Origin of the sequence: Alteromonas gracilis (genome assembly GCF_036870955.2) — a bacterium.
GTDB lineage: Bacteria > Pseudomonadota > Gammaproteobacteria > Enterobacterales > Alteromonadaceae > Alteromonas > Alteromonas gracilis_A.
Genome location: NZ_CP145482.2, coordinates 3,748,644 through 3,863,986 on the forward strand (window position 1 = coordinate 3,748,644; position 115,343 = coordinate 3,863,986).

A 115,343-nucleotide genomic window follows, 5' to 3' on the forward strand; every position below is an offset into this window, starting at 1 on the left:
GAACTTGGTGATGGATAACGGCAAAGTTATAGCGCTAAATATCTCACCTGAGAAAGACAACGCCAAATATGATATCAATAGCACTATCGATGGTGACGGAAAAGTGATGCTTCCTGGGCTTATTGATGCCCATGGGCACTTGCTTGGTCTTGGCGCAAATTTGCTCGAGGTAAACTTGCGTGACAGTACAAGTGCACAAAACGCCGCCAGCATGGTAGCTGATTACGCGTTTGCCAATAAAACGCAAAGCTGGATAACCGGGCGTGGCTGGAACCAAGAATTGTGGTCAGACAGAGCATTCCCCACTGCGTCAGATTTAGACAGTGTTGTATCAGACCGCCCAGTATTTCTTACCCGTGTTGATGGACACGCTGCTTGGGTCAACTCCAAAGCAATGGAACTGGCAGGCATTACCAAAGACACAGAATCTCCCGTGGGTGGTGAGATTATAAAAGACGCAAACGGCAACCCAACGGGTGTATTTATCGACAACGCTTCATTGTTAATCGAAGAATACCTTCCCAAAGCAAGCAACGCTATTTATGAGCAGCAACTCAAAGCCTCAGGTGAGCACTTACTTTCAAATGGCATCACGTCAATGCACGATGCAGGCGTAGGTAGAGACGTGTATGACTTCTACTTAAAAGAAGCCGTTGAGGGCGACCTACCTGTACGAATTTATGCCATGGTGAGCGCAACCGACCCAGAATTATCAACCATGTTACGCAACGGCCCTATTCGCGATAAAAACGATTTTATTTATATTCGCTCAGTAAAAGCGTACGGTGATGGTGCCCTTGGAAGCCGAGGAGCGGCGCTATTAGCGCCCTATTCAGATGCTCCACATCAACATGGTTTGCTGTTAACACAGCCTGAAGATATGACGCAGCTTTTCACAACCGTCATTGGCGCCGGGTTCCAGCTTAACTACCATGCCATTGGCGATAAAGCTAACCATGTTGCACTCAACGAGTTTGAGTCTACTTTTGACGCCATTGGCGGTAGCGAGCTTCGTAATCGCATTGAGCATGCACAGGTTATTGCGCCAGACGACCTTGCTCGCTTTGCCTCTTTGAAAGTACTGCCTTCTATGCAGCCCACTCACGCAACAAGTGATAAAAACATGGCTGAGGATCGCATTGGAAAAGACCGAATGAAAGGTGCCTACGCCTGGAAGACACTGCTTGATTCAGGTATAGCGTTGCCGCTGGGCTCTGACTTCCCTGTAGAACTTGCTAACCCCTTCTACGGTCTCCATGCAGCGGTTACCCGCCAAGACCGCAATAACCAGCCAGTAAAAGGTTGGTACGCTCATGAAGCGCTGACCATTGAGCAAGCGTTTAAGGGATTTACGCTTGATGCTGCCTATGCTGGGCACATGGAGGATACCCTTGGCACGCTAACACCTGGAAAGTGGGCTGATTTCATACTTGTTGACCAAGATATTTTTACCATTGATGCACAAGATATCTGGAAGACGCACGTGCTGGCAACATACGTTGCTTAAGCGATAAAGTGTTTGAAAGCAACTAGATCTCTATGCAGCATTCTGTTTCAAGTGCTTAAGCTTGTTAAGCCGAGGTATTGGCGGCATAGGTGCCGCCTTACTTGTGTTAAATGGTCTTATTGGTGCTGGTATTTTTGCACTTCCCGCTAAAATGTCCGCCGAGCTAGGCGCATTTAGCCCCTACATATTTTTGATCTTTGGCTTCCTTATGCTCACCATCGTTTGGTGCTTTGGACAACTCGCCATCTTGTATCAAGAGACAGGCGGCCCAGTGATTTATGCGAGAAGAGGGTTTGGCGACGCTGCTGCGTTTCAAACCGGCTTTGTTTACTACTTAGCAAGAGCGACTGCCATTGCCGCCAATATGCACGTGCTCTTACTTTATGCAGGGTATGTGTGGCCTGAACTCAATACAGGTATAGGCAAGTCCATTGCTATCATAGGCATTACCAGCTTGTTGATTACTGTAAACATTGTTGGCTTAAAAGCAGCAATGCGGTCATTAGATACACTGTCATTGGTTAAGCTACTCCCTTTTGTTGTGCTTATTGCTGTGGGTTATTGGCAGCTAGATGGCGACACCTTGCTATCAACTGAAGATAACGCCGTAGTGGTACCCGCCCTTGATACCATTTCAGCTGGCGCGCTGCTCACGCTCTATGCATTTATAGGTTTTGAAACTGTAGTAGTAACGAGCGGCGAAACAAATTCGCCAAAGAAAACAATTCCACGCGCATTAATGTTTACCGTGGCGGGGATTGCGCTGTTTTACTTCTGCGTTCAGTGGTTGTATTGGCATACGGTGGGTACACAGCCGCAATAAGCCTCACAAGAAAATGCGCCACTTATCACCTTGGCGAATATTATTTTTGGTGAGACCTAGCGCATTAGTTATGACGCTCACCGCTGTCGTATCGGTGGCAGGAAACTTATTAGCCAATATGATATCTACATCGCGACTGACGTATTCGATGGCCCACCAATCGCTTATTCCCGGCAAGCTGGGTAAAAATGGATTAGGAAGGGTACACCCACGCTACGCAACACCACACATATCGGTAATCGTATTAGGTGTATTCGCCGGAGTGTTGGCGTTAAGCGGCAGTTTTGTATGGCTGGCAATTGCCAGCGTGCTGGCCAGGCTTGTGGTATACGCAATGTGCGTCGTCGTGCTTATTAAAGCGCAGCGACAGCTAACCCACTCGCCCAACATTATAAAACGGGCAATGCCATGGATAGCGCTGCTGGTATGTATATGGTCAGTAACGCAATCTGCAACCAATGCTTGGTTGTTTTTGGTCGCAGAGCTACTCGTTGGCGCAGTGCTTTATATAGCATGCAGCAGAAGCGCCGCCAAATAACAGGCTGCATTTATGCGGCTATGTATAAGCAATGTATAATGCCGCCTAAATAGTGATTTAAGAAAAAGGTTTTTTACGTGGAAATTGTCGTTATACCCGTCACACCCTTTGCGCAAAACTGCTCACTAATATGGGACGCATCCACCATGAAAGGTGCATTTGTTGACCCAGGTGGCGAAACTGAAAAGCTAATTGCCACGGCGTCAAAGCATAATGTGGAAATTGAAAAAGTCATATTAACCCACGGCCACCTCGACCATGTAGGCGGCACGGTTGCCATTGCCGCGCATTATGAAGTGCCTGTTATTGGCCCACATGTTGGCGATAAGTTTTGGCTAGATGCACTAATGCAGCAAAGCCAAATGTTTGGATTCCCACCAGCGCAGCCATTTACGCCACAAACCTGGTTAAACGGCAACGATACCATCACGCTGGGCAGCTTAACGCTTGAGGTGTTGCATTGCCCTGGGCACACACCTGGTCATGTTGCACTGGTAGAGCGCAGTAGCAATAAAGTTATCGTCGGCGATATTATTTTTGCAGGCTCAATAGGCCGAACCGATTTTCCTCAAGGAAACCATCAGCAGTTAATTGACTCCATAACACAGAAGATTATGGTGCTGCCCGGCGACATGACTATTTATCCCGGCCATGGCCCGACAACAACGGTGGCGAAAGAAAAAGCGTCAAACCCTTATGTGTCTGGCAGGTTTGGCTAACGTTCGCGTTATACACTTGATAAAAAGCGATAAAAACACAAAGGGCGAGATTCAACATCTCGCCCTTTTTTATTTACTCTTATTCATAAGCGCCACTGGCATAGTGTAATTCATAGCTATGGCTATAGATTTCTAAGATGTTGCCAAACGGGTCTTCCATGTAAATCATGCGATATGGCTTTTCACCTGGGTAATAGTAACGCGGTGCTTTCATACGTTTTTTACCACCTGCGGCAACAATTTTTTCTGCCAACCCTTCTACATCAGGATCTTGAACGCAGAAATGGAAAATCCCTGTTTTCCAATATTCAAAATTGTTCTCTGGGTTTTCTTGGTTACTAAATTCGAAAATCTCAACCCCTACCCGATCACCCGTTGACAAGTGAGCGATACGGAACTTGCCCCAACCTGGGCCAAATACGTCAGTACACATCTCACCAATAGCTGAGTCATCTTCTACAATTTCGGTAGGCTTCATGATCAAATACCAACCCAGCACTTCTGTGTAAAATTTTACTGCGGCTTCTAAGTCAGGAACCGAAATACCTATGTGCGAAAACGTACGCGGATACGGTGTCTTTACTGCTTCTGTCATAACTCACTCCTTGCGAGGGTTTGTTTGCTTAATTGAAAGTGTGATTATGGTAGCTAGACACAGAGCAAACTTGAAATTATCATTAATTCTTAATTCAATAATTTAAATTTATAGCAATGATCAACCCTACGTGGCTAGATACGTTTGTTAGCTTAGTTGAAACTGGCAATTTTACCCGCACCGCTGAACAGCGCTTTATGACCCAGCCAGGAGTGAGTCAGCACCTGAAAAAACTCGAAGAGGCTTGTCGATGCAAGCTTGTCATTAGACTGGGAAAAGGTATTCAGCTAACCGAACAAGGCTAAGCGTGTCTATGAGTACGCCATAGCACAAACTCAAAAAGAACAAACGTTTATTGAAAGCTTACAGTTTGATATGCCGTATGAAGGCAGATGTGTTGTAGGATGCTCTGGTGCGATTGCACAGCGTATTTACCCTGCATTACTTGCGCTGCAATCTGAGCATACTGCACTTAGCATTCATGTAGAAGTGGCTCCGCGACAAAGCCTGTTAAAAGGAATAAGAGAAAATAGTATTGCACTTGGTATTGTCACTAACGACCCTAACGCTGAAGATATAGACAGCACTTATGTGGGTGAAGAGCCGTTAGGCTTAATCTTGCCCAAAAAAGCGGCGATGCCGTGTAAAAGTACCGACGAAAACGTGCCTATTGATGCACTACTCAACCAGCTTGGTTTGATAAATCACCCAGACGCTATGTACTACATGCAGCGTTTCAGTAAAGACTGCGGTGAAGCGCGACTGCATAATATGAACCCAAATAAGCTGCCCATTTCTGGGTATATTAACCAGCTATCGCAGATACTCGTGCCAGTCAGTATGGGGCTCGGGTTTACTGTTTTGCCCACTAGCACCCTATTGAACTCATCGGTGGCCGAGAAACTGCATGTCTACCAAGCTAAGCACCCTGTTACTGAGCCGCTTTACTGTGTGCAAACACCCCACAGCGCACTTCCTGCTCGCTATCAATTGATAAAGCAAACACTGAGCGACGTGCTGGCATAGTGAACTGTTGATGTCCTCAGAGGCTACCAGGCACAGTTAGCTGGGCTGATGAAGTGCGGGGTCAGGCGAGACCATTTCAGACTCTTTTTTGTGTTCTGGCACGCCCACTTTCCCCGACGCAATCACTTCGCCTTCTCGCCATAGTTTCCATTCACCCCGTTCATATATATCCCACTGTTCGTCGTTGGTTAACGGTTCAGTGGCAATAATACTGACGACATCTTTAGGCGTGGTTTCAGCCGCAAAATCAATTTCTACTTCAACATCTTTTAAACACGCAGGGCCAAAAGGCGCCCGTCGAGTGATACTGGCCAACTTGGTACTACAAAACGTGAACAACCAATCTCCGTTACTCAAAAGACAATTGAACACGCCCTGCTGAGCGTAGGCTTTTGCCAAGCCCACTAACGTTTGTGCTAGCTGCTGCGGCGCAGCATCCCGCGATAAGTGTTGCCTTACGTTATTCATAATATCGCAAAACAGCGCTTCGCTATCGGTGTCTCCTACTGCTTCATAAACGCCGCTACAAGGCGAGAAACTGGGCAATTGGCCGTTGTGGGCAAACACCCAATATTGCCCCCACAATTCACGGGTAAATGGATGAGTATTAGCGAGATTAATATTGCCAACGTTGGCTTGCCTGATATGACAAATAGCGTTTTTGCTTTTTATGGGTAAGGTAGACACAAAATCGGCAATGGGTGATGTAGCACAAGGCTCTGGGTCGTGAAACATTCGTACGCCTTTGCCTTCGTAAAAGGCGACACCCCAACCGTCTTTATGCGGCCCCGTTTCGCCTCCTCGGCGGGTAAGACCTGTAAAGCTAAAACATAAGTCTGTCGGGGTGTTGGCACTCATGCCCAATAGTTCACACACTGCTAATCTTGCCTCTTTGCACGCTACTTCTTACATCTCGTATCGCTGAGGATACGCAAGGTGCGCGCACTAATCAATTCGAGAAAACTCACCGTGCGCATATAGCCTCTACTAGCTAGGCTTTAGCCTTCGGCGTTGTCACCTCAACGACGTGTTCACTTCGCTTACTGCTATCCGTATTCTTATGGTCGCATGATTCAAATGCAGCGCTGTCACGCACATTTTTTTGTACCGTAATGGCAGCAAATAAACTCAGCGTAAATGCCATTGCAAAAAAGCCTTTTTCACTAAGTAAGAGTTCTGCATTCACAAGCCCGATAGCTAATAGTGCTATTGCACTGACTACGGCGACACCAGACGCCACAAGGTAAGCCTTGGTACTTGGCACGCCTTCCATATTGTCACGAACCGTTTTTTGTAAGCTGATCACTGAAAAAAGGCCGAACAACATAATTGTGAAATAATATCCCTTTTCATTCAGTGCCATAGGCGCGTTGTAGAGCCCAATAAAATAGGCCCCGACACCGACAATAAGCGCTGCAATTGACGCGATGCGAAAAGCTTTGGTTGGTTTGAAACTTGATTGCATCATTACTCTCCTAAAGAATTTCCGTTTTACCGTCTTGTTTAAAAACAACGGCTTGAGTAGCGAGTTCATACTTATCCATATAGCGCGCTAAACTTCCAAACGTGGTTGTTTCAATTTTTCTGCCGTGATCTCGCGTTGTCACCCCCTTACTAAACATGCTAGCTAAACCCAGTTTTGCTCGACTCATATGCACTTTCTGCGGCAAAAAGTACGCTTTGGCATTAGCCTTTAATTGCGCAATATTGGTGGTGGAATACACCGCGGCGTTAACTACGTCCAATGTATATTCGGTACAGTTTTGTCGTTGACTATTAAAAGGGTTAGCGATAACAGAATAACGAGGGTTATGTACTTGCTTTGCCTTATCTTGTGCGTACATATCAATAAGGGCCTCTTGTACATCACTAGAGGGTATAATGAGCCCCGCTTCTAATGCATATGCCCCCCAAAAGAAGTCAACGGGATAGTCAGTAATTAAGTGACTCACATCTTGATGTTCTGCATCTTGATACAAATTGTGAATTGCATAACCCTTGGCGATATCGCCATTGTCTAATTCAATGTTTGAGTAAATGGCGATAGCGGTGTGCGTGAACCGAATACCTTGAGGTAACTCTTGTTCAGGGCGCCCACGTCTGGCAATAATGAAGGCGCGAGCCCCTTCGCTAGCCGCATACTTTTCTACAGATTTCGAAAAATGCGCAATGGCTTCGGGAGTAAAGCTAGGTTTGCCAGTTTGCTCACTCCCCGCATAAGCGTGCCCACAAACCACTGCGCCAATCATAACTATTAATAATAAAACGCGTTTCATAGTGTCACCTATCGCGTGGTTGTGGTGGTGGTTACTTTGACTTTGTTTGGTGCGGGTTCTGCCGTTATTATGGTTTCAGTTATCACCAAAGGGCCATTGTGACTCGCTGTTTCAGAATGAGTATGTGCACTTCTTGCAATCGACTCGGCACTTTCAGCAATTACGCTTCCCGTTGCTACAACAACGCTACCAGTAACAATAATAGGGGCTGCTACAACGGCACTGGCAACAGTAGCAGTAGAAGCCAACCCTTCAGACGCTGCAAGCACACTATGCTTGCTTGCCTTTGCGCTATGGGTAATAGAATCGTCAGCATGAACAGTATTGATACCAACTCCGCCAAAAAGTGCTGTCAGTAACATCAATGTTAAACGTGTATGTTTCATATCACTTGCTCCTAAATTTGAAAGCTAGTTTTATCGCTTTCGACAACACTTACACTAGGCACAAGAACAACTTTCGTAAACCGCAACAAATAATGTAGTATTAAATTACACCACAAGTATTAAAAATTAATACCATGAGCCAAATTAGTCTTGTTTACGATACCCTTAAGCAATGTTTACGCGAACAGCGCATTACCTACAGACAACTTGCAAATTCCCTTAATGTAAGCGAGGCCAGCGTTAAGCGTAATTTCTCCCTTCAAGCATTTAGTTTGGATAAGCTAGAGCAAATCTGTGAGTCTTTGCAGCTGTCATTGAGCGATTTGTTTCAGCTGTCACAGGCGCAACAAGAAAAAATATCTCAGCTTTCTGAAGAACAAGAATTGACGCTGTTAGAGAACCCAAAATTATTACTTGCAGCTGTATGTGTGAGAGATGGATGGGGTTTTGAAGAGCTTATTACGCACTACGACATTGAAGAAGTCGAAGGCATTAAATTAATGACAACGCTTGATAAGCTCAAACTCATTGAGTTGCTGCCCAACAACCGTTACAAGTTGCTTATTGCTCAAGATTTTAGATGGATCCCAGGTGGGCCGTTGGCGAAATTTATGGAAAATGAAGTGATGGTAAAATTCATGGCCCCTAAAAAGAATGAACCTTGGATGTTTCGCTCATATCTTCGTGGTCGCTACTCCCCATCCTCAGTCGCTATTATTAAACGCAGACTAGAACAGCTGCGTCAAGAAGCGGCCAAGCTAAGCAGCGAAGATAATGCAGTTCCCATAGAGGAGCGACAGCATATAGGCTTACTTATGGCAATGCGGCCTTGGGAACCCTCGTTATTTGAGAATATGCGTCGCAAGTAGTGCAGTTGAGGGGCTAAACAAACAATGAACAACTCATCAGATGTGGCAATTTCGTGATAAACTAACAATTAGATTTATAACGACATAACATTTAGATATGGACAAGCAGCCAAACAATCCGCTACACGGGCTTACGTTAGAAAAAATAGTGACACAACTGTATGAACAGTATGGTTGGGACGGATTGTATTACCGCATAAAAATAAACTGTTTTAGCAACGACCCATCAATTAAGTCGTCACTAAAATTTTTACGAAAAACCCAGTGGGCGAGAGACAAGGTAGAGCAGCTGTATATACAGACTTTTTCCAAGTAAAAAGTGGGCTTTTCGTCAAAAACCTAGGCCATTAACATTCACGTTTACCGCATGTAGGTAGGTGAAACAATAGAACACTGTTTCACCTGCTTTTCGACTTTATCAAATTCAATAACGCGCCCTATTATTGACCTACGCGTCGTCATACAAGGTGGCTATCCACTTTTCTTCATTGATAAATGCCCAGCTCCAGCTCTGCCATTTCGCTTCAAGGCCTTGTGATTTCACTTCATCAAGGGATTTACCCGCTTGCTTTAGCGCTTTTACATAGTCAAATGTTTCACTGATCATATTCAAAAAGGCGGCATATTCCTTTTTATTGCTCAAACCGCCATGGCCCGGAATAATCACTTTCTCATCATCAATCTTCGCAAGCAGTTGGCTTACAGAGTCCATATAGCCCACAACATTTCCACCTGCACCTTGGTCAATATAGGGAAACAATCCATTAAAGAATAAATCGCCCGTATGTAATACGTTTGGCTGCTCAAACCATACAACGCTATCACCGTCGGTGTGACCAACGGCAAGGTGCATTACGTGCAAGGTTTCATTATTGAAATAGATTTTTATGCCGTCTTCGTAGGTAATTGCAGGCAGCGCTTCAGGCTCTACTTTTTCATCGTCAGCCAAACGCACACGTACATTTTCATGGGCTAGTATGGTTGCGCCTTTATGGCTATGGAAGAACGCATTAGAGCCAGTGTGGTCGCCATGATAGTGTGTATTAATCACAAATTTGGGCTTATCGCTTCCCAACTGACCTAACTGCGCAGCAGTTTTTTCAGCCAATGGCGCAAACTGATCATCAATTATTAGCACGCCATCTTCACCTGCCGATACGCCAATATTGCCGCCAGCGCCTGTTAGCATATGCACAGAGCCCTTAATTGCTGTTGCTTTAACCTTAACGTTAGCAAACCTATCTTGAGCCTGCGCAAGGTTTGGAGAAAGAGTCACTAGCGAGCTTGTCGCCAGAAGCGTACTTAATGCGAGCTATCTCAAGCTAAGGGCGTTTTTCATTGTGTTTTCCTTTTTTATCGGTTCTTGTTTTTGAAGCTTTTTATATAAGACCCTTAACACTATGACCTAATTTCATGGTTAGAACATTTTTTCACCGCTTGGAATGTCGCCAACATAGGCAAAACGAGGAAGTACTTTACCGTCTCGTTCAACGGTTTCAACAAACATTGCCAACGGTCTCACCCACAGCGCTTTTTCGCCATAGCATGGTCGATAGACTACTAGCTTGCTTTCGTCTTCTGAGTGCGTAGCCACCTCATAAACATCATACAGGTTGCCCTTGTAGTGTTTGTAGCGCCCAGGGGTTATTAGTTGTGTTTGGCTCATTTGAAGTCCTGTAGTGTTTGTTGTAATTGACGTTAATAATCGAAAGGCAGCATTAACTGCTGGGTTGACTGCTCTGCCGCCAGTCCAATGTGAAGCCCGACTAATCTAATACCGCGGCCTTGTGCACGCTCGAATGCCTCTTCCATAAGCGCATGAAAATATTGCTCATCGAGTGATGCATGACGATGCTCCACGGTAGTCAGTTGAAAGTCGTTAAACTTAAGCTTAACCCCTTGTGTGCGCAAACGTACAGGTTTTCCGGTACGTTTGCTATGGTTGTCCATGCGCTGTTGAAGCTTTTCGAAAAGATGAGGTAAGAACGCGTTACACTCATCCAAGGTGTGAATATCTTCACTGAGTGTTCTTTCAACCCCTATTGATTTACGTTCCCTAGAAACCGAAAGCTCTCGCTCATCAATACCGTGGGCACGCTCCCATAATACACTGCCAAACTTACCCAATTCCTTTTGAATGCGCTCGAACGGGTATTGCCTTACGTCATTGCAGGTAGTTAGGCCTAGTCGCTGCAGCTTTTGCATCGTGACTTTGCCCACACCGGGTATTTTTTTAAGCGGCATTTCTCTTACAAAGGTATCGAGCTTGTCAGGGGTAATTACACAAATGCCATCAGGCTTGTTTTCGTCACTGGCAACCTTTGCAACAAACTTACAAGGTGCAACACCTGCAGAAGCAGTAAGGCCCAGCTCGCGCTTAATGCGCGCTCTTATCTCTTCTGCCATTAACGTGGCGCTACCACCACAAAACTGGCTGTTGGTAACGTCTAGATAAGCTTCATCCAAAGAGAGTGGCTCTATTAGGTCTGTGTAGTCAGAAAAAATCTTACGTATTTTCTGTGACTCATTGGCGTAGACCTCCATTCGTCCCTTTACCAAAGTAAGATTTGGGCACAATTTCATGGCATAAGCCGTGGCCATAGCAGAGCGCACACCAAATTTACGCGCGGGGTAGTTGCAGGTAGAGATAACACCCCGTCTATCAGAGCTGCCTCCAATGGCGATGGGAATATCACGCAAAGCGGGGTTATCGCGCATTTCCACTGCGGCGTAAAAACAATCCATGTCGACGTGGATAATTTTTCGCATAACCTGCCTTTGCTATTAACGCTACGTTGCGCAAAACTGTACAAATAGACAGTATATTATTAAAGCCGTTAAATTACACTACTCTGTTTAGAATAAGCTTCATCGAAAGTGATTCTTCATACTCGTCAGCGTTTGCAATTAAAACAAAAAGCGCCGCTGAGACCCCCTAGCGACGCTTTGCATTAGTCACACTAACTTATATATGGTGCTACAAAATTTGATTTTGCTTCCATTCGTTTAGCTTTTTCTGACGCGCTTCTTCTTTTTCCATACGCATCTTTTTGCGATCGCATGGTTCAGGGCAATCACATGCCTTTTCTATACCAAGCGCGCCAAGGCCACCGCAGCTGCCAGAAATAGATTTTTTCTGTACCAAGTAACCTACCGCCATGGCTAAAACCATGGCAAGAAAGAAACCAAACGCAAGAATGAATGTAGACATTGCTACCCCCTAATTATGAACCGTCACCAGTTTATCAAATTCTGGCGATGCGTACTCGTCAAAACCTTCTGATGTGCGACGAATGAGAAAAACGGCAAGTTGTTCTTGCTCTGCTACCGCAATAGCTTGTTCCCAACCCATCACGTTAAATGCAGTTGCAAGTCCATCTGCTGTCATTGACGAAGGATGAACCACCGTCACCGACACTAAGTTGTGTGAAATAGGTGAGCCCGTCGTTGGATCGATCAAATGCGAATAGCGCTTTCCATCTTCTTCGTAATAGTTACGATAGTCGCCCGATGTCGCCACTGCATTGGTCCCAATAGACACAACTTTTTGCACCGCACGTTCAGTAGTAATAAGCTTTTCTATTGCTATAAGCCATTCACTTCCATCACCACGCTCGCCGCGCACTCGCATTTCTCCGCCTATCTCAACAAGATAATCTTCAATACCGCGTTGTTCCAATATTTCAGCAACTTCGTCAACACCAAAGCCCTTAGCAATGGTCGATAGGTCGACGTAAAGCATAGGGTGTGACTTCTTAAGAATAGTTGGCGTTGTAGAAAGTTTCGCATAACCCACATAATCTGCTATTTCGTCAATATCAGCTTGTGTAGGCACCTTCTCAGGCCGTTTAGTAGGGCCAAACCCCCACAAATTGACTAAAGGTCCAACGGTTACATCCAGAACGCCGCCACTTAGACGAGCAAGGCGGAGCGCTTCGTTCACTACCACCAATGTATCTGGCGATGCTGCAAAATTATCGGTATAGCGATATTGATTAAAGCGAGATAGCTCTGACGTTGGATCATACGTAGACATCATTTTGTTTACGTCCACCAAGCGCGCATCTATTTCAGCTTGCAGTGCATTGGCATCTACGGCGTCTGTCTCTTTTTCATCAACAAGATATTTAACGTTATAGGTTGTTCCCATAGTTTGCCCTTGCAGATGCACCACTGGGCGCTGCTCATCACTGCAGCTGGCAAGCAACAAGATACCAATGGCGACTACTGCCAAAAAAATTCGCAAAGCAAATCGAACCACGTTGTTGTCCTTAATTCATTTCCATACAGCTTAGACCCTACCCTTATGGGACTTTGGATCAACTTGAATAAAAAAGGGGCTTGCGCCCCTTTTAAATATTCTTAATTGCTAGTTGTAAGCGGCAGATTAACCACCAAAGTCATCTAGCATGATGTTTTCGTCTTCAACACCCAAGTCTTTAAGCATGTTGATAACGGCTGCGTTCATCATAGGTGGTCCACACATGTAGAACTCACAATCTTCTGGCGCAGGGTGATCTTTCAAGTAGTTCTCTAGAAGTACTTGGTGAATGAACCCTGTGTAACCTTCCCAGTTGTCCTCTGGTTGAGGATCTGAAAGCGCTACGTGCCATTCAAAGTTGTCGTTCTCGCCTGCTAACTCATCGAAATCTTCTACATAGAACATTTCACGAAGTGAACGAGCACCGTACCAGAAGCTGATCTTACGGTCAGACTTCAAGCGACGAAGTTGGTCAAAGATGTGTGAACGCATTGGCGCCATACCAGCACCACCACCAACGAATACCATTTCTGCATCAGTGTCTTTCGCGAAGAATTCACCGAATGGGCCAGAGATAGTCGCTTTATCACCTTCTTTCAGGCTCCAGATGTACGATGACATCTTACCTGCAGGTAGGCTTAGGTTATTAGGCGGCGGCGTAGCGATACGCACGTTGAGCATAATAATGCCTTCTTCTTCTGGGTAGTTCGCCATTGAGTATGCACGAATTGTTTCTTCGTCAACTTTTGACTCGATGTCAAAGAACCCGAAACGCTCCCAGTCGCCACGATATTCTTCAGGAATATCGAACTCTTTATACTTAACATGGTGCGCAGGCGCTTCAATTTGAATATAACCACCCGCACGGAATGGAACGCTCTCGCCATTTGGAATTTTAAGCTTAAGTTCTTTGATGAACGTTGCTTTGTTATCGTTAGAGATAACTTCACAATCCCACTTCTTAACACCAAATACAGACTCTTCAAGTTCGATTTCCATGTCTTGCTTAACCGCAACCTGACATGAAAGACGACAACCTTCGCGTGCTTCACCTTTAGTGATGTGGTCAAGCTCTGTAGGTAGAATTTCACCACCACCAGAGTGTACATCTACACGACACTGACCACATGAGCCACCGCCACCACACGCTGATGATACGAAGAAACCTGCGTCTGCAAGGGCACCAAGTAGCTTGCCACCCGGTGCTGTTTTGATTGCTTTGTCTGGGTCACCGTTGATAGTGATTGTTACGTCACCTGTCGGTACCAACTTAGACTTGGCAAACATGATTATAAATACAAGCGCCAATACAATGGCAATGAACATGCCGACGCCTAGATATATCTCAATATTATTCATTTAGTCGCTCCCGAGCTTAATTACAGCTGAATACCAGTGAATGACTGGAAGCCAAGTGCCATTAGACCCGCGATCATGAATACAGAACCAAGACCACGAACACCATCAGGCATATCAGCATACTTCAGCTTTTCACGTACTGCCGCTAGCAATACAATTGCTAGTGCCCAGCCCATACCACTACCTACGCCGTATACAATGCTTTCTGTGAAGTTGTATTCGCGCTGTACCGCAAACGCCACACCACCAAAGATTGCACAGTTAACGGTAATTAGCGGAAGGAAGATACCTAGTGCGTTGTACAACGCTGGGAAGAACTTGTCTAAGCTCATCTCTAGAATCTGAACCAGTGCCGCGATAACACCGATAAACGTTAGGAAGTTAAGGAAGCTTAAGTCAGCTTCAGGGAAACCTGCCCAAGCCAATGCGCCAGGAGCAAGAATGTTTACATAAATAACTTGGTTAATAGGTACAGAAATACCTAGTACTACGATAACGGCAACACCAAGACCCATAGCAGTTTTAACTTTCTTAGATACCGCCAAGAAGGTACACATACCTAAAAAAAGTGATAACGCCATGTTCTCAACGAAGATTGAGCGAACAAATAACGACAAATAATGTTCCATGACTTACTCCTTAGGCTCTACTTGCTCTGGACGGATAGTACGGATAAACCAAATCATGCCGCCGATTAAGAAGAATGAGCTGAATGGTAGGATTAACAAACCGTTACCCTGATACCAGCCACCGTTTTGAACCAGTGGAAGGATTTCGAAACCTAAGATAGTACCGAAACCAAATAGCTCTTTAATTGTACCGATGACAATTAGAATGAAAGAGTAACCCAAACCGTTACCAATACCATCAAGGAAGCTCATTAGAGGTGGGCTCTTCATGGCGTAGGCTTCTGCACGACCCATTACAATACAGTTGGTAATAATTAGACCAACGAATACCGACAGCTGTTTCGAAATTTCATACGAATATGCTTTCAAGATTTGGTCAACAACGATTACCAATGACGCAATGATGGTCATTTGGATAATAATTCGAACGCTAGATGGGATCTGGTTACGAATTAGTGAAATAAACAAGTTTGAGAACGCTACAACGCTAGTAAGCGCAAGCGACATAACCAATGCTGTTTCCAGCTTAGTGGTAATAGCTAGTGCTGAACAAATCCCTAGTACCTGAAGGGCGATCGGGTTGTTGTCCAGGATTGGCCCAAAGAGGGCCTTTTTCATTTCTTTAGTATCTGCCATGAGACTTCCCTTATGAACGCCATGCTTGGTTCTTCAGGAACTGGCCGAAGCCTTGCTCGCCTACCCAGTAACGCACTGTGTTTTCAACACCGTTGCTGGTTAGGGTTGCACCTGAAAGCGCATCAATAGTGTGAGGATTGCTAGGGTTAGCATTTTTCACTACACGAATAGCCACTTCGCCATTTTCGTAAAGCTCTTTACCGTCCCATTTTGCCTGCCATGCAGGGTTTTGCACTTCACCACCAAGTCCTGGAGTTTCTTTTTGCTGATAATAGATAAGCTCACGAACCGTTTGGCCGTCTGCATCTAACGCTAAGAAACCGTACATAAGGTCCCAAAGACCACTACCGTGAACAGGAAGAATGATACGAGATACATCACCTGCTCCATCACGTACTAAGTAAACACTTGCTACGTTAGGACGACGTTGGAAACCAACATTGCTGCCTTCCACTTTAGTGCTTGTCTCAGTTACCTTGGCCGCTTTGTACATATCGTAGTCTTCGCTTGGCGCTTCAACGAATGTACCGTTATCAAGATCAACGTAACGTTGCTCTACTCGCTCACCGTAGGTGCTTTCAATCGCGCTATTGCTCATGCCTACTTCGTATAGGCCAGCAGCTGTTAGGATGTTGCTCTTCTTATCAAGAGCGGCGTTTGTCTGTTGCAAAGAGCGAAGACCAACAGCCGCGCCAGACACAACAATTGAACAAACTAAACATACGGCAACAACAATACCTACCGTTTTGCCTAAAGATTCTTTCTTAGCCGACACGTGCTACCCTCCGCTTGATATTGCTTTGTGCGACAAAATAGTCGAACAATGGCGCCCACAGGTTAGCAAATAGAATTGCTAACATTACGCCTTCTGGGAAGGCAGGGTTTAGGACGCGGATTAGTACCGTCATGAAACCAATGAAGATACCGTAAGCCCACTTGCCTTGGTTTGTGAACGACGCAGAAACTGGGTCTGTCGCCATAAAGAACATACCAAAAGCAAGGCCACCAACAACAAAGTGCCAATGTGCAGGCATTGCAAACATAGGGTTAGTATCGCTGCCAATAAGGTTTAGCAAGGTTGCGAAGAACGCTACACCAATCGCTACACCAGCAACAATGCGCCAGCTTGCTATACGCATATACATGATGAACAAGCCACCAAGAATAATAGCAAGGGTAGACACCTCGCCCGCAGAACCTGAGATAGTACCGATGAAGCTGTTCATCCACTGATCCATGTTCGCGTAGTCAAGGTTGCCAGAAGCCGCTTGGCTTAAAGACGTTGCACCAGAATAACCATCTGCAGCTACCCAAACTTGGTCACCTGAAATTTGTGCAGGGTACGCAAAGTATAGGAATGCTCGACCAGATAGTGCTGGGTTAAGGAAGTTACGACCTGTACCACCAAATACTTCTTTAGCAATTACAACACCGAAGGTAATACCTAGCGCAACTTGCCATAGAGGAATAGTAGCCGGAAGCGTCAATGCAAATAGTACTGACGTTACGAAGAAACCTTCGTTAACCTCGTGCTTACGTACAGAGGCGAACAATACTTCCCAGAAGCCACCCACTGCGAACGTTACCGCGTAGATTGGCAGCCAGAAACATGCGCCGTAGAAGAATAAGCCTAGTATACCTGCATTTGCCAAGTCACCGCCTAGAGCAGCAAATAGGCCTGCTTGCCACGTATCAGGTAATGTACCTGCGCCCATTGCAATCGCGTCTTGCGCTTGAAGGCCGATGTTATACATACCGAAGAACATAGCTGGGAATGTTGCCATCCATACCATGATCATGATGCGTTTAAGGTCAATGCTGTCACGCACGTGCGTGTTAGCCTTGTTCACTTTACCTGGGGTATAGAAAATGGTCGCCGCTGCTTCGTAAAGCGCATACCACTTTTCATGCTTACCACCTGGTTCGAAGTTTGGTTCGATTTTTTCTAAATACGCTTTTAAACCCATGACTTAACCCTCTTTCTCTATCGTGGTCAAACAGTCGCGTAAGATAGGAGCGTAGTTGTATTTGCCAGGGCATACATAGGTACACAATGCCAAATCTTCTTCGTCCAACTCTAAGCAACCCAACGTCTGAGCACCGTCAGTATCACCAGAAATCAGGTCCCTAAGCAGTAACGTAGGAATGATATCTAGGGGCATAACGCGTTCGTAATTACCAATTGGAACCATAGAACGTTCAGAACCATTGGTAGTTGTTGTCATATCAAATTTCTTGCTGCCTCCTAGGTGACCTAGGTAAGCACGAGTCACTGAGTGCTTATCTGAACCTGGAGTAATCCAGCCAAACAGCTTCTTCTCGCGACCTTCTTTTAATAGTGAAACTTGGGTGTGGAAACGACCTAAGAAACCGTGAACACCCATTGCAGTTGTACCGTTAAGTACAGAACCAGAGATAACACGTACTTCACCGTCCACTTGCTCGCTGGCAGTAAGCTCAGTTAAGTCAGCACCAATCACTGTGCGAACTAAACGAGGGTTCTTGGCAGCAGGACCTGCAAGTGAGATAACACGACGGCTATCTAACTGGCCTGTTGTCAGCAATGCACCAATCGCCATAACGTCTTGGTAGTTGATGTGCCACACTGTTTTGTTCATACCAGCAGAGTCTAGGTAGTGAATGTGTGTACCTGGTAAGCCCGCAGGGTGAGGACCACCAAATTCTTCAACATCTACCGCTGCATCGCCAGTTGCTACAGAAGCACCCGCCGCTTTACAAACGTATGTCTTGCCACCGCTCAATTGCGCTAACGCTTTAAGACCATTTACGAAATCGTCTTGGCGCTCAGCAATAATTACAGCAGGATCTGCTGCAAGTGGATTAGTATCCATTGCTGTAACAAAGATTGAACTTGGGACAGAATCTAGCTTTGGAGACTTGCTAAATGGACGCGTACGCAACGCTGTCCACATGCCAGATTCAACAAGGATTGATTGAAGTTGCTCACGTGAAGCACTCGCGATCTGGTCAGCTGCAATGGTATCGAAAGAAACAGCGTCGTCGCCGTTCATTTTGATCACTACAGACTGAAGAACACGTTTTGCACCACGGTTAACCTCTACCACTTCACCCGCTGCTGGAGCAGTGAATTTAACGCCAGGATTCTTTTTGTCTTCAAAAAGCACCTGACCTTTCTTCACTACATCGCCAACTTGGACGTGCATGGTAGGGCGCATACCCACATATTCTTCTCCCAGAATGGCAACGCGCGTTGCAGAAGTTGCATCAGCAATCTCCTGCTTCGGCGCTCCCTCAATTGGGAGGTCGAGACCTTTCTTGATTTTTATCATATGTAATCGCACTACTCTAATAGAAATACCCTTTTGCATGACCGCAGAAAACCTGCCTGTCAGCATGCAAAAACGCACTATTAACAGGTGTTAAACACCTTAATTATTGATTGTCGGAACTTGCTGTAAAACATTTGGTCAGCATCACTACGGTCAGCCTGTTATGAAGCCGTAATCATTCATTCCAATTTGCGAGCGTTTTTAATTCGCTCTATTTATATAGACCACCAGCAGAAATAAACACTTGTTTTTATTGTTGTGTCCTGCAATCGCTACTGCTGTTTTGGTAGCGGGTAGAAAGCCCCCTACTTAATTTCGGGATTTTAGCATTAACCCATACGTTTGTGCCACGCAAATTCAGAATAAAGCCAAATTTTTCTACAATTTAATGTAAACCTTTGGTCGCATTTTGACGTCATGGGAAGCACAAAACGAAAAAAAGCCGTCATATGAGACGGCTTAATTACAAAATATTTAATGGTATTTAGGGGTTACCAATTAACCATTGGGTCAACATCTTGCTCGTAATCTACACTTTCAATGTCAAATCCAAACAATTTTAAAAACTCATGATGGTAACCTTTGTAGTCACTCACATCGTGGAAGTTTTCTTGGGTAACATCATCCCAAATGGCTTTTATTTTAGCTTGTGTGGCATCGTTGGTCTCTTTGCCATCCATGCGGTAGCGGTTGGCTTCATCAAGCGTTGGCGTATCCCCGAATAAGCATTCGGTAAACAGCCCAAAGATTTGCTCAATACATCCCTCGTGAGTACCTTCTTCCTTCATCACTTTATAAATTAGCGAAATATAAAGCGGCATCACAGGGATAGCAGAACTGGCTTGCGTTACAAGGGCTTTCAACGAGCTCACATTGGCTTGTACTAACAGGTCGCTGTTTTTACCGATGATAGCAGCGGCAGCGCGGTCTAGGTCTTCTTTCGCTTTTCCGATGGTAGCTTGACCGTAAATTGGCCATGTCAGCTCTTTACCGATGTAGGTGTAAGCCGTTGTTTTACAGCCTTCGGCCAGAACATCTGCCTCGCGTAAGAAGTCCATCCAACGTTCCCAGTCTTCTCCACCCATCACTTTGATAGTATTAAGAATTTCATCGTCATTTGCGGGCTCAAGTGACACTTCGTGAACTTTGTCTTTATCTGTGTCGTAGGTCTTTGTTGTATAAGCCTGGCCAACAGGTTTTAACGTAGACTTATACGTCACGCCAGTTTCAGGGTCAGTTCGTCGTGGTGACGCCAAGCTATAAATGACCAAGTCAACCTTGCCCATTTCTGCTTTAACTTTCTCAATGGTTTCGTGCTTAATCTCATCAGAAAACGCATCGCCATTAATGGTCTCAGCGTATACGCCTTTCGCTTTTGCTTGATCGTGAAATGCAGCAGTATTGTACCAGCTTACCGTGCCTGTCTTACGCTCTGTAGGGGCCTTTTCAAAACATACACCTAGCGTTTTTGCACCATAGCCAAATGCTGATGTGATGCGCGACGCCAAACCGTAGCCAGTAGAGCTTCCGATTACCAAAACGTTTTTAGGGCCTTCGCCTAAGTCGCCTTTTGCTTCCACATAAGCAATTTGTTCTTCTACCGACGCAGCACAACCAACGGGATGCGCATTTGTACAAATGAAGCCTCTCACTTTAGGCTTGATAACCATATTAATTTTCCTTATTTAAGCATGGCGCTATTGTAATGCCGAAGCCACTGATAACAACTCGGAGCAGATAGATACCAAGGTGCGGTCCACTGTAAAAAGTCTTTGAGTATTAGGCTATACCATACCGCAAGGTGGTATGAAAAAAGAGAGTTTATTGAAGATTTTCTAGAGCGTTGTTCACCTTTGCTGCGCGTTTTTTCTGCAAAGACCTTTCCGCTACGATATCAAAAGGAGTGCCGAGCGGCACTCCTTTTGAGGCGAACTAACCTAGGATGTCAAGTAGCTCAACATCAAATACTAGTGTGCTGAAAGGTGCGATGGCTGCGCCTGCACCTTGCTCACCATAGGCAAGTTCATGTGGAATATGTAGACGATACTTAGCACCTACTTTCATAAGTTGAAGCGCCTCAGTCCAACCTTTGATTACGCCACCAACTGGGAATTCAGCAGGTTGACCGCGTTCGTAAGAACTGTCAAAAGTAGTACCGTTAATAAGTGTGCCGTGATAGTGAACACGAACAGTGCTTGCTGCAACAGGAGTGTCGCCGTCACCTTCAGCAATCACTTCGTACTGAAGACCAGATTCAGTAACAGTTACTTCATCACGCTTCGCATTTTCTTCAAGGTACTTCGTGCCTTCTTCAATAACCGCTTTGCTTGCTTCTTCTTTGGCAGCTTGCATACGCTTGTGAATTTCACCGAACGCGTCGCGTAGCGTGTCATTGTCAACCTGAGGCGCTTGACCTGCGAATGCATCTTTTAGGCCCGCTACCACAGCATCAATTGCAAGTCCGTCGAAAGGATTTGATTGCAATTGTTGACCCATTTGAAAACCAATGCCGTAACTTGCTTGGGTTTCTACTGTATTGAATGTATCAGTCACGATAACTCCTGAAATTTAATTACAAATGCAGTACAAATTTCAAACAAAACGCATGCTGCGAGAATGTTTCTGCATTTTCCGGTGAAAGAGTGTATCACACCAGAAATTATCTTGCTTTGAGCAATACTATGATGGGTGTAAAAGTATCAAAATGTTGTAAATTATAACCGAAAGTGGTTAGACAAGTTGTGAAGGACACAGTATGGTTAAGACCATATATCTAGGAGGATAGCATGCAAACACACTACGATGCTGAACTAAAAGACACCGTTCGTTACCTAGGAAAAACCCTTGGTGAAACTATCAAAAATCAACTGGGTCAAGAATGGCTTGACCGCATTGAAAAGATAAGAAAGGGCGGCCGAGCGTCTTATCAGGGCGACGCTACGTGTAGCGAAGAACTGAAAGAAACTTTCAAAAACATGTCTGACAGCGATTTATTAACTGTCGGCCGTGCTTTCGCGCAATTCTTAAACCTAGGCAACATTGCCGAACAAGAATACAACGCTGCGATGAATGTTGATGCATCGATAGATGCGCTGTTCAAACACCTAGATAAAGCTGAACTTACTGCAGATAAAGTGCAAGAAGCAGTAGCCAAGCTAAATATTGATTTAGTTTTGACCGCTCACCCAACCGAGGTAACGCGCCGCACTTTAATTCACAAACACAAAGAACTCGCAAACTGCTTACAGGCCATTCACCAAGAATCATTGAGTGATGTTGAGCGAACTAAGATTGAAACGCGAATTGCAGATCTCATAGCGCAGGCTTGGCACACCGAAGAAATTCGCTCGGTACGCCCTACCCCTGTTGATGAAGCACGTTGGGGTTTCTCAGTTATTGAGAATTCGCTTTGGGAAGCTGTACCAGATTTCATGCGCGAGCTAGACGGCCGCCTAAATGAAGACTATCAAGTATCATTACCTCTTGATGCATCTCCTGTTCAATTTAGTTCATGGATGGGTGGTGACCGTGACGGTAACCCATTCGTAACATCTAAGGTAACTGAACAAGTGTTATTGCTTGCTCGTAAACGTGCAGCCAAGCTGTTTGCTTTGGACTTAGACCGTTTGCAAGTAGAGCTGTCAATGTATGACTGCAACGACGAGCTTCGCGAAAAAGTAGGCGATGCCAATGAACCTTATCGCGCCCTACTTCGCCCGTTAGTCGACCGCTTTGTCGCAACGCGTGACGGTATCAGTGACTACCTAGCAGGTAAAAACCCAGATACGTCTAACTGGGTTAATTACGACGAAGAACTTATTGAGCCACTGATGCTGTGCTATCAGTCATTACTTGATTGCGGCATGCAGGTAGTTGCCAATGGTTTACTGTTAGACACCATTCGTCGTGCCCGCGTATTCGGTGTGCACTTGTTACGTCTTGACGTTCGCCAAGACTCAGAACGTCACGCTGATGTATTTAGTGAGTTGACCCGCTACTTAGGTCTTGGCGATTACGCACAGTGGAGTGAGGCAGACAAACAAGCTTTCTTACTGCGTGAACTAGGTTCTAAGCGCCCGTTATTCCCAGCCCAATGGGATGCGTCTGACGACGTTAAAGAAGTACTTGATACCTGCAAAGTAATTGCTAAACACAGCAAACATGGTTTTGGCATTTATATTATTTCGATGGCAAGTGAACCATCAGACGTCATGGCTGTTCAGCTTCTACTTCAAGAAAGTGGCGTAGACTGGCCAATGCCTGTTGCGCCTTTGTTTGAAACACTGGACGACTTAAACAATTCACCTGATGTCATGCGCAAGCTTCTATCCATCGACTGGTATCGCGGCTATGTGAAAGGTCGTCAGTTCGTTATGATTGGCTACTCTGATTCAGCGAAAGACGCTGGTGCACTGGCTGCAGGCTGGGCACAGTATCAATCACAGGAAGCGTTAGTTGCCATTGCTGAAGAATTCGACGTAAGCCTGACCTTGTTCCACGGTCGTGGTGGTACGATTGGTCGTGGTGGCCTGCCAGCGCATGCAGCCATTTATTCGCAGCCTCCAGGCTCGCTAGAAGGTGGCTTCCGCGTAACAGAGCAAGGCGAAACCATTCGCTACAAATTCGGTATGCCGAAGCTGGCTAAGCGCAGCTTGGGTATTTACGCCAGTGCCATCATTGAAGCTATGTTATTCCCACCACCGGCACCAAAAGAAGAGTGGCGCGAGCTTATTACCGCAATGGCCGCGCAAGGCCGCGATAACTATCGCGCAACGGTAAGACACGATGAAGAATTTGTGCCTTACTTCCGCGTTGCCACACCTGAGCAAGAGCTTGGCAAACTACCGCTAGGAAGTCGACCAGCTAAACGTAAGCCACAAGGTGGTATTGAGAGCTTGCGCGCTATTCCTTGGATCTTTGCATGGGCACAGACTCGCTTGGTATTGCCGAGCTGGCTAGGTGTAATGCGCGCCATTGATAGCGTTAAAAACGAAGAGAACGAAAAGGTCGTGAACGAAATGTTCAGTGAATGGCCGTTCTACCGCTCTCGTCTATCAATGCTGGACATGGTGTTCCACAAGGCCGACCCTCGTATCAGTGAAGCGTATGACGAACGTCTTGTGCCGAAAGAGCTTAAGCACTTTGGTGAAGCACTGCGTACAGAGCTTAAAGAAAGTATCTCGTCGCTACTCACTATTACCGGTGACGACGACATTATGAAGAACGATCCGCAGGGTAAAGAGTCTATGGAAATTCGAGCAGGTTACTTGCAACCGCTGCATTACCTGCAAATTGAGCTTCTTGACCGTATCCGTAAAGCTTATGATGAGTCACAAAATACCAGCCTGGAGCGCGCAATGATGGTTACCATTGCTGGTATTGCCATTGGTATGCGTAACACAGGTTAAGTACACTAACCCTGTAAGTCATCAAAGCCTGCTTCGTCCAACGTAGCGGGCTTTTTTATTGCTCTTAAGCACGTCTGAATTTAGTCAGCAATAACAACCATATCGTTAAAAAGTAAAAACGTTTGTTAATCAGAGAAATAGACTTATGATTGAAAGCGAAGCCTGAATCGTTTTTAAAGGACTAGAAATGCGTACATATCTATTAGTACTTCTCGTTACATTGCTTTCACTTGGCAGCCGCTGTGTAGCCAGCACAATGAAACTACCTGCTGGTTTATGGGAAGGCATAAGTGAAGATAGACTGACATTCAGGCTACTTGAAGTTAATCAAAATGGAGAACACAACTTCTTTGAAATAGCTATTCCAGGTGGCTTGAAGAAAATGCGTCGAACTGCATTCACCAATGACGACATAAGTTGTATAGAAAACAGATGCACAATAAAGACAATTATAGAGAACAATGTAAATCGAACCCTTACTCTGTCGCCTTACCTTGATAACGATTTTAAGGTGTTGGAGGCAAGCTACAGAGGTGAAGAAAGCTATATCTCTCAGACTTATCACCTTGTAAAACAAAACGCGAAATCAACGCCTAGAAAGTTTGTCGAAAACCGTAAACAAATAATACTTGAAGCAGAGCAGCATGCAGCCACACATCCTTTTGGTACCTGGGTTGGTGTTATGCAGTATTTGGACAGACCAGAGTTAGCATTACTTCAGCTCAAAGAAAATCAACAAGGCGCATTAAGTGTTTATCGAAGAGGTACCAATCAATTTGAAGAAGTAAAGTCACACTTCGACTCAGAAAACGTTCACATTGATGGGCGAGTTATTGAAATTGAAGCATCGCACGTAACTTTCGCGTCAAAGATTATTCTATTTATTCAAACTGAAGGAATGATTTCTGGCTACACCTACGCAATCCACAAGGGCTATCCAGTAGCAATGGGCACGATAATGCTACATAGAATAGAGCCAGACCAAGCACAGTAGCTTACCTAATGGCTGATAAGTGATAGATAGAATTAGCGGGGTTTTGATAAGTAGGCTCTCCTGTGCCAAGGATGCCATGCCGAAGCCTACAAAGATGCAACAAAAAAGGCTGGATACGTAAGGTCGTAACAGACTGCTCTTTTTAAAACTTCAGTGATGAGGCTATTGAGGTGTTTGGAGTTGGCGGGGTTTTGATAAGTAGGCTCTCCACCGCAGGGATGCGGTGGCGAAGCCTACATGGAAGTATTCACGGCGTGCCTACGTTCAAAGGCCCACCAATGATGCTCACCAATTAGCCGTTTACGAAGTCAACGCCTAGCTTGATGTCGCCACGTAGGCCTTCAAGCATGTCGTTTTTCGCTTTTTCTTCGAATGCGCTAAGCTCGCCGTATGGCAAGATTTCTTCAACACCGTTTGCACCTAGGCGAACTGGGTGTGCGAAGAATGCTGCGTCGTCGCTGTCGTCAGTTTGCACGTAAGTGTACTCAACAACGTTCTCACCTTGCATTGCTGCAACTAGAGATAGACAGAAACGTGCTGCCGCTTGACCCATAGATAGGGTTGCAGAGCCGCCGCCTGCTTTTGCTTCAACAACTTCAGTACCTGCGTTCTGGATACGAGTTGTTAGGCTAGCAACTTCTTCGTCTGTGAACTCAACACCTTCAACTTGTGAAAGAAGAGGAAGGATTGTAGTACCAGAGTGACCACCGATTATCGGTACGTGTACAGAAGATACGTCTACACCTTTAAGCTCAGCAACAAACGTTTCAGCACGGATAACGTCAAGCGTAGTTACACCGAAAAGCTTGTTCTTGTCGTAAACGCCCTTTGCTTTTAGCGTTTCTGCTGCAATCGCAACAGTTGTGTTTACAGGGTTAGTGATGATACCAACACACGCGTTCGGGCAGTTATCAGCTACACCTTCAATTAGGTTTTTAACAATGCCGGCGTTGATGTTGAACAGATCAGAACGATCCATACCTGGCTTACGAGGCATACCAGCTGGGATAAGAACAACGTCAGATCCAGTTAGTGCTTCAGCTAGGTCATCTTTACCGTGACCTATTACTTTTACTGCAGTGGGGATGTGGCTCAAATCAACAGCAACACCAGGAACAACTGGCGCTACGTCGTAAAGCGCTAATTCTGAACCTGCTGGCAATTGTGTTTTCAACAACAAAGACAGCGCCTGACCAATACCACCTGCAGCACCTAACACGGCTACTTTCATACCATTTCTCCTATGGGATTACTTCACGTATTTAAACGGAACGTCACACTAATGCAACGCGGGGGAAAACTCAATCACCGGATCGTCTTATTAACGTTATTTTTAGCGATTTTTATGCGATATTCACTATCATGAATGATTATGCAAACAAATTGCGCAAAGTCCACCTGTGGGGCACAATATAGCAACATAAAATAAAAACCTTTTTAACGAACGATGGAATAGAAAGAGCACTAATGGCTAACGCAAAACAAGAGCAACTGATTAAAGCTTTCAAAGAAATACTTAAAGCAGAAAGTTACGGTTCACAAGGCGAAATTGTTGATGCTTTAAAAGCACAAGGTTTTGACAATATTAGCCAGTCAAAAATATCTCGCATGCTAAGTAAATTCGGTGCAGTACGTACGCGTAACGCTCGTGGTGACATGGTGTATTGCTTACCGCCGGAGCTTGGTATGCCTACGGCAAAAAGCCCGCTAAAACAGTTGGTGCTAGATATTGTCCACAATAACGTAATGGTTATTATCAGGACAAGCCCAGGTGCAGCACAGCTAATTGCACGCCTTCTTGATTCACTAAGCAAAAAAGATGGTGTACTAGGGACTATTGCGGGCGACGATACTATTTTTATTGCACCTACTGATGTTTCAAACATAGAAGAGCTTCGTCAGCGTGTAGAGGACTTATTCGAAAACGTTTAGGTGTACCTGTCGAGCAGAAAAAAGCCGCGAAGCCTTATTTAAGGTTCGCGGCTTTTTTGCACCTAATCGTAACGCTATGACAATAAGTTGATGAGCGCGTCAGCAGCAGGACGAGATGATGGCGGATTTTGTCCGGTCACTAACAGTCCATCACTACACACTTTCACAGCAAAATCATCGGCACTCTCATACTTACCGCCTTTATTAACCAACTCATCTTCAACTAAGTACGGCACTACTTCCATAAGCTCCATTGCAGCTTCTTCACTGTTTGAGAAACCGGTTACCGCTTTCCCATCAACCAGGTACTTACCCTCTGGGTCTTTGACATCTTTCAGTACAATAGGCGCGTGGCAGACTGCACCTACCGGTTTATTGGCTGCAATAGTGTCTTCAATTAGCTTAATTGAATGCGCGTTGTCCGATAAGTCCCAAAGTGGGCCGTGTCCACCTGGATAAAACACCGCATCGAACTCGTCGGCTCTTACATCTTCTAAGGGAATTGTTGAGGCTACAGCACTGCGTGCAACTTCATCTTTTGTATAACGGATAGCATCATCCGTCATGGCGTCATCCGCAAGACTGTTGGGGTCAATCGGCACTTGGCCCCCCATAGGCGATGCTAACGTTAAGGTATAGCCGAGCATCTTTAAATGCATAGTACGGCGCGGCAAATTCCTCTAACCACATACCGGTTTTCTTACCCGTATCACCCATTAGCTCATGTGATGTCATTACCATTAATACATGCTTAGACATTATTCCTCCTTGCTTGGTTATTTAAATCTTATGCAAGTTGGTTCGCAAAAAGAGAGGCGTTAGATCAGTTTTTGGGAAAATCTTAATGAATGGAAAAGCGGAGTTATTGAATTTTAGGCATAAAAAAGTGCCACCCCCGATTAAGGAAAGTGGCACCTAACACTACAAACTGTAGATTTGTATTAACTTAAGCTATTAGAAGCGGTAGTTAATACCAACACGAGCAGACCATGCAGACGCAGGTGTATCAACACGTTGGCCACGAGGACCGTCGAAGTTGGTGTAGATATACTGACCATCAACGATAGACGCATCAACAACTGGCTCGTTGTATTCGAATGGTACTTGTCTTAGCACGCCCCACTCATCATTCAACAGGTTACCAAGGTTACGAATTGCGAAGAAAATTTCGCCTTTGTGACCTTCCATAAAACCAGGAATTTCTTGACCAACACGGAAGTCTACACGTGATACCCAGTCTGAATCCTGTGCATTACGGTCTACAATAGTACCGCGTGAACCTTCTAGGCCTGCATCAGCGATGAACTGATTGAACGCTGCTTGGTCAAAATCTGGACCGTAAACCACTGTTGGATCGTTCGCAAGAGGTACGTAAAGCAAGTTACGGTCTTCGAAGAAACGCTCATCTCCGAAACCAGGGTCACCGTCAAACGTGTAGCTGAATACTTGACCGCTACGACGCGTTGCGAATAGGTTAAAGCGCGTTGCATAACCATCAAAGAACTCGTGTGAGTAGCTTAAGTTAAGCGTAAAGCGGTGCTCAATTTGGTAGTTACTTGTTGCCACTTCTGGGCGAGCAAGGTCTGTTACAGACAAGTTACCAAAGTTAGAGCTCGCTGTAGAGCTGTTCATTGGGCTACCTTGTTCGATGTCCTGATGCGTATAACCGAAGTTTACGTCAAAGCCGTTATCGAACTGCTTTTGTGCAGTAAAGGTGTAAACCCAACCTTTACCTTCTTCTGGGTTGTTCGTAAGTAGATAATCGGTACCTGAACGACCACAGTTCGAGCTTGATGGATCAGCTTGGCAGTCAGCGTCTAGCGCGTCGAAATCTTGATAGATCGGGCGACCATCAGGTGCAGTTCCAACGTTACGCACATTTAATGGAGTCGTCATTGCAGGGTTTGATTCACGAGTGTGAATGATATCCGCTGCTAAAATAACGCCGTAACCAACTTCGTGCTGAATACCTAAGTTGTATTTCCACAGACCTGGTACGTCGAAGTCTGGGTCTAGCGCGTTAACCGCACCGTCACCACCTACAAAGAACTCAGGGTCTGTTGAAAGTGCTGGTACTTCAAAGCCAAAGTTAGGTGTATTGGTACCGTCTAGTGCAGCCAATACGCGTGGGTCAGTTGAATCGCCTTCAAACTCTGAACCACGGATAGAAACGCCGTTGTTTGAGTAGTTGTTAGACAACCATACGTTCGGGTTACCACCAGAGAATAGACCTGCACCACCGTAGATAAATGTTTCATCATTTAGGATGTAGTTAAAGCCTAAACGAGGCTGAATAAGGTCGAAGTCAGGGCCTACCGCGTTAGAGAAACCATAGCGCTGCTCAAAACGGCTGTTTGCCAATGGCGTGCTATCAGCATCCCAACGGTCATAACGAAGACCAAACGTTAGTGTTAGATCAGCGTTAACCATCCAACGGTCTTGCATGTATGCAGTAAATGTACGGAATTCAAATTCAGCTGCACCGTCATTTACGTCTAGCGATGGAGGGATATTGTATTCGATGCGGCTAGCTTGCTGATTTTCGAAGTCTTCTAATGAATCGAATTCGAAGATACCTTGGCTACCAGGTACAAACAAGTTGAACACTGAAACGTTTGCATACTCTAGACCTGCAGTGATTTCGTGATCGCCCTCAAAGTAGTTAGCAATAAATACTGCGTTGTCTGTGTCGTAGTTCAACTGGTTTGCTTGACGGAATTGGTCAGCACCGATGTTGAAGTCAACGTTAGGAACAACGTTGAAAATGGTGATTGAACCGAAATCAGGTTGAGACGTTCGAGGCGTCTGGCCATTTACTACTTCTGCACGGTTTAAACGGAACTGTGTAGACAACTTAGATGTCCAATCTGAGAAGATTTGAACGCCGTAAGTTGTTAGTTCGTTCTTACGCTCGTAGAAACGGTCAGAGAATGCGAAGCTGTCGTTGCCAAGGCCTGATGTGCTTAGTGTAAAGCCTTCAGTGTTTTGATAAGTGAACTGAGCACGGTGATCGTTGTTAATTTCCCAGTCAAGTTTTGCAAGTACTTTTTCTTCTTCAAGGTCAAGAGCACTTAATACGTCACCAACTTGGTAACCGTAAACGCTGTTTGCTATAGAAGCGACTTGGTTAACTACATCTTGAGTTAGACCGTCGATTTGGTTAAGTACAGGCGCACCTTCTGGACCAAATTCGATAATTTCTACTGGCTCATGTTTTTCAAACGCACCAAAGAAGAATAATTTATCTTTGATGATTGGGAAGCCGATCGTACCACCGTAGCGGCGCTCATTAAACGCAGGAACAACAAACTTGTCGCCATCAACTTCATCACCTTGTAGTGAGTCGTTGGTGTAGTCGAAGAATACGCTACCGTGAATTTCGTTTGTACCAGAGCGAGTTACGGCATTGATGTTACAGCCCGTGAAACCACCGTACTGTACGTCAAACGGCGCAAGCTCTACTGATACTTGGTCGATTGCGTCAAATGGGAAAGGAAGACGCTCTGTAGGGTAGCCGTTTCCGTTAAGACCGAAGTTATCGTTTTGTTGTACACCATCAACTGTCAAGCTGTTGAAACGGTTGTTTACACCCGCACAACCGATTGCGCCAGAGTTTGTAGGGTCGATAGAGATACGCGGGTCGATTGCGATAACGTCTTTTATGTCACGATCTACGTTTGGCTGAGATTGAAGTTGCTCGAAACCAAAACTTGCGCTTGGACCGTTAGTTTCAGTCAACACGCCAGATGCATAACCACTCACAACAATGCGCTCTACGTCAGCAGGCTGAAGAGAGATTTGAAGTGATGATGTTTCACCAAGAGTTAGGTAAACGTCTTCAACAACTCGAGAACCTTCATCGTCGGTTACGCTAATAGTGTATGGACCACCAACACGCAGACCACGAGCACTGAACGCACCGTTGCTTTCTGATTCATAAGTACGCGTTTGACCTGTACGTTGGTCAGTAACGGTAATTTTCGCGCCATCTACGATTGTGCCCGCGTCATTTACAATGATACCGCGAACACCTGATGATGTTTCTTGAGCTAAAACAGGACCAGCAAGACCTGCTGACAGAGTGACTGCCAGAGCTACCTTACTTAGCTTTGCTTTGAAGTTCATGTGTGTTTCCCTTTTTGTTTAGTATTCTTTGTTTCACCAAAGATTGGGCAGAGTGATTCCCATCTGAGGCTCTTGACAAGTTTAGTTCGTGACAGATTGTCGTAAAGCTTCATGTCAAATTTATTACAATTTTACGTTTTTATTTAACACCAACTGCCCAAGGCTACTGACTTTGCAAAAAAATACTTGACCACATGGTCAAGTTAATTTACTTGTTATTATAGTTGTCAATCTACAGCGATTGGATGTGTCTATTCTTGGCAGATGAGCGACTAATAAACAGCGTTTAATAAAAATCAGGTTTACTTATAAAAATAGACGATTTTTCAATTACTTAACGCTTTAAAATAAATTTACCTATTGCATTAAATAACCTTAACTGATGAAATCCCTACATAAATCGTTAATTCATTTGGTCGTTTTTTTGGCTAATATTAGAATTGTTGCCTCAGGAAAGTGGATAATTTTTGTCATCGCCGCTATTGCGTGCGGTGCTTTTAGCTATTTACAAAAAAATACCATTTACAATGATATCACCCCACAAACGGGGCAATTTTTATACTGCAAAACACATTTGACGGGAAATAATGACGTTTTTTCCGTCTACGTGACAGACGGTCGCATCGCTGAAATGGCAAAAGAGCGTCTTTGCAACGATGAAACCATAAAACGGCAATATGGAGAGGTAAAAGTAATCGTGGGCCAAAGCGATTATGATACTTTCCGATACATTAATCACGGCGTGGTCGATTTAGCGTTAGTTAAGAAGAATGTTGTAGACGCATTCGGCGCGGACCAAATTTACGGATTATCGAGAGTGGCCTCTCATCCCAATTACAGCGCTTTCTTTATTGCACTTCGCGAGCGGCCGAAACTAAACAAAGAATACTTGTTGGGCAAAAAAATTGGATTGCTTGACTACCCAAGTAGCCGATCGGGTCATATAGTTCCTAAAAAAGTTTTACAAAACTTAGGGTTAAGCGATGATAACGTAAGCATTGTCTATTATAGCTCTCATCAAGAACTGAGAAGAGCGCTGCTTGCTGGCGATGTAGACATCATTTCTTCCTATTGGGCGCAGGATGACAGCAATCGATTCTCAAAAAATTACGCTACGCCTTTGCAAGAAGATGTTAGCGGTATGCAGTGGTTTTTAAAGATGCAGACCCAAAATACCGACTTATTTTGTGCGATGCAGTCAGTAGTACATGAAATAGCAATGGCGCACCCCCGCCCATATTACAAAAATATTACACTGGAAGCGGGGTGTAATAAATGAACATGCCTAGATTGAAAAAACCGTATCGTATCTTTATGAATTGGGTACTGCTATTCGCTAGTTTTCATTTTATTGCACTTATTGGGCAATACGCGGCGTTTAAGGCAGACATTCACGAAGCACAAGATAAGGTTGAACTACGAATTAGCCTAGATAGCGCATTTTTAGATGTAGGTAACGACACGTTAAATACGCCTGTGAACCAATTTGCTATTTATCGCTACATCGATAGGCTAAATAAAGCGCTACAAGAAGAAAGTTACCCCGTTTTAGTTAGCCATATTCAGGAAGTGGAAACCCGTTCACAGCAATTTGACGAGTATCCGGTTGTTTCATCAATGCTGCTTATGAACGCTGAGCAACATATAGTGATTGAATTGCGAAGCATGTCACCATTTAGTGGCTTAGGCTTTAGCTGGTTCGCATTAGGTGCATCAATTATTGTGTTACCGCTTTTTGCCTTGGCTACCAAAAGACGCAGAAAATCTTCACTTGCAGAAGAGGAGGTACTTCCTCCCGTTCCTAAACTCATTATTAACCTGAAAGACAAAACGCTTTCCAACGGTATTGATGAAAAGGCCGTAGCATTACAGAACAAACCGCTTTGCTTCTACACTGCTCTAGTTAAATACTGTATTGAAAACCCAAGCCAACCCCTTCCTCCACATAAAGACGTACCACATGAACTCCTTGTTCTCGCAAACAAGAGCTTTGGCCGCCTTATTGAACTTGGGCACACGAAACGCAAACGACCTGACTTCAATGCAAACTTAGATAAAACGCTAAGCGAAATACGCGCTGCATTAGATGAGGTATTTTCTGCCTACAGCGAAGAAAAAGAAATTTATTATCCACCTAGAGCCCAAGGCGAAGGCTCACGGTCAAAGCAACATTCTTATGCGTTACCCGATATTAAACTAGAGGACATTGAAATTATTGGTAATTGATTCAAACAATAGATCAAAAAACTGACCACTTGGAAAACTTTTTGTGATTTTTCAAACGTACTGCAACGCCTTGAAAATTCAATAAAGTAGAAGCAAAGACCGATCCAAAAACGAAGATCTTGTGAATATAACATTGATTCGCGAGGCCTAAACGCGTATCTTTGCACCAAGAAAACCAGCTTTATAGTACTATGCAATCGCCATTAATTATTGCCATTTCTGGAGCTTCTGGCTCTGGAAAGTCTCTTTTTACAAAAAATTTGTTCAACGGATTCAGTGCGCAAGGCCGCCCTGTGCAAGTGCTGCGCGAAGACCATTATTATCGCGCTCAAGACCACTTGCCCATGGAGCAACGTGAAAAGAACAACTATGATCACCCTAACGCATTTGAACATGAACTGTTGAAGGCCCATCTTCAAGCGTTGCGTGATGGTCAGCCAATTGACTACCCACATTACTGCTACAAAACACACACACGACTTCCAGAAACAGAGCGACTAAATCCTGCGCCTGTTATTATTTTGGAAGGCATCATGCTGTTAGCACGCACAGACTTGCTGCCTTTGTATGATGTAAAAATCTTTATCGATACACCACTTGATATCTGTTTGATGCGTCGAATGATGCGCGATTTGAAAGAGCGTGGACGCAGTATCGAATCTGTTGCAAAACAGTATGAAGAAACAGTAAAACCCATGTACCACCAGTTTATCGAACCAAGTCGGTTTACGGCTGATGTTGTGGTAACACAAGGCGGAAAAAATCAAATCGCATTAGATGTGATCAAATCACACATTCAGCAAGCGCTTCTGTAAGGGAATTCACATATGGTTAGTTTATTGGGCATCGCGCTCCTGTTGGCTATTGCCTTCGCATTATCATCGGCGAAGCGCAGTATTAATTGGCGTACGGTGGGGGGCGCTTTTGCTATCCAAGCATCGGTAGGTGCTTTCGTCCTTTATTCTGAACCTGGTAAAGAAGTATTGTTAAAGGCAACGCAATTTGTCGCCAACATTATCGCCTACAGTCAAGAAGGCATTAACTTCTTGTTTGGTCCAATTGGCGATAAGTCTATTGCATTTATCTTCGCCTTTAATGTACTTCCAGTGATTGTGTTTTTCTCGGCACTTATTGCCGTGCTTTATCACCTTAAAGTGATGGGCGTCATCATCAAGGTAATCGGTGGATTCTTACAAAAAGCGCTGGGCACAAGCCGCCCAGAATCAATGTCGTCAGCGGCGAATATTTTTGTGGGACAGACTGAAGCGCCGTTAGTGGTACGTCCGTTTATTCCTCACATGACCAGCTCTGAGCTATTTGCCATTATGGTGGGCGGCCTCGCCTCTATCGCTGGCTCGGTTATGGCTGGCTACGCAGGTATGGGCGTTGACTTAAAATATCTACTAGCCGCCAGCTTTATGGCTGCACCGGGTGGTTTATTGATGGCAAAGATCATTTTGCCAGAAACGAGTAAACCCAATGAAAATTTGAATGACGTAGATGCGGAAGATACCGGCTACGCCAATGTATTTGATGCTGCCGCAAGTGGCGCAGCATCAGGCATGCAGCTTGCGTTAAACGTAGGCGCCATGCTACTTGCTTTCATAGCACTTATCGCGATGTTCAACGGCCTTGTGGGCTGGACAGCAGCGCTTTTCGGCTATGAAAACGTAACGTTTGAAGGGATCCTGGGCTATGTGCTTCAACCTCTCGCATGGGCAATCGGCGTACCATGGGAGGAAGCACAACTTGCAGGTAGCTTCATTGGTCAGAAAATGGTGGTCAACGAATTTGTTGCTTACCTCAATTTCCTGGAAAACCAATCACAGCTATCTGAAGCGTCTCAGGCCATTATCACCTTTGCACTTTGTGGTTTTGCAAACTTCTCTTCTATCGCTATTTTGATGGGTGGAATTGGTGCCATGGCACCAACACGCAGAAAAGAAATTGCGCGACTGGGATTAAAGGCTGTTATTGCTGCAACGTTATCCAACTTGATGAGTGCCGCACTAGCGGGCTTTTACCTCTCTCTCGGTTAAAATTTGTTAAAACAGACTAATTGGTCAAGTTTTTACTAGACTAATTGGTCAGGTTTATGTAAATTACGCACAAATTCTTCGTGGGGTTGATTTGTATCAATTCCACGACTTTTTTCTGTAGCCCGTCTACCTTTATAATGCCGCAGTTAAAATATACGGGATAAAGTTATGCAATTAGTTGCTGTTGATTACCAAGCGGAAAACGCTCAAGAAGAATTCGTGAAGTCGCTTCGCGAGACAGGGTTCGGGGTTTTGAAAAACCACCCTATCCAGCAGTCATTGGTTCAAGGTATTTACGATAACTGGCAGGGTTTCTTCGACAGTGAAGAGAAGAATGATTACCTGTACAACAAAGGTAAGCAGGATGGCTTTTTCCCTCAGAGTGTCTCTGAGGTAGCAAAAGGCTTTACGAAAAAAGATATTAAAGAGTACTACCACTACTACCCTTGGGGCCAGTGCCCTGAGTCATTGCTACCGCAGATTTCTCAGTATTACTCTGAGGCCAATGCGCTAGCAAAAGAGCTACTTGGGTGGATAGAGAAACACTCACCTGCTGAGGTAGGTGCAAAATACAGTCAGCCACTTGGCGACATGATCAAAGACTCTGATCAAACATTACTACGTATTTTGCATTATCCGCCGCTTAAGGGTGATGAAGAAGTAGATGCAATCCGCGCCGCTGCGCACGAAGATATTAATTTGATTACTATCCTACCTGCAGCGAACGAGCCTGGTTTGCAAGTACAAGCTAAAGACGGTAGCTGGTTAGAAGTGCCTTGCGATTTTGGAAACTTAATCGTAAACATCGGCGATATGCTTCAAGAAGCATCTGGCCATTACTTCCCATCAACTACTCATAGGGTTGTAAACCCAGATGGCGCTGATATGACGAAATCTCGTATCTCGCTTCCATTGTTTTTACACCCTAGACCAGATGTTGTTCTTTCAGAACGTCATACTGCGGGGTCATACCTGCAAGAGCGCCTTCGTGAGCTGGGCGTTATATAAATTAAGTTCCTTTTGTAGTGTTATTCTTTGCCGCAGCTAGTCTGCGGCTTTTTTTTGCGTGTCTATGTGCTTGCTATGGTTGCAATCTTTGACATATAGCGCGTGCGATCCTGCTCGTTTGATGAATGCCTCACTGCTTTTTCTAAGTAACGCTGCGCATTACTTACATCTCCCATCTGATGATAGGTTCTGGCTATACTAAACAAAATTTCGTGATGCGTATCATTAATGCGCAGTGCGCGTTGATAATGCTCAATCGCCTGGGCCAGTTTTCCCTCATCGTAGGCTTGCTCACCTAAAATATAGTGATAGTAGGGGTTTGAACGTCGTCTTGCTTCTACCATATTAGTGATGGTCTTAGCCTCTTCATGCTTGGTCTTGATGAATATATAAAATGGCAAGGTTTTCCCAAGCCGTTAAATGTCCGTCATTGATTGAAAGCGCATGCTTGTAGGCCAACTCTGCTTGCTCATAAGCGCCAACCATTCGATAAAGCACACCTAAGTTTACCCAGCTCTGCTGTAAATCCGGAGACAACTTTGCTGCACTTCGAAAATAGCTGTAAGCCCTTGTATAACTATTGGCAACAAGTGCATCAGCGCCTTTGTTGTTATAAAACATCGACAAGACTTTATCTTTTGACACCGCTTTTCTTGGGAACGAGCGCTGTATCATCTGTGGGTCAAAGTCGATATCAGCATAGGACGACCCAATTGAGACTAACAATGGCTCATCAGGTATAGAAACACGCAAATTTATGTGGCCATTTAGTAGGCTAAACCCTTCGCGCCGAGTCCAATACTCTGGAATTTCAACTTCATAAAAGGTCGCATCTAACCCTGCGTGCTCGGCTAAGGCAAATGCCATGATGGATAGAGATAAACAGTTAGCAGCCTTGTTGTGAAATGTAGTATTTGCAGTAGTGTTAGCGCTATTTCTGTACAAAACACCATGCTCTGTCCAACTGAAAATAGACGTTACAAGCCGCTTTACGTTCTTTTCTGACACACTACTTCCATGCACTGCTCGCTGCGCGAAGTGTTTAGCCTCATCGTCTAGCTGGAATATTTCTTCAGGGGTCTCTACGGGGAACAATGCATGTGAAGGGAACAATGAGTCATCTAACAACGTTGGAGAAGCTGCCGTTGGGGCATGGCTGGTTGACTGGCATGCGTATAACAAAATGCTGACTAACAGCACAAATAGGATTCGAGTATTCATCATGGGCACCTCTACTTACTCGAGACCTTAATTATAGTCACCAGTTACACTTTTACATTTTTTTTACATCTCATATTTTACGCCACTTATCGCTCTATCGCGTATTTTCCACCGCTGGTCTGTGTTTATGTGCTTGTTAAAGATAGTTAATCATCGACTTTTGAAATTGTGCCGTAGAGACGGTGGTATGAGATTGGTTGTTGTTTGTACATCTCTGCACCCTACTCACTTAATGAAGGAAAAAATCATGAGAAAGTTACTCAGTCTTTTCGCTATTGCGTTTTTTATCACACTCGGTTTATGCAGGCCATCATAACGCATCCAAGCATCACGACATTGTCGATGTTGCTGCCAGCAACGATATGTTTTCTACTTTGGTTGCTGCAGTAAAAGCAGGCGGCTTGGTTGAAACCTTAAAAGGAGATGGCCCTTTTACCATTTTTGCTCCAACCGACGACGCATTTGCCGCATTGCCAGACGGAACACTTGAGATGCTATTAAAGCCAGAGAACAAAGAAGTACTAGTGAGTATTCTTAGTTACCATGTGGTTGCAGGAAAAGTAAAAGCCAAAGACGTTGTGAAGCTATCTTCTGCCACTACTGTAGAAGGAAGCAAAGTCAACATAGAAGCAAACAGCAGCGGCGTAATGATAAACAATGCCAATGTCATAAAGGCAGACGTTGACGCACAAAATGGTGTCATTCACGTCATCGACAAAGTGCTGTTGCCGCAAGAAGTGGCACTTCAACTTTAAGCTGACGCAAAGTCATTAAGCTATAGCTAAATCTTAGCTCAAATAAACAGCGGCTACCTGACTAAAGGTCGCTGTTTTTTTTGACTATCCTCAACTCCCCTTCAGGTCGTTTACCACGTCAAACACGGCCCAAACGATAACGTCCAACCGCTTTAGTATGAGAAAGTACGTTAAGTGTATCAGCTTGAGTCACCCCAAGTTGCGTAAGCTGTGCGTAGAAGAGCGTTAACGTAGCCAATGCATCATCTAAGGCGTTATGCTCTGGAAAGCTCGGTAAGTCTAATCGCTGTCGGCATACAGTTAGCGTAGCACTATCACTTGGCAAAATCTGATGTTGCTTGTTTAGCTGGTAAATCGCTAGTTTCAGCGTGTCGATATAGACAATTTCCATCTCGGGCAATTCAAGGGCTTTAAATGCATTATCAAGGGCGCTTAAATCTAAATTCGCATTGTGAAAAACAAGTACTGTATTTTGTAATATCGGTACAAGTGTATTCATAGCGTCGAGTAAGCTTTTGCCGCGACATAGCACATCTTGGGTTAATCCATGAATAACAGGGCTTTGACCTAAGTCAGCAGAAGTATTGATGACACTATAACCACACGTAGATAGGTCGACACGCCCGTTTATCCCTTCAACATAGCCAATTGATGTAATAGAGGTAGTGCTAGGGTTTAGCGATGTGAGCTCTAAATCTATTGCAACAAACTTACACTCACTTAAGACCTTACTATTTATTCCCTCTATTCTTGCGGCGCTAGGTGTGACACGGCGCCAAAGAGACAACAATAGCCGCGATATCATCCCATTCCTCCAGAGAACTTCATTACCATGGCCTGATTGGTGCGCTCAATGGCTTTAAAGGCAGCTTTAAGTTGATGCTTTTCGATCGAAGATAAAGACGCCACAGATACACAGTTATCTGTGACCTTATTTTCGAGTTGATGGCGCCAACGCAGTCTGTTCAAAAAAAGCCAAATATCACGCAAATTAGCCGCATCACGTTTAGACAATTGAGAGCTGTCAGACAAGGCCTCAAGACGAGCAAGGGTATTGGGAAAAGCTATGCCATCAGCTAAGGCATAGATCCTCGCAATGTTGTTGATAAGCGCCACTGCGCGTGTTTTAAGATCAATGCTGTCTTTTTGTTTACGGCCTTTTTCATAAGTAAACCGCTGGAACGTAGAAAGTGGCACAGCAACGTCATTGCTATGGCGCACCAATGCCGCTAAAAACATCTTTTGCTGTAGCAATGGGGCGCGGCGTTTTTGCAATGCCTTAAATAAACTACTATCACCTGCAGCACAGCGTACATCAAGATAGATATTAAAATGCATAATAGCGTCCTTCGTTGGCGCCTTAACCCATTGCTTTGCCTCCTCAACTGCTGCGTCAATTGATAACCTCAACGCTGGATTACTTGCCATAATATTTCCATCGCAGAGCTTGATACCGCACTTTGCCAATCCATTGCACACATACCCTGCCATGTCGGCAAAATATTGCGCTTGTTGAGCATTGGGCTCTTTTGCTAAAAGAAGGCCATTGTCTTGGTCAGACCCCATTGTCTGGTCTTCTCTGGCTTGTGAGCCATATACCAACCACGCAAACATCATGGGGGCTTTTCCATGCTCTTGCTGAAAGAAACCAATCAGCTTACGAGTCATTATGTCAGTGGCCTGCGATAAAATTTTTCCCGCAATGTCGAAGTCGCCAGCTCGTTTCGCGTGGGCAGAAAAATAATGCGGCAACTGCCATGACAACCGTGTCAATTCATACAGATTTTCCGCTTTCGATAATTCACCAATAATAAACAGTACATTTCCGCGTTGGTGACGAATGATATCGCTTGCGGTGATCATACCAAGGGGATGACTAGACTGAGCGTCGATTACAGGCAGGTGATGAATGTTCTTTTCGGTCATCAATGCCATGGCATCGAATAACGTGCTATTTCCGTTTATTTGTGTGGGTTGACGGGTCATTATGTCATTAACCGAGTAAACGTGTATCTAGCGACAGTGCCACAACACGAGAGCGCAAATCTCTATCGGTAACAATCCCCACCAGTTTGTTACCCTCGGTGACGAGTAACGAAGACACCTTTTGCTCTGTCATTAACATGGCAGCGTCCGATATCGGCGTATCGTGATTAACAGAAACAGGTGCTTTACTTATAACATCAGTTAGGCCTTTATAAAGCCACATAGAGTTACTGTCGGAAATAGCGTTGTTTTGAAGGGCATTATTGCGAAGCCCCATAAAAAAATTGCCAATAGAAGCGATATTTAACAGCGCTTTCATAAGCTCTGCGGCAAAGCAAAATACAAGGCCTGGACTATCAACATTAACTTTTAGCGCAGTGTTTTGCTTATCCATAATAGCGGGGTAGCCAAAGTAGTCGCCTTCACTAAGATGACGCGTAGGGCCTTGACCATCCTCAACAGAGAATTGTCCACTTTGAATAAGGTAGAGCTTAGGTGACTGCTTACTTAGTTCCAATGCATTATCAGCAGTGAGATAGATCAACTCTGCACGTTTAATAAGGTCCGATCTTTGCGCGTCATCAAGATTGTCAAAAGGCGCAGACGTAGCAAGAAAGTCCTCAATCTGTTTTGCAATTGCGGCCATATAACAGTTCCTAAACCAAATGAGCCTTACATAAAAGAAAAAACCAACCTACTCGCTTTCGCCAGTAGGTTGGTCGTATAGAACGTTAATGTCTCACTATGTTAGTGCGCAGACGCTTCGCCCGCACCTTTTGGATAGCGAATACTTTCAACAAGTTCTTGGATCTCTTCTGGCGCTTCATCGGTTACTTTGAACACTAGGAATGCCACTACAAAGTTCACTACCATTCCAAGCGTACCAATACCTTCAGGAGACACACCAAACCACCAATTGTCTGGCGTATTCGCCGCAGGGTTAACAAACTTGAAGTAGATAATATAGGTAGCGGTAAACGCCAGACCTGAAATCATACCTGAGATTGCCCCTTTATCATTCATACGCTTGCTGAAAATACCCATGATTATTGCAGGGAAGAAGCTGGATGCCGCTAAGCCGAAGGCAAAGGCGACCACCTGCGCGACAAACCCTGGCGGATTAATACCGAAGTAGCCTGCAATCACAATGGCCACCCCTGCAGCTAATCGCGCATACATGAGTTCGGCTTTATCGGTGATATTTGGCATAAAGTTTCGTTTCAACAAGTCATGTGACACCGAGGTCGATATTACTAACAACAGACCTGCAGACGTCGACAATGCAGCGGCAACACCACCAGCAGCAACCAATGCAATTACCCATGCAGGTAGGTTTGCAATCTCTGGGTTCGCCAATACCATAATGTCGCGGTCAACTTTCATTTCGTTGCGCTCATCGCCTGAGTAGAACATCTTGCCATCGCCGTTTTTATCTTCAAAACCGATTAGGCCAGTTTGCTCCCAGTTTTTAATCCATGATGGCGCTTCTGCATAGCTCGTGCCCGTCATTTCAGAACCGTTGATTGTCTCAATCATGTTCACGCGAGCAAACGCAGCAAGAGAAGGAGCCGTAGTGTATAGCAAGGCAATAAACGCAAGCGCATAACCTGCCGATTTACGTGCATCAGCAACTTTTGGAACTGTAAAGAAACGAACAATAACGTGTGGAAGACCCGCTGTACCTACCATAAGCGCAAAGGTAATAAAGAACACATCAATGGTAGACTTTGTGCCCGAGGTATATTCATTAAAGCCTAGTTCTACGGACAGCATGTCGAGCTTCTGTAACATGTACATGCCGGAACCGTCAGCAAGCGTAGCACCGAATCCCGTTTGAGGAAGGATATGACCTGTTACCATTATTGAAATGAAAACCGCTGGCACAATGTAGGCAAATATAAGTACACAGTACTGTGCAACTTGCGTATAGGTTATCCCTTTCATACCACCAAGCACGGTATAGAAGAAAACAATGACCATACCAATCACAACACCAGCTACAATGTCTACTTCTAAGAAGCGACTAAATACAACACCGACACCGCGCATCTGCCCCGCGACATAGGTAAAGCACACGAAAATAGCACAGAATACCGCTACCGTACGGGCTGTCTGAGAGTAATAACGGTCGCCAATAAAGTCAGGTACCGTAAACTTACCAAACTTACGCAAGTAAGGTGCTAGACACAATGCTAACAGTACATAACCATAGGTCCATCCCATAAGATAAACCGCACCGTCGTACCCCATAAATGAGATAAGGCCTGCCATTGAGATAAACGATGCAGCAGACATCCAGTCGGCAGCAGTTGCCATACCATTCATCATAGGTGGAACACCGCCACCCGCTACATAAAAGTCATTTGTTGAGCCTGCACGTGCCCAAATTGCAATTGCAATGTATAGTGCGAAAGACGCACCAACAATAATAAATGTGAGTGTTTGAACGTCCATGGCTTACTCCTCGTCTACACCGTAGCGTTTATCCATAGCGTTCATTTTTGCCATATAGACAAAAATCAAAGCAACGAATACGTAAATAGCGCCTTGCTGAGCAAACCAGAAGCCCAGTTTAAAGCCAAAGAATTGAATTTCGTTCAGTGCGTCGACAAACAATATGCTTAAGCACCAAATGATACGATGAACCATACGACCAAAAGCTTACCAAGGAGAGAAAGGTTCTCCTTCCAGTATGCTTTTTTGTCCTCTTCGTTTCTAAATGCCATTGTTTCACCCTCATGTCAGGTTAACTAGTTGTTATGTTTTTACATTTTCCTAACGCCCGGCTTTATTAACGTTATTGCTGCGAAGTGGAAATTAATGAAAACCTCTTCCTTAACAGCAAAGTCAAGCATTTAGGAGCTCGCGTATTACTCTAGACCTGCCTATGAGAATTCAAAATGAGACCATGGTCGTAGGTAAGACTATGGTCGAAACGTTTATAATGAACACTAAGTTGTTAAAATATAGTTAAAGGAAAATTATGGTATTTGGTTGGGTGACACTGGCGGTGCTGTACCTCTTTTTGCTTTTTTCTCTCGCCAGTTGGGGTGAGAAAAATTCGCAGAAAGCGCGCGCAATTACTTCTCACCCGGCAATTTATTCACTGGCGCTCGCCATTTACTGTACCGCTTGGACCTTCTTTGGCATGGTGGGCCAGGCAAGTCGAGACACATGGATTTACCTCCCCATTATGCTGGGCCCAATATTGGTGTACGCCTTAGGTTACAAGTTCATCTACAAAATGACCTTGGTAAGCAAAAAGCAGCATATTACGACTATTTCAGACTTTATTGCCTCACGCTACGGCAAGCGTCAAACCGTAGCACTTGTTGTCACGCTTATTGCGCTACTTGCTACAATTCCTTACATCGCTCTTCAACTCAAAGCCGTTGGCGCAACATTTCAGCTACTGACTCAACAGTCCAATAGCGACGTGATTATTTTCGCTGCAACAGCTTTTATCGCCGTTTTCGCAATTTATTTTGGTACACGTCAAGCAGACGTGACCGAATATCGTCGGGGCATGATGTTAGCCATTGCTTTTGAGTCGACCATTAAATTGCTGGCGCTCGTGTTGGTGGCATTTGTCGGCTATAGCGCGTGGAAGCGAACAGAAACAGGGCCTTTTTTCGATAGCTTTGTTAACGAAGCCGCGTTATCCCAATTCGGTTCTTTTTCTTTTGTTGCACAAACCATTATGGCAGCCGCAGCAATTATCTGTTTGCCTCGCCAATTCCACGTGGCGATTATTGATAATTTAAGTCTAGGGCACATTCGCACGGCAAGGTGGCTATTCCCCCTTTACTTGACCATAATTTCAGCGGTAATTCCAATTATCGCCATTGTCAGTAAAGCAATATTTAGTGATACAGGCATTGAGCCCGACTTTTATGTTCTTTCATTAGCGGTATTTTCACAGTCTACCTTGCTTCAGGTTATCGTTTTTGTGGGAGGGCTTTCAGCAGCTACTGCGATGATCATAGTTGCCACGCTCACACTCAGTACCATGTTAACTAATGATGTAATTCTGCCGCGCATTCTTGCATTCAGCGACCAAGCTGATAGCAAACAAGACCTTTCAAGTAGAATCAGGTTTATTCGGCGTATCGTTATTGCGTTTATTCTCCTTATGGCGTTTTTCTATCATCATCAGATGACAGGAAGTCGCTCTTTACATTCTATTGGCCTTATCGCTTTTTCTTTAGTCATTCAATTGCTCCCTGCCATCGTAGGTGGTCTATACTGGAAGAAAGCACATGCACACGGCGTATATGCAGGCCTTATGATTGGACTTGTAATATGGGTGCTGTGGCTTGTTCTCCCTATTGTGAGTGACCAAGTCTCACAAGTGGAGCAGAATGAACTCATTAGCCAAGGAGCGATGATAAGTTTGGCAGCTAATACGTTTGTCTACGCCATATTTTCGTGGTTTGCGCCGCAGCGACTTATCGACCGCATTCAGGCCGAAGCCTTCGTATCTCCCGCTATTTCGGCTAACAATACCGTTAAAGCGCAGGCTACCAATGTTACCGTTTCAGATCTCATTACCTTATTGTCGACCTTTATGGGAACAGGTCGATGTGAGCAACTTCTCGATCAATACAAACAACTTAATCACTGCGAGCTAAAGCATGAAGCCAAGCCCGATGAGGCATTTTTATCGTTTTGCGAGCGCGCTCTTGGCGGAGTAATTGGAGCATCTAGTGCTAAAGTGCTTCTAGATAGTGCGTTGCGCGGTAAAAAAATGGATTTCACAGAAATCATTAACTTTTTCGACGATACCACGCAGGCCATGCAGTTTAATATGACCGCACTGTTAACGTCGCTAGAGAATATGGATCAAGGCATAAGCGTCGTCGATAAACACCTTAATTTGGTAGCGTGGAACAAGCGCTATGCCGATTTATACCCCTACCCTGATAACTTGCTCGCAGTGGGTACTCCCATAGAAAAGCTTATTCGGTTTAACGCATCGCAGGGCGAATTTGGCACTGATAATGTTGAAGCGGAAGTAGAGAAACGCTTGGGTCACTTGCGATCTGGCATGCCCCATCGTTTTACGCGTCAACGCAAAGATGGTCGCGTCATTGAAATGGTTGGCAATCCGTTACCTGGTGGGGGCTTTGTTACCAGCTTTAACGACATTACAGGCCACGTTGAAATTCAACAAGCACTGGAAGAGTCCAATATCGACTTAGAAGCCAGAATTAAGAAGCGTACAGAAGAAGTTCATTCCATCAACGCCGAACTACGCCTTGAGATTGAGCGCCGCTCTGAAGCAGAAAAAGAGTTGATAAGGGCGAGAAAGGCCGCAGAAGATGCCAACGCCAGTAAAACGCGGTTTTTAGCTTTAGCCAGCCATGATGTTTTACAGCCCCTTAACGCAGCCAAGCTATATGCCAGTGCATTGGAAGAGCAAGAGCTTTCTGATGCGGCCCACGACATTATTCAAAAGCTTAATCACAGCGTTACCTCCAGTGAAAATCTTATCGGGACGCTTCTGGATATTGCACGCTTAGATCAGGGTGAAATGAAACCTGAACTAGAGGCAGTTGACGTCACATTACTGCTTGCCCCTCTTGTTGATGAAATGGCTATGCGAGCAAAAGAAAAGGGCCTGCAGTTTAGCGCAAGAATTCGGCCATGCTGGGTAACTGCTGACAAGACATATTTGTACCGTATTACACAAAACCTGTTGTCAAATGCCGTTAAATACACAGAAAAAGGCAAAGTATTATTTGCCGTAAAGCCTGTGGGCAATGTTGTACATTTTAAAATTATCGACACCAAGCATTGGTATTTCGCACGAAAAGAAAGGCAGTATTTTTGGCGACTTTGTACGTATAAATGACAGCAAAGAGCATGGCCTAGGTTTAGGCTTAGGTGTGGTCCGGCGCTTAAGCTTGCAGCTTAACAGTGATATACAAGTAAGCTCTGATGTTGGTAAGGGAAGCTGTTTTTCTTTTTCTCTGACTAAAGCGCAGCCAAAGGCGCTTTCTAGTGAACACTCGAAACCCAAAAATACGACGTTCAGCGGCATGAATGTGCTTTGTGTGGACGATCAAAAAGAAAACCTAGACGCCATGCAGACTCTACTTTCTAAGTGGGGTGTCAACGTTGCACTGGCAAACAATTGGGAAGACGCACTAACGTTGTGTGAAACCATACAGCCACAGATTTTGTTAATGGATTATCAGCTTAGTCACGATGATGAGAAAAACGGACTTGCACTAATTGAGGAGATAAGAGCTCGTTTGAACGTTGTCGTGCCAGCGGCACTTATTACCGCAACACCGGACGATGGTTTGGTCACACAATGCAAAGCTCAGGGCGTTAATTTCTTATCTAAGCCTTTGAAACCTAAGCAAAGCTTAGAGCCTTATTGCAAAGTATGACGCGCTATATTAGAGAAGCGAAAAACGTGAGTTAGGGCGATAGTCATCGCCCAATGAACAGTGAATGTATTATTTACCTAAAAGTTCTTCGGGTACTCTGTTTTCTTCTACTTTTTGCACTGGAGTTTCCACCGCCGATTTCGAAATCACTTTCCCCATTGATCCCCATTTAACTTTTGGGTTGAGTAATACGGGACGCGTTAATATGAGGTTATTCGGATACATTAATGTCTCACGGTCAGCAGTAACCAGCCGAGTGCTAAAGGGACCCACATCGGCAATGACGCCTTCAATATAATTATCTCCATCCAAAATACGCACGTAATTTCCACGCCGGTAGGCCACGTTAGTTAATAGAATGAAGTACGCTGTAATGTTGCTGATTAGAGACCAACTCGCAAATAAGGCAACGCCAGTTACGGTCAAAATTGACGTCGACAATACCAAAAGGCCAGAAAAGTCGATGCCCCACGCTAGTAGAAGCAAAGCAACAGACAGCGTCGCAACCAATACTCTGGCAGCAAACAGCCCTTTAATAGCGCTACTGGATTTTAACTTGGATTTTTCAATATTGGTTTCAAGTTTTGGCAGGAGCTTTCTCGACGTCGCCAAATAGATCAACAAAACCACACCGCTCCACACGACGTTCGACTGGTATTCGGTTAACCACATCAAAAACGCGTGCCACCACTCATTCATTACACTAAACCTAAAAAAGACATATCAATTTTCTTTCATGCTATCGCGAAAATCGCATAACTTCATGCATTAAAAACAATCGACACAACAAGAATTATTCGTAAGACACCGTTTGCACCTTGCATTAGTATGCGCGGAAAAATACTTGTCTAAATTATATCCACGTTCTAACGTGGTATAGACAATCCTAATATCTAATACAAATTACAGGCTTTTCAATAATGCGTATCGCAATACTTTCCAGAAACCCACGTCTATACTCGACTTCACGCCTTGTTGAAGCAGGCCGAGCGCGCGGGCATGAGGTAGATGTAATCGACACAATGCACTGCTATATGGACATCACAAGTGCACGACCATCAGTGCGTTATCATGGTAAAAAGCTTCCCTACTACGATGCGGTTATTCCTCGCATTGGGGCATCGGTGACGTTTTACGGTACATCGGTCGTTCGTCAGTTTGAAATGATGGGAACATACAGTCTCAACGAATCTGTCGCTATTAGTCGCTCGCGGGATAAGCTTCGTTCACTGCAGCTTTTGTCTAGAAAAGGCATTGGCATGCCGCGTACTGGTTTTGCGCACCACCCTGACAAAATTGACGACGTCATTAAAACCGTGGGTGGCGCTCCAGTAGTCATAAAACTGCTAGAGGGCACTCAAGGTATCGGCGTTGTACTTGCTGACACACAAAAAGCAGCAGAGTCGATCATTGAAGCGTTCATGGGGCTAAACGCCAGTATATTAGTGCAAGAATTTATTAAAGAAGCTGGTGGTGCCGATATTCGCTGTTTTGTTGTTGGTGGTAAGGTCGTCGCGGCGATGAAGCGACAAGCCGCGCCTGGCGAGTTTCGCTCAAACTTACATCGCGGTGGCCAGGCAAGCTTGGTACGTTTAAGCCCAGCTGAACGTAAGACCGCAGTAGATGCCGCAAAAACCATGGGGCTAAACTGCTGTGGCGTCGATATTCTGCGCTCTAACAATGGTCCGGTAGTAATGGAAGTAAACTCGTCTCCCGGTCTTGAGGGCATCGAGAAAGCAACCAACAAAGATGTTGCCGCTATGATCATTGAGTTTATTGAGAAAAGTGCTGAGCCACATAAAACAAAAACCCGTGGCAAAGGCTAGGCGTGCAATAGCGCTATGTTCGAAATAGGAAAACGTGAGTGGTAAAAAACGCAGTTAAAAACGTGCTCAACATAGGTGGCATAGACATCGCGCCAGGTGAGACGAAGAAAATAGAGCTAGAAATGCCGCCTTTGTATACGGCGACAAACATGAGCATTCCGGTTTATGTTAAGCGTGGTAAGCGCCCGGGGCCCACCATGTTTGTGAGCGCAGCTATTCATGGTGACGAGTTAAATGGTATTGAAATAGTGGGCAGATTGATTCGCTCAAAATCGATTTCACGCATTAGAGGTACCTTGATAGCCGTGCCTATGGTGAACGTGTACGGCGTATTAAACCAATCTCGTTATTTGCCTGACTAAGCGAGACCTAAATCGCAGTTTTCCAGGAAGTAAAAAAGGTTCACTGGCAGGCAGACTTGCCAATTTGTTTTTTAAGGAAATTGTGAGCAAGTGCGACGTGGGTATCGACCTTCATACTGGCGCAATCCACCGCAGCAACTTGCCACAGATTAGAGCTGACTTGGATGACGAAGAAGTTCTTGAAATGGCAAAAGCTTTTGGCGTACCTGTATTGCTTAATGCTGAGTTAAGAGATGGCTCATTAAGAGAGTCGGCCAGTGAAAGCGGTGTAAAGATTTTATTATACGAAGCAGGTCAAGCGCTGCGATACGACGAGTTTTCTATTCGAGCTAAGCGTAAAGGGTATCATTAACACCATGCGTCACTTGGGGATGTTAAATAAAAGCCGCAGCAAGGGACACAGCATTGAACGTTTTATTGCAAGGCAAAGTGGTTGGGTTAGAGCGCCAGAAAGCGGCTTTGTAACGCACCTAGCGCAACTTGGCGATCACGTTGAAAAGGGTGATAAATTGGCAATAATTGCAGACCCGTTTGGCAACTACCTAGATAGTTTAGAAAGCCCTGCCGAGGGTGTCGTCATTGGTAAACAAAATATTCCGCTGACGCAAGAAGGAGAAGCGGTTTACCACATTGCCTACTTCTCTGAACCTGATACAGTTGCAGAGCACGTTGAGTTGCTTCAAGACAACTTATTGCCTCCGCAACTAGGCACTGTTGAATAACATCGGTAAAAAACCTATGAAAAACAAGAAAATTGTAGGCGCGGTCGAGCTATGCGATTTACCAAATCTAGCGATAACAGATCTCAACGTGCGTGTAGATACTGGTGCTGCCACGTCATCGCTTCATGTCGACAACATTGAAGAGTTTGAGAAGGATGATGAACTGTGGATTAAGTTTGATATTCACCCTGACATTCACGATGTTGAACGTGTTGTCCGTCGTGAAGCCCGTGTTGAAGGCCAAAAGCGCGTTAAAAGTTCAACCGCAACATTAGAAAAGCGATACGTCATAATTACGCCTATAATTATGGATGGGAACCAGTGGGATATTCAGCTTACTCTCACTGACCGCTCAGAAATGACGTATTTAATGCTGTTAGGCAGAGAAGCCATGAGCGGCCAGTTTATTGTAGACCCTGAATTTGACTTTCTGCTCACTGGTAAAGACTAGAATGTGAACTATGTTATGTATTTGATCGCAACCTACGAAAACAAAGTTCACAACAAGCTTTGTATTGTACTTAAGTGCGCCAAGGAGTTAAAGGTGCACTTAATAGTCAGCGAATGAAATACGGACATTGTAATGACTCTAAGACTTACACGACGATTACTCATTGGAGCGTTAGCTTTAGCGCTCAATGACGCTACTGCGCAAGCGCAGGGGCAAGCGAAACCGGTATCGGTTAACCCAGAGTTACCACATAGCGTGCTGAGGCTGCCTAATATTCACCCTGGGCGAGATGCTGTGTACGCATACGCAAAAGAGCTTTTAACCGAAGCACTTAACGTAACTGCACAAGACTATGGCACGTTTGAGCTCATTGTCAGCACACAAGAAACCGCACAAGATCGCCAGCTCAGAGGCCTTGAACACAATACTCTAGATGTCACCTGGAGTGTGACATCACACGAACGCGAGCAACATTTTCTTCCAATTCGCATACCGATTATGGCTAGGTCTTTTTGGTAAGCGAGCTCTCTTTGTGCGCCAAGGTGATACGCGTTTAAAAAGTGTTACATCACTTGAAGAACTGCAGCAATTTCGTGCTGTAATGGGATATGACTGGCCTGACACTCGTATATTTAAAGCCAATAACATTCCTGTGTTGGAAACCACCTATCGTGCTTCTTTTAGAATTGTTTCTGAAGGTTTTGCGGACATGTTTCCCAGAAGTGTCATGGAAATAAATGAAGAGTTTGCTGATGAACAGCTATCACAAGGTCTCGCTATCGACGAACACCTTATTGTCTCTTATCCCAGCCCTATTTTCTTTTTTGTTGGAAGCGATAATCATCAACTGGCGGGAAGAATTGCTCAAGGTTTACTCATACTTTTTGAAACAGGCAAGTTTCAAACCTTATTAACACAGCAAAAGGGTTATCAACAAAGCATGGACTTAATAGAAGGCAGACGTATTATCGATATAGATAACCCGCTATTAAGTGAGCAAAGTAAGCTTGCACTTGAGCGCTTTTTACCTGAATTCACACACTCGATAGAAACCGCACAGTATATTGAGGAGAAGGACCAAAGGGGTAATTGAGCGCTTACAACGCCTAAGTTACTGCGACGGAGGTTCAAGCTCGAGTTGAGAGGCAATTAAAACCGCTTGAGTTCGATTGTTGATGCCTAGTTTTTTGAAAATTGCAGTGACATGAGCCTTAACCGTGGCCTCTGCAATATCTAGATTGTATCCAATTTGCTTATTCAACAACCCATCACGCATGTAGCATAGCACTTTGTATTGAGAGGGTGTCAACGCAGCTACTTTGTCTGCTAGCTCAGAAAATTCCTCATTAACTTCATCTACGTTTTCACTTAAGTTATCGGGTAACCACACATCGCCATCAAGAATGGCTTCAACGGCATTAGCGATATCATGGGCGCTGGCCGTTTTGGGAATAAACCCAAGTGCGCCTACGCTAATTATCTTTGAGATAAGCGTGGTATCTTCAGTCCCAGAAACCACTGCAACAGGTATATCGGGGAACAACTTTCGGATATGTAACAAGCCGAACAGATCATTGCTGCCCGGCATGTGAAGGTCGAGTAATAACAGGTCGATATCCTCGTTATTTAGAATATCGACCGTAGCATTCAAGTCGCCTGCCTCTTTTAGCGTTAAGGCAGGCATTGACAGCGACAATGCACCTCTAAGAGCATCGCGATACAACGGGTGATCATCGGCGATCAAAAGGGTAATCATTATCTATGTCCTTGATTATTTGTTGAGTCTCTCCTCAATCAGTGTATCAACAACCGATGGATCCGCCAATGTCGATGTATCACCCAACTGTTCATGTTCGTTTGCAGCTATTTTTCGCAAAATACGGCGCATTATTTTACCTGAACGTGTTTTGGGAAGGCCACGCGACCATTGAATCATATCTGGCGTCGCGATTGGGCTGAGCTCTTGACGTACCCAACCTTTAAGTTCTTTGGTTAGCGCATCGTCTGCATCTACACCTTCGTTAGGTGTCACATACACATAGATACCCTGACCTTTAATATCATGAGGAAAGCCGACAACAGCCGCTTCAGCAACTTTAGGATGAGCCACCAGCGCACTTTCAATTTCTGCCGTGCCAAGACGGTGACCTGATACGTTAAGCACATCATCAACACGACCGGTTATCCAGTAGAAGCCATCTTCATCGCGTCGTGCACCATCTCCGGTAAAATACACACCTTTGTAAGCGCTGAAGTAGGTGTTAATAAAGCGTTGATGATCACCATAGACGGTTCTTGCCTGACTGGGCCAGCTATCTTTAATCACAAGGTTACCTTCCGATACACCGTCTAGCTCATTTCCCTCTGCATCAAATAGAGCAGGCTGAATGCCAAAGAAAGGACGTGTAGCAGAACCTGGCTTAAGCTCAGTAGCTCCAGGCAACGGCAGTATCATGTGGCCACCTGTTTCGGTCTGCCACCATGTATCAATGATAGGACAGCGTCCTTTACCAATAACTCGATGGTACCAATCCCATGCTTCAGGGTTGATTGGCTCACCTACTGTACCTAACAAGCGCAACGATGAAAGGTCGCAGCCTTCAGCTGGCACGTCGCCATGTGCCATAAGTGCACGAATTGCAGTAGGTGCGGTATACAAGCTATTGACTTTATATTTCTCAACAACCTGCGCAATGCGCTTTACATCCGGATAAGTGGGAACACCTTCAAAGAATACCTGAGACGCAGCATTGACCATAGGGCCATAGACCATATAACTATGGCTTGGTAATCCAACCAACATCCGCCGTACACCAATAAATATCATCGTCTTTGTAGTCAAAGGCATACTTAAAAGTCATTGCAGAATACAACAGATATCCACCCGTAGTGTGCACAACGCCTTTTGGCGTGCCAGTAGAACCTGATGTGTAAAGTATGAATAGCGGGTCCTCGGCATTCATCACTTCAGGCTCGCACTGTGCAGAACACCCTTCGACAGCATCGTGCCACCACACGTCGTGTTGGCTATTCCAGTCAACGTCGCCGCCTGTCAGCTTGTGCACTAAAACATGCGTAATAGAAGGGCAAGCATTTCCTGCTAGTGCTTTATCTACATTAGCCTTTAGCGGGATAGTTCGCCCAGCACGTCGCCCTTCATCAGCAGTGATAACGACCTTTGCACTACTGTCGTTGATGCGATCGGCAATGGCGTTTGGTGAAAAACCACCAAAGATCACTGAGTGCACCGCGCCTATTCTCGCACAAGCTAACATCGCATAAGCGGCTTCTGGCACCATGGGCATATAAATCGCAACACGATCGCCTTTGGTAACGCCCATTTCTTTTAGTGCGTTGGCGAGTTTGCATACTTCATAATGAACTTGCTGATAGGTGATATCTTGACTGTCTTCTGGTGAATCGCCTTCCCAGTGGAACGCCACTTTTGTTGCATTATCAGCTAAGTGACGATCAATACAGTTATAGCTAGCATTTAGCTCGCCATCTTCAAACCACTTGATCGAGACATCGTCATCACCAAACACGGTATTTTTGACTTTCGTAGGCTTGGTATACCACTCTAACGCTGCAGCATGTTCGGCCCAAAAGGCTTCTGGTTGCTCAACAGATTGCTGGTACATTGCATCGTATTGCGAGGCATTTAAGTGCGTAGACTGAAGAATGTTTTCGGGTACAGCGTAAGTTTTGCTTGTGGTCATAAATGGTCTCCACGTCAAAAGTGTAAAAATTTTGTTGTATGTTGTAACACTCTAATCATCTACCCACAAAGCAAAATGAGACTTTGGTCTTAACAGAATAAACTCAGGAGCTTACACGCAATAACGAAATGTGGGGTTTGTTAAAATGATAAATATAAGCAAGGCGTGACTGATACACGCCTTGCTTTTTTACTGTGTCGCGTTAGAACTTAAACACTACGCCAGCTCGGCCAACCGATGCGGTAAAGCTTTCAAAGTCTACGCCGTACTCTGTGTCAAAGTGCGTAAACTGTGCAAACGCCGTTAGACTGCTTGTCACTTTATATCCGTAGTTGATATACGCGGTGGTGTTTTTGTTAAGCTCGGTCAGTGAAAGTCTGGCGCGATCATCTGAGTCTACAGAAGCACTCGCGTAACCCACGCGAATATTATGTTTAGGGCTGACTTTCCAGTTAACAAACGTAAAGAAGCCGCTCTCACTAAAGCTCTCTCTGATTACACCACCACTTAGGCGTGCGGCAGGCGCGACACCCAATGCGTTTTGGTTGTTTAGCGCTTCGCCAGAATAGTATTCGGCATTAAAGCTGACATCACCAAAGTTCAATGTGGTATACACCTTCATCAGGTTAGCGTCTTGGTCCTCGCCGCCGGTAAAGCCGGGCTCATCTTCGAAGTTGATTGTGGCAAAATGACCAGCAAAACCTACAGTGTGGCCTGAGAATTTGTAGTTAACGTCTAAGGCAAGACCTGGCATACGACCCAGTTCGTTTGCGTTAATACCACCAGCCGTTGCGTTACGGCCTTTGCTTAATCAACGCACCTGTAATGGTAAGCGCGTCAACTTTATAGGTTGCCCCAACCTCCATCGCCAAGAACCCTGAATTACCTAAGCACGATAAGCGTTACCAATCCAGTTATAGCTTCCGCTAGATTTTATGCCCGCTGCTGTTGTCCACTTCTGACCGCCAAAAAAAGTGAGGCTATCGGAATAATCATAATACAATGTCGCAAGTCGAAGTCTTGGTTCCTGCGCTTGAATGGCCGTCTGATTGGTGAACCCATCTTCACCATCGATGAAGTCAAACTCGAGTACGCCGCGGATTTTCTCGTGTTTCATATTGAGTGAAAAACGAGATTGCGCAGCTTGGAAAGACGTAGACTCCGACTCTAGAAACCGGGTTTCTTGGTCAGTTGCAGGTGCGCCGTTAAATATATCTGTGCGAAGAGCATGGGTAGGTGCAACTTGGCTATAAGCGCTACCATAACTGGCAACCCCTTCGTTCGACGTAACAACTTCAGGCTTGATCATGCCTTTAAAGCTAAACTCAAAAGCATCAACTGGCGTGTTGACTAGTACCAATGCGCACGACGCTGCAATTCGTTTTAACATGTGATTCTCCCAATTTTATCAACAAAAACAGCTCTAGCTGTTTGAATTATTCTATTAGTGGGAATCTAGAGGTACGAACTACTCAGTCTCACCCTCAACCCGCTAACGAAAACTTAACATTTTTTAAACAAGTTAATTGTGAGATAAAAACGAAAAAAATACTCGTGATATATCGTTTGGTGCGACCAAAGTCTTATGATCTTGCGAGGTTTTTCCACGTTTCATAAGACTTTAGCACTATAAAAATCGACGTGATTTGGATTTTTCTGCACTTGAATTCTTCAATTTTTGCTAAGCAAAAGAAATAACGAAAAGTGGAAGTGCGAAAAACAAACCGCCAATATAGGCGAGACCATATACCTTTCTTTCTGTAGCCAAAACAGAAAGTTTGTAGGAGTAAGTAAGCGGTATTTGACGTAAAAAAGGAATACCATATATCACCGTTACGCCAAGTACGTTGTAGATTAGGTGAACTAACGCTATTTGCAGCGCAAACCCGCTATTGACCCCCACTACACCCAGAGCTGCTATAAGTGCCGTTATACATGTCCCTATGTTGGCGCCCAACGTAAATGGGTATACATCACGGGCCTTTAGAATATCGCTTCCCACCAGAGGCACCATTAAGGAAGTCGTAGTGGATGAAGACTGTACCAACACGGTCATAATAGCGCCTGATGTAATGCCCGACAGTGGGCCTTTACCAATACTTTTATGAAGAAGCTCTTTGGCCTTACCTACCATTAGCGTTTTCATAATTTTACCCATATAGGTGATAGACAACATGATTAGTGCAATACCTATAAGAATTTTAGCAACGCCTGGATAAATAGAGGGCAGAAACTGTAGCGATTGTGTGGCAAGGTCGGTCACAGGCTGTGTAGCCGCCTTAATGGGGTTGACTCCATTTAGTCCTAACGCATCCCCAGTATGTAGAAGGGCAACCAGTTGCCCACTTAAGTACTCTAAAATACCGAATGCCATCTCAAGTGGCAGAAAAATAAGTACAGAGAGGACATTGAAAAAGTCGTGAATGGTTGCCGCATTGAAAGCCCTTTGGAACTCTTCCTTTCGAGCTACATGACCTAAACTCACCAAAGTATTGGTAATACTCGTACCAATATTAGCGCCCATCATCATGGGTACTGCAATGGTAATGGGCAGTCCTCCAGCCACCATGCCTACGATAATTGACGTAACCGTACTGGAAGATTGAATCAGCGCCGTAGATACCATGCCGATGATTAAACCCATTATTGGATTTGAGGCAAAATTGAAGAGCTCTCGCGCGTGATCACCAGTGGCATATTTAAACCCACTACCGATCATACTGACAGCCACCAGCATGACGTAAACCAAGAATGCGAGTAAAAGCCAACGCTGCCAATTAGGATTTTTACCTAGCTCAGCCTGTTGCGTAAGTTGAGGGTCAAGTGTCGACATAGTTTCTTATAAACTTACTAAAAAATTTATAGTATGACGCACATGTGACACAAAAATGACGAGCCTTGGCTCGTCATTCTTATTCACTCTGCTTTTCTTAGAAACCGAGAGGATGCTCTCGAAACACATCATGAACCTCATCGAGAGTCTCTTGAGAGAGCGTTATTGAAAAGGCTTCAATGTTTTCTTTTAGCTGTACCATTGTCGTCGCCCCAATAATTGTAGACGTAACGCCCGGCACTTGTTGACACCAGGCAAGTGCCAGTTGCGATGGTGTTATACCCGCCTGATTTGCAATCGCAACATACTTTTTTGTTGCAGCTTGGGCTGGCCCTTTGTCTCTAAACAACCCCATACGCTGAGCGAGTGTCCAACGAGACCCCTCTGGCCTTGCGCCATCTTGGTATTTACCACTGAGCATACCTGTTGCCAGAGGAGACCAAGGTAAGTAAGCAATACCTTCAAGTTCGCACATTTCTATCAAATAAGGCCAATCTTTAGCATGTAATAAACTAAACTCGTTTTGAATAGACACAGGCTTTGGAATGTCCATTTCACTGCATAATGTCAAAAATGTGTGGATGCCCCAAGGCGTGTCATCTGATAAGCCCCAGTGCCTTATCTTTCCAGAATCTAAGGCGCGCTTAACACCTATCAAAATATCTCGCATTCCCTCGACTTCTTGGTCACGGTCAAGACGCGTAGGGTTTGCATTATCCGGCCAATGTTTTCCAAAATGTGGCGTCACACGATTAGGCCAATGCAGCTGATACACGTCAATATAGTCAGTGTGCAAACGGGCAAGAGAATCATCAAGGGCGGTTGTAACCGCTTCTGCTGTGATAGGGCCCCCTTCTCGAATATAACGAAGTCCGCTTCCCGCAACTTTGGTCATCAACACAACGTCAGAGCGCTTATCTTTGTGTCTAGAAAGCCAATTTCCTATAACACGCTCGGTATCACCGTAGGTTTCTTTATTGGGGGGAACTGGATACATTTCTGCCGTATCCATGAAATTCACCCCCTTTTCTAACGCGAAAGCGATCTGCTCATCTGCGTCGCGCTGCGTATTTTGAATACCCCATGTCATTGTGCCTAGACAAATATCTGACACATTCAAGTCGCTAGTTCCTAAGCGATTAAATTTCATTTATGCGTTACCTTTTCAAGAATCTTTGTTGGAGGCTATGTGACGCATCCAAACGCGCTACGTTACCTTTTTACTGGCGAGTTCAGCTTCAACGCTCGCAAGTCTCGCTTCAATATCTTGTCGTGACTCTACCATTTCGTTTGCTAGTTCGGCTAATGATTTGAATTCAGCAAACCCAAGCTGTCGCGTATCAATTTTTTGGTATTGCCGCTTGCAGCGATAAAAAAACATAACAAAGTTAGCAAAAGCGCGATGGAATGTAGCAAAGCTTTTGATCAACACCAGGATAAGTACGATAGACGTCAGCGCAGCAATACCTAGACTGTATATACGCACTTGCGCTTCTTGTTGTTCAATAATGGGCTGTAACGCGGTATCGATAAGCGTGAGTTGTGACTCAACATTATGTGCACTTTGCCTAAACTCCCCCTTAGCCCTTCATTGTGAGTAAGACCAAATGCCATATAACCATCGACAAGGGATTGTAAGGCATTCCGATACTGATTGAGTGTTACAAGCAAACCGGTATTTGAGTCGTTGGCATTTAACAACGATAGGCTGAGCGCATCGAGTTGTCGGGCATATTGGCTTTCTTGTGTTAGCTGAAAATTGCGCACGGCAAGCTTAAGTTGAGATAACAGCACGTTCGAATTAGTTGATTTCAAGCGGGATAATAGGACTCCTTCTAGTTCCGCAATCTGACCTTTTACCCCTTTTTCACCGCTTAAGCCTATGCGTTCTTGAAGCGAAACAACCTGCTGAAACTTTCGAGCATAGGCATCGATTGAAATCGACAAACTTTCCACATCTTTTATTGGCAGTTGATATTCATTAAACGTTGGAACAAGGGTATTGAGCCTCTCGGTAAACGTTTCTGACTGTGCGACAAACTTCTCAAAATAGCGTCTATCATGGCGCAGTAAGAAGTCCTTTTCATGCCTTCGCATCTGAAGCAAGTCTTGCCCCATCCGCAATAACACATCGCGTTGTTGATTTAACCCTATCAGGCGCTGAGTGAAATAATGCTGACTAACAACGAGTAGTGCCATCCCCATCACGCAAATTAGCGTCATTAGCACAAGCCGAGATTTAATAGAATCAAACTTCATGAAGGCCACCTCTAGCAAGAAACAGGCAAGTACTCTAGCGTCACGCAGAACAGAATTATGAATGCTGCGTGCCTAAAGTGATAAATACCACCCTTTTCACTATAAGAGGGAAACATGACATTTTTTATTAAACCTTCGTAGCATGAGTGCTTAAATGAAAAAGACTACTACCCGCGACATACACTATATCTGCACACCAACGTGGAAGTTGATTCGAGGTTTTATAGGTTTAACAGCAACACAAATTTGATCACCATAGTAGTTATCTGCATAGTTGCACTGTGTTTGAACGCCACTGTTGTCAGCTATTGAAGCGTGGCGTTTTTTTGTTGAAGTTAGCTTTTTAAATAATGTGCTCATAACATTCTCCTTTTCATCGTGAGCACATCATCCATTATTTAAAAAAACTATTAAAACAAGTAAAGTTAATCCCAAAGATTGAATAATGCGATTAACCCTTGAGCCAAGGACCTGTAATTGCAAGAGTTTGGGTGGGTGAATAAATATTGACGAACAAGGTTTCGCCATCTGGAGAAAAACACGCCCCCGCTAATTCAGTTTGCGCGTGTAGCCTCGCAAAGTTGTAAACTTCTCCGTTCGGCGTAACGCCCCTTAAGTGGTTGTCGACGATATCGGTATATTGGTCTTCACACACTAATAAGTGACCGTTAGGGCATACTGTTAAGTTGTCGCCAAAGTTATACAAGTTCTTATTTTCGCTTTCGACAAATAATTGCAGTAAATCTGCCCCGTTGTCCGAAGGTGTTAATCGCATTACCTGTCCCAGCTGTTGACCACCACCATTGGTACAACAGAAATACAATTCGCCATCTCCCCAATGGATCCCTTCACCTCGAGCAAAGAGTGCCGCTCCTTTTTCGTATCCTTGCACGCGCAAGTCATCTTCTGGACTCTCTGGATTTTCTAGTGTGACCCAATCAACTTCAAGCCACGTAGACAGGGGCATAGAGGGTGCTTCCCAGTTTCGCGTGTCATATTGAGGTTTACCTTTAACAACTAACGCTTGTAATTCGCCGCCAGCTTGTAAATTCCCATATTCTTTTGGCACAAAGCGATAGAGCAAACCGTCTCCTCTGTCTTCTGTTAGATAGACGTAGCCAGTTTTGGGATCAACACACGCAGCTTCGTGATTAAAACGCCCCATGGCCTTTAACGGCTTGGCTTCAATCAACTTATCAGCACTTGCAGGGACTTCAAAAATATAGCCGTGTTCTTTATTGACGATACCATTTGGTTTGTCTACCGACTCTTCACACGTCAACCACGTACCCCACGGCGTAATGCCACCTGAGCAATTTCGCACTGTTCCAGTTAGGCTGACAAACTCGCGTTCTACCTTCTGTGTGCTCATGTTATAAATAAGCGTTGTTGTACCACCGGGTAATGCAATGCCATTGTTGTAGGTATCATACGCCAAAGGCGTCGAGTGCTTTTGTAACGACGTCGGCTGAGCTGTTACATGCTTAGGGTGTAGCTCGTGATTTCGTATAAGCGCGACTTTATTTGGTTCATCATTTAAGGGTAGACACCCCATACCATCGGCGCGATCGGGAACATGTAACCCATCACTCATAGGTTGAGCCAGGTGAGAGATAACTTTATAACTGAAGCCCTCAGGTAGGTCTAGGAGACCTTGACTGTCTGGTACAAGCGCCCCATAAACGTTTGTTGTTTTCATTCCAGGAAGATGACTGCTTTTTCCAAATGCACTGGCGGCAAGCCCTGTAAAAGCTAATGAACCAACAATGAAATTACGTCTGGTTATCATGAATACGATCTCTTAAAAAACGGTTGAGTGTAGCATACACCAAATTTGTTACATTATAACAATTTTGAGAGAGCCTGCTTACGTGTTGGAAATCTCATTAAAGCATTTTCCAACCAATGTTTAGCGGGTAACGGCTTTGAAAAGTAGTACCCCTGAAATCGCTCACATCCTCTTTCAGTGAGATAGTTCACCTGCGCCTGCGTTTCTACCCCCTCGGCAATGCAAGTTACTTTTAGCGCTTTAGACATTTCAATAATGGCATCAACAATTTGAGATGCTTTGCCGCTGTTTTCTTCGCATATATCATCGACAAAAAACTTATCAATCTTGAGTTCACTAATGGGGAGTTCTTTAAGATAAGCAAGACTCGAATAGCCAGTACCAAAATCATCTACTGAAAAGCGAAACCCATAACGTGAAAGCTCAACCATTGTTTGTTTTACTAATGCTATATCCATCACAAGTGCTGTTTCTGTAAGCTCAAGCATAAGCAATTGAGGTGGTATGGCATACTGTCTGACTTTCTCTAACAAGGAGGTAGAGAAGTCAGGCAATATGATTTGCCGCGCACTTATGTTTATAGCAATGCTGACATCTAGACCCTTTCTGATAAACATGCTTATTGCTCGTAAGCTTTTCTCTAACACCACATTGCCAATATCACAAATAACGTGACTTTCCTCTGCAATAGGGATGAAGTCTGACGGGCTGACCCAACCAAGTTCAGGAGAATGCCAGCGCACCAAGGCTTCAAATGATGTTAACGCTCCATACTCATTCACTTGAGGCTGAAGTACGATTGATAGTTCATCGTTTTCAATCGCAGGTTTAAGCTTGTCTTTAATTGCCACATATCGGTCAAATTCTTCTATACCGTCATTAGATACATGACATAACCCAAAGGGAGCCGATGCCTTCGCCCGCTTAACCGACAATTCTAGTACGCTAATTATTCGTTCAAAATTCTGCGACTGTGGGTCGAATATAGCACTGCCTAAAGACGCACTAAGTGGCCACTGCACGCCCTCCAACTCAATTTCAAAGTGACGAGGATTCAACAAGGCATTCTCAATAAGCGCGGGCTCGAAGTAGTGCAATTCTTGCTTTTTAAACGTTCGTTTAGACAACACGATAAAACTATCACTAGTAAACTTATACAGTTCGTAGTCGTGGCCTATAGTGAATAAAAGCTTCTCTGCGATAACTTGAAGCGCTTTATTACCGTTAGAGTATCCCAAGCGCGTGTTTATTTGGGCCATATTGTCCATATCAAGCAGTAATGCATGCACATACTCATTGCGCACTGCAGCTCGCAACAATAGGTCTTGAAACTCTTGTTGAAACCACTGGCTATTTCTTAAGTGGGTAACCGAGTCCGTATAGGCAAGATTGTAAATAGTATCTTGTGCTTCAAGACGTTCACTTATGTCTCTAATCACTCCAACGTAGCGCTTCTCTCCCATATCAAAGCTTTCTGAAAGAGATAGCTCCATTTGGAATACTGACCCATCTTTTCGTATAGCTGGAAGCTGACGCCCTACACCCATTATTTTTGCATTACCCGTGTTCTCGTAATGCACCATATATTTCTTATGATTTGTCGCATAAGGCTCTGGCATCAAGATCTCCACGGGTTGTGAGATAAGCTCATCTTGAGAAAACCCAAAAATGCGTGATGCTACTGCATTGCAATGACGTATGATTCCATCCGTATCAATACTGATAACCGCATCATTTATACTATTAAGGATATTCTGAATACGCGCCGCTCGCTCTTCACTAATGACCAACGCTTGTTTAAGCTCAGTGATATCTTCAAATGCACCATACAGACGCTTGGGTTCTCCATTAACACCAAGTTCAACTTTGCCCGAGGTTCTAACCCACTTTTTCTGACCATCATTGTCTACGATTTGAAATTCTTCTTTGTAACCGAGCCCTTTGTTAAGCAACAAATTGAAATCACGTTTGATTTGCTCCCGTGAATCTTCACAATAAAACGACATTGCGCGTTCTGGCGTCATTGGCTGCTCTTTGGATATGCCGTGTATACGGTACGTTTGCTCAGACCAATAAAGTTGGTTTGTCGCGGGGTAATATTCCCATGCCCCTGTATTTGAAATATCGCTAACAGCTTCAAGCAAAGCCAGTTGGTGGCATGTGCGCCGAGCAAGATAGTATTTCTGAATTTGAGCTGCAAACAGTTTAGCTTGAACAGTAAAAGTATATAACCACTGTGAAACATGTGGCTGAGGTGTGGTAAAAAGCGCGACCAATATGCCGATGTTATCTTCATTTTCATTGAAAATACCAGCGCCAAGGTATGCTTGTGCACAAAAGTGCTTAAGCGCTTTGTCTCTCGGATACTTCAGCTGTACATCTTTGACAACGCTGCAGGCTCCCTCGTTCATAACTTGCTCACATGGAGAACCAACAAGGCTATAACTTATTCCCTCCGACTCAGAATCACTGTCTGCAGTAACGAGGATTTTGACCTGCTCGTCTAGCCGTACACCTAAAAATAATTGATCAGCCCGCAACTGTTGGTTTAACGCAGCTAACTCCTGCGCAATCTGCACTTGATGCTGTTTGACGATGGATAAAAACGCGTCCTCGTTAAATACTGATTTAAATGAATGCATCAGGTTTCTCGCTTAAGGTCTGCAAAAGGTTCAAACTTAAAAACCGCGTACCTTACAGATATTCAAACGAACATTATTTGCGTTGAATCAAGGTTATCAAAACAGATGTACCAAACTCGATTAACTGCAAGTGATTGGTTACCGCAATGCCGATTACAAAGGAGTAAGAGTATGCCTCCTGAAACCCCACACCGCCGAGACTCGGTGTCAGAGCGCTAACATAAGAGAAGGGACGGGCTCTCGACGTGTCATTACTTCTCTCCCTCTAACTTTTTGCTAAGCCTCAAGAAGGGAGTGAGTGTATGTCCTCTGAAACCCTACACCGCAGGGATGCGGTGTAGGGGCTCTTATATAAAAGCTGGGATGGGTTCACGGCGTGTTATTACCTTCCTCCTCAAGCTTTTTGCTATGCCAATTAAAGAGGGAGTGAAGTCCCATCAAAAACTCTCAGCTGCATGGATGCAGCTGCGAAGCCGCTAATACAAAAGCACGGATGGGTTCACGGCGTGTTTCCCCTCTCCCACTAGCTTTTTCCCAATGCTGAGGGAGTGAAATCAATATGCCGTTTCAAACCTTCCACAGCATGGATGCTGTGGCAGAGCGCCCTGGCATGGGCTCTCGACGTGTCATTACTTCTCCCCCTCAAACTTTTTGCTAGGCCTCAAGAAGGGAGTGAGTGTATGTCCTCTGAAACCCTACACCGCAGGGATGCGGTGTCGGAGCCCCCATGGACGGGTTTAAGGCGTGTTTCAGAGGACATACACTCACGCACTTTCCAAAAGACATAAAAAAAGCGCACCTAAGTGCGCTTTTTTGGGCTTATGTTGCTAAGTCTAGATTAGTCTAGGATCTTAGATACAACACCAGCACCTACTGTACGACCACCTTCACGGATTGCGAAACGAAGACCTTCTTCCATCGCGATCGGAGCAATTAGCTCAACTTTGAATTTAAGGTTGTCACCAGGCATTACCATTTCTACGCCTTCTGGAAGCTCTACAGCACCAGTTACGTCAGTTGTACGGAAGTAGAACTGTGGACGGTAGCCTTTGAAGAATGGAGTATGACGGCCACCTTCATCTTTAGATAGTACGTATACTTCTGCTTCGAAGTTAACGTGTGGAGTGATTGAACCAGGCTTAGCTAGTACTTGACCACGCTCAACTTCGTCACGCTTAGTACCACGTAGAAGAACACCAACGTTCTCACCCGCGCGGCCTTCGTCAAGAAGCTTACGGAACATCTCAACACCAGTACAAGTAGTCTTAGTAGTTTCTTTGATACCTACGATTTCTACTTCTTCACCAACTTTAACGATACCTTGCTCTACACGACCAGTTACAACTGTACCACGGCCTGAGATTGAGAATACGTCTTCGATTGGAAGGATGAACGGCTTGTCGATTGCACGCTCTGGCTCTGGGATGTATGAATCAAGCGCTTCACCAAGCTCGATGATTTTCTTTTCCCACTCTGCGTCGCCTTCAAGCGCTTTAAGAGCTGAACCTTGGATAACTGGTAGGTCATCACCTGGGAATTCGTATTCGTTAAGAAGTTCACGAACTTCCATTTCTACTAGCTCTAGAAGCTCTTCATCGTCAACCATGTCACACTTGTTCATGAATACGATGATGTAAGGAATACCAACCTGACGACCAAGTAGGATGTGCTCACGAGTCTGTGGCATAGGACCATCAGTCGCAGCTACTACTAGGATACCACCGTCCATCTGAGCAGCACCAGTGATCATGTTTTTAACGTAATCAGCGTGTCCTGGGCAGTCTACGTGTGCGTAGTGACGAGTAGGAGTGTCATATTCTACGTGTGAAGTAGAAATGGTGATACCACGTGCTTTCTCTTCAGGCGCGTTATCGATTTGATCGAATGCCTGAGCGTCACCGCCGTAAGTTTTAGAAAGAACTGTAGTGATTGCTGCAGTTAGGGTAGTTTTACCGTGGTCAACGTGGCCGATTGTACCCACGTTTACATGGGGTTTCGTACGTTCAAACTTTTCTTTTGCCATTTCTATTATCCCAGCAAAGTTACATTAAAAAATTTAGAAATTTTACATGAGCTGGGGAGAAATATACTGGTGCTGATAGGCAGATTTGAACTGCCGACCTCACCCTTACCAAGGGTGCGCTCTACCAACTGAGCTATATCAGCACTGATTTGGAGCGGGCAGCGGGAATCGAACCCGCATCATCAGCTTGGAAGGCTGAGGTAATAGCCATTATACGATGCCCGCAATCCTAATTCTCTGGCCACCTCATAGAGAAAGTGGTGGAGGGGGCAGGATTCGAACCTGCGAAGGCTGAGTAAGCAGATTTACAGTCTGCTCCCGTTGACCGCTTGGGTACCCCTCCAGATTGATGGTGCCGACTGCCGGAATCGAACTGGCGACCTACTGATTACAAGTCAGTTGCTCTACCAACTGAGCTAAGTCGGCACTACATCAAGTGGGTGCGCATTCTAGAGTATTGTTTAACTCTGTGCAAGTGTCTTTTTGAAAATTTTTCAATTTTCTTTTTTGACCAATTTTTCAACTAATCAAAAACTTACGTCGAGGTTTACTTTATCAGTTCACTTCGAGCGTAGCGGGCAAGACCCTGCATCACCAAATGAGCGAGGCGCATGTTATCAGCAGATTTTAAGAATGCAAACATTTTTTTGTCTCCACCCCCTAAAACTACGTCAAAATCGGATCGTTTGCTTGATATGTAATCAATCGCGCTCAAATAAACACCATATAGGGCTGCATGGCATCCTTTAGCGACACACTCTTCTGTATCGTTCCCTACCCCAAAGGTGGTTGGAATTTCACCATTCGCGAACACTTTTTTGGTCGAGGCCACTAAAGAATCTTTCATTACATGGAAACCAGGTGCAATCCAACCGCCTAAATGTTGACCATCAGCAACAAAATCGACAGTAATTGCCGTACCCACGTCCATTACAAAAAATGCATTTTTTGCTTTTTCTGCTGCGCCTATCATTGCAAGCCATCGATCAACGCCCATTTTTTGTTCGTTGTCATAACTATTTTTAATGCCGAAGGCTTCTTTTTCTGTGTGCTTTTCTACAAAAACAATTTTTCGCTCAGCACACATGGTCGAAATTTCATCAACCAGTTCCTGATTTCTGACCGACGCGATATATAAATGCGTAATATTTTGCACACTATCAATGAAAGAAAACAAATCAGCTGACTTTTCGCAGCTATACGGTTCGTTTACGACATCACTTAATAGGGTATATTTAATTTTAGTGTTACCAATATCGACCAATATCACCTGACTTTCGTCGATATTGTTTTCATTAGTTACCACGAAGGCTAACCTCACCACCATGAAAGCGTGTTATGCCGTCTTGGGTTTCAACTAAAAGCGCCCCACTGGCGTCAACACCTCGGTCAATACCTGAAAAACGTTTTTCACCCATCTGCAAAACAATACGTTTATCCGCATAAAGGTCTAACGCCTCCCAATGTGGAACGAACGGACCGAAGCCTTGTTGAGTAAATTTTGGCAAATAAGCCCATAAAGATTTGATAACTTCAGCTGCAAGCTCATTTCTATCGGGTATGGAGCCAAGATATGAAGCTAAGTCGCTGTGAGGTTGGCCAACATCATATTGGTTATCAGGAACACATACATTTAGACCAATACCAATAACACAATGTGCGGTAGCACCTATTTGCCCTTCTACTTCAATTAGCACACCTGCGAGTTTTTTCCCTTGCAAGTAAATATCATTAGGCCACTTTAATTCGGCATCGTTAACACCAAATTCTTTAAGTGCATCACAAACCGCCAACCCAACAAGCAAGGATAACCCAGCCATACTTTGGTAACCGTCTGGAAATGACCAATACATAGAAAAAGTAAGGCTCCCACCAACAGGTGCTAACCAAGTTCGCCCATGACGGCCTCTACCGACGGTTTGAATTTCAGCAAAAATAACATCGCCATTTTCTAAATCATCGCGACTGTTGGCGATGCGTTTTTTCAATTCGGTATTAGTTGAAGGGAGTACTGACTCCACATCAATCATTGCTCGTTTGGTATTACCCAAATGTTTTTTAATGCTATCTGCACTTAACAACGGAAATCCTCGCTCTAAACGATAGCCTTTGCCTTTTACTTTAAAGACATCTAACCCCCAATCCGCTAATTGGGAAATATGACCTGCCACAGCGGTTCTTGATAAGCCAACTTGCTGTGCAATGGTTTCACCTGAATGGAATTGCCCATCTGACAACAGTGCTAAGATATGTTTTCTTATTGCTTTTGATGCCTGTCTCATAGCGAAATAAGTCCTTTGTTTCCCAATAGGCGCACTTCTGGCTCAAGCAATATGCCGAACTCATTCTTTACGCTTGCTATGATATTTTTTGCCATGGCTATTACATCGCTACTAGGTGGCACCACCTAAGTTAGTAAGCACCAATGGCTGTGTAGGATGGCATCGTACTTTATTCAAAACTTTGCCTTTAAAACCTGCCTGGTCGATAAGCCACGCCGCAGGAATTTTTATTTGCTCTTGTTCATTTGCTGGCAAATCAGCACTTCCGCTCACCACAAAATGAGGCACCCTCTCATAGTCTTGTGCAATCGCTTGATACACGGCTCTCTTAACTACTGGGTTTTTGAAAAAGCTTCCCGCATTGCCAAGTTCACTCGGGTCTGGAAGTTTACTTTTTCTTACTTCTATTACCTTACTATATATCTTTTCTGGAGTAGGCTCAGTAAGCGTAGCTAATTCACCGTAGCTCACTTCCAGTTCGTAATGTTTCGGTAGTTTAAAGTTTACGTGAGTGATCAGCACTTTGTCTGCTAGTGCATGTTTAAACACACTATCTCTGTAACCAAATTGGCAATCTTCATTATTAAGCAGTATCTGTTCGCCAGTTTCTAGTAGTACGCATTCCAGTGTATCAACAAACGCATTTACTTCTCGGCCGTACGCACCAATATTTTGAATTGGGCTTGCTCCTACTGAACCGGGTATTAACGCTAAATTTTCAAGTCCATACCACTTCTCTTTCATACATAGCGTTACGAAGTCATGCCAGTTCTCACCCGCACCTACACGTAAGTAGTGATGACTCAATGTATCGAAGTGGCTAATGCCTTTAATTTCGTTCACGAGAATTGTGCCGTCAAAGTCATCGGTAAAAATTGAGTTACTTCCGCCTCCTAATATATAAATTGCTTTATTAGTGTTGTTCTTATGAGCTTTGAAGAGAGATAGAAATGAAGCGACATCGGTAAACGACTGTAAAGAGTCGCAAGAAGCGGAAAGGCCAAAGGTACTGTAACGTTGTAGTGAAGGCATAGAGTTTTTAGAACTGCGAACAATTTGCTAATGGTAGGGGAACGGCGACACAAATTAAAGCGCAATGATGATAATATGTCATCCTCTTTCATAATGGCGTAGCCTCGCCTTTCGTCGTTTGTTTTCGAGACTTTCCTAGCATAACTAGCTCAGAAAGCATTTGGGATTCCAATAGTTTAAATTGTATTCCCCTAAATTTCGCTTAAGCAATGCTCAGCCGTTTAGTCACTGAAACTGAAGTTACCCACGAATTCTTCTGCTGTTCAATTGATACGACCAAAATCTTCTTTGTAAAAGATCACTTTAATGTATTTCTCTGGCTATATTATTGTCCCAACGCTAAATTAACTCTCGCTACCAAGTCTGCTTCTTGCTTAATTAATATGTCGGTTATAAGCTTACGATTAGTTGTAGCGAAATGCCAACTGAACAGGCACGGTAATCATTCTAGTGAAGTGAGATTATTGGACATATAGAAAAAGTAAAAGGATATACTATTGAAGGAATATTATTTTAAACTTGGGCTATTGGGCCTAGTCACATTTTTCGTAAATGGGTGTGGCGGAGGCTCAAATCCAGAAGCTCCACCTCCAGTTCAAGATACTACACCGCCAGTTATTTCAATTAGCCCAGAAATATACAGTTATGACCTCTTTGTCGGAGACGAGCTGCTTAAGCTTTTTCGGTTACCGCCCAGGATGACATTGACGGTGATATTTCAAATAATGTTATTGTCGAAGGCGATAATGTATCTACTGCTGTGGAGGGCTCTTTCACTAAAAACTACAATGTTACGGATAGCGCTGGAAACCATGCAGAGCAAGTTTCAGTAGTCTTTAACATTGCTCCAATCCCAATATCTTATACATTCAGCATTGGTGGTAAACAGGTTAAAGATAGGAAAATTTTGTTAGATGAGGCCTATGTAGGAGTGCTGCTTTTAGAGGACTTACAAGGTGCTGGCGCAGAAGGCGTTACAATTACCCAAGAGTCTGGACCTCGAATTCTATTCGCAGATATTGCTTCTCAATACATAAATCACTTCACGATAACCGTAAACGATGACAGGAAATCACTCGATAGCTACTGGGACAACTCCATAGTAGTTCAAATACCTCATGTTACAGAAAACGCAACCGCAGTTTTCAATTTGGATTTTTGGAAATACGGCGACTGTTGCGCCAGCGAAAAGCCCATTGTTTACAGCACAAAGATTGAAATCAATATCGAAGATCAAGGCACAACTCCAGCCAATAATTTGTATTCAGAAGAATTTTTAACTATTGAGCAAAAAGGCGCAATATCTCACAGAGTCGACTTGCCGTATAACTCGGGATTTCCGACTTCTTCTCAAATTACAAGCGTTTCAATCGATGATGACGGCAATGCAAAATCTTTTTTGCATAGTATAGATGGAGATGTCAGTGATGTTGTAGAGGAACCAAATCTCGAAGGGAGAGATTACTCACAATTCATGGTACGGGATGGCTTTTCGATTGATACACAAAATCACCAAATAATTGTTCCAAAGCCAATTGTTGACGAGTATGAGAACGTATATGGTGAAATAGATAACGCTGAGATATTGAGCGTGCCACCAAACACCTGTAACTATATTAATGGTGTCATTATCTCCCCTCAAGGAACAACATCTTCTAATGGCTCAATTATTGAACAAAACGAGGATTTATGCTGGATCGGGAGACATAATGACAGTCTAGTGGCGTTTAATAAAGCGTTAAGAAGCGTTGAAATCATTGATGTTTTTCCGGATGGAAGCGTTGAGTTACTAGAGCAAATTAATTTAGAACCCTCTCCTAATGATGAACTAGAATTGGTTTTATTCAATGATTCTGGACTGGTATTCCAGGACGCGAATGATCCAGAGCGACACGTCATTTATCCGTTTTACGCCCGCAAGCCACCTCGATGGAGCTATGGAAATCCTCGTAGCGAAGACTTGAGCTTTGTAGCGCCGATAGAGTTGCGAATATCAAAAATTTCGGATATTTGGATGAATTACTCGCCGTTTGATCATGTCTTGTTGATAGCAAACCCAGAGGATACTCAAGTTACCGTATTAAGAAATTTGGGTACCGACAATATACTTGTTGAAACACTCAACCTTGGACTAGGCATAGAATGGATTGATAAGGGACAAAGCGTTGCTGATTGGCAATCACTTAACTTTGTTATTTTTTCGGGCAGAAACTTAGAAAATATCATCGTTCACGTTGACAGATGGAACAATTGGTATGATTAACGTCATTAAGCTAAGGTTCTGTAATTAAGCAAAATTTGAGTTCATTGTGTGAACTAAGTAAGCTTTTCGTTAAGCCGCATTACATAAGTAATTGCGGCTTTTTTATTTAAAGTTGTCCTTTGCAGTTAAAATAAAGTAGTGTGCAGTGCATTATTTTTCTATAAGCGCTTGGTATTATGGGGCTAAGTAAAAGTAAACAATTTAAAACATTGTTATTCTGATGCTAACTCTTCGGTATGCAGCACCATCCAACCATTGATATAAATATTTCGCGGCCTTCTGGCATCGTATATAGCACCATTTGACACCAGCTCATCAACCTGTTCTTTACTGAGCACCAAATTATCAGCTCGATAATAATTACGTAGCAGCAATGCCTTATCAAACTTCGCATGCTGGTTAGGTGATACCGGGGTCGTATGCGCGATGTTTCCCACCTTAAACGTAAACATGCCGTTTTCGATATTAAGAATTTTCATGGGAACATAGCGAAAACGGGCATTAGACGCGGGATCAATAGCGCGGTAATCGATATAGACAAAGTCATTTTTTTGCGGGTTAGCTAAAACTTTGTGTTTCTCATTACTCTCTATTAACGCATTTCCAATAAAGAAAACTGCAATTAACACAAGACAAGCAAGTTCTGCATGCTGTCTAAATAACGTCGTTATTGGCTCTAGCTGAAAGTTTCCACGAAAGTGTGCAGGACTATTATTAAATGGCAGGGCAGACATACTAACCTCCTAACTGTTGAGTACATCAATACCATAACGCTTATTTTGTGTGCTGTCTTGGAAATCGTCAGAACGTACAATGTGCAGAAAGCAAAAAACCCGCCGTAAGGCGGGTTTCTTTAATTGGGACCTGGCAGTGTCCTACTCTCACATGGGGAAGCCCCACACTACCATCGGCGCTAATACGTTTCACTTCTGAGTTCGGAATGGAGTCAGGTGGTACCGTATCGCTATGGCTGCCAGGAAAAACTGGTAACAATTTGGGAAAGATAATATTAATTCAATCAGTGAGTAACTACTTTTCACTCTACTTACTTTAGCTTGTCTACAACACTCAAAAGCCTAAAGCTTTTTGGGCGTTGTATGGTTAAGCCTCTCGGGCAATTAGTACAGGTTAGCTTAACGCCTTACAACGCTTCCACACCCTGCCTATCAACGTCATCGTCTATAACAACCCTTCCAGAACTTAAAGTTCAGGGATGACTCATCTTTGGGCTGGCTTCCCGCTTAGATGCTTTCAGCGGTTATCCGTTCCGAACATAGCTACCGGGCAATGCCATTGGCATGACAACCCGAACACCAGCGGTTCGTCCACTCCGGTCCTCTCGTACTAGGAGCAGCTCCCATCAATCATCCAACGCCCACACCAGATAGGGACCGAACTGTCTCACGACGTTCTAAACCCAGCTCGCGTACCACTTTAAATGGCGAACAGCCATACCCTTGGGACCGACTTCAGCCCCAGGATGTGATGAGCCGACATCGAGGTGCCAAACACCGCCGTCGATATGAACTCTTGGGCGGTATCAGCCTGTTATCCCCGGAGTACCTTTTATCCGTTGAGCGATGGCCCTTCCATACAGAACCACCGGATCACTATGACCTACTTTCGTACCTGCTCGACGTGTCTGTCTCGCAGTTAAGCTAGCTTATGCCATTGCACTAACCTCACGATGTCCGACCGTGATTAGCTAACCTTCGTGCTCCTCCGTTACTATTTGGGAGGAGACCGCCCCAGTCAAACTACCCACCAGACACTGTCCACAATCCCGATTAGGGACCTATGTTAGAACATCAAACATACAAGGGTGGTATTTCAAGGACGGCTCCACACAATCTAGCGACTGTGCTTCAAAGCCTCCCACCTATCCTACACATGTAGGTTCAATGTTCAGTGCCAAGCTGTAGTAAAGGTTCACGGGGTCTTTCCGTCTAGGTGCGGGTACACAGCATCTTCACTGCGATTTCAATTTCACTGAGTCTCGGGTGGAGACAGCGTGGCCATGGTTACACCATTCGTGCAGGTCGGAACTTACCCGACAAGGAATTTCGCTACCTTAGGACCGTTATAGTTACGGCCGCCGTTTACCGGGGCTTCGATCAAGAGCTTCGTACGAACTAACCCCATCAATTAACCTTCCGGCACCGGGCAGGTGTCACACCCTATACGTCCTCTTACGAGTTTGCAGAGTGCTGTGTTTTTAATAAACAGTCCCAGCCACCTGGTCACTGCGGCCCCCATCTGCTTACCACGTAAAGTGTTCACAAACAGGGGCGTACCTTCTCCCGAAGTTACGGTACAATTTTGCCGAGTTCCTTCACCCGAGTTCTCTCAAGCGCCTTAGTATTCTCTACCTGACCACCTGTGTCGGTTTGGGGTACGGTTCATATAATCATAAGTTTAGAAGCTTTTCCTGGAAGCAGGGCATCAACAACTTCACCACCTTAGTGGCTCGTCTCGCGTCTCAGCTTTAAGAACCCGGATTTACCTAAGTTCTCGGCCTACTCGCTTTCACTTGGACAACCAACGCCAAGCTTGCCTAGCCTTCTCCGTCCCTCCATCACTGATTATATAAGTACGGGAATATTAACCCGTTTCCCATCGACTACGCATTTCTGCCTCGCCTTAGGGGCCGACTTACCCTGCCCTGATTAGCATGGGACAGGAAACCTTGGTCTTCCGGCGTGGGAGTTTTTCACTCCCATTATCGTTACTCATGTCAGCATTCGCACTTGTGATATGTCCAGCAAGCTTTACAACTCACCTTCATCCACTTACACAACGCTCCCCTACCCAGCATGTAAACATGCTGCCGCAGCTTCGGTATATTGCTTAGCCCCGTTACATCTTCCGCGCAGGCCGACTCGACTAGTGAGCTATTACGCTTTCTTTAAAGGGTGGCTGCTTCTAAGCCAACCTCCTAGCTGTCTATGCCTTCCCACATCGTTTCCCACTTAGCAATATTTTGGGACCTTAGCTGGCGGTCTGGGTTGTTTCCCTCTCCACGACGGACGTTAGCACCCGCCGTGTGTCTCCCGGATAGTTCTCATTGGTATTCGGAGTTTGCAAAGGGTTGGTAAGTCGGGATGACCCCCTAGCCTTAACAGTGCTCTACCCCCAATGGAATTCGTCCGAGGCTCTACCTAAATAGATTTCGGGGAGAACCAGCTATCTCCCGGTTTGATTGGCCTTTCACCCCCAGCCACAGGTCATTCCCTAACTTTTCAACGTTAGTGGGTTCGGTCCTCCAGTTGATGTTACTCAACCTTCAACCTGCCCATGGCTAGATCACCGGGTTTCGGGTCTATACCTAGCAACTAAACGCGCAGTTAACACTCGCTTTCGCTACGGCTCCGTTATTCACTTAACCTTGCTACTAAATATAAGTCGCTGACCCATTATACAAAAGGTACGCAGTCACCCCGAAGGGCTCCCACTGCTTGTACGTATACGGTTTCAGGTTCTATTTCACTCCCCTCACAGGGGTTCTTTTCGCCTTTCCCTCACGGTACTGGTTCACTATCGGTCAGTTAGGAGTATTTAGCCTTGGAGGATGGTCCCCCCATATTCAGTCAAGATAACACGTGTCCCGACCTACTCGATTTCACTGTAAAGAACTCGTCGTGTACGGGGCTATCACCCTGTATCGCTCCTCTTCCCAAAGGATTCCACTAAATTCTAAACAGCTTAAGGGCTGCTCCCCGTTCGCTCGCCGCTACTAGGGGAATCTCGGTTGATTTCTTTTCCTAAGGGTACTTAGATGTTTCAGTTCCCCTCGTTCGCCTCGTTACACTATGTATTCATGTAACGATACCTATAAATAGGTGGGTTTCCCCATTCGGACATCTGTGGCTCAAATGCATTTTGTCGGCTCACCACAGCTTTTCGCAGACTTACACGTCCTTCATCGCCTCTAACTGCCAAGGCATCCACCGTATACGCTTCGTCACTTAACCATACAACCCCAAACAGCCTTTTGACTTCTGTCTGAGTTATGTCGCATGAATGACAAGCTAATCGGAAGAATTGCCTTGCTATCGTCTTGTCAATCGGACTTGCCGATTGACACGCTTTTCAACGCTTTTAGATAACAAGCAATTCAGTCAAGTAGAGTAAAAAGTCATCTTTCGATTTCTCAGTTACTCAATTTTGATTGATTACTATTAATATCAGCTTTCCAAATTGTTAAAGAACGTAAGTTTTGTTCAATAAAAACAAGACTATCTGTGTAGGCACTGCATCAAGGCGTCTATCGACGTAATGGTAAGGAGGTGATCCAACCCCAGGTTCCCCTAGGGTTACCTTGTTACGACTTCACCCCAGTCATGAAACACAAAGTGGTAATCGTCCTCCCGAAGGTTAGACTAACTACTTCTTTTGCATCCCACTCCCATGGTGTGACGGGCGGTGTGTACAAGGCCCGGGAACGTATTCACCGCAGTATTCTGACCTGCGATTACTAGCGATTCCGACTTCATGGAGTCGAGTTGCAGACTCCAATCCGGACTACGACATTCTTTAAGGGGTCCGCTCCACATCACTGTCTCGCTTCCCTCTGTAAATGCCATTGTAGCACGTGTGTAGCCCTACACGTAAGGGCCATGATGACTTGACGTCGTCCCCACCTTCCTCCGGTTTGTCACTCGCAGTCTCCTTAGAGTGCCCAACTTAATGCTGGCAACTAAGGACAAGGGTTGCGCTCGTTGCGGGACTTAACCCAACATCTCACGACACGAGCTGACGACAGCCATGCAGCACCTGTGTCAGAGTTCCCGAAGGCACCAATCTATCTCTAGAAAGTTCTCTGCATGTCAAGTGTAGGTAAGGTTCTTCGCGTTGCATCGAATTAAACCACATGCTCCACCGCTTGTGCGGGCCCCCGTCAATTCATTTGAGTTTTAACCTTGCGGCCGTACTCCCCAGGCGGTCTACTTAGCGCGTTAGCTTCGCTACTCACGATTTAAAATCACAAACAGCTAGTAGACAGCGTTTACGGTGTGGACTACCAGGGTATCTAATCCTGTTCGCTACCCACACTTTCGCACATGAGCGTCAGTCTTTGGCCAGGGAGTCGCCTTCGCCACTGATGTTCCTCCAGATATCTACGCATTTCACCGCTACACCTGGAATTCCACTCCCCTCTCCAAGACTCTAGTCTGCCAGTTCTAAATGACCATCCCAGGTTGAGCCCGGGGCTTTCACATCTAGCTTAACAAACCGCCTGCGTGCGCTTTACGCCCAGTAATTCCGATTAACGCTCGCACCCTCCGTATTACCGCGGCTGCTGGCACGGAGTTAGCCGGTGCTTCTTCTGTTGTTAACGTCACGGCTAGCAGGTATTAACTACTAACTTTTCCTCACAACTGAAAGTGCTTTACAACCCGAAGGCCTTCTTCACACACGCGGCATGGCTGCATCAGGGTTTCCCCCATTGTGCAATATTCCCCACTGCTGCCTCCCGTAGGAGTCTGGGCCGTGTCTCAGTCCCAGTGTGGCTGATCTTCCTCTCAGAACAGCTAGAGATCGTCGCCTTGGTAAGCCTTTACCTTACCAACTAGCTAATCTCACTTGGGCCTCTCTTTGCGCCGGAGCCTAAGCCCCGTTTGGTCCGAAGACATTATGCGGTATTAGCAGTCGTTTCCAACTGTTATCCCCCTCGCAAAGGCAAGTTCCCAAGCATTACTCACCCGTCCGCCACTCGTCAGCGATGTGCAAGCACATCCTGTTACCGTTCGACTTGCATGTGTTAGGCCTGCCGCCAGCGTTCAATCTGAGCCATGATCAAACTCTTCAATTAAATATATCGAAATATGAATCGTCGTTGTGACACTCTTAACGAGTGCCCACACAGATTGTCTTGTCTAAATTTTTAAAGAACATTCACCAGAAGCTTTGCTTCTTCGTGACTCACCCTGTTCGAGTGAGGTGCGCATTATACGCTGGAAGTTTTCTTTGTCAACACTTTTTGAAAATTTATTTTCTGAAGCGTTTCTTCTAAACTCCCGTCTTTACTGGCCTATGTAGGTAGTAGAGACTTACTTCAAGAGGCTTGCTGTTTTGCTTTTCCCCCGAAGCGGATGCGCATTTTAGGGAATTGAGCGCCCACGTCAACTTCTTTTTTAAAAAAATTGATAAAAGTGAACTAAATGGCTATTTTTCATTCAAATGTGATAATTAGTAGACAATATGGACTAATTACTAATAGGATGGGGATTCAGATCCTATAAAGTAGTAGTCCCTAAAGTAGTATCTGAGACTGCCGTTAATGTATACGGGTTAGGTATGAGAATAGATATATGCGTCGATGCGTGACGCTATCGCTATATCTTATATTGCACTACATAAAAGGTAGGCCTCAAAATTTGGCTACGCAATAATTAAAAAGGTGGGTTTATGTATCGTACACTTTCATTGCTATCAGCAGCATTATTCGCAGCGTCAGCGAGCAACATTGTATTTGCACAACAGGCGAATAGCGAAGCTGATTCATCTTTGAGCAGTGATATATCGACCACTATTAACTCTCAACCTTCTTACAATGAATCAAAAGCGAGTGAAAGTACTCAACAATTTCAAACCACGTTTCTGAAACGCCAAGTTGATCAAACAATGTCTGTCGGCAGAGCTATACGCTCTATTGCTGGTCACTATCCTGCAGAGGTAGTTTCTATTGTCGATATCGCGTTAGACACCTATCCAGAGAAATATCGCGAAATCATTTTCGCTGCCATATCAGCACAGCCTGCATCGACAGAAGAAATTGTACAACTTGCTATAGAGAAAGAAGTAAGCAGCTGTCCTAATATTGTTCAGTTGGCAATAAAAGCGGAGCCGACTTACGTAGACTTCGTCGTTCATGCAGCCGCGGTTTCCACACCAGAAGAACTAGATGAAATAGTTCGTGTTGCGGTACTTACGCAGCCTGACGCTGCTGATAGTATTGTTCAAACGTTATCGAAGGAACACCCAAACAAAATTGTCGATATAATGACAAGCGCACTAAATGCTGTGCCATTTGTTGGTGAGTATGTGGTTGATGCGCTATTAGCGGTGTTCCCAAATGAAGCAGAAACAGTGGTTGAAACAGCGGTTCGTGAATCGTCACAGCAGCGAGAGCAAATTATGCGTATTCTTAATACTGCACAACATGCAGGTGTGTCTCACGATAAACTAAAAGAATACGCATTATCTGCTGGGTTAAACGAAACTGACATTAACACGGCATTAGGCAATAACTAGTTTTACTCCTTGCTGGAGCGATGTTACCTAACTAACGTTTTAGTGTTATTTCATGCTGTACAGCATAGCTGCTTCTTTGTATAGCATGAGTTCAGCTTTCAACAGATCTACCCTCGCTTTAATTTCTTTAATCTGGGCTCTTATTTCCGCTTGAGCCCTTGCATTAAGAACGAACATATCACTGTCACCCGCATCGAATCTGGTTTTTTCTACCTGCGAAAGCGTCCGCGCTAGGCTGGCGTTTTCGCTTTGAAACGCTGCGATATCCTTAGCTTGAGTCCAAAACACAAGCGCCTGTTCAAAGCGCTGTGTTATAACTTGTTCAGTAGACGCTAATTTATGTTGCAACTCCCTTTGTTTTGATAACAACTGGGCACGCTCTGCTTTCGCTTTTCGGTTACCAAGGGGATATGAAAAAGAAAGACCCAGTTTAGTTTCCGTACCTTCTAATGTTTCAGATCCAGAGCCCACATCCCTCGCTATTGAGGCTTTTAAATCTAGTTTTGGAAGTAGCGCATTATTAGCTAGCGCGGTTTTATTCTCGACGACGGCTTGTTCCAGCTTCATAATGTCAAGCTCAGGGTGCTGATTGAGCGCGTTACGAAGTGTAACAAGCTGACCATTACCGACGAGGAAAGGCCACTTAATATCATTCGGCGGCATATCTTCATCGATGGCAAGCATCTGACCTGTTGAAGAGCGCCAGTAAAAAGACAACATTTGCGCATGGCCGTCTCGCTTTTGTGTAAGCTCTGCAAGTAACAACTTTTGCTGCAGAATATTCGCACGAAACTCCGTCAGAATAATCTTAGCAAGATCGCCTTTTTCCACCCGCGTCACCAAAGCACGCTCTCGCTCTGAAGCAGTATCGAGCAGTTCTTTTACCGCCAAAACTTGAAGCGCACTTTCGTACCAAGATATATATTCGTTAATTCCTTTGTAAACAAAGTCATTAATCAAACTTGTTGCAAGCGCCTCCCATTGTGATGTGGCAAGACCTGCGTTTCTCAACTCTGTTCTTCGTTTATCTATCTCACGATTTTGCAGCAATGATATTGCGACACCAACACTTGCCTCCCCAGCAGAAAGTGTCTCATACCCTCCCTCATAAGAAGGAAAGTCTCCATCCGAGATTCGATACTCTCCAAATACAGAACCATTAAAGTCTTCGATCGGGTTTGTAAAACGCTGTGTTAGATTTGTTCCATCGTAATAACCACTAACTCTACTATTGGTTTTCTGCTCAATAATTGGGTCAAAACTACTGCGAGCAATTTCTAGTTCAGCCGCCGCTTGGTAGTTACCTTCATTGATAGCAAGTACATAAGGATGGTAGTTCACCATGCTTTCTATAAACAATTCGATTGGCGGGGCTTCATACTTTGCCTGTTGCGCCAAAGAAGGCTGAATAGTAAAAGCACCTACAGCTAAGAGTGTGCAAGTTAAGTACCTCAGACTTCTATGTTTAAGCTTTTGCACTACCATGGATTAGCCCCTGTGCTAGAGCTTTCTGTTGTTGTTGGCGTTGACGTAGGTCGCGGCGGGAAGTTATTTAGCTGACGCCACATTTCATAACCTAAGCGTACTTCTTCAAGTAAGATCCACGCTTTGACTCGGCTTCCGAGTCGAGCAGAGCTCTCCGCTGGCCATGGAATATCATCTTCATCAGGTTTGATCCAGACACTAAAGTCACCCATTGCATCAGCTACTGGTTCAACATATACAACTTCACCACCAAAGGTACCAATGGCACTACCTGGCCACCCGCTAAACTGGAAGACAGGCCAACCTTCAAATTGCAAACGTGCCTTCGCGCCCGGTTTAACCAAAGGTGCGTCAAGTCCTCGCACTGTTACTCTTACACTTCGCTTCGCGTCCGCCGGAATGAACTGTCCTAAAATGTCTCCCGATTTAACAAACGTAGATACGCCCCCTGACAAAAGGCGAACCACCGTGCCATCTACAGGTGCAAATTTCGTCTGCGTTGATTGACGTGAAAGTGTCATACTCACTTCATTGATTTCTGAAACAGATGCAGCAGCCTTGGCACGTAAATCTTGTACTTTTATCTGAGCTTTTTCTACTTCCTTACGCGATACTAAGCCTTCTTCCTCAAGTGAGATTTGGCGGGCCAGATTGTTTTCAGCGTTGCGAACCGCAGTCTCATTTGCCTCTCTTTTTAAGTTCGCTGCTGATAGTTGAGACTGCAATTTGTCAAGGCGTTGTGCATCGATGTCGATAAGAGTAACAATTGGCTCACCCTGCTTAATCTGTTGCCCTTCGCGAACATGCCATTGCTTTACTTGCCCATCTACTAGCGCATTAATGGGTTGAGTTCTATCTTTGGGATCGAGAGAATCAACCATACCTGTGCCATAAGCGGTTTGGATCCATGGGGTAAAATACAAAATCAATCCAGCTGCAATAACAAGAAACAATATGAGCCCACCGACGACTTTGTGAAAGCTAGGTACACTTAACGCTGGTAATGTATCGATGTTATCTAGAAAGCGACGCTCTGCATTATTCATCTACTTTTCCTCTCCAACATTATCACCTTTTTCTAGTTGCCATTCGTTATGGTCATAGATCATCGCTTGCGCATTGTCATGCAGGTGTAATACGCCATTAAAATGTTCAGGCAATGGCATATTTGTAAAATAAAGGACCGTAAAATCGTGCTGCGCTAACCGCTTTAGCAATCTTGAACGTAGATCTAACGGAACTGCATCAAAATGTTGATTCAAGATAAGTAATTTAGGTTTTGCAATAATGGCTGCGGCCAATTTAAGCAATAAGAACTCAAGTGGTTGAAGTGGTGCTCCCAACACCGACACTCGTGTTTGCAAACCTTCGGGTAACGCATCGATCACACTTGTCATTTCCACTTCTTCCAACGCGTTGCGAATGTCTGCAAAACTGGCCTGTGGCTGTGCTAGCTTCAAATAGCGCTCGATAGTCACTTCAATAATTAATGAGCGGTCAAGCATGGTCACGGCTTGACGTAGCTCATGGGTGTCATAGTCGTTGAAACTTAATTCGCCCAACAAAATATCCCCCGATTTAACAGGTTCATATTGCTTAAGGTAGCCAACAAGTTGCTTTTGAACCCAGCTTTTATCTGTAGTGACGAAATACTGAGAGCCGGGGGCTAAGGTAGTATCCAGCTCACACTTATCATTGCCGTGGCTTAGCACAAGTTTATTGAACGCCAGCTTGGACGATGAAGGCACATGCTCAGAATTAACGTGAAGTTTTTCTTGTGGAATACTTAGCGCGTGACCGAGCTTTTCTGCCGCACCATACAATTCATAGTACAATTTTAGGTATTGGGTGAAACGCGACAAGCCAAAAAATACCGCCGACATAACTAGCTCTGCCGCTACAAGCTGACCTATGGATAATTGCCCCTGCACTACCAGTACACCACCAATGCCTAGCAGCGCTGCACTTGCAATAGCGTACAAGAGAAGGAACATGACAACTTGCGAAAAAGTGTAGTGGAAATGACGTTTGTGCTTTCTTACATAATTACCGATGAACTCTTCAGTACTTCGACCTAAGCATACTCTACGTGATCGGCCGACTTGAAAAACTCATGAGCGCTGGCGATATCATGAAGCCACTTGGCAGAGGCGTATTTTGCGTGAGAAAGTTGTATAGCAGTGCGCTTTGCACCGCGCCCCCAGATTTTCCACACCGCATACATAGTCAAAACAAGTACCACGTTAAATGCGAATAGCGAAGGGTGATAGAAAGAAACAAGCGTGAAACCCACTAACATCTGAAGCAAAACGGCAAACCCATCGATCATTAGCGATGGAATGTTCTTTTGCAGCGTCATTATGTCAAAGTAACGCTGCGTAATACTGACATTCTGACGCCCCTCAAAAAAGCTATGTGGTGCCATAATAGTACGCAAGCCCAATGCGGCGGTTAACCTTGCATAAACTTTACGCTCGTAAAACTCCATGACCCGCATGCGCAATGCACTGAAGATAGCAGAGATAAAAAGCGTAAGAAAAAGTACAGATGCGAGAATAACTACTGCTCTTGTCGAACCAATATTCGCGATACTGTTAATCAGTGTTTGCACCGCAATAGGTACGGCAAGTGTCATCAAACTAATTGCAACGCCGTAGGCAATTGCAACCCAGAAAAAGCTCGACTCAGGTTTCAATAATGAAAACAGAGTTTTTCGCGTAGCACGTAGATCTATTTTTTTTGCCATAATCAAATCTTCAATAACACCGCTAGCAGTTGAGTTATAGTGTACGTCATTCGCCAGTTAGATTAAATCTGTTATATTCTTCTTAGTTATTCGAAAAATACTGATAGAGGAGTTTAAGGGGCTTCACGTAAACGCCTTTAAATACCAAGTATGCACCACCTAAACTATCACCACCTATATTATTTTTACTTAGTAGCTAGAGAAGGCAGTATCGCTAAGGCAGCCAAGTTACTTCACGTGACCCCACAAACAGTAAGTGGGCAGTTAAGCACATTTGAAAACCAACTCGGCTATCCCCTATTTGATCGAATAAACAAACGTCTATACCTAAACGCAAAGGGGAAGGTCAGCTATCAGTATGCCAGTGAAATCTTCAATAAGGGAAACCAACTGGCTGAAATACTGAACAATAGCGATGAAGTGAATACGAAAGAATTTGTTATAGGTATTACAAATGGTATTCCTAAAGTGCTTTTTTATGACTTTGTTCACTCAACAATGCGAATGTATGCCAATGTTCGCTATGTTATTAAAGAAGATAGTTTTGATGGTCTGCTTAAAGAACTCGCCATTAATGCCATTGACTTTATCGTTGCTGATCGTGGTATTGCACCAGGCACACAGGTAAACGCCAACAGCTATTTTTTAGGTGAAAGCTCTTTGAGCTTTTTTGCCAAAAAGCCACTCAACGATAGCCAGCACTTTCCCTCTTGCTTAAACCAAATGCCTCTGCTGATACAAGGATACACATCAGGTATTCGACAAGCATTAGCAAGCTGGCTAGAGACCGAACAACTGTATCCCAAAATAGTCGCCGAGTTCGACGATAGTGCACTTTTAAAACTTTTTGGTAGCGAGGACTTTGGAGTATTTTGTGCCCCATCTGCTATTTCAAAACACGTCGAAGCTCAATATGGCGTGCATCGAATCGGTAATGCTAACACGCTGAACGAGCGTTACTATGCAATAACAGGTAAAAGTCGTGCCGACTACACCATTAGTGAGGCTATCATTGATGAAGCGAGAAAGATTTTACGTTAGGACGCAAAAAACGCATCGCTAAATTAGAGTTTATAGAACTTTAATCGTAATTTTTTCGGAACATAAAGTGAGAAAAGCACTGTCCTTTAACTTCAAAGGTTTGTCGACTATCACTTTTTTAGGTTCAGTAATATGGGGCGCTAATTCCTATGCTGGTATCATTAATGATCACCCTGATATTTTAGTCTGTTCAGTTAGTGAGAATGCGCAAGATTCAACATGGCAAGACTTGGTAGTTTATGTCAGTGGCACACAAAAAGACGGTGCAACTCTTTATAAATAGCTTACCTCTAACCCGGTGCTGATACGCATTGATGAATCTGGCATTTTATCAGTCCCGAAACTAGCAAACTGTGATAAAAAAAACAGTCCAAGCCCTTCGCGAAGCAGGTAGAGCAAAAGATTTCGGTAAATAAATACCTAATTAAAAAAGGGCAAAGATATTATCTTTGCCCTTTTAGTGAAGTTGATTAACTGATTTACTTATTTAGTCTGCGTTAAACAAGTCGCGACTATAAACTTTCTCCAACACATCCTCGATATCATGTGTAACACGGTTGGCAACGATAACGTCTGAGATTTTCTTAAACTCTTCTAAATCATTTACTACGCGCGAGTTGAAAAAGTCGTCCTCTTTAAGTACTGGTTCATAAACTACAACTTGGATCCCTTTTGCTTTAATACGCTTCATGATGCCTTGAATGGCGCTGGCGCGGAAATTGTCAGACCCAGTTTTCATGATTAAACGGTAGATACCAACAATTTTTGGCTGACGACTCACTATTGAGTCTGCGATAAAGTCTTTACGCGTTCGGTTAGCATCAACAATCGCTTGAATCATGTTGTTTGGCACTTCGCTGTAATTAGCCAAAAGCTGCTTAGTATCTTTTGGTAAACAGTAACCGCCGTAGCCGAAGCTGGGGTTGTTGTAGTGTTTGCCGATACGAGGGTCTAAACCTACACCTTCAATAATCTGCTTGGTATCTAACCCATTGCGCTCGGCGTAACTGTCTAACTCATTAAAGTAAGCTACACGCATTGCCAAGTAAGTGTTGGCAAACAGCTTAATTGCTTCAGCTTCTGTGCTATCAGTAAACAATACCTCAATGTCTTCTTTCAAAGCGCCTTGCTGAAGTAATGAAGCAAAAACTTCCGCTCGCTCACTTTTCTCACCAACTATAATTCGGCTAGGGTGAAGGTTGTCGTAGAGAGCTTTTCCTTCTCGAAGAAATTCTGGTGAAAAAATAATGTTGTCAGAACCGTGTCTAGCTTTTGCTTCTTTGGTAAAGCCAACGGGTACCGTTGACTTAATGATCATCACCGCTTCAGGGTTTACTTGCATAACCGTTTTAATAACCGCATCCACGCTACTGGTATTAAAATAATTGGTTTGTGGGTCATAGTCAGTAGGTGTTGCAATTACGACGTAATCGGCATTTTTGTATGCGTACTCTGCGTCAAGCGTAGCTTCTAAGTTCAGTGTTTTAGTCGCAAGATACTCAGAAATTTCTTTGTCTTCGATAGGAGACTTTTTATTATTGAGTAATTCAACTTTCTCTGCGACTAAGTCTACTGCTTTCACTTCATTGTGTTGTGCTAGAAGCACTGCATTTGAAAGCCCAACATAGCCAGTCCCTGCTACAGCTATTTTTAGCCCTTGCAATGTACCTTCCATTAAATGTGTCTCCACTTTTACAAATTCATATATCTATTTAGAGTATCGCATAGTTGCTTTAAATATTGATGAAAATAATCAACGTTCAACCATAAGAATTATTTTTGACATTAACTCTAGCACTTTTTTTGTCGTCAACTACTAATATAAATGGCACCAAATAAATTATCCCTTTAGCTCTTCCACCGTTCTTATGGAAAAATTCTCGCGCTTTAGCGTTAAATTAGGATTGTACGCAGGATCATATTCGATATACCTCTTCCATGTTTCCTTAAGGTAACTTAGCTCACGGTTAAATCGAGCGGCCTTCTCGGGTGATACATCTAACCCCCTACTTACAGATTCATGATGGAACAACTCTGCCTCTGCGCAATAAACATTTTGAAGCCCTAATTCTCGAACTCTTAAACAAAAATCGACGTCATTAAACGCTACAGCCAGGTCTTTTTCGTTCAAGCCACCGATACGCTCGAACACGCTGCGTTTTACAAGTAAACACGCCGCGGTGACCGCACTGTAGTTACTGGTTGCATTAATACGATTGAGATAACCTGAATGAAAACGCGGAAAGTTTTTGTGCGCGTGTCCAGCCCCACCACCATAACCCATAACAACGCCAGCGTGCTGAATGCGTGTATCAGAATAAAGCAGCTTTGCACCAACACAGCCAACATCTTCTCGTTCAGCGTGACCCACCATATAGGTAAGCCAATCAGGTGTAATTACTTCGATATCATTGTTAATTAACCCAATGATGCTGCCTTTGGCATGCTTTGCGCCGAAATTGTTAATGGCGGAATAGTTAAAGGGCTCGTCGTACTTTAATACTGTGACCTTATCTAGCGTATCAAGATAGTCAAAATACACCAGACTATCTTGTTCATCTGACCCGTTATCAAGCAACAAGATTTCGTAGTTAATATAAGTGGTCTTTTCTAGAATTGAGTTGATGCATGCTTTAACTAACGCCTTACCGTTTTTTGTTGGGATCAACAGACTTACCAAAGGTGTTGAGCTTTGCCACATAACTTGGTTTAAACGCATTGACTGATTGTAATTTGATGTTGCATCTGTGTGTTTGCTGATACAGGTCGCCACATCAATAAGCTCTTGCTCTAAATGTGCTTGTTGTTTTTGTATATGCACCAATGGCAACGCAATGTGACCTATGCGCAATGACTTATTCATTAGTACTAGGTGTGCAATTGCGCCTGAAATAGTGTGAAATACTTCGCCTTCAAGCCTACTGAGAGTATCAGGCATAAGCAATACGCCGCTTTTAATATAGGCTGTAGAAAACAACAATTCAGGGTTCCAGTCAGGCAGAAAGCAAGGACTTGTTTGCTCTCCAGTCTCGTTTAATGAGTCTGTATCGCAATAGAGAATATCAGCGTCACTATTCTCAAATGTTCCGCAAAAATAGTGATTTGCCTGTTCTGATAATCGGTCACCCTCATTGAGCAGAAGCACAGGCAGTTGAGTATCTAATCGCCGCAACACATCTTTGAAACGAAGATTGCCATTTGCATTGAAAACAAAACACCGACCGACAGCTTTATCATTACTCAAATACCGAATGCAGCCATCAATGTCTTGTTTTGAGAATACAATAATTTGCCAAGGTCTATCTTGTTGCTGAAGACATGGCTGTGATTTGTTGTGAAAATCAAGCCATTGGCGGTAGAGCTCTTGAGTTTGCTTGGGTGTAGGCGCATCATAAAACAAACCCGCTTTTCTTATTGAACGAACATACAAGCCAGTCAATCGTTCACTCTGCTTGAGTCTACTTTTGACGTTCTTTGGTATGATTTGTAATGCGGCGCGCACAATGCGCATTATCGTTTTTTTCATCAAAGCTCTTGTATAGTGAGCAAAACAAAAAGCCACCATGCACTCGGTGGCTTTCAACTATCAGTGGGAAGCTAACTAGCTACCCGTTCCAAGGCGCTCACCTTGGTAGCTGCCATCTAACACAGCTCTCCACCAAATCTCGTTATTTAAGTACCACTCAACCGTTTTGCGGATACCGCTTTCAAAGGTTTCTTGAGGGGTCCACCCCAACTCACGTTCTATCTTGCTAGCATCAATAGCATAGCGCATGTCGTGACCTGGGCGGTCCTGAACATATGTAATTTGTTCTGCGTACTTGGTTTCTTTCGGCTGTACGTCATCTAAAATTGCGCATATCGTTTGAACAACCTCGATGTTCTGCTTTTCGTTATGACCACCAATATTGTAGGTCTCACCAATTTCACCATTAAGTGCAACAACCACAAGCGCTCTAGCATGATCTTCAACATACAGCCAGTCGCGGATCTGATTTCCTTTACCATAAACTGGCAATGGCTTACCCGCTAGCGCATTAAGAATCACAAGTGGAATCAACTTTTCAGGAAAGTGATATGGGCCATAATTGTTTGAGCAATTTGTAACAAGCGTAGGAAGCTTATAGGTACGCAACCAAGAACGCACTAATTGATCTGAACTCGCTTTACTTGCTGAATACGGAGAACTAGGCGCATATGGCGTGGTTTCTGTAAAAAGTGGAAGCTGAGTACCAGGTGCTACTTCATCTGGATGTGGAAGGTCGCCATATACTTCGTCGGTAGAAATATGGTGGAATTTAAAGCCAGCCTTCTTTTCAGACTCTAAACCAGACCAGTATGCTCTTGCTTGTTCAAGTAGCGTGTAAGTTCCCACAACGTTTGTTTGAATAAACTCGCCTGGGCCGTCAATTGACTTAGTCAACATGAGATTCAGCAGCTAGGTGCATAATGATATCAGGCTGATGGGTATTCAAAACTCGCTTAACTTCGTCAGCATCACAGATGTCAACCTGTTCAAACGCGTATCGCTTATTATCTGACACCGAAGTAAGCGATTCCAAATTACCGGCGTAGGTAAGTTTGTCTAAGTTAATGACAGCGTGATCTGTATCGTTAATAAGGTGGCGCACTACCGCAGAACCAATAAAGCCTGCGCCCCCTGTTACTAAAATTGTTTTACTCATTTGTCTGTTACCAAAACTATTACTTGTTAGCGTTTACTTCATCTAACATTGTTGAAAGTTGTCTACGCCAGTGTGATGGTTTACACGAAGAAAACACTTCTCGTGTTGTTAATTTATCAAGTACACTGTAATGCGGTCGCTTTGCCGGAGTAGGATATTGACTTGAAGGGATGGGAAAAATTGGAATAGCGTTCTCTAGTATTCCTTTTTCAATGGCGATTTCTTGAATAGCCAACGCAAAGTCATACCAGCTCGCCACGCCTTCATCAGTCCAGTGATATACACCTATTGTTTTGCTCTCACCTGCGTGTAAACAAGCTTGAGCTAGTCCCATAGCCCAGGTTGGTGTACCGATTTGGTCATCAATAACGTTAAGCTGTGGTTTCTCAGCCATTAGTCGCAGCATTGTCTTAACGAAATTATTGCCATGACTGGAGTACACCCATGCTGTTCGTATTATGCAGCTAGCATTTGGCAGAATATCTAAAAGCCACTTTTCGCCTTCAGCTTTAGATTTACCGTATTCACCCTGAGGTTCTATCTTGTCATTAGTAAGGTAAGGAGAGCCCTTTAACCCATTGAAGACATAATCGGTAGACACATGCACTATAAAAGCATTGGCTTGTTTGCAGAATTCAGCCAAGTTTTTAACACCTGTCGCATTTATTGCGTGGCATGAATCTGCATCAGTCTCGGCGTTGTCCACAGCAGTATAAGCGGAGGCATTGATAACACTGTGTGGATTAAGTGGCGCAAGCGTTTCATTAATAGACTCACTTGATGTAATGTCTATGTCGCCTCGCCCTAAAAAGGTCACATCATGTGAGGTATCTTTAAGAATGCGCTGCAACTCGAAAGCCAGCTGACCAGATTTACCTATAACAACTATATTCATCAATAAACCTAAAACGTTGGGGCATTAACAAAGGCCAACCCTGCTTCGTCTTTTCCTGAAAGAGAGGGTTTTTCACCGTTTACCAATGGCCACTGAATACCAAGAGTAGGGTCGTCATACTTCACTGATATTTCAGACTCTGGGTGGTAGTAGTCGGTGCATTTATATACAAACTCTGCTGATTCACTTGTCACGTAAAACCCGTGAGCAAAACCAGCTAAGCACCCAAAGTTGACGCTTATTTTCTTCGGATAAAACAACACCAACCCAATTACCAAAAGTAGGAGAGTCTTTACGCATGTCAACGGCCACATCGAACACTTCACCACTTACAACGCGAACAAGCTTACCTTGGGTTTGTTGCATTTGATAATGAAGGCCGCGGAGTATTCCCTGACTAGACTTAGAATGGTTATCCTGAACAAATTCTACATCTGCGCATTCTTTTTTAAACCAATCCATTCTGAACGTTTCAAGAAAAAAACCTCGGTCATCACCAAAGACCTTAGGCTCTATAATCTTGACCCCAGGAATATTCGTTTCTACTACTTGCATTACGTTATGTACCTTGTTTTTATTCAGTGACCTGACAGGTCGTATTTACTTTACTCGATCTTTGATTACTTTTAGCAAGTAGGTTCCGTATCCGCTCTTTTTAAGTGGCTCGGCAAGACGTGCTAATTGCTCTGCATCGATGTAGCCCATTCTAAAGGCAACTTCTTCTGGGCAGCAGACTTTAAGACCCTGTCGCTTTTCAATTGCAGCGACAAAATTAGCAGCGTCGAGTAATGAGTCTAAGGTGCCTGTGTCTAACCATGCCGAGCCCCGCCCCATTAACTCCACTTTAAGGCTTCCCTCTTGCAAATAGAGGTTGTTGAGGTCAGTGATCTCCAACTCTCCTCGATGAGAAGGCTTTACTTGTTTTGCAAAATCTACAACGCGATTGTCGTAGAAGTACAAACCCGTAACCGCATAATTTGATTTCGGCGCTGTCGGCTTTTCTTCAATAGATAAGGCGTTCCAATTGTCGTCAAAGTCAACCACGCCGTAACGCTCTGGATCATTAACGTGATAACCGAACACGGTGGCACCCTCTGTCTGCTTGTAAGCATTTTGCAAAGACGATTTCAGGTCGTGACCATAGTAAATGTTATCGCCTAGCACCAAGGTACAACTGTCGTTGCCGATGAACTCTTCACCAATGATAAACGCTTGTGCTAGACCATCTGGAGACGGCTGCACAGCATATTCAACGTTAATACCGAGGTCGCTCCCGTCGCCGATCAACTCAATAAACCTTTGCTGTTCAGCGGGAGTTGTGATGATAAGAATATCCTTAATACCCGCCATCATTAACGTGGTTAAAGGATAAAAAATCATAGGTTTATCGTAAACAGGCATAAGCTGCTTACTCACTACTTTAGTCAGTGGGTGAAGTCTAGTGCCCGACCCGCCTGCTAGTATTATCCCTTTTCTAGAATTCATTAAAATATCCTTTACGCTTTTCAATATTCTCAGTTTATTTTGCTAACCGCTTTTCAATACTAAAAAAGCCGTTCTATTTAACCTTAATAGCTATTGATCACTTCCATTCGAGCTTTCTGTAATTCGTCAGATAATGACTCAGCTTCATCAGGAGAGCTTAGAATATAAGGTATTATCATGATGACAAGCTCTGTCCTACGCTGTTCCATATTGTCGCCACGGAATAACTTTCCGAGTAATGGTAACTTACCCAAGACTGGCACACCTACCTCACCTTCCCCTTCATTGGCTCTTATGAGACCACCAATTAAAACAGACCCGCCATCTCGCAATGTGAGTGAAGTCTGCAAGCTACGTGTTCTTATGGTTGGCGAGTTAATTGCACTAGAGTCAGTATTTACGGCTTCACTAAGCTCTTGTGATATTTCGATATCGACAAACCCGGTTGCATGCACGGTTGGTTTTATATCGAGTAAAACGCCTGTATCTTGATAGGAAACTTGCTGTACAACCTGAGCAGTATCGGTGACAGTACTTTGCACATTTTGCGTAATAATTGGAACACGGTCACCTACATCAATAGACGCTTCTTCGCCGCTCTTAACCATAAGTCGGGGACGAGAGCGAATGGTTGAGCGACTATTTTCGTAAAGAAAATTAAGTTGAGCTCTCGTATCGTTAGCCGTTTTCAGTGTGTAATTGAATCCACCACCGGAGTATCCAAGGCCACCGATTGTCTGACCGACCGCATTGAAAGAGTCTACAGATGACTTAAACAACCACTCGATAGCAGATTCTTCAGATTCTTCCAAACTTACCTCAGCAAGAATCACCTCGATCATTACAGAAGGCGCTGGCTTGTCTAACCGCTTGATCATTGGCAACGCTTGTAGCCAATCTTTACTGCTACCGCTGAACAAGATGGTGTTGAGCGTCTCATCCACCGCATAACGCCCTTTAATCGCTGTATCGAAATTGTTAGACGTACTGGTAGTTTGACGACTAGCACTTGGAGCTTGCCCAGTTCCATTTTCACCTTGGTTGCTATCGCGCGAAGTTAATACACCATTTGCTACACCCAACTGGTTTAGTAAATCGACAATATGAGCCGCTTGCGTACTTTGAACTTGGTAGCTAAACAGCCCACTTTGCACTTCCTTCTGTCTTTGGCTCTCGAGCTTTCTAGCCCACTGAAGAACATAATCTAAAACTTCTTCTGACTTGGCAAACACAATCAATTGATTTGTAGTCTCGAGAGGCAACAGCCTTACGGGTGAATTACTTACTCCTTCTCTTACGGTAAAACCCTCTGTTTGCAATATATTGAGGAGGTTTGTTGACAGCTCCGGTGCTCTGCTCACTACAGGCTGTATGATCGCGCTTTGCATTCCGGACATAGGTGGTTTATCCAACAAGCGGATCGCAGCAACAGCCTCCTTAACTTTTTGTGGCTTACCTTTAAGAATAAGCGCATTTTGAACAATATCCTCGCTGATATTAACTTCGTTTTTATTTGGGAAAAGTTGCGTAAGCAATGAACGAATTTCAGGCGTTCTAACCGCTGTAAGAGGGTAAATAAAAAACATCGGACGATTACCAGATGGCACCTCTGGAAGTGCCCTCCCAGACATCATTAAAGGTGTCTCTTCGGTAATATCTGAAGAATAATCAAAGACTAGCACGCCGTCACGCTCAAACGTGGTTATACCGTAGTTTGCGAGCGTTTTCGTGACTAAGATATAAAATTCTTTTTGAGAAAGCTTGCTATTTAAACGCAGAGTAATCAAATCAGGCGCTTTTTTGATAGAAGGCTGCATAATAAAATCAAGCCCCAGCTGATTACCATAAGCCTCATTGATAAAAACCCCTATTGGTAAATCATTGTAAGATTGCTGTTGTACCAACGTGTCTTTTAACTTAGGTACCATAATTTTCTCGGCTATATCTGCAGCCTCAGGGGTGCTGAACTGCGGAGGACGAACAACCAGAAATTCACTTTGTTCTCTCTCTTTACTTTCAATCAATGTTTGAGCAACGTCACCGGAGCTATTTTTTTCCACTCTTAGTGGCTTTGTGAAATCGGTATTGTCTTTCTTAGAGAGCTGATAGGCAGGCCCTCTCATGCTGGCGCAGCTTGCTAACGCAAAGATAGCTGTTATGCCTACGATTATTCTTGTCGCACCTTGCTTTGACACCCTACTGCGTTGTCGTTTTTCCATCTGTTTCTTTGAATTCATTTTTAACTACTAATCCCGCTTATTGAAACAAGGCTTGCTTTTGAGTTTCATTGTTTTCAGTGTTTTGCCAAATAATATAGTCAGCGTTTATTTCAAGTAATAACCAAGGAGATAACCAAGACTCTCCAGTCTTATATTCCATAGGCTCTATACCTTCAGGCAAAACCAATAATGCTTTGCTTGGTTTTGTTAATACTGTACCGACCAGTGTGGCGTCACCTAAAGAAAGTTTTTTATCTTCTGCTAGCTTCGCTAAACGTTCCTTTTCAGCGGCGGCTTCTGCAGCTTCCTCTTCTGCAGTCTTTAGGGGTTGATATTCATCGATTTTTCTTATTACTTTGCGCCATGAAAGAGTATCTATTTCTTTTGCTGTGAATTTGTCGAGCGACGCTTGTCTGTTTAACTGCTGCTGTGTACTCACCGTACTTACTAAGCCAGCTATAACAAAAAGCCCTCCCCAAAAAGCGAGCATATAGAAAGCGAATTTGTTCATTATTGGTCACTTATTGGTTTGAAAAGAAAATCAAGGACAACAGCAAAAGCCCCTCTTTCACTTGGACGATACCGAAATGAAACTACCCTTACTGTAGTATCACTTCCGTCCACTTCTTCTAAAATGGAATGAAAATTACGGTTATTGAGTTGCCCTTGAAGCTCAACTCTAACCTGCCATAGCGCCATATTTTGACTACCTATAGTATCGGTCCCAACCAAAGTGCTGCGAATACGCTCTACTTTCCGTATTGTTTGTTGCGCTCGTGATAATGCCTCTGCTTCTGCCACACTAACTGAAGAAGCGCTAGGTATCTGAGCTAAGAGTTGCTCAAGCTCTTCTGATGAATCTTTAACCTTTTCCTCACTTAGTTCCATACTAGCAGCAACTTCCAAGCGATTAAGCAAGCTTTGTTGTAAAAGCACTTCGCCTTTTAGCGATTCACTTTTATCGCTCAATGCTTTTAAACCACTGATACTTAAAATACCAACGATAATTAGAAGAAGCCATTGAAGCCTTTTGTTGCTTTTGAGTTCATCGATAGCCGGATGAGCGGTGATAGACTCCTTCATTATTTCTGAACTACCTCTAAAACCCATGTATTTGCTTTGCTATGAGGGCGAATTCCAACTTCAGTAAACAATTCAGTACCCTCTAAATCTGCAACCAACCTTGGAATTTCAATATCACCAAGCTCTAGTAAAAGCACTAGCCTTTTACCCTGCCATTCGATATTCTCGGCATCCCATTCTCCGTAATTCATCACAACTTGCGCGACGCTAGCGATAGCTTGTGGTAAGAAACCATTTTGTCGCCGCCAATTGTTTATAAGTTCAATTGTATTCTGCTGTGCTTGATATTTGCTTTGAAGCGCTAATTTATCACCTACTTCAATTTCAAGGTGATCGGTGGACGATTGAATGTTATTTTTTTGAATGACATAAGAAAAGGTGACACCCAACTGCCATATGAAAAAAGACGCTATTAAAAAAGCCATGATGAACAACCACGATATAGGTTTTGTAAGCCATTTATCGAAGTTACGCTTTACCCCCCAACCAGAGTTCATGCTCTCTGTAAACCTAAGTGGCAGCAATTTCTCGTTTGAAGCTATAGAACCTTCCATTGGCTCACAAGAAAGCATGACACCGTCTTTCCAATGCTGCTCATAGTAATAATTACTACCTTTAACCTGATGTAAGCCGTCACCTAGAGGCTGCTGAAGTGCTGTTTCGGGGACTCCTTTAAAGCGATTTGGCACAGCCCATACACTTATGCCAGCATGGCTCAAAAAGGTGTAACGATCCCCCTTATCAAAAGGAGACAACACCTTTGACTGTAACAGCCCCCATTCCTCGATTTGAGTAGGTTTCAAACTTGAAGGGAATGGTTTGAAAACATAAAATGCCGCAGAAGTATCGTCAATATCCACCGAGCTACCCCAAAAAATGGACTCTATGCGATCCATTACAGGAATAAGCCAGGGTAGTTTAGTATTCAAAAAGAGGGTGGAAATCATTAATTGTGCGCAGTTTTATTATTTGTATACAATACCAAACATTATAACGACATTTGCCCCAACAAAAAAACCACAAAGAGTGATTGAGTTTGGGCTATCACATTTTTTACCGAATCAAGGCAGAATTTTTGCGAAATGTACAATAGTAGTGAAAACACAGACCCACAAAATCGCATTCTTACGTCGCTGAGAAAATCATTACTTATTGACGAACAACAATACAATACCATTTTGCATTCAATGTCCGAACTCGGGCTGGACGTACTGTCTACGATTTCTAGACTAAGTTTTATCGCCGACGATGCCCTATTTCAGGAAACTGCAGCCACGCTAGAGATAGACTTTGTGAGTCGCGTTAGCGAGTGTCCCTCTGCCCAAAAAATTATAGATGGTAGCAGAGCCTGTGGACTAGATATCGATTGGTGTGTGAGCCATTCTATCTTTGTTGTAATGACCAACGACGAAGCTATCGTATACAGCGATAAGCCCTTCCAGCGTTCTAGTTTTCATGCGCTTAAGTTGGTTTTACAGGACAAACCTTACTCTCTAAAGCTGCTTACACCGGCTATGGCCATGGCGATTGTTGATGATATACAACGAGAACGGGCGGTATCTGAATTATTTGGACAAAGTACGTCGGATATTGCTGCGCTCGCAGAAGAAGCTCCCGTCATAAATCTCGTAAACAGTATTTTAGAACGTGCCATTTTCTCTGAGGCTTCAGATATTCACATTGAGCCAGGCAGTAAAAACATGGTTGTTAGGTTTCGTATAGACGGAAAATTGACAGAATTTATGCAACAGCCTGTATCGCGTTTTCAGGCGATAGCATCGCGCATAAAGCTGCTATCAGAACTTGATATTGCCGAAAGGCGCCTTCCACAAGATGGGAGGTTCACCACTCGCGCTGGAAAACGAGAATACGATGTTCGTGTATCTACAGCGCCGGACGTGAGTGGTGAATCTATTGTAATGCGTCTTTTGCCTAAGCAACGTGATGAACTTTCTATTGAAGGTCTTGGCTTTGCACAAGACCATTTAAACATGATTAGAAAATGGGGCAAGCTGAGTAACGGAATAGTACTGGTAACAGGGCCGACGGGTTCAGGTAAGTCAACTACGCTATACGCTTTGTTAGCTGATGTAAAAACAGGTGATGAAAAAATAGTTACTGTCGAGGACCCCGTAGAATATCAATTGGAGGGCATCACTCAGGTTCAAGCTAAACCAGAAATAGGCTATACCTTTGCCCGAGCGTTGAGGAGTTTTTTACGCCAAGACCCAGACATTATAATGGTAGGGGAAATTCGCGATAGAGAAACAGCCGATATTGCGATTCAGTCAAGCCTAACGGGGCACTTAGTACTTTCAACGTTACACACAAACGACGCATCCGCAGTGTTCCCTCGACTTGCTGACATAGGAGTAGAAACCTATTTAACAGCAGCAACGGTGCAAGGTGTGCAAGCTCAACGTCTAGTGCGCAAACTTTGCAGTGAGTGCGCAGAGCCCGTGCCAGCACCAAGTTTTCTTAATGACGACGAAGAAATGGCTGAGGCAATCAAAGGTGTAGATTCTCCAAATTGGAAAAAAGCGGTCGGTTGCTCTGCTTGTCATGGAAGAGGGTACCGTGGACGAATCGGTATTTATGAACTCATCTCTGTCACTCCTGAAATTAGACAACTGGTGGCTAGTCAAGCGTCCGTTACGGCTATACGTGAAGCCGCTAGAAAAGCTGGCTTTCGCTCTTTGCAAGCAGATGGTTTTATTAAGGCTGCGCAAGGTCTCACAACTATTGATGAGATCTTACGGGTGTGCTCATCTAATGAGGACAGCTAATGAAGTTCGAGTTCAGTGGCATCGATTTAACAACGCAACAAACCGTAAATGGCGATATTGACGCCATCAGTGAGGCTGAAGCATTAAGAGACCTTCAAAATAGAAGAATTGAAGTAGTATCTTTGCGGCCGTTTAAAGAAAGGCTAGGTCGTAAACGCAAGGTGTCCGTTGCTGATTTAGCATTGCCACTGCAAGAGATGGCCACGCTTACCGAATCAGGCGTTGTATTAGTTGACGCATTGAACGCGCTAGCAAAAAATAAAGAGCATGCTGGACTAGCATTAGGCTTCAAGAAACTTGCTTCGCTGATAGAAAGCGGCGAAAGTTTTTCGTCTGCAATAGAGCAATCGTCTTTGCCTTTTCCCGACTATGTACAATATTTGGTGAAAGCAGGCGAGATGAGTGGCGAACTTGCGTCCGCACTTAAAAATGCATCAAGCCAACTAAATTATGACCAAGCTCTTAAGAACGACTTGCGTTCTGCTCTCACCTATCCATTAGTATTAATTGGTTCGGGTATTGTGGCTATGATCATCATATTTTTCGCAGTAGTACCTAAATTTTCCCATTTGCTTGACGGAGAAAACGAACTTCCTACATTGGCTTATCTTGTTTTAAGTGCAGGAAAGTTTGCAAACGACAACCCTTACCTTCTATTTGGAAGTGCGTTTGTAGTGGTGTTTTTCGCCACTGCATTTTTTACCAACAAAGGAGTAAGGACAAAACTGGCTAACCTTGCCATAGATATGCCCATCGTTGGTCCATGGCTCGCTGAGCAAGATGCTGCCCGCTGGGCTTCTTTATGCGGGGCAATGTTAAGTGCAAAAGTAGGTTTGCTGAATGCATTAACGCTGGCGGCTCAGTCAAGTATATTTACGCGCCGTAAGCAGCGCGCACTGAAAATGGTTGACGATATTCAAAGTGGTGTATCTATGCCCGAAGCAATTGAGCGGGCAGGAACCTTGCCCGGTACATCGCTAAATTTAATATCAGTTGGCGACAAAACGGGTAAACTTGCGGAAATGATGCAGGCAATAGCAAAACTCCATGACGAAGCTTGCAAACGTAAAATGAAACAAGTGATGACGCTAATTGAACCCTTGGCAATTTTGGTTGTCGGTGTGCTAATAGGTGTCATGATTTTGGGTGTGGTACTGGCAATCACGGCATCTACAGATATGGCGTTATAGTATTACGTAAACTACTATGATTCGCTTTTCACTAATCATCAGATGAATAAAGGGTAATTAACTAAATGAAGCAAACTGAACGCGGCTTTACTATGCTGGAGCTATTGGTTGTATTGGTAATACTAGGCTTACTTGCAGGGTTAGTTGGGCCTCAATTTTTTGGACGTGTAGACGGCTCAAAAGTGCAGACTGCTGAAACTCAGGTGAAAATGCTTAAGATGGCGTTACAAACTTACAGATTGGATGTTGGTCAGTATCCAAGCGAGTTGACGCACCTTGCGTCTGCTCCAAGCAGCGCAGGCTCTCTTTGGCGCGGCCCCTACCTCGATGATGTTATACCGCTAGACCCTTGGAACAAGTCTTATCAATACCGTGTTGATGCCAATGCGCCGCAAGGTTTTTACTTATATAGCCACGGAGCCGATGGCAAAGAAGGCGGTGATGAATTAAACGCTGACGTAGGTTATACCCCTTCCCAAAGTGAATAATAGTTTTCAATCTAACAGGCATCACAAAGGCGGCTTTACTATGGTAGAGCTGCTCGTTGTTATGGTTATTATTGCGTTGCTGGGTGGCGTAGTAGTGCCCAATATTAGTCAATGGATAGAAAGTAGAGCACTTGCGCAGCAAAAAAAGAGCTTGGCCATCGAAATTGCCTCACTTCCTGCCAAAGCACATTTCTCGCAAACGGCAATAAGCATTACCGAAGCAAGCCAACTAAATACAAAACTGGATGGCGATATAGAGATAAAGCAGACCATTGAAGTGTTGAGTAATGGATACTGTTTAGGCGGAGCGTTAGCACTTGACTTAGCAGGTAGCCGATATCATTTCACTGTAACCCCTCCATTGTGTTTGCTGAGCCTAGATGAGTAATCAGTAAAATGTGCAATTCATATTCTGTCATCAAGCTCCCTCTCGCAAAACGTAGCAGTGCACGCCAAAGCAGAGGATTTACATTAATAGAAGCCTTAGTAGCGCTGGTAATACTCTCAGCAACGTTCACCGTCACATGGGGATGGTTTAATACTGCGGTTAGAAATACACAGAGTATTGAACGCGCTGTTAGGCTACCGCTTTTGTTCGACGAATTTATAGAACACCTCCGTCTTGTAAACTTAAAAAGCACGAGGAATGGCAATTTTGAAATAGAAGATTTTTCACTTTCATGGCGAGCCACAGAGAATCGTGTTTCGACAAACGAATATTATCGTAGGCAGCCCCAGTGGATAGTTACGCTTTTTGATATTCATGTCGATATATACAAAGAGGGGAATTTAGTCACTTCTTTTGATACTCAGCATGTAGCCCAGTGGCGAGATCCTAACTACGTTGAGAATCCATTTGATGGGTTATAGGTGAACTATAAATGATTACATTCAACAAAAGTTTAGGATTTACTATGGTTGAATTACTGGTTGTATTAGTAATTACCGGTATGACGACTTCGTTGCTGGTGACAGGACTAAGTACGACATGGCAAAACTTTGACCGACTCTCAAATAAAAATCTAACGCAAAGCCAAGGACAGCTTCCAAAAAGCTGGTTTATTAAGAGTGTGAATGCCGCCTTACTTGGCCACCCTGATAAACCGATGTTTGAAGGCACATCTGAAAGTTTTGTATTTACGACGTTTATGACACCGAATGACGCGTTAAAGCGTCCACAAGAGGTTACGTGGCAAATTAATACCAAAGGTGAAAACACTGTACTTAGTTTTTCTTATTATGAGTGGGGCCAAGCGAAGCGCCAGAACAAAGTTGATGTTTGGCAGTTTTCTGAATTCGCTTATATTACTTTCGAATATCTAGTGAGTGGTTCATGGAACGATAGCTTTTCACCCGAAAAAGGTGAATTACCAAAGGCGATACGCATAAAAAGTGATACACAGGTATGGGCAATGGCAACAGTGCACAGGCCAACAATGGCCGACATGCCACCAGAGATTCCAATGTTTGGTAAGTATGAATTCTAAGAGCGTACAAAAGCAGAAAGGTATAGCACTCCTTGCTGTTTTAGCAGTGAGTGTAACTTTGAGCATTCTTATTGGTGCTGCCACCGTTGTGATGCAAAAACAATTATCAATCAGTGAAGACGCTAGGGAACTTGCTGTAGGGAAGGCCGCTGTGCATGCAAAGACGCAGGAATTAATCTATCTTCTTTCTACACAACGAGTAACTAGGGCAGGTGTAAGTAAAGGCAGCATGGAAAACTTCTCTGCTAAAGTAGATGGTGTTTTTACAACATTACTTACAGGCGATGAAATTCGTGCCGACGGCCATAAATACATTGAAGGTACCGATGAATTACAGATTACATATAGTATACAAGCCACAAATGGTCTAATACCGATTAATTCTGCCGAGCAGTTTTGGTTGAAGAAATGGCTTAAGGGGTATGGTGTCGATAATTTTACAGCACAGAAATTAGCAGACTCTCTTGCCGATTTTGCCGATGAAGATAACTGGACGAGACCATCAGGTGCTGAAACTTTTTCCTATAATAGAAATAATTATGCTCCCCCAACCAACTTTCTCATGCAAACATGCAGCGAACTATACTCGGTAATGCATTGGAACGATGCAATCAAACAATATAAATTGGACCTGTCTGAATGCAGTGTGTCAAGGTCTGGGATAATAAACATCAATGCTATCAATGAAAACTTGATAAAACGGTTACTATCTGACAGTGGGCTTGAGCGAGCAAAGGTCAGGGAAGCGAACAGATGGATAATAAATGCCCAAGAGGCATCTTTAACTATTTCATCACTGACGGGCGTTGACGACAACCGCTTCACTGTGACAGCTAAGAGCCAGTTTATTATCGAAGTTAGCGGGTTGTATTCCACACAAAAAGTGGCTTTGACAATTGGATTGGGAAGCATCACACCCATAACCTATGCCTTGCGCTAAAGCCAAAATACTAATGAAAAGACATCGTCAACTAGTGCTGTTGGCAACTAATTGCAAAGAAATATGGAATTGCAAAAAATTAGTAACGCTTAAGTTGTAAAAAACCAAGCGATCCATTATTCTGGACGGTGCTAGATATTGCTAGCGCAATAACACGAATAAGAAAGACACGAGTTTTGTGCAAAAATAAAGCACTTAATTCTGGGGAATGTCACAAATAATTCATAAATGCATTCTGATTGACAGGATTAGCATAAATAGTTGATTACGTGCGTTTCGTAGTGTAATTTATTTTCGTGAGTCCGGTGCTTTGCCACTATGGACAACGTGGCTTACGCCGAACTTTAAAAATCAAACTATAGTTACACTCTTGCAGGAGTTATACATGTTAAACAAAAAAATTCTTGCTGCAGCTATTGCAGCATCGCTATCAACTGGAGCACTTGCTGCTGACCTAGACGCAGATACAACAGTTGTAACATACGCGTCTGAGCTACTTCCAGACACAGCAACTATGTCAGTTAACGTTAGCAACGAGCTAGACTCGACGGCGGAACTAGGTTTCACTATCGGTGCAGGCACATCTAAGTACGTCCGCATCGATCTTGAAAATGCAATTTTTGGTGCAAACGTAGCGTTGACTGTTCCTGATACGGCTGCACCAGCCGTTACTATCAACGGTATCGTTTCTGCTGGTGGTGCAGGTTCTGACTTCGTTATTTTTGAAGTAGCTGCGCTTGGCGATGATATCGCGGCTGACGCTGTTGTTACATTGACTGCTGATTCTTATAACGTTTCTACTTCAATGACTTCAACTATTCAGTACCGTCTTTTTGAAACTGCAACTCAAGCAGTTAACGAAACAGACCTGCTTAAAGATACTGGCGAAAAAGACTTCACCACTACTGGTACTGGTCTAACTGGTAACATCTTTGTAGCAAACGATGTAAACTCGTTGCTAGAAGACGAATTCAAACAATTTGAAGGCCCAACAGTTACTGCAACTGTAGGTTACATCGATACTTCTTTGGTTAACACCCTTGAAGATGGCGTAACGGCTAATGGTATTCTTGCTCCAGCTACTGGTGCACAAGTTGTAGCGGCTGATCTAATCACTGCTGCTGACGAAGACTTCACTGTTGCTTTCGGTGGCGATTTCTCATTCGGTGATTGGACACTTGACACAGCAGCTGACTGTGCGACTTCAACTACTGCTGACTTAGATGAAACACTTGACCCAGTAGCGGTTGACGTGACTGCTGCTGTACTTAACGGCGACGAGCACCACCTTTGTGTTACGGTTGACGGTACTGAAATCATCAACAAAGGTTCATACACTGCATCTGTCGAGAGCGCAGACGGCACTTCTGTAGACCTTTCAGGTGACTTAGGTACTATTTCTTACGATACAATTACAGTTGAAATCCCATACGTTACTACGTTTGAAGATTACAACCAGCGTCTAATTCTTCGCAACACTAGCGGTACGCCTGTAGATTTCACTATCTCGTTCAGCACTGAAACTGGTGTAGAAGCAGATACCACAGGTAAAGACGTTGGCGGTACTATCCCTGCGAACGGCGTACTTATTAAGAAGATGACTGACTTCGTATCATTCGAAGGTAGAACTCGTGGTTCAGCGACTGTAGAAATCGAAGGTCTGGAAGAAAACATCCAAGCTGCGACTCAAACAGTTAACTCAACTGACGGCGCAACGGATACAGTTATCCTAAACGCTAACTCTGTGACTGCTTTTGTAGCGACTCCATAATTGTGAGTCTTAATTACATACTTGTTATGTAACAACAAAGAGCCCCTCCTTTGAGGGGCTTTTTTATTGGCTAAATTTCAGTAGAAGTTTAAAAACATTAAATTTGAACGCACGTATAGACTTGGTTCGAGAAGAGTTAAACGGGAATATTTGACGTGTCAACATCAAAACAGCCAAACACTAAACTACTCACTGGCATCCCTCGGTCAGGCACAACACTTTGTTGTAAATTGCTCAATCAATGCGGCAATACATTGGCATTGCACGAACCAATAAACCCCCAAAAACTGACATCGGTAACACCTGTTACCGCCGCAAGTGAAATAAAAAGCCAAATACAACAAATACGACATTCGCTCATGTCAAACCAAGCTATAGAGCATGGTGACAAGGCAGGGGTAGATTTGGATAACCCGATAGGCTTGGGTACTAACGAGACTGGTCTACGACTTCAAAAAGCTACACGCGGCCTTGTAACCCTTCCTACGATTGACAACACTACTGGGCTATACATCAAACAAAATGCGTTGTTTGCAGCCCTTGCAGAACCTCTTACAGCCAATTTTGACATGTTTGCAATTATTAGAAACCCAGTTGATGTACTTCTTTCATGGATGACCGTAGACTTACCAGTAAATAAAGGCAGGCTTCCAGCGGGAGAGAAGTTCGACAAACGTCTAGCTGAGTTGCTTCGTAAAGTGCCGTCCGTTATCGAAAGACAGATTACTATCTATAGCTGGTTTGTTTCACGGTATCAAAGTGCTGATCTCACTACCATTAGATACGAAGACATAATCCAAAGCCAAGGCCAAGCGCTTTATGGCCCTCTAGGGTTGAATAACACCACAGAGCTATCTATACCACAGCGCACTTTTTCTAGAGAAGTTCTGCAAAGTATTACTTCTCAATTAATGAGAATAAAAGTAATCGGTAATCAGGCGGGTTACGACGATGAATTTATGATGGAACGTGTAGAAAGTCTGTCTTTGTAATAGCCTATTGCCATAAGTCAAACCTATGCCATTATTAATTTGTCGGTAAGTAGCAGATTCTTTGCAACAACATGTTGCTTACTGACCGAGCAAGCGCTTTTTACTAAATGTTTTTTATCTTTTGATTGTGGTCTATTGTCGCTAAGCTAATAATTTGTACTAATGGTGCGTCTACCTCAATTAACTTGATAGCTCCACTCTACATATAGCGCGCCAGGTCCTTTACAGGCGTCCTTCCTTTGACCAACTATAAAAGAAGCAAATAAGCTTGGTGAAATATATTTTATTACCTGTGTGGATAAAATTGCCTTTGGGAGTAAGTAGTTTTGAAAGCAAAAATAAAAAAACTAATAAAAAAATATAGAAAAACTGAACCCATAGAGCAAGACATTGTTATTACAGACAACGGCCATAACAACACTATCGATATAGAAGATACTAGTTGCTTCAAAGCCTCTCAAATAGTAATAAACGGAAACAACAACCAAGTAAACATTGCCAAAAACAGGGTTATTAGGGGTCTCTCAGTTGTAATAAATGGAAATAATAAGTCGTTTATTATAGACGGTGGCGTGAGAAACATAGTGAACCTCAAATTTGAGTCTATTCGAGGAAGTAATCAAGAAGTACGCATTGGAAAAAACTTTAGCTGTGGTGGTCTACAAATAAGAATGAACGATGGTGATGAGCGTTGCTTTATAGGGGATGACTGCTTATTTTCATGGGATATCAAAATACGCACATCTGATGGACATTCAATTGTAGACTTAGACACTAACAAGGCCGTTAACCTACCTGAAGATGTGCTCATAGGCGATCGAGTGTGGTGCTGTGAAGAAGTGAGCTTTTTAAAAGGAAGTCGTATAGCAAACGATTGTGTTATTGGAACCCGGGCACTTATCACTAAGTCTTTTACAAATAGTAATGTAGTGATAGCTGGTTCACCCGCCAAAATAGTTAAGCACAATATTGGATGGCACAGAGATATGCCCTATCTCCATAATGAAAAGCAATATTAGACGTGGTAAAGGGGAGTTAACTCCCCTTTACACAGGCTACTGCAGAGGCGATTAAACTTAAACTGCGATTTAATGCGTAGAAAAAGCCTCGTCAAATTTTGTGCGTAGTCCTGACTTGGACAACGACGCCTCACCGTTATGCATGGATGTTATCTGGGTAAGTGTCGCCTTTGAAAGCTCATAGTTCTTATTTGAAATTGCGCAATTTAGAAGTTGATTCCAAAAGTGAACTTTCTTTGGCCAAATGTTTACCATATTAAGAAGGATAGACTGTGCTTCATCAAACTTTTTGTCTGCCATCAAACTGTCTACGCTTGCCAGCGAGTCTTTGACGTCAAGACGTTGCTTATTATAAAGGAAGGTTTTATCTACTAAAAAGTCCAATGCATACCTGTGAAGCGTCTCAGACTGCTCTTCAAAAATACCTTCTAACGCAGTAAGCATTAATTTAAACGGAATAGCGAAGTACATAAAGCACGCCTGGTAGGTTTTACTTTTCTGAACCTCAATGTATTTGTCGCGGTAATGGTGGGTCTTAATTTGCCAGCCAAGAGTATCACCAACCTCAAACTTTTGGTTATTAGCCAAATATCGACCTAATGGGTCTCTGTTTGTAGACAAATGAACCCCACATTCTGGTCTTAATCTGAAGTCTTCAGGCACCATATGCCCCTTTCGCTTCATAATTAAGTACAAAATATGTTCATCGTTTGTACGCCTTAAATCGAGATCTGAGATGTCTGGTAACGGGTACATTTGTTCAAATCGAAAAAAATGTAGTCCTGTTAGTCTAGGCTGGTCATTTTTTATTGGTAAACGAATGATGTTACTGAATGGTAGATCAAAGCGCTTCATGTAGCCTGTATGCGTTTTGAGTATATCGTCCAATATCATTAGATCAATATCGCCAATATAAACAAATTCTGCAAGTATTTCGGGCACTTCTAAAAACCTGACCACGTTAGGTGTGCAGTCAACATTGCCTTCAATAACTTTACTTTGTCTTATTAAAAATGAATCACCGAATGTCGAACGAAGCTGAGTAATACCTGCTTCATACTTAAGATTGAAGTTGTTTAAATCTTCAACGGCGATTTCGATTTTCGCCTCTGGGTTTGAATTTAGCGCAAAAGTTATGTAAGGCAGTACGAAAATGTCGTAATTGATATCAGCATAAGTAAAAATGAGAAGCTTATTTTCCATAAAAGATGAGGTTGCCTTGTCAGTTCCAATATATTTCTACGCTCTCACGGTCAGAGGTTGAGCGCTTACTTCTTGAGACATGATACATCTTTGAGCACAAACCTTATAGTGAAACTGCTATTTTTACAGTCTACTTCCCGTCAAATAGCAACCAGAACCAAACATGTTTTTATACTCATTAGCTCTCGAAGGGTTATTTGAGATACCCATTTTAAAAAGTAACGGTCAGACAAAAAACATAAACCGTTATCATAAACGAACTGTTTTGTTTGAAACTCAACAAAGATAGCTACTGACAAAACACTTACTTCTAGTCAGTATAAATTGATTCAGGGTACTTTCGTTACGTTGCAGTTCAATTCGCACCTAAGTAGACTGTGCGACAATATTTCGAAGCGAAGTGAATCGCAGTTTAATAACAAAGCGATTTCAATTGTTGCATCCCAATTTACACGTTTAATCACTGTGCTGTGAAGACGTTTAAAAAAATGCATTCTTTTAACGTAACCAGATTTATAAATATGAAATCAATTAATGTTTTAGCAAGCGTAAAGAAGCCAAATTCTGAGAAAGGGAATCTTGGAGATTTGTTCGGCTACATGTTAATGGAGTATTACGCTAAACAATATTCCCTGTCCGTAAATCGTTTAGGTGTAGACGACGAGCTTGTGAGTGACACCTTTGCAGTCGTTGGAAGCATCATTCACTTGTGTCAGAAAAAAGCAAAGTTGGCGAGCGAAGACTTAAAACTAATTGTGCTAGGATGCGGATTGATTAAGGGTGACAAAATGCCGCAGAATGACAGAATAGAATATGTCGGAGTCCGTGGCCCAAGCACCAGAGAACTTTTACCGACTAAAACAGAGGTTATGTCAGATCCAGGCTTGCTACTGTCAAAAATGTTCCCATTACCAAATAATCATAAATGCGATGAAGTAGGATATATTATTCACAGCGTTGACAGAGAACATTTTTTTGCGATGTACCCTGAAGCGAGAAAAAATCTGATAAATAATTATGCAAATTATGAAGATTTTCTCGAGCAATTATCTCGATACAAATACGTTGTTTCTAGTAGCCTACACGGCGTTATATTTTGTCACGCATACAACATTCCGGTTTGCTCAATTCGAGTCACTGACAAAATAATCAGCGATAATTTTAAATACACTGATTATTATCACTCGATAGGTCACACTGCATTTAAAGCAAGACAACCAATAGATGAAAAAACTGAATTTAAACAATTAGTTATTGACGAATGGCAACCAACAAAAGAGAAAATTGCTTCAGTGCAAGAAAGACAAGAGCAAGTCATTCGACATGCGATAGAAACGTTTGCAATAGATGGTACTCAAGATTAACGCCTAGCGCGTATTGCTGACCAGACCTCAAAAAACTCTGCGCTACTTATAGCCTAGTGCATCGATTCTACTGCCAGGTTTTCGATGCACTTTTTTCATGTTTAGATAAAGCCTCAGTTAAAGCCTTACACTTTTTTACGGACTATGTAGCTTCTTAACTACACTGCAGCTTAAAATTCATTAACAGTTGATTTGCCGCAACCTGACAAGTACCATGCCCAAGAAAGGTATTTGGAACACTGTAAAAAAGGATTTTATGCTATGGATAGCAAGATCGCGTTTGATCTCGTTGTTAAGGATAACGAACAAGTAACTAACCTCGTTGAATTCTATAAATCCTCCCCTTCTTTTGAGATTAATTACAATACACCATTAAACATTTCGTTCGACCAAGAAATTCCTAATTATGAAACAGTCCGCGACCACTGGAATGAGCAAGTTTCAAAATTTCGAAGTCGTAAGAAATATAAGAAAAGCAATATCCGTGAGAAAAATGCATCTACTGATGAGCTCACAATTTATCGTCTCCCTGGCGCATTAGTGTTTTCCGAGAAATTATTCATTTCTAATTTTGCAGGCGAAATACCAAGGGCCACCCTGCTTGGTATTAAGTCGTTCAGAAGCGAAACGTATTTTGAGCACAAGAGCTATGATGATTTAGTCGAGGTATTACACCAAAAAAAGCGACTTAAAACTAACTGCGTCAATTTTCGCTTCTCACCGGAGCGTGTAATATTGTTATCCTCTGCAATACAGAGAAACTACTATCACTGGATGGTTGAGTGTTTACCCAAAATGGCCCTTTTTAAACCATTGTTGAATGAAGACCCTGGTTTGAAAGTGCTGATAAATGCTAATTTGCCTAGATTTGCTTTTGATTCTTTGGCGCTGATGGGACTCCCCAAGGAAAGAATCGTTACTGTAAAAAACGTAACTGCTTATCCAGAGTTAACTTTTGCTTCACGAATTTCCTTTTCCAATCAAAGTATATCCCCACTGGTAAATGATTTTTATCAAGATTTAACTAAGTCTTTGTTTGCAAGAGATGTGTCTACTTGCGATTTGCCCAAACGAATTTACATTTCTCGTAAAAACTCGAGTATGCGGCAAGTCATTAACGAAGACGAACTAATGGTGAGTTTACGTAAACTCGGCTTTGAAATTATCGATAACGAACGTTTCAGTTTGTTTGAACAAGCTCAAATTTTTCACAATGCTGAATTCATAATTGGAGCCCACGGTGCAGGGCTCGCCAACCTTGTATTTTGTCAACCAAAAACTAAAGTGATTGAGCTGATTCATGATGAATTTAAGCAGGGTATTACCAGCTATGCATCACTTGCTGAATTATTCTCTCTGGAATATTACCTTTATGTAAGCCAAGCAGATGCTGATCTGAGCCCCAAAAGCGGAGCCAGCTGCCATTTTTATGCAGACCTAAACATGATTGACTCGTTGGTGAAAAAGTTGCTTTAGCAACTAAATCTCAACATTATAACTTTGCCCAGTATCCTTGACGGTAAGTACGATATTCTCGATATTTTGATGTTTATGCAACGAGACAGAAAAGCCGACAAATCGCTCTCTTGGAAACCTAACAGAGGGAAAAAGCGGAGTTAATTCACTCGCGATAAGATCACGATAAGCCTTTCCGTTTACTGCAACCTCTAATTCGACTGGATTAGAGGCCTTTGTGCGGTATGCTATTCCCCTTAATTTTCTATCTTTAGACACAGCTGCGTAAATATATGTCCACGCTTTCTGCTCACGCTCTAAAGTTTCTCTTTCTGCCAATAAGTTAATCGCTGACGTGTATAGTTGCTGGTCTAGGGTATTTTGCTCTTTTATTCGCGCCAGTGTTTCCGCGTCAAGATCATCTACATCACTGACTTTCTTGTCATTTTCATTAAATTTAGCCTCTTCCACTTTAATAGCCATTTGGCTATCCAAAAGAGCTAAGGACTGTGAATATTGCTCAGTTATACCTACAAACCCTATGAGGCTTATCGGTAATGCGTTGAGAAAGCGATGTTGGGAATTTTTCGCATTATTTGAATTTAAAAAGTTCTCTATTGTGACATCACAGTTCCCCCAACGCGCCTCGTGATTAAAATGTGAAATTACCCTAGCGACCGGGTCGCGGACAAACGTCACCATATTTTGAGGCTCTGCAATCCCTAAATATTTAATTAAGTGCATGTGGCCACAAAGCCACGTATCACGGTTAGAAAGCGATTCTTTTAACGCATAAAGATCATTACTATGATACACATGTTCATTGACAATAACGGATGTATGCTCTTTACCGTCGCCATAATCCCTTATCACATGCTCATTCTTTTCTAAAGACGCTCTAAAGCTAGTACCCGCCGTTTTGGGAATATGTATGAAAACTCTCAGCGCGTTGTCTTTTTTGTTTGTCAGCGTTAACAGCAGGCGCTTCAAGCGCTGCATAATAAATAATTTGATAACCAACCCTTACTTAACTTTTTACTCAAAGAACGAAGACAGTACTTTGTCTGACACTATCCTTTGGTACTCATTTCTCTCTGCAGTCATATTGTAACTGTGAGCCTCGCGTTTGCCGCGAAACTTTTCAAACTGTTGAACCTATGAGTGAACTCTTTCAAGCGCATGACCAATAGCATCAATACATGCCCTAACTTCATATTCACACAAATCTATGTTCAAATTTTGTTTGCAATACCCTCTATTGCCAACACAATCAGGCACTACAACACGTTCTGATAAGGCCATGGCTTCTATGCCAGGAAGAAAAAAGCCTTCAGTAGGATTTGGTAGCACCAAAGCGACCTTAGCGCGTGCTAAGTTATTAAACACTGCACTACGCTCTACCAGTCCTAAATCAGCATGAACCGTTAAGCCAACCTTTTCAGCCCATTGCTGAATACTTTTAGCAAATAAGGGGTTCTTTTTACCCAAAACGTATAAATCTAAGTTCTTTTCTGAAGCCACATCTGGAATACTGTGTCCCATTGTAACCGTCACACATTCACCATTGGCATAGGGTAGAATGGCTTGTCTAACTTCCTCTGACACGCATATACGCAGCGCCTCGTTTTTTAAGAATTGATATAACGGATGAGCCGGATCGCCATGTCTTACATGCTGAATTAAGTTTACAACCTTTTGCCCTTCTCTTTTTCTAGGCAAATAAGCCCTCCAGTCAACACCTGCTAAAAATACTACATCAGCCGCTTCAGGTTGGTATTGCTGCTGCAAAACAACGCCAGGAACCGAAGTGAATAAATTAGGCATGATACGGCACGAACTATTGGCATAAAGAAGACACTCCACATTTGGAAGTGCAGCCGTATGCTCAAGATAGTCTCGAAATTTTTGATGACCGCCTGTGTAGTGTTTGTATTCTCGATGAAAACTGAATCGAACGTTTTTATTAGATCTTGCCACAATGCTTGGGTTACAACTGGGAATGCCCGAGAGTATACTAAATAGAGACAGATAATTGCAGTAATGAAGTGAAGATGAATACACCATTGGTTAATTTACACATAGTTGGTGTGCAAAAAGTAAGCACGAGTGCCCTTGCGCACTTTCTTTCTCAACACACGGACGTTTGTGTTGTCGAAGGAAAGGAAGCTCACGTCTTTGATCAGCCCGATTTCGCCTCTAAAGATAAACATGAATATGCAAACAAGCGATACGCAAAAAAGCTTTCTCATTATCAAGGGGAAAAGATTATATGCGACGCTACCCCTATAACCGTATTTAACAAAACGTTTATACAAGACTGCTACAACTACAACCCTCAAGCGAAGTTTATCGTTTTACTTAGGAACCCTGTTGACAGGGCCGTATCTCATTTTTACATGTCTAAACAGCGTGGTCGTGAGAGCAGCAATATGCTTTGGAGTTTTTTAAAAGAAACTCATCGGCTTCGCAAAGCTAATGGAGTTGATGCCTGGCGCACAGGCTCTGTATGGCGCGACAATTCATACTTAGCCCGCGGCAAATACAAAGAACAGCTTGATAACTTATTTAACGTTGTGCCAGACGAGCAGTGTTTTGTTACAACGCAAGAAACCTTGCTTCATGAACACAACAACACCCTTGAACGTATTTTTTCGTTTTTAGCGATTCCAGAGCATATTGTGCAAGCAGAGCAAGTCTTTGCGTCTGAAATTCAAGACAAAGATAGTTCAGAAGCGTTGGCAAGAGCGTATGCCAAGTTGTACTTCTTGGTTAATGGTGAGTACCCCTACCGATATTGATAGGGGTGGTATTTTTTACTTTAGAAGCTTGGCCAATAAGTCCATTTCAACTTCTTCACAATCATTCTTGATGATTACCTCAGAATTACTAGCCAGTAGCGTGTGCTTCTTATCTTTGGTATTACGATGGAAAAGCTCAATTGCAGCAGAGCGTAAAGTAGTAAACGCACTATTAAAGCCTCCAAGACGAACAAAGTGCTGGCGATTGAACAAAATGCATGACTGATGAATTGCAAGCACTGCCCCCGTACCGCCAACTTTTCTTGCATTAAACACTTCTTTAAGCTCTCCTTGCTTACGCTTAACACGAACACTTGAAGCAACGAAATCGAATTCTTCGTTCAAAATCGTAGGCCCTACAAATGTTACGTTTTCGTCGTTTGCCACACCGTCAACAAGAACGTCTAACCAGTCGCTATTGAACAGCTTAATATCCTCGCTTAACAAACAGCATAGTTCCGTCTTACCACCTTTCACAACGCCATTTAAATCACTAGGCGAAAGATGCTTGGTTTCTTCTACTAAAGTTAGCGAGTTGCCAAAGCGTTGTTGAAGGGCTCTCTTGCCACTATCATTTAATGTTACTGAGTTAGACAACAACACTTTTACGACGAAGTTCGTATAGTTAGTTTTTTCAAAAACGTTGTCTATCAATGCGGTTACGTCGGTGTCAGTACTTTCTACATGAACTAAAAGCTCTACGGCCGTGTTGTGCTTACTCTGAGAGGCGCGGTGTTTGTACATATGGAAATAAGCGTCTAACCATTGGTTTCCTTCCATAACAAAACTAGTGAAATTGTGTTTCCAGAATACGAAAGGAAGCGCAACTTGGTCTCGAATACTAAAGGCATCTAATTGCTGCCACCATAGTGAATTTAGCATTTGCACTTCTGGCGCCCATTGTCTGCGAGCTATTTCCGCCGTTTCAAATACACCAACTGATTCTGGCAAGCCTTCGTTTCGGTATTCCGCGATTTGTCTAGCCAGAATATCGTTGCCATCTTTTTTCGCTAACATACAAGCGTCAGCTTCTTCATATACGCAGTCGCGTTTTACATGATTGTGTAAAGATATGTAGTTTGCCGAGAGGTTGTGATTCACTAATTCATCAATGTTCTTGCCTCTTAATTTAACACTCCCGTCAATCCATAAAGAATATTCGTAATTGATCAAAAATAGGTGACTAAGCAATTTAATCATTCGCGCGTTTTTAGTAACGTTTTCAAAACACTGATTGACATGCTTTACGGTGAATACATCAGATTCAACATTTTTATTGTCGGTGAAGCATACGTAATCCCAATCTGGGTTTATATACTCTGGCGTTTTAAGGTTGTCGTAGTTACCAAATATGGCCGTAAACACCACCTTTTTATTGCCTGACGAAATTTGCATAAAGCTTTCTATTTCTTTTCCGATTTCCGGCAATAGAGGCTCCGTCTTCCACGCAGCAATTAGCTTTTCAATTTCTTCCTTTCCGTGCTTCTTGTCGAGAGACTTTCTGCCACCAACAGTAAGCACTTTGCGAACTTCTTTCGTGTAGCTTTTTGACTTAGCATGGAATACGTATGTGTCATCGGCAACGCGTATCGTGTAACCCGCCTTTCTAGCACGAATAGAAAAGTCATCTTCTTCACCGTATCCAGTTGGGAAATATTCTTCGTCGAGTGTACCTATCTGGTTTATAACGTCACGTTTTATTACATAGCAGAAACCATTTACAGAGGGCACATTAGGGTACTGGCGCTGAGATATTGTCTCAACCAATTGCCCCATAAGTTCTATGCTATAACCTTCTGGTATTTCGTTTACAAGCCAACCGCCATTCACTTTATCTTCACGCACTGGCACGGTTTGCCAACTTGCTGCATTAGACAGCGGCCCAACAATACCTACACTGCTATCTGACTCGAAACAGCAGAGAATTTTCTCAAGCCAGTAAGCGGTAACTATGGTATCGCTATTTAGAAGAACAACAAAGTCGCCTTCACTTTGACTAAACCCTTTATTAACGGTTTTGGTGAAGCGTAGATTTTCAGCGTTTCTCGACAGCTTAAAGCCGAACTCCTTTTGCGCTGACTCTAACCAAAGCTTGGTCTCTTCTTCACTGCAGTCATCGATAATGATGAGGTTGAACGGTATAGTTTCGTTGTTGTATAGCGATTCAATACATGCTTTTACATCTTCAAGCGCGTTGTATACCAAGCAATATGATATCGACAGTTGGTATCTTCTGCAGAGTACTAATATGATTTGGCGCAGGACGTCTTTGCATTGCTTCGGCGCCGACGGGCGTTTGGGCTATTACTGATGCGGCTGGTGAAACGTGCTCTTGCTTCGCTTTTTCGATGGCTTTTTCTTGCGATTTTACGAGCGCTTTACGCTTTTTAATATTGTCGTAGAACGAAGATAGGAACCCGGCAAATGCACGCTCGACGTTGCCGTCTTTTACTGACTCTGGATTAAATAGCGTTCCTTTAGGGTGAAGCTTGCGCTTACCTTGCATTGTCTCTAAATACCCGAACTTTAAGAAATGGTCTAACCCACTTTTAAACTCACCACTTTCAGTTGCAACTTCTACATCTTCATTACACGTGAAGTAACCGGATTCATCAAAGTTTGCGATAAACGTAAGCGGAATGTTTTTGGCAGTTTCCATACCATCCATAAACTGCTTAACCGCATTATCCAAGCGCCCAGATAGCATCGCTGTCTTGAAACTGGCTCTTATTCGAGAGTGCTTTTCTTTGTCTTTTGCATAACCACTGGCTACGGTTGACAGCGGTGAAACAACTAAATCAATCCACTGTGACACAGAACTATTCATGTTATCCAAGTCTGACGTTAGCACTTCAATCGCTTGATTTGCTTCTTTCAATTGCTGTTGAAGAGCTTCTAATTGCGCGCTGGTTTCTGCGCCCCGCTTTTCAAGCATTTGTACTTTATTAGTGAGGGTAGACTCTGCACCTTTATGTTTAACAATATCCTCATCAAGCTTTTTGATGTCACTGATAAGTGCTTGGTTTACAGATTTTAAATCTTCCTCGCTTTCTTTAAGTCTAGCCACTTCTAACTTCTGCGCTTCGTACTTATCACTGACGTCTTTAAACTTCGAATTTACCTGCTTTAATTCTTCTTCTCTTTCTAGAAGTCTAGCGACTTCTAGCTTCTGCGCTTCGTACTTATCACTGACGTCTTTAAACTTCGAATTTACCTGCTTTAATTCATCTTCTCTTTCTAGAAGTCTAGCGACTTCTAACTTCTGTGTTTCGTATTTATCTGTAATGTCTTTCAACGTCGCACTAACCTGTTTTAATTCTTCTTCTCTTTCTAGAAGTCTAGCGATTTCTAACTTCTGCGTTTCGTATTTATCTGTAATGTCGTTCAGTATTGAGTTAACTCGTGTTAACTCTTTATTTAACTTTTTATTCGCTGAAACTGTTTCGTCAAGGTTAGCTTGTAACACCTCAACCTTTTGACGCTGATGTTTGTTGTCTATTTCTACTTTTTGAAACTCATGAGTAAGTTTTGCATTCGCTTTTTCTAATGCTTGCTTTTTGTCTGTTTCAGCTCTTAGTTTGTCATCACGTGTTGCGATTGCAGCCTTAAGCTCTTTATTACGCTCAGAAAAAAGGCCAACGTCTTTTTTCTGAGATTCAAGCTTTTGAGATAAGTGTTGATTGGCTAATTCAAGTTTCTCTATAGCGGTTTCTTTTTGATTTAACGT

92 protein-coding genes, 4 tRNA genes, 3 rRNA genes and 10 pseudogenes (2 of these 109 cut by a window edge) are annotated in these 115,343 nt (G+C 43.7%); 40 read left to right on the forward strand and 69 right to left on the reverse strand.

Annotated elements, in window-relative coordinates; translation table 11 throughout:
* From V6N89_RS18035 to V6N89_RS18050, 4 genes are all read left to right on the forward strand, one after another.
* Positions 1 to 1,507, forward strand: the 3' portion of a protein-coding gene (locus V6N89_RS18035; protein ID WP_431189812.1) for an amidohydrolase. The gene continues 113 nt to the left of window position 1, outside the view; 1,507 of the gene's 1,620 nt are visible here — the last part of the coding sequence; its start codon lies beyond the left edge, outside the window; the stop codon is at positions 1,505 to 1,507.
* Between the two features lie 61 nt (positions 1,508 to 1,568).
* Entirely contained in the window at positions 1,569 to 2,330 is a 762-nt protein-coding gene (locus tag V6N89_RS18040; protein ID WP_346993059.1) for an APC family permease, read from the forward strand.
* Between the two features lie 70 nt (positions 2,331 to 2,400).
* Positions 2,401 to 2,868: a hypothetical protein gene (locus V6N89_RS18045; protein WP_346993060.1), complete on the forward strand. Its 468-nt coding sequence runs from the start codon at positions 2,401 to 2,403 to the stop codon at positions 2,866 to 2,868.
* A 77-nt stretch (positions 2,869 to 2,945) separates the two neighbouring features.
* Positions 2,946 to 3,587, forward strand: coding sequence for an MBL fold metallo-hydrolase (locus tag V6N89_RS18050; protein ID WP_338518790.1), 642 nt, complete (start codon positions 2,946 to 2,948; stop codon positions 3,585 to 3,587).
* A gap of 79 nt (positions 3,588 to 3,666) precedes the next feature.
* Here the strand turns inward: V6N89_RS18050 and V6N89_RS18055 are convergent, their stop codons facing one another.
* Positions 3,667 to 4,182 (reverse strand): lactoylglutathione lyase family protein, encoded by a 516-nt coding sequence (locus V6N89_RS18055; protein WP_014950763.1) that lies wholly within the window; start codon positions 4,180 to 4,182, stop codon positions 3,667 to 3,669.
* A 116-nt stretch (positions 4,183 to 4,298) separates the two neighbouring features.
* On the opposite strand from V6N89_RS18055, the gene V6N89_RS18060 reads away from it, so the two are divergent.
* Together V6N89_RS18060 and V6N89_RS18065 are read left to right on the forward strand one after the other, a co-directional pair.
* A complete protein-coding gene (locus V6N89_RS18060; protein WP_346993061.1) occupies positions 4,299 to 4,487 on the forward strand; it encodes a LysR family transcriptional regulator in 189 nt (62 codons plus the stop codon).
* A gap of 70 nt (positions 4,488 to 4,557) precedes the next feature.
* The gene (locus tag V6N89_RS18065; protein WP_338518794.1) at positions 4,558 to 5,208 is read left to right on the forward strand and encodes a substrate-binding domain-containing protein; all 651 of its coding nucleotides are present in this window, start codon (positions 4,558 to 4,560) and stop codon (positions 5,206 to 5,208) included.
* A gap of 36 nt (positions 5,209 to 5,244) precedes the next feature.
* Here the strand turns inward: V6N89_RS18065 and V6N89_RS18070 are convergent, their stop codons facing one another.
* The 4 genes from V6N89_RS18070 to V6N89_RS18085 all read right to left on the reverse strand — a co-directional run bounded on the left by V6N89_RS18070 (position 5,245) and on the right by V6N89_RS18085 (position 7,870).
* Complete coding sequence (locus tag V6N89_RS18070) at positions 5,245 to 6,084, reverse strand: class II glutamine amidotransferase (protein ID WP_338518796.1); 840 nt, start codon at positions 6,082 to 6,084, stop codon at positions 5,245 to 5,247.
* Between the two features lie 115 nt (positions 6,085 to 6,199).
* The gene (yiaA, locus tag V6N89_RS18075; RefSeq protein WP_346993819.1) at positions 6,200 to 6,673 is read right to left on the reverse strand and encodes an inner membrane protein YiaA; all 474 of its coding nucleotides are present in this window, start codon (positions 6,671 to 6,673) and stop codon (positions 6,200 to 6,202) included.
* 10 nt (positions 6,674 to 6,683) lie between these two features.
* The gene (locus V6N89_RS18080) at positions 6,684 to 7,484 is read right to left on the reverse strand and encodes a DUF2145 domain-containing protein (RefSeq protein ID WP_338518797.1); all 801 of its coding nucleotides are present in this window, start codon (positions 7,482 to 7,484) and stop codon (positions 6,684 to 6,686) included.
* 8 nt (positions 7,485 to 7,492) lie between these two features.
* Positions 7,493 to 7,870 (reverse strand): hypothetical protein, encoded by a 378-nt coding sequence (locus tag V6N89_RS18085; protein ID WP_338518800.1) that lies wholly within the window; start codon positions 7,868 to 7,870, stop codon positions 7,493 to 7,495.
* Between the two features lie 134 nt (positions 7,871 to 8,004).
* Between V6N89_RS18085 and V6N89_RS18090 the strand changes: the two genes are divergently transcribed.
* Both V6N89_RS18090 and V6N89_RS18095 read left to right on the forward strand, forming a co-directional pair.
* Complete coding sequence (locus V6N89_RS18090) at positions 8,005 to 8,739, forward strand: helix-turn-helix domain-containing protein (RefSeq protein ID WP_338518802.1); 735 nt, start codon at positions 8,005 to 8,007, stop codon at positions 8,737 to 8,739.
* Between the two features lie 97 nt (positions 8,740 to 8,836).
* Positions 8,837 to 9,055 carry a VF530 family protein gene (locus tag V6N89_RS18095; RefSeq protein WP_338518804.1) on the forward strand — a complete coding sequence of 73 codons (219 nt, stop codon included), beginning with the start codon at positions 8,837 to 8,839 and terminating at the stop codon, positions 9,053 to 9,055.
* A 132-nt stretch (positions 9,056 to 9,187) separates the two neighbouring features.
* Here V6N89_RS18095 and V6N89_RS18100 read toward each other — a convergent pair whose 3' ends face one another.
* The 13 genes from V6N89_RS18100 to V6N89_RS18160 form a co-directional block, all read right to left on the reverse strand.
* Positions 9,188 to 10,015 carry an MBL fold metallo-hydrolase gene (locus tag V6N89_RS18100; RefSeq protein ID WP_338518805.1) on the reverse strand — a complete coding sequence of 276 codons (828 nt, stop codon included), beginning with the start codon at positions 10,013 to 10,015 and terminating at the stop codon, positions 9,188 to 9,190.
* Between the two features lie 141 nt (positions 10,016 to 10,156).
* On the reverse strand, positions 10,157 to 10,405 hold the full coding sequence (locus V6N89_RS18105) for a DUF1653 domain-containing protein (RefSeq protein ID WP_338518806.1): 249 nt from the start codon (positions 10,403 to 10,405) through the stop codon (positions 10,157 to 10,159).
* A gap of 32 nt (positions 10,406 to 10,437) precedes the next feature.
* Complete coding sequence (gene dinB, locus V6N89_RS18110) at positions 10,438 to 11,508, reverse strand: DNA polymerase IV (protein WP_338518808.1); 1,071 nt, start codon at positions 11,506 to 11,508, stop codon at positions 10,438 to 10,440.
* A gap of 208 nt (positions 11,509 to 11,716) precedes the next feature.
* Positions 11,717 to 11,950: a (Na+)-NQR maturation NqrM gene (gene nqrM / locus V6N89_RS18115; RefSeq protein WP_159627761.1), complete on the reverse strand. Its 234-nt coding sequence runs from the start codon at positions 11,948 to 11,950 to the stop codon at positions 11,717 to 11,719.
* A gap of 9 nt (positions 11,951 to 11,959) precedes the next feature.
* Complete coding sequence (locus V6N89_RS18120; RefSeq protein ID WP_346993062.1) at positions 11,960 to 13,000, reverse strand: FAD:protein FMN transferase; 1,041 nt, start codon at positions 12,998 to 13,000, stop codon at positions 11,960 to 11,962.
* A gap of 126 nt (positions 13,001 to 13,126) precedes the next feature.
* On the reverse strand, positions 13,127 to 14,359 hold the full coding sequence (gene nqrF / locus V6N89_RS18125) for an NADH:ubiquinone reductase (Na(+)-transporting) subunit F (RefSeq protein WP_338518810.1): 1,233 nt from the start codon (positions 14,357 to 14,359) through the stop codon (positions 13,127 to 13,129).
* 20 nt (positions 14,360 to 14,379) lie between these two features.
* Positions 14,380 to 14,988, reverse strand: a complete 609-nt coding sequence (gene nqrE, locus V6N89_RS18130) for an NADH:ubiquinone reductase (Na(+)-transporting) subunit E (protein ID WP_346993063.1) — start codon at positions 14,986 to 14,988, stop codon at positions 14,380 to 14,382.
* Positions 14,989 to 14,991: 3 nt separating this feature from the next.
* Positions 14,992 to 15,624 carry an NADH:ubiquinone reductase (Na(+)-transporting) subunit D gene (locus V6N89_RS18135; RefSeq protein ID WP_014950795.1) on the reverse strand — a complete coding sequence of 211 codons (633 nt, stop codon included), beginning with the start codon at positions 15,622 to 15,624 and terminating at the stop codon, positions 14,992 to 14,994.
* 10 nt (positions 15,625 to 15,634) lie between these two features.
* The gene (locus V6N89_RS18140; RefSeq protein ID WP_338518812.1) at positions 15,635 to 16,399 is read right to left on the reverse strand and encodes a Na(+)-translocating NADH-quinone reductase subunit C; all 765 of its coding nucleotides are present in this window, start codon (positions 16,397 to 16,399) and stop codon (positions 15,635 to 15,637) included.
* Complete coding sequence (locus V6N89_RS18145) at positions 16,389 to 17,591, reverse strand: NADH:ubiquinone reductase (Na(+)-transporting) subunit B (protein WP_338518815.1); 1,203 nt, start codon at positions 17,589 to 17,591, stop codon at positions 16,389 to 16,391. The genes V6N89_RS18140 and V6N89_RS18145 overlap by 11 nt, the downstream gene beginning before the upstream one ends.
* Positions 17,592 to 17,594: 3 nt before the next feature.
* A complete protein-coding gene (locus tag V6N89_RS18150) occupies positions 17,595 to 18,935 on the reverse strand; it encodes a Na(+)-translocating NADH-quinone reductase subunit A (RefSeq protein ID WP_338518818.1) in 1,341 nt (446 codons plus the stop codon).
* Positions 18,936 to 19,426: 491 nt separating this feature from the next.
* Positions 19,427 to 20,605 carry an enoyl-ACP reductase FabV gene (gene fabV, locus V6N89_RS18155; RefSeq protein WP_346993064.1) on the reverse strand — a complete coding sequence of 393 codons (1,179 nt, stop codon included), beginning with the start codon at positions 20,603 to 20,605 and terminating at the stop codon, positions 19,427 to 19,429.
* Positions 20,606 to 20,867: 262 nt separating this feature from the next.
* Positions 20,868 to 21,488: an FKBP-type peptidyl-prolyl cis-trans isomerase gene (locus tag V6N89_RS18160; RefSeq protein ID WP_338518820.1), complete on the reverse strand. Its 621-nt coding sequence runs from the start codon at positions 21,486 to 21,488 to the stop codon at positions 20,868 to 20,870.
* A 233-nt stretch (positions 21,489 to 21,721) separates the two neighbouring features.
* Between V6N89_RS18160 and ppc the strand changes: the two genes are divergently transcribed.
* Both ppc and V6N89_RS18170 read left to right on the forward strand, forming a co-directional pair.
* Complete coding sequence (ppc, locus tag V6N89_RS18165; RefSeq protein WP_346993065.1) at positions 21,722 to 24,343, forward strand: phosphoenolpyruvate carboxylase; 2,622 nt, start codon at positions 21,722 to 21,724, stop codon at positions 24,341 to 24,343.
* Between the two features lie 187 nt (positions 24,344 to 24,530).
* On the forward strand, positions 24,531 to 25,337 hold the full coding sequence (locus V6N89_RS18170; RefSeq protein WP_338518822.1) for a hypothetical protein: 807 nt from the start codon (positions 24,531 to 24,533) through the stop codon (positions 25,335 to 25,337).
* 292 nt (positions 25,338 to 25,629) lie between these two features.
* Here V6N89_RS18170 and mdh read toward each other — a convergent pair whose 3' ends face one another.
* Positions 25,630 to 26,568 carry a malate dehydrogenase gene (mdh, locus tag V6N89_RS18175; protein WP_346993066.1) on the reverse strand — a complete coding sequence of 313 codons (939 nt, stop codon included), beginning with the start codon at positions 26,566 to 26,568 and terminating at the stop codon, positions 25,630 to 25,632.
* Positions 26,569 to 26,804: 236 nt separating this feature from the next.
* Between mdh and argR the strand changes: the two genes are divergently transcribed.
* A complete protein-coding gene (gene argR, locus V6N89_RS18180) occupies positions 26,805 to 27,269 on the forward strand; it encodes a transcriptional regulator ArgR (protein WP_346993067.1) in 465 nt (154 codons plus the stop codon).
* A gap of 74 nt (positions 27,270 to 27,343) precedes the next feature.
* On the opposite strand, the pseudogene V6N89_RS18185 reads toward argR, so the two are convergent.
* A pseudogene (locus V6N89_RS18185) lies at positions 27,344 to 28,028 on the reverse strand (type 1 glutamine amidotransferase domain-containing protein).
* A gap of 195 nt (positions 28,029 to 28,223) precedes the next feature.
* Positions 28,224 to 31,394, reverse strand: a complete 3,171-nt coding sequence (locus V6N89_RS18190) for a TonB-dependent receptor (RefSeq protein WP_338518823.1) — start codon at positions 31,392 to 31,394, stop codon at positions 28,224 to 28,226.
* Positions 31,395 to 31,776: 382 nt separating this feature from the next.
* Between V6N89_RS18190 and V6N89_RS18195 the strand changes: the two genes are divergently transcribed.
* The 5 genes from V6N89_RS18195 (at position 31,777) to V6N89_RS18215 (ending at position 36,667) form a co-directional block, all read left to right on the forward strand.
* A complete protein-coding gene (locus V6N89_RS18195) occupies positions 31,777 to 32,673 on the forward strand; it encodes a hypothetical protein (protein ID WP_431189739.1) in 897 nt (298 codons plus the stop codon).
* Positions 32,670 to 33,620 (forward strand): hypothetical protein, encoded by a 951-nt coding sequence (locus V6N89_RS18200; RefSeq protein ID WP_338518826.1) that lies wholly within the window; start codon positions 32,670 to 32,672, stop codon positions 33,618 to 33,620. Before V6N89_RS18195 ends, V6N89_RS18200 begins: the two co-directional genes overlap by 4 nt.
* A 191-nt stretch (positions 33,621 to 33,811) precedes the next feature.
* On the forward strand, positions 33,812 to 34,435 hold the full coding sequence (gene udk / locus V6N89_RS18205; RefSeq protein ID WP_014950808.1) for a uridine kinase: 624 nt from the start codon (positions 33,812 to 33,814) through the stop codon (positions 34,433 to 34,435).
* Positions 34,436 to 34,447: 12 nt separating this feature from the next.
* Complete coding sequence (locus V6N89_RS18210; protein ID WP_338518828.1) at positions 34,448 to 35,659, forward strand: NupC/NupG family nucleoside CNT transporter; 1,212 nt, start codon at positions 34,448 to 34,450, stop codon at positions 35,657 to 35,659.
* Positions 35,660 to 35,827: 168 nt separating this feature from the next.
* Positions 35,828 to 36,667: a 2OG-Fe(II) oxygenase family protein gene (locus V6N89_RS18215; RefSeq protein ID WP_338518829.1), complete on the forward strand. Its 840-nt coding sequence runs from the start codon at positions 35,828 to 35,830 to the stop codon at positions 36,665 to 36,667.
* Positions 36,668 to 36,729: 62 nt separating this feature from the next.
* Here V6N89_RS18215 and V6N89_RS18220 read toward each other — a convergent pair whose 3' ends face one another.
* Entirely contained in the window at positions 36,730 to 37,068 is a 339-nt protein-coding gene (locus tag V6N89_RS18220) for a tetratricopeptide repeat protein (RefSeq protein ID WP_346993068.1), read from the reverse strand.
* Positions 37,034 to 37,891, reverse strand: coding sequence for a tetratricopeptide repeat protein (locus V6N89_RS18225; RefSeq protein WP_346993069.1), 858 nt, complete (start codon positions 37,889 to 37,891; stop codon positions 37,034 to 37,036). Before V6N89_RS18225 ends, V6N89_RS18220 begins: the two co-directional genes overlap by 35 nt.
* 272 nt (positions 37,892 to 38,163) lie before the next feature.
* On the opposite strand from V6N89_RS18225, the gene V6N89_RS18230 reads away from it, so the two are divergent.
* On the forward strand, positions 38,164 to 38,643 hold the full coding sequence (locus tag V6N89_RS18230; protein WP_346993070.1) for a fasciclin domain-containing protein: 480 nt from the start codon (positions 38,164 to 38,166) through the stop codon (positions 38,641 to 38,643).
* 118 nt (positions 38,644 to 38,761) lie between these two features.
* Here the strand turns inward: V6N89_RS18230 and V6N89_RS18235 are convergent, their stop codons facing one another.
* From V6N89_RS18235 to V6N89_RS18250, 4 genes and pseudogenes are all read right to left on the reverse strand, one after another.
* The gene (locus tag V6N89_RS18235; RefSeq protein WP_338518834.1) at positions 38,762 to 39,448 is read right to left on the reverse strand and encodes a 3'-5' exonuclease; all 687 of its coding nucleotides are present in this window, start codon (positions 39,446 to 39,448) and stop codon (positions 38,762 to 38,764) included.
* Positions 39,445 to 41,275, reverse strand: a pseudogene (locus tag V6N89_RS18240) (putative nucleotidyltransferase substrate binding domain-containing protein). Before V6N89_RS18240 ends, V6N89_RS18235 begins: the two are co-directional and overlap by 4 nt.
* 101 nt (positions 41,276 to 41,376) lie before the next feature.
* Positions 41,377 to 43,083, reverse strand: coding sequence for a sodium:solute symporter family protein (locus tag V6N89_RS18245; protein WP_346993071.1), 1,707 nt, complete (start codon positions 43,081 to 43,083; stop codon positions 41,377 to 41,379).
* 3 nt (positions 43,084 to 43,086) lie between these two features.
* Positions 43,087 to 43,355, reverse strand: a pseudogene (locus tag V6N89_RS18250) (DUF4212 domain-containing protein).
* 257 nt (positions 43,356 to 43,612) lie between these two features.
* On the opposite strand from V6N89_RS18250, the pseudogene V6N89_RS18255 reads away from it, so the two are divergent.
* A pseudogene (locus V6N89_RS18255) lies at positions 43,613 to 47,062 on the forward strand (PAS domain-containing hybrid sensor histidine kinase/response regulator).
* 34 nt (positions 47,063 to 47,096) lie between these two features.
* On the opposite strand, the gene V6N89_RS18260 reads toward V6N89_RS18255, so the two are convergent.
* Positions 47,097 to 47,726 carry a mechanosensitive ion channel family protein gene (locus V6N89_RS18260; protein ID WP_346993072.1) on the reverse strand — a complete coding sequence of 210 codons (630 nt, stop codon included), beginning with the start codon at positions 47,724 to 47,726 and terminating at the stop codon, positions 47,097 to 47,099.
* 221 nt (positions 47,727 to 47,947) lie between these two features.
* Here V6N89_RS18260 and rimK point away from each other — a divergent pair, with 221 nt between their 5' ends.
* The 5 genes and pseudogenes from rimK (at position 47,948) to V6N89_RS18285 (ending at position 51,481) form a co-directional block, all read left to right on the forward strand.
* Positions 47,948 to 48,853, forward strand: a complete 906-nt coding sequence (gene rimK, locus V6N89_RS18265) for a 30S ribosomal protein S6--L-glutamate ligase (RefSeq protein ID WP_334016106.1) — start codon at positions 47,948 to 47,950, stop codon at positions 48,851 to 48,853.
* A 38-nt stretch (positions 48,854 to 48,891) separates the two neighbouring features.
* A pseudogene (locus tag V6N89_RS18270) lies at positions 48,892 to 49,937 on the forward strand (succinylglutamate desuccinylase/aspartoacylase family protein).
* 16 nt (positions 49,938 to 49,953) lie between these two features.
* Positions 49,954 to 50,388 carry an ATP-dependent zinc protease family protein gene (locus V6N89_RS18275; RefSeq protein WP_338518840.1) on the forward strand — a complete coding sequence of 145 codons (435 nt, stop codon included), beginning with the start codon at positions 49,954 to 49,956 and terminating at the stop codon, positions 50,386 to 50,388.
* 132 nt (positions 50,389 to 50,520) lie between these two features.
* Positions 50,521 to 50,907: a hypothetical protein gene (locus V6N89_RS18280; protein ID WP_346993073.1), complete on the forward strand. Its 387-nt coding sequence runs from the start codon at positions 50,521 to 50,523 to the stop codon at positions 50,905 to 50,907.
* 13 nt (positions 50,908 to 50,920) lie between these two features.
* The gene (locus V6N89_RS18285) at positions 50,921 to 51,481 is read left to right on the forward strand and encodes a hypothetical protein (RefSeq protein ID WP_346993074.1); all 561 of its coding nucleotides are present in this window, start codon (positions 50,921 to 50,923) and stop codon (positions 51,479 to 51,481) included.
* 18 nt (positions 51,482 to 51,499) lie between these two features.
* Here the strand turns inward: V6N89_RS18285 and V6N89_RS18290 are convergent, their stop codons facing one another.
* The 19 genes and pseudogenes from V6N89_RS18290 to murB all read right to left on the reverse strand — a co-directional run bounded on the left by V6N89_RS18290 (position 51,500) and on the right by murB (position 68,967).
* Positions 51,500 to 52,144, reverse strand: coding sequence for a response regulator transcription factor (locus V6N89_RS18290; protein ID WP_338518846.1), 645 nt, complete (start codon positions 52,142 to 52,144; stop codon positions 51,500 to 51,502).
* 15 nt (positions 52,145 to 52,159) lie between these two features.
* A pseudogene (gene acs, locus V6N89_RS18295) lies at positions 52,160 to 54,107 on the reverse strand (acetate--CoA ligase).
* A gap of 202 nt (positions 54,108 to 54,309) precedes the next feature.
* On the reverse strand, positions 54,310 to 54,861 hold the full coding sequence (locus V6N89_RS18300; protein ID WP_346993075.1) for a hypothetical protein: 552 nt from the start codon (positions 54,859 to 54,861) through the stop codon (positions 54,310 to 54,312).
* 132 nt (positions 54,862 to 54,993) lie between these two features.
* The gene (locus tag V6N89_RS18305) at positions 54,994 to 55,497 is read right to left on the reverse strand and encodes a hypothetical protein (RefSeq protein ID WP_346993076.1); all 504 of its coding nucleotides are present in this window, start codon (positions 55,495 to 55,497) and stop codon (positions 54,994 to 54,996) included.
* A gap of 291 nt (positions 55,498 to 55,788) precedes the next feature.
* Positions 55,789 to 56,940: a Na/Pi symporter gene (locus V6N89_RS18310; RefSeq protein WP_338518850.1), complete on the reverse strand. Its 1,152-nt coding sequence runs from the start codon at positions 56,938 to 56,940 to the stop codon at positions 55,789 to 55,791.
* 97 nt (positions 56,941 to 57,037) lie between these two features.
* A complete protein-coding gene (locus tag V6N89_RS18315) occupies positions 57,038 to 58,090 on the reverse strand; it encodes an aldo/keto reductase (RefSeq protein ID WP_338518851.1) in 1,053 nt (350 codons plus the stop codon).
* 57 nt (positions 58,091 to 58,147) lie between these two features.
* Positions 58,148 to 58,426, reverse strand: a complete 279-nt coding sequence (locus V6N89_RS18320; protein WP_346993077.1) for a hypothetical protein — start codon at positions 58,424 to 58,426, stop codon at positions 58,148 to 58,150.
* Positions 58,408 to 59,199, reverse strand: coding sequence for a chemotaxis protein (locus V6N89_RS18325; RefSeq protein WP_346993078.1), 792 nt, complete (start codon positions 59,197 to 59,199; stop codon positions 58,408 to 58,410). The genes V6N89_RS18320 and V6N89_RS18325 overlap by 19 nt, the downstream gene beginning before the upstream one ends.
* Positions 59,200 to 59,382: 183 nt before the next feature.
* The gene (locus tag V6N89_RS18330) at positions 59,383 to 59,559 is read right to left on the reverse strand and encodes a hypothetical protein (protein ID WP_338518855.1); all 177 of its coding nucleotides are present in this window, start codon (positions 59,557 to 59,559) and stop codon (positions 59,383 to 59,385) included.
* 91 nt (positions 59,560 to 59,650) lie between these two features.
* Positions 59,651 to 60,988 carry an alkaline phosphatase PhoX gene (locus V6N89_RS18335; RefSeq protein ID WP_338518856.1) on the reverse strand — a complete coding sequence of 446 codons (1,338 nt, stop codon included), beginning with the start codon at positions 60,986 to 60,988 and terminating at the stop codon, positions 59,651 to 59,653.
* A 53-nt stretch (positions 60,989 to 61,041) separates the two neighbouring features.
* Positions 61,042 to 63,630: a bifunctional diguanylate cyclase/phosphodiesterase gene (locus V6N89_RS18340; protein ID WP_338518857.1), complete on the reverse strand. Its 2,589-nt coding sequence runs from the start codon at positions 63,628 to 63,630 to the stop codon at positions 61,042 to 61,044.
* 838 nt (positions 63,631 to 64,468) lie between these two features.
* Complete coding sequence (tuf, locus tag V6N89_RS18345) at positions 64,469 to 65,653, reverse strand: elongation factor Tu (RefSeq protein ID WP_338518858.1); 1,185 nt, start codon at positions 65,651 to 65,653, stop codon at positions 64,469 to 64,471.
* 67 nt (positions 65,654 to 65,720) lie between these two features.
* A tRNA-Thr gene (locus tag V6N89_RS18350) sits at positions 65,721 to 65,796 on the reverse strand.
* A gap of 7 nt (positions 65,797 to 65,803) precedes the next feature.
* Positions 65,804 to 65,878, reverse strand: a tRNA-Gly gene (locus tag V6N89_RS18355).
* Between the two features lie 33 nt (positions 65,879 to 65,911).
* Positions 65,912 to 65,996 (reverse strand) — tRNA-Tyr (locus V6N89_RS18360).
* 7 nt (positions 65,997 to 66,003) lie between these two features.
* A tRNA-Thr gene (locus tag V6N89_RS18365) sits at positions 66,004 to 66,079 on the reverse strand.
* A gap of 121 nt (positions 66,080 to 66,200) precedes the next feature.
* The gene (locus V6N89_RS18370) at positions 66,201 to 66,959 is read right to left on the reverse strand and encodes a type III pantothenate kinase (RefSeq protein ID WP_338518860.1); all 759 of its coding nucleotides are present in this window, start codon (positions 66,957 to 66,959) and stop codon (positions 66,201 to 66,203) included.
* Positions 66,949 to 67,935, reverse strand: coding sequence for a bifunctional biotin--[acetyl-CoA-carboxylase] ligase/biotin operon repressor BirA (birA, locus tag V6N89_RS18375; protein ID WP_346993079.1), 987 nt, complete (start codon positions 67,933 to 67,935; stop codon positions 66,949 to 66,951). The genes V6N89_RS18370 and birA overlap by 11 nt, the downstream gene beginning before the upstream one ends.
* Positions 67,932 to 68,967 (reverse strand): annotated as a pseudogene (gene murB / locus V6N89_RS18380) (UDP-N-acetylmuramate dehydrogenase). Before murB ends, birA begins: the two are co-directional and overlap by 4 nt.
* Positions 68,968 to 69,727: 760 nt before the next feature.
* Between murB and V6N89_RS18385 the strand changes: the two are divergent.
* Positions 69,728 to 71,230: a hypothetical protein gene (locus V6N89_RS18385; RefSeq protein WP_338518866.1), complete on the forward strand. Its 1,503-nt coding sequence runs from the start codon at positions 69,728 to 69,730 to the stop codon at positions 71,228 to 71,230.
* A gap of 212 nt (positions 71,231 to 71,442) precedes the next feature.
* Here the strand turns inward: V6N89_RS18385 and V6N89_RS18390 are convergent, their stop codons facing one another.
* The 4 genes from V6N89_RS18390 to V6N89_RS18405 all read right to left on the reverse strand — a co-directional run bounded on the left by V6N89_RS18390 (position 71,443) and on the right by V6N89_RS18405 (position 77,042).
* On the reverse strand, positions 71,443 to 71,964 hold the full coding sequence (locus V6N89_RS18390) for a hypothetical protein (RefSeq protein ID WP_338518868.1): 522 nt from the start codon (positions 71,962 to 71,964) through the stop codon (positions 71,443 to 71,445).
* Positions 71,965 to 72,092: 128 nt separating this feature from the next.
* A 5S ribosomal RNA gene (gene rrf / locus V6N89_RS18395) occupies positions 72,093 to 72,208 on the reverse strand.
* 119 nt (positions 72,209 to 72,327) lie between these two features.
* Positions 72,328 to 75,201, reverse strand: a 23S ribosomal RNA gene (locus V6N89_RS18400).
* 308 nt (positions 75,202 to 75,509) lie between these two features.
* Positions 75,510 to 77,042, reverse strand: a 16S ribosomal RNA gene (locus tag V6N89_RS18405).
* The 16S, 23S and 5S rRNA genes sit together here, the layout of an rRNA operon.
* A 596-nt stretch (positions 77,043 to 77,638) precedes the next feature.
* Between V6N89_RS18405 and V6N89_RS18410 the strand changes: the two genes are divergently transcribed.
* Positions 77,639 to 78,484, forward strand: coding sequence for a hypothetical protein (locus V6N89_RS18410; protein ID WP_338518869.1), 846 nt, complete (start codon positions 77,639 to 77,641; stop codon positions 78,482 to 78,484).
* A gap of 45 nt (positions 78,485 to 78,529) precedes the next feature.
* Here V6N89_RS18410 and V6N89_RS18415 read toward each other — a convergent pair whose 3' ends face one another.
* From V6N89_RS18415 to V6N89_RS18425, 3 genes and pseudogenes are all read right to left on the reverse strand, one after another.
* Entirely contained in the window at positions 78,530 to 79,969 is a 1,440-nt protein-coding gene (locus V6N89_RS18415) for a TolC family protein (protein WP_338518871.1), read from the reverse strand.
* Positions 79,963 to 81,015, reverse strand: a complete 1,053-nt coding sequence (locus V6N89_RS18420) for an HlyD family secretion protein (protein WP_338518872.1) — start codon at positions 81,013 to 81,015, stop codon at positions 79,963 to 79,965. The genes V6N89_RS18415 and V6N89_RS18420 overlap by 7 nt, the downstream gene beginning before the upstream one ends.
* A pseudogene (locus V6N89_RS18425) lies at positions 81,016 to 82,715 on the reverse strand (ABC transporter transmembrane domain-containing protein).
* Between the two features lie 150 nt (positions 82,716 to 82,865).
* On the opposite strand from V6N89_RS18425, the gene V6N89_RS18430 reads away from it, so the two are divergent.
* Positions 82,866 to 83,756, forward strand: coding sequence for a LysR family transcriptional regulator (locus tag V6N89_RS18430; RefSeq protein WP_338518873.1), 891 nt, complete (start codon positions 82,866 to 82,868; stop codon positions 83,754 to 83,756).
* A gap of 67 nt (positions 83,757 to 83,823) precedes the next feature.
* Positions 83,824 to 84,039, forward strand: coding sequence for a hypothetical protein (locus V6N89_RS18435; protein ID WP_338518875.1), 216 nt, complete (start codon positions 83,824 to 83,826; stop codon positions 84,037 to 84,039).
* A gap of 204 nt (positions 84,040 to 84,243) precedes the next feature.
* On the opposite strand, the gene V6N89_RS18440 is transcribed toward V6N89_RS18435, so the two are convergent.
* The 10 genes and pseudogenes from V6N89_RS18440 to V6N89_RS18485 all read right to left on the reverse strand — a co-directional run bounded on the left by V6N89_RS18440 (position 84,244) and on the right by V6N89_RS18485 (position 95,052).
* On the reverse strand, positions 84,244 to 85,431 hold the full coding sequence (locus tag V6N89_RS18440) for a nucleotide sugar dehydrogenase (protein WP_338518876.1): 1,188 nt from the start codon (positions 85,429 to 85,431) through the stop codon (positions 84,244 to 84,246).
* A gap of 165 nt (positions 85,432 to 85,596) precedes the next feature.
* Positions 85,597 to 87,282: a glycosyltransferase family 2 protein gene (locus tag V6N89_RS18445; protein ID WP_338518877.1), complete on the reverse strand. Its 1,686-nt coding sequence runs from the start codon at positions 87,280 to 87,282 to the stop codon at positions 85,597 to 85,599.
* A 75-nt stretch (positions 87,283 to 87,357) separates the two neighbouring features.
* Positions 87,358 to 88,441, reverse strand: a pseudogene (rfbB, locus tag V6N89_RS18450) (dTDP-glucose 4,6-dehydratase).
* Positions 88,442 to 88,460: 19 nt separating this feature from the next.
* On the reverse strand, positions 88,461 to 89,336 hold the full coding sequence (gene rfbD / locus V6N89_RS18455) for a dTDP-4-dehydrorhamnose reductase (protein ID WP_338518878.1): 876 nt from the start codon (positions 89,334 to 89,336) through the stop codon (positions 88,461 to 88,463).
* 8 nt (positions 89,337 to 89,344) lie between these two features.
* Positions 89,345 to 89,891: pseudogene (rfbC, locus tag V6N89_RS18460) on the reverse strand (dTDP-4-dehydrorhamnose 3,5-epimerase).
* A 45-nt stretch (positions 89,892 to 89,936) separates the two neighbouring features.
* Positions 89,937 to 90,821: a glucose-1-phosphate thymidylyltransferase RfbA gene (rfbA, locus tag V6N89_RS18465; RefSeq protein WP_338518880.1), complete on the reverse strand. Its 885-nt coding sequence runs from the start codon at positions 90,819 to 90,821 to the stop codon at positions 89,937 to 89,939.
* An 83-nt stretch (positions 90,822 to 90,904) separates the two neighbouring features.
* Positions 90,905 to 93,058 (reverse strand): secretin N-terminal domain-containing protein, encoded by a 2,154-nt coding sequence (locus V6N89_RS18470; protein ID WP_338518881.1) that lies wholly within the window; start codon positions 93,056 to 93,058, stop codon positions 90,905 to 90,907.
* A gap of 19 nt (positions 93,059 to 93,077) precedes the next feature.
* Positions 93,078 to 93,551, reverse strand: coding sequence for a hypothetical protein (locus V6N89_RS18475; RefSeq protein ID WP_338518882.1), 474 nt, complete (start codon positions 93,549 to 93,551; stop codon positions 93,078 to 93,080).
* Positions 93,551 to 94,150 (reverse strand): hypothetical protein, encoded by a 600-nt coding sequence (locus V6N89_RS18480; protein WP_346993080.1) that lies wholly within the window; start codon positions 94,148 to 94,150, stop codon positions 93,551 to 93,553. The genes V6N89_RS18475 and V6N89_RS18480 overlap by 1 nt, the downstream gene beginning before the upstream one ends.
* Entirely contained in the window at positions 94,123 to 95,052 is a 930-nt protein-coding gene (locus tag V6N89_RS18485) for a hypothetical protein (protein ID WP_338518885.1), read from the reverse strand. The genes V6N89_RS18480 and V6N89_RS18485 overlap by 28 nt, the downstream gene beginning before the upstream one ends.
* A gap of 153 nt (positions 95,053 to 95,205) precedes the next feature.
* On the opposite strand from V6N89_RS18485, the gene V6N89_RS18490 reads away from it, so the two are divergent.
* The 10 genes from V6N89_RS18490 (at position 95,206) to V6N89_RS18535 (ending at position 104,796) form a co-directional block, all read left to right on the forward strand.
* Entirely contained in the window at positions 95,206 to 96,909 is a 1,704-nt protein-coding gene (locus tag V6N89_RS18490) for a GspE/PulE family protein (protein ID WP_346993081.1), read from the forward strand.
* Positions 96,909 to 98,099, forward strand: a complete 1,191-nt coding sequence (locus tag V6N89_RS18495; protein ID WP_338518890.1) for a type II secretion system F family protein — start codon at positions 96,909 to 96,911, stop codon at positions 98,097 to 98,099. Before V6N89_RS18490 ends, V6N89_RS18495 begins: the two co-directional genes overlap by 1 nt.
* A gap of 65 nt (positions 98,100 to 98,164) precedes the next feature.
* Positions 98,165 to 98,587, forward strand: a complete 423-nt coding sequence (gene gspG / locus V6N89_RS18500) for a type II secretion system major pseudopilin GspG (protein ID WP_338518892.1) — start codon at positions 98,165 to 98,167, stop codon at positions 98,585 to 98,587.
* A gap of 40 nt (positions 98,588 to 98,627) precedes the next feature.
* Positions 98,628 to 98,975: a hypothetical protein gene (locus V6N89_RS18505; RefSeq protein WP_346993082.1), complete on the forward strand. Its 348-nt coding sequence runs from the start codon at positions 98,628 to 98,630 to the stop codon at positions 98,973 to 98,975.
* A gap of 8 nt (positions 98,976 to 98,983) precedes the next feature.
* Positions 98,984 to 99,457: a PulJ/GspJ family protein gene (locus tag V6N89_RS18510; RefSeq protein ID WP_338518896.1), complete on the forward strand. Its 474-nt coding sequence runs from the start codon at positions 98,984 to 98,986 to the stop codon at positions 99,455 to 99,457.
* An 11-nt stretch (positions 99,458 to 99,468) separates the two neighbouring features.
* A complete protein-coding gene (locus V6N89_RS18515) occupies positions 99,469 to 100,074 on the forward strand; it encodes a type II secretion system protein (protein WP_338518898.1) in 606 nt (201 codons plus the stop codon).
* The gene (locus tag V6N89_RS18520; protein ID WP_338518900.1) at positions 100,064 to 101,014 is read left to right on the forward strand and encodes a hypothetical protein; all 951 of its coding nucleotides are present in this window, start codon (positions 100,064 to 100,066) and stop codon (positions 101,012 to 101,014) included. The genes V6N89_RS18515 and V6N89_RS18520 overlap by 11 nt, the downstream gene beginning before the upstream one ends.
* A 385-nt stretch (positions 101,015 to 101,399) precedes the next feature.
* Entirely contained in the window at positions 101,400 to 102,785 is a 1,386-nt protein-coding gene (locus tag V6N89_RS18525) for a hypothetical protein (protein ID WP_338518901.1), read from the forward strand.
* A gap of 155 nt (positions 102,786 to 102,940) precedes the next feature.
* A complete protein-coding gene (locus V6N89_RS18530; protein ID WP_338518902.1) occupies positions 102,941 to 103,777 on the forward strand; it encodes a hypothetical protein in 837 nt (278 codons plus the stop codon).
* A 326-nt stretch (positions 103,778 to 104,103) separates the two neighbouring features.
* A complete protein-coding gene (locus V6N89_RS18535) occupies positions 104,104 to 104,796 on the forward strand; it encodes an acyltransferase (RefSeq protein WP_338518904.1) in 693 nt (230 codons plus the stop codon).
* A 69-nt stretch (positions 104,797 to 104,865) separates the two neighbouring features.
* Here V6N89_RS18535 and V6N89_RS18540 read toward each other — a convergent pair whose 3' ends face one another.
* The gene (locus tag V6N89_RS18540) at positions 104,866 to 105,999 is read right to left on the reverse strand and encodes a hypothetical protein (RefSeq protein ID WP_338518905.1); all 1,134 of its coding nucleotides are present in this window, start codon (positions 105,997 to 105,999) and stop codon (positions 104,866 to 104,868) included.
* A gap of 521 nt (positions 106,000 to 106,520) precedes the next feature.
* Between V6N89_RS18540 and V6N89_RS18545 the strand changes: the two genes are divergently transcribed.
* Positions 106,521 to 107,363 carry a polysaccharide pyruvyl transferase family protein gene (locus V6N89_RS18545; protein ID WP_346993083.1) on the forward strand — a complete coding sequence of 281 codons (843 nt, stop codon included), beginning with the start codon at positions 106,521 to 106,523 and terminating at the stop codon, positions 107,361 to 107,363.
* Positions 107,364 to 107,624: 261 nt separating this feature from the next.
* On the forward strand, positions 107,625 to 108,839 hold the full coding sequence (locus V6N89_RS18550) for a glycosyltransferase family 61 protein (protein ID WP_338518909.1): 1,215 nt from the start codon (positions 107,625 to 107,627) through the stop codon (positions 108,837 to 108,839).
* A gap of 3 nt (positions 108,840 to 108,842) precedes the next feature.
* Here V6N89_RS18550 and V6N89_RS18555 read toward each other — a convergent pair whose 3' ends face one another.
* Complete coding sequence (locus tag V6N89_RS18555; protein ID WP_338518910.1) at positions 108,843 to 109,838, reverse strand: sulfotransferase family 2 domain-containing protein; 996 nt, start codon at positions 109,836 to 109,838, stop codon at positions 108,843 to 108,845.
* Between the two features lie 135 nt (positions 109,839 to 109,973).
* Positions 109,974 to 110,795 (reverse strand): glycosyltransferase, encoded by an 822-nt coding sequence (locus V6N89_RS18560; protein WP_346993084.1) that lies wholly within the window; start codon positions 110,793 to 110,795, stop codon positions 109,974 to 109,976.
* A gap of 74 nt (positions 110,796 to 110,869) precedes the next feature.
* Here V6N89_RS18560 and V6N89_RS18565 point away from each other — a divergent pair, with 74 nt between their 5' ends.
* Positions 110,870 to 111,616 (forward strand): sulfotransferase, encoded by a 747-nt coding sequence (locus V6N89_RS18565; protein WP_346993085.1) that lies wholly within the window; start codon positions 110,870 to 110,872, stop codon positions 111,614 to 111,616.
* Between the two features lie 15 nt (positions 111,617 to 111,631).
* On the opposite strand, the gene V6N89_RS18570 is transcribed toward V6N89_RS18565, so the two are convergent.
* On the reverse strand, positions 111,632 to 113,821 hold the full coding sequence (locus tag V6N89_RS18570) for a glycosyltransferase domain-containing protein (RefSeq protein ID WP_338518916.1): 2,190 nt from the start codon (positions 113,819 to 113,821) through the stop codon (positions 111,632 to 111,634).
* On the reverse strand, positions 113,802 to 115,343 hold the 3' portion of the coding sequence (locus V6N89_RS18575) for a hypothetical protein (protein WP_338518917.1). It continues 1,206 nt past the right edge of the window; 1,542 of the gene's 2,748 nt are visible here — the last part of the coding sequence; its start codon lies off the right edge, out of view; it ends in the stop codon at positions 113,802 to 113,804. The genes V6N89_RS18570 and V6N89_RS18575 overlap by 20 nt, the downstream gene beginning before the upstream one ends.

Excerpts from the sequence above, each read along its gene's own strand:
- V6N89_RS18045 (WP_346993060.1), top strand. The coding sequence starts at position 2,401 with ATGACGCTCACCGCTGTCGTATCGGTGGCAGGAAACTTATTAGCCAAT.
- V6N89_RS18055 (WP_014950763.1), bottom strand. The coding sequence starts at position 4,182 with ATGACAGAAGCAGTAAAGACACCGTATCCGCGTACGTTTTCGCACATA.
- V6N89_RS18060 (WP_346993061.1), top strand. The coding sequence starts at position 4,299 with ATGATCAACCCTACGTGGCTAGATACGTTTGTTAGCTTAGTTGAAACT.
- V6N89_RS18065 (WP_338518794.1), top strand. The coding sequence starts at position 4,558 with ATGCCGTATGAAGGCAGATGTGTTGTAGGATGCTCTGGTGCGATTGCA.
- yiaA (WP_346993819.1), bottom strand. The coding sequence starts at position 6,673 with ATGCAATCAAGTTTCAAACCAACCAAAGCTTTTCGCATCGCGTCAATT.
- V6N89_RS18080 (WP_338518797.1), bottom strand. The coding sequence starts at position 7,484 with ATGAAACGCGTTTTATTATTAATAGTTATGATTGGCGCAGTGGTTTGT.
- V6N89_RS18085 (WP_338518800.1), bottom strand. The coding sequence starts at position 7,870 with ATGAAACATACACGTTTAACATTGATGTTACTGACAGCACTTTTTGGC.
- V6N89_RS18090 (WP_338518802.1), top strand. The coding sequence starts at position 8,005 with ATGAGCCAAATTAGTCTTGTTTACGATACCCTTAAGCAATGTTTACGC.
- V6N89_RS18095 (WP_338518804.1), top strand. The coding sequence starts at position 8,837 with ATGGACAAGCAGCCAAACAATCCGCTACACGGGCTTACGTTAGAAAAA.
- V6N89_RS18105 (WP_338518806.1), bottom strand. The coding sequence starts at position 10,405 with ATGAGCCAAACACAACTAATAACCCCTGGGCGCTACAAACACTACAAG.
- dinB (WP_338518808.1), bottom strand. The coding sequence starts at position 11,508 with ATGCGAAAAATTATCCACGTCGACATGGATTGTTTTTACGCCGCAGTG.
- nqrM (WP_159627761.1), bottom strand. The coding sequence starts at position 11,950 with ATGTCTACATTCATTCTTGCGTTTGGTTTCTTTCTTGCCATGGTTTTA.
- nqrF (WP_338518810.1), bottom strand. The coding sequence starts at position 14,359 with ATGAATAATATTGAGATATATCTAGGCGTCGGCATGTTCATTGCCATT.
- nqrE (WP_346993063.1), bottom strand. The coding sequence starts at position 14,988 with ATGGAACATTATTTGTCGTTATTTGTTCGCTCAATCTTCGTTGAGAAC.
- V6N89_RS18135 (WP_014950795.1), bottom strand. The coding sequence starts at position 15,624 with ATGGCAGATACTAAAGAAATGAAAAAGGCCCTCTTTGGGCCAATCCTG.
- V6N89_RS18145 (WP_338518815.1), bottom strand. The coding sequence starts at position 17,591 with ATGGGTTTAAAAGCGTATTTAGAAAAAATCGAACCAAACTTCGAACCA.
- V6N89_RS18150 (WP_338518818.1), bottom strand. The coding sequence starts at position 18,935 with ATGATAAAAATCAAGAAAGGTCTCGACCTCCCAATTGAGGGAGCGCCG.
- fabV (WP_346993064.1), bottom strand. The coding sequence starts at position 20,605 with ATGGTTATCAAGCCTAAAGTGAGAGGCTTCATTTGTACAAATGCGCAT.
- ppc (WP_346993065.1), top strand. The coding sequence starts at position 21,722 with ATGCAAACACACTACGATGCTGAACTAAAAGACACCGTTCGTTACCTA.
- V6N89_RS18170 (WP_338518822.1), top strand. The coding sequence starts at position 24,531 with ATGCGTACATATCTATTAGTACTTCTCGTTACATTGCTTTCACTTGGC.
- mdh (WP_346993066.1), bottom strand. The coding sequence starts at position 26,568 with ATGAAAGTAGCCGTGTTAGGTGCTGCAGGTGGTATTGGTCAGGCGCTG.
- argR (WP_346993067.1), top strand. The coding sequence starts at position 26,805 with ATGGCTAACGCAAAACAAGAGCAACTGATTAAAGCTTTCAAAGAAATA.
- V6N89_RS18190 (WP_338518823.1), bottom strand. The coding sequence starts at position 31,394 with ATGAACTTCAAAGCAAAGCTAAGTAAGGTAGCTCTGGCAGTCACTCTG.
- V6N89_RS18195 (WP_431189739.1), top strand. The coding sequence starts at position 31,777 with ATGAAATCCCTACATAAATCGTTAATTCATTTGGTCGTTTTTTTGGCT.
- V6N89_RS18200 (WP_338518826.1), top strand. The coding sequence starts at position 32,670 with ATGAACATGCCTAGATTGAAAAAACCGTATCGTATCTTTATGAATTGG.
- udk (WP_014950808.1), top strand. The coding sequence starts at position 33,812 with ATGCAATCGCCATTAATTATTGCCATTTCTGGAGCTTCTGGCTCTGGA.
- V6N89_RS18210 (WP_338518828.1), top strand. The coding sequence starts at position 34,448 with ATGGTTAGTTTATTGGGCATCGCGCTCCTGTTGGCTATTGCCTTCGCA.
- V6N89_RS18215 (WP_338518829.1), top strand. The coding sequence starts at position 35,828 with ATGCAATTAGTTGCTGTTGATTACCAAGCGGAAAACGCTCAAGAAGAA.
- V6N89_RS18225 (WP_346993069.1), bottom strand. The coding sequence starts at position 37,891 with ATGATGAATACTCGAATCCTATTTGTGCTGTTAGTCAGCATTTTGTTA.
- V6N89_RS18235 (WP_338518834.1), bottom strand. The coding sequence starts at position 39,448 with ATGATATCGCGGCTATTGTTGTCTCTTTGGCGCCGTGTCACACCTAGC.
- V6N89_RS18245 (WP_346993071.1), bottom strand. The coding sequence starts at position 43,083 with ATGGACGTTCAAACACTCACATTTATTATTGTTGGTGCGTCTTTCGCA.
- V6N89_RS18260 (WP_346993072.1), bottom strand. The coding sequence starts at position 47,726 with ATGAATGAGTGGTGGCACGCGTTTTTGATGTGGTTAACCGAATACCAG.
- rimK (WP_334016106.1), top strand. The coding sequence starts at position 47,948 with ATGCGTATCGCAATACTTTCCAGAAACCCACGTCTATACTCGACTTCA.
- V6N89_RS18275 (WP_338518840.1), top strand. The coding sequence starts at position 49,954 with ATGAAAAACAAGAAAATTGTAGGCGCGGTCGAGCTATGCGATTTACCA.
- V6N89_RS18280 (WP_346993073.1), top strand. The coding sequence starts at position 50,521 with ATGACTCTAAGACTTACACGACGATTACTCATTGGAGCGTTAGCTTTA.
- V6N89_RS18290 (WP_338518846.1), bottom strand. The coding sequence starts at position 52,144 with ATGATTACCCTTTTGATCGCCGATGATCACCCGTTGTATCGCGATGCT.
- V6N89_RS18300 (WP_346993075.1), bottom strand. The coding sequence starts at position 54,861 with ATGCCAGGTCTTGCCTTAGACGTTAACTACAAATTCTCAGGCCACACT.
- V6N89_RS18305 (WP_346993076.1), bottom strand. The coding sequence starts at position 55,497 with ATGTTAAAACGAATTGCAGCGTCGTGCGCATTGGTACTAGTCAACACG.
- V6N89_RS18310 (WP_338518850.1), bottom strand. The coding sequence starts at position 56,940 with ATGTCGACACTTGACCCTCAACTTACGCAACAGGCTGAGCTAGGTAAA.
- V6N89_RS18315 (WP_338518851.1), bottom strand. The coding sequence starts at position 58,090 with ATGAAATTTAATCGCTTAGGAACTAGCGACTTGAATGTGTCAGATATT.
- V6N89_RS18325 (WP_346993078.1), bottom strand. The coding sequence starts at position 59,199 with ATGAAGTTTGATTCTATTAAATCTCGGCTTGTGCTAATGACGCTAATT.
- V6N89_RS18330 (WP_338518855.1), bottom strand. The coding sequence starts at position 59,559 with ATGAGCACATTATTTAAAAAGCTAACTTCAACAAAAAAACGCCACGCT.
- V6N89_RS18335 (WP_338518856.1), bottom strand. The coding sequence starts at position 60,988 with ATGATAACCAGACGTAATTTCATTGTTGGTTCATTAGCTTTTACAGGG.
- V6N89_RS18340 (WP_338518857.1), bottom strand. The coding sequence starts at position 63,630 with ATGCATTCATTTAAATCAGTATTTAACGAGGACGCGTTTTTATCCATC.
- tuf (WP_338518858.1), bottom strand. The coding sequence starts at position 65,653 with ATGGCAAAAGAAAAGTTTGAACGTACGAAACCCCATGTAAACGTGGGT.
- birA (WP_346993079.1), bottom strand. The coding sequence starts at position 67,935 with ATGAGACAGGCATCAAAAGCAATAAGAAAACATATCTTAGCACTGTTG.
- V6N89_RS18390 (WP_338518868.1), bottom strand. The coding sequence starts at position 71,964 with ATGTCTGCCCTGCCATTTAATAATAGTCCTGCACACTTTCGTGGAAAC.
- V6N89_RS18410 (WP_338518869.1), top strand. The coding sequence starts at position 77,639 with ATGTATCGTACACTTTCATTGCTATCAGCAGCATTATTCGCAGCGTCA.
- V6N89_RS18415 (WP_338518871.1), bottom strand. The coding sequence starts at position 79,969 with ATGGTAGTGCAAAAGCTTAAACATAGAAGTCTGAGGTACTTAACTTGC.
- V6N89_RS18420 (WP_338518872.1), bottom strand. The coding sequence starts at position 81,015 with ATGAATAATGCAGAGCGTCGCTTTCTAGATAACATCGATACATTACCA.
- V6N89_RS18430 (WP_338518873.1), top strand. The coding sequence starts at position 82,866 with ATGCACCACCTAAACTATCACCACCTATATTATTTTTACTTAGTAGCT.
- V6N89_RS18440 (WP_338518876.1), bottom strand. The coding sequence starts at position 85,431 with ATGGAAGGTACATTGCAAGGGCTAAAAATAGCTGTAGCAGGGACTGGC.
- V6N89_RS18445 (WP_338518877.1), bottom strand. The coding sequence starts at position 87,282 with ATGAAAAAAACGATAATGCGCATTGTGCGCGCCGCATTACAAATCATA.
- rfbD (WP_338518878.1), bottom strand. The coding sequence starts at position 89,336 with ATGAATATAGTTGTTATAGGTAAATCTGGTCAGCTGGCTTTCGAGTTG.
- rfbA (WP_338518880.1), bottom strand. The coding sequence starts at position 90,821 with ATGAATTCTAGAAAAGGGATAATACTAGCAGGCGGGTCGGGCACTAGA.
- V6N89_RS18470 (WP_338518881.1), bottom strand. The coding sequence starts at position 93,058 with ATGAATTCAAAGAAACAGATGGAAAAACGACAACGCAGTAGGGTGTCA.
- V6N89_RS18475 (WP_338518882.1), bottom strand. The coding sequence starts at position 93,551 with ATGAACAAATTCGCTTTCTATATGCTCGCTTTTTGGGGAGGGCTTTTT.
- V6N89_RS18480 (WP_346993080.1), bottom strand. The coding sequence starts at position 94,150 with ATGGGTTTTAGAGGTAGTTCAGAAATAATGAAGGAGTCTATCACCGCT.
- V6N89_RS18490 (WP_346993081.1), top strand. The coding sequence starts at position 95,206 with ATGTACAATAGTAGTGAAAACACAGACCCACAAAATCGCATTCTTACG.
- V6N89_RS18495 (WP_338518890.1), top strand. The coding sequence starts at position 96,909 with ATGAAGTTCGAGTTCAGTGGCATCGATTTAACAACGCAACAAACCGTA.
- gspG (WP_338518892.1), top strand. The coding sequence starts at position 98,165 with ATGAAGCAAACTGAACGCGGCTTTACTATGCTGGAGCTATTGGTTGTA.
- V6N89_RS18505 (WP_346993082.1), top strand. The coding sequence starts at position 98,628 with ATGGTAGAGCTGCTCGTTGTTATGGTTATTATTGCGTTGCTGGGTGGC.
- V6N89_RS18510 (WP_338518896.1), top strand. The coding sequence starts at position 98,984 with ATGTGCAATTCATATTCTGTCATCAAGCTCCCTCTCGCAAAACGTAGC.
- V6N89_RS18515 (WP_338518898.1), top strand. The coding sequence starts at position 99,469 with ATGATTACATTCAACAAAAGTTTAGGATTTACTATGGTTGAATTACTG.
- V6N89_RS18520 (WP_338518900.1), top strand. The coding sequence starts at position 100,064 with ATGAATTCTAAGAGCGTACAAAAGCAGAAAGGTATAGCACTCCTTGCT.
- V6N89_RS18525 (WP_338518901.1), top strand. The coding sequence starts at position 101,400 with ATGTTAAACAAAAAAATTCTTGCTGCAGCTATTGCAGCATCGCTATCA.
- V6N89_RS18540 (WP_338518905.1), bottom strand. The coding sequence starts at position 105,999 with ATGGAAAATAAGCTTCTCATTTTTACTTATGCTGATATCAATTACGAC.
- V6N89_RS18545 (WP_346993083.1), top strand. The coding sequence starts at position 106,521 with ATGAAATCAATTAATGTTTTAGCAAGCGTAAAGAAGCCAAATTCTGAG.
- V6N89_RS18550 (WP_338518909.1), top strand. The coding sequence starts at position 107,625 with ATGGATAGCAAGATCGCGTTTGATCTCGTTGTTAAGGATAACGAACAA.
- V6N89_RS18565 (WP_346993085.1), top strand. The coding sequence starts at position 110,870 with ATGAATACACCATTGGTTAATTTACACATAGTTGGTGTGCAAAAAGTA.